At 60.8% G+C, this 112,723-nt stretch carries 103 protein-coding genes, 5 tRNA genes and 2 pseudogenes (2 of these 110 cut by a window edge); 73 read left to right on the top strand and 37 right to left on the bottom strand.

Annotated elements, in window-relative coordinates; genetic code table 11:
• The 3 genes in view from SPITH_RS11220 to SPITH_RS11210 are tightly spaced (at most 24 nt apart) and all read right to left on the bottom strand, a layout consistent with a single transcriptional unit that may run on beyond the window.
• On the bottom strand, positions 1-361 hold the beginning of the coding sequence (locus SPITH_RS11220; RefSeq protein WP_014625765.1) for a sodium ion-translocating decarboxylase subunit beta. Its footprint begins 866 nt before the window's first position; 361 of the gene's 1,227 nt are visible here — the first part of the coding sequence; the start codon lies at positions 359-361; its stop codon lies beyond the left edge, outside the window.
• A gap of 9 nt (positions 362-370) precedes the next feature.
• On the bottom strand, positions 371-2,170 hold the full coding sequence (locus tag SPITH_RS11215) for a biotin/lipoyl-containing protein (protein ID WP_014625764.1): 1,800 nt from the start codon (positions 2,168-2,170) through the stop codon (positions 371-373).
• A 24-nt stretch (positions 2,171-2,194) separates the two neighbouring features.
• Positions 2,195-2,410 carry an OadG family protein gene (locus SPITH_RS11210; RefSeq protein ID WP_013314923.1) on the bottom strand — a complete coding sequence of 72 codons (216 nt, stop codon included), beginning with the start codon at positions 2,408-2,410 and terminating at the stop codon, positions 2,195-2,197.
• Positions 2,411-2,541: 131 nt separating this feature from the next.
• Here SPITH_RS11210 and fabD point away from each other — a divergent pair, with 131 nt between their 5' ends.
• Genes fabD through fabF form a run of 3 tightly spaced genes read left to right on the top strand, consistent with a single transcriptional unit; the run spans position 2,542 to position 5,490 of the window.
• Entirely contained in the window at positions 2,542-3,474 is a 933-nt protein-coding gene (gene fabD, locus SPITH_RS11205) for an ACP S-malonyltransferase (RefSeq protein WP_014625763.1), read from the top strand.
• 11 nt (positions 3,475-3,485) lie between these two features.
• On the top strand, positions 3,486-4,229 hold the full coding sequence (gene fabG, locus SPITH_RS11200) for a 3-oxoacyl-[acyl-carrier-protein] reductase (protein WP_014625762.1): 744 nt from the start codon (positions 3,486-3,488) through the stop codon (positions 4,227-4,229).
• 19 nt (positions 4,230-4,248) lie between these two features.
• Entirely contained in the window at positions 4,249-5,490 is a 1,242-nt protein-coding gene (gene fabF, locus SPITH_RS11195; protein WP_014625761.1) for a beta-ketoacyl-ACP synthase II, read from the top strand.
• 52 nt (positions 5,491-5,542) lie between these two features.
• On the opposite strand, the gene SPITH_RS11190 is transcribed toward fabF, so the two are convergent.
• Positions 5,543-5,995 (bottom strand): hypothetical protein, encoded by a 453-nt coding sequence (locus SPITH_RS11190; RefSeq protein WP_014625760.1) that lies wholly within the window; start codon positions 5,993-5,995, stop codon positions 5,543-5,545.
• An 83-nt stretch (positions 5,996-6,078) separates the two neighbouring features.
• Between SPITH_RS11190 and SPITH_RS11185 the strand changes: the two genes are divergently transcribed.
• The 3 genes from SPITH_RS11185 (at position 6,079) to SPITH_RS11175 (ending at position 8,985) form a co-directional block, all read left to right on the top strand.
• Complete coding sequence (locus tag SPITH_RS11185; protein ID WP_014625759.1) at positions 6,079-6,768, top strand: response regulator transcription factor; 690 nt, start codon at positions 6,079-6,081, stop codon at positions 6,766-6,768.
• Entirely contained in the window at positions 6,765-8,120 is a 1,356-nt protein-coding gene (locus tag SPITH_RS11180) for a sensor histidine kinase (RefSeq protein ID WP_014625758.1), read from the top strand. The genes SPITH_RS11185 and SPITH_RS11180 overlap by 4 nt, the downstream gene beginning before the upstream one ends.
• A gap of 112 nt (positions 8,121-8,232) precedes the next feature.
• On the top strand, positions 8,233-8,985 hold the full coding sequence (locus tag SPITH_RS11175) for a DUF2202 domain-containing protein (RefSeq protein WP_014625757.1): 753 nt from the start codon (positions 8,233-8,235) through the stop codon (positions 8,983-8,985).
• Positions 8,986-9,027: 42 nt separating this feature from the next.
• Here the strand turns inward: SPITH_RS11175 and SPITH_RS11170 are convergent, their stop codons facing one another.
• Positions 9,028-9,618: an HDIG domain-containing metalloprotein gene (locus tag SPITH_RS11170; RefSeq protein ID WP_014625756.1), complete on the bottom strand. Its 591-nt coding sequence runs from the start codon at positions 9,616-9,618 to the stop codon at positions 9,028-9,030.
• Entirely contained in the window at positions 9,615-9,980 is a 366-nt protein-coding gene (locus SPITH_RS11165; RefSeq protein WP_014625755.1) for a hypothetical protein, read from the bottom strand. The genes SPITH_RS11170 and SPITH_RS11165 overlap by 4 nt, the downstream gene beginning before the upstream one ends.
• A 78-nt stretch (positions 9,981-10,058) precedes the next feature.
• Here SPITH_RS11165 and SPITH_RS11160 point away from each other — a divergent pair, with 78 nt between their 5' ends.
• The 5 genes from SPITH_RS11160 to SPITH_RS11140 are packed head-to-tail and all read left to right on the top strand — an operon-like array spanning position 10,059 to position 13,497.
• Positions 10,059-10,751 carry an SOS response-associated peptidase family protein gene (locus SPITH_RS11160; protein ID WP_245523396.1) on the top strand — a complete coding sequence of 231 codons (693 nt, stop codon included), beginning with the start codon at positions 10,059-10,061 and terminating at the stop codon, positions 10,749-10,751.
• Positions 10,752-10,793: 42 nt separating this feature from the next.
• Positions 10,794-11,900 (top strand): glycosyltransferase family 4 protein, encoded by a 1,107-nt coding sequence (locus tag SPITH_RS11155; protein ID WP_014625753.1) that lies wholly within the window; start codon positions 10,794-10,796, stop codon positions 11,898-11,900.
• A 25-nt stretch (positions 11,901-11,925) separates the two neighbouring features.
• Positions 11,926-12,690: a Nif3-like dinuclear metal center hexameric protein gene (locus SPITH_RS11150; RefSeq protein ID WP_014625752.1), complete on the top strand. Its 765-nt coding sequence runs from the start codon at positions 11,926-11,928 to the stop codon at positions 12,688-12,690.
• Positions 12,691-12,704: 14 nt separating this feature from the next.
• Positions 12,705-13,241, top strand: a complete 537-nt coding sequence (gene lspA / locus SPITH_RS11145; protein WP_014625751.1) for a signal peptidase II — start codon at positions 12,705-12,707, stop codon at positions 13,239-13,241.
• A complete protein-coding gene (locus SPITH_RS11140) occupies positions 13,225-13,497 on the top strand; it encodes a hypothetical protein (protein WP_014625750.1) in 273 nt (90 codons plus the stop codon). The genes lspA and SPITH_RS11140 overlap by 17 nt, the downstream gene beginning before the upstream one ends.
• Before the next feature lie 2 nt (positions 13,498-13,499).
• On the opposite strand, the gene SPITH_RS11135 is transcribed toward SPITH_RS11140, so the two are convergent.
• The 3 genes from SPITH_RS11135 to SPITH_RS11125 form a co-directional block, all read right to left on the bottom strand.
• Positions 13,500-15,062, bottom strand: a complete 1,563-nt coding sequence (locus SPITH_RS11135; RefSeq protein ID WP_014625749.1) for a hypothetical protein — start codon at positions 15,060-15,062, stop codon at positions 13,500-13,502.
• 32 nt (positions 15,063-15,094) lie between these two features.
• Positions 15,095-15,168, bottom strand: a tRNA-Ala gene (locus tag SPITH_RS11130).
• A gap of 65 nt (positions 15,169-15,233) precedes the next feature.
• Complete coding sequence (locus tag SPITH_RS11125) at positions 15,234-16,478, bottom strand: IS256 family transposase (RefSeq protein ID WP_014624686.1); 1,245 nt, start codon at positions 16,476-16,478, stop codon at positions 15,234-15,236.
• A 126-nt stretch (positions 16,479-16,604) separates the two neighbouring features.
• Between SPITH_RS11125 and SPITH_RS11120 the strand changes: the two genes are divergently transcribed.
• Positions 16,605-17,375 (top strand): RluA family pseudouridine synthase, encoded by a 771-nt coding sequence (locus tag SPITH_RS11120; protein ID WP_014625748.1) that lies wholly within the window; start codon positions 16,605-16,607, stop codon positions 17,373-17,375.
• Here the strand turns inward: SPITH_RS11120 and SPITH_RS11115 are convergent.
• The 5 genes from SPITH_RS11115 to SPITH_RS11095 form a co-directional block, all read right to left on the bottom strand.
• Entirely contained in the window at positions 17,372-18,964 is a 1,593-nt protein-coding gene (locus SPITH_RS11115; protein WP_014625747.1) for a putative bifunctional diguanylate cyclase/phosphodiesterase, read from the bottom strand. The genes SPITH_RS11120 and SPITH_RS11115 overlap by 4 nt on opposite strands.
• Entirely contained in the window at positions 18,965-19,492 is a 528-nt protein-coding gene (gene dcd, locus SPITH_RS11110) for a dCTP deaminase (protein WP_014625746.1), read from the bottom strand. It abuts the gene before it with no gap.
• Between the two features lie 42 nt (positions 19,493-19,534).
• Positions 19,535-20,215: a YjjG family noncanonical pyrimidine nucleotidase gene (locus tag SPITH_RS11105; protein ID WP_014625745.1), complete on the bottom strand. Its 681-nt coding sequence runs from the start codon at positions 20,213-20,215 to the stop codon at positions 19,535-19,537.
• 1 nt (position 20,216) lies between these two features.
• Positions 20,217-22,070, bottom strand: coding sequence for an amino acid permease (locus SPITH_RS11100; RefSeq protein WP_014625744.1), 1,854 nt, complete (start codon positions 22,068-22,070; stop codon positions 20,217-20,219).
• A 41-nt stretch (positions 22,071-22,111) separates the two neighbouring features.
• Positions 22,112-22,195 (bottom strand) — tRNA-Leu (locus tag SPITH_RS11095).
• A gap of 100 nt (positions 22,196-22,295) precedes the next feature.
• Here SPITH_RS11095 and SPITH_RS11090 point away from each other — a divergent pair.
• Positions 22,296-22,856 (top strand): tetratricopeptide repeat protein, encoded by a 561-nt coding sequence (locus tag SPITH_RS11090; protein ID WP_014625743.1) that lies wholly within the window; start codon positions 22,296-22,298, stop codon positions 22,854-22,856.
• A gap of 102 nt (positions 22,857-22,958) precedes the next feature.
• Here the strand turns inward: SPITH_RS11090 and SPITH_RS11085 are convergent, their stop codons facing one another.
• Entirely contained in the window at positions 22,959-23,720 is a 762-nt protein-coding gene (locus SPITH_RS11085) for a Mut7-C RNAse domain-containing protein (protein ID WP_014625741.1), read from the bottom strand.
• A 298-nt stretch (positions 23,721-24,018) separates the two neighbouring features.
• On the opposite strand from SPITH_RS11085, the gene SPITH_RS11080 reads away from it, so the two are divergent.
• Positions 24,019-24,978 (top strand): radical SAM protein, encoded by a 960-nt coding sequence (locus SPITH_RS11080; RefSeq protein WP_014625740.1) that lies wholly within the window; start codon positions 24,019-24,021, stop codon positions 24,976-24,978.
• Here SPITH_RS11080 and pyrH read toward each other — a convergent pair.
• Positions 24,953-25,645, bottom strand: a complete 693-nt coding sequence (gene pyrH / locus SPITH_RS11075) for a UMP kinase (RefSeq protein ID WP_014625739.1) — start codon at positions 25,643-25,645, stop codon at positions 24,953-24,955. The genes SPITH_RS11080 and pyrH overlap by 26 nt on opposite strands.
• 108 nt (positions 25,646-25,753) lie before the next feature.
• Between pyrH and SPITH_RS11070 the strand changes: the two genes are divergently transcribed.
• From SPITH_RS11070 to SPITH_RS11035, 8 genes are read left to right on the top strand one after another with little or no spacing between them, the layout of a single operon-like run.
• On the top strand, positions 25,754-26,500 hold the full coding sequence (locus tag SPITH_RS11070) for a UvrB/UvrC motif-containing protein (protein ID WP_245523395.1): 747 nt from the start codon (positions 25,754-25,756) through the stop codon (positions 26,498-26,500).
• Positions 26,501-26,551: 51 nt separating this feature from the next.
• Positions 26,552-27,244, top strand: coding sequence for a LolA family protein (locus SPITH_RS11065; protein ID WP_014625737.1), 693 nt, complete (start codon positions 26,552-26,554; stop codon positions 27,242-27,244).
• A 23-nt stretch (positions 27,245-27,267) separates the two neighbouring features.
• A complete protein-coding gene (locus tag SPITH_RS11060; RefSeq protein ID WP_014625736.1) occupies positions 27,268-28,395 on the top strand; it encodes a helix-turn-helix domain-containing protein in 1,128 nt (375 codons plus the stop codon).
• Positions 28,396-28,406: 11 nt separating this feature from the next.
• Positions 28,407-29,735 (top strand): 30S ribosomal protein S12 methylthiotransferase RimO, encoded by a 1,329-nt coding sequence (gene rimO, locus SPITH_RS11055; RefSeq protein WP_014625735.1) that lies wholly within the window; start codon positions 28,407-28,409, stop codon positions 29,733-29,735.
• A gap of 4 nt (positions 29,736-29,739) precedes the next feature.
• Positions 29,740-30,108, top strand: coding sequence for a nuclear transport factor 2 family protein (locus SPITH_RS11050; protein WP_014625734.1), 369 nt, complete (start codon positions 29,740-29,742; stop codon positions 30,106-30,108).
• A gap of 1 nt (position 30,109) precedes the next feature.
• Entirely contained in the window at positions 30,110-32,161 is a 2,052-nt protein-coding gene (locus tag SPITH_RS11045) for an ATP-dependent helicase (RefSeq protein WP_014625733.1), read from the top strand.
• Complete coding sequence (locus SPITH_RS11040) at positions 32,154-32,999, top strand: hypothetical protein (protein WP_014625732.1); 846 nt, start codon at positions 32,154-32,156, stop codon at positions 32,997-32,999. The genes SPITH_RS11045 and SPITH_RS11040 overlap by 8 nt, the downstream gene beginning before the upstream one ends.
• Positions 32,996-33,337: a hypothetical protein gene (locus tag SPITH_RS11035; protein WP_014625731.1), complete on the top strand. Its 342-nt coding sequence runs from the start codon at positions 32,996-32,998 to the stop codon at positions 33,335-33,337. The genes SPITH_RS11040 and SPITH_RS11035 overlap by 4 nt, the downstream gene beginning before the upstream one ends.
• Here the strand turns inward: SPITH_RS11035 and SPITH_RS11030 are convergent.
• The gene (locus tag SPITH_RS11030; RefSeq protein WP_014625730.1) at positions 33,300-33,539 is read right to left on the bottom strand and encodes a ferredoxin; all 240 of its coding nucleotides are present in this window, start codon (positions 33,537-33,539) and stop codon (positions 33,300-33,302) included. The two genes, SPITH_RS11035 and SPITH_RS11030, sit on opposite strands and share 38 nt — an antisense overlap.
• Before the next feature lie 75 nt (positions 33,540-33,614).
• On the opposite strand from SPITH_RS11030, the gene SPITH_RS11025 reads away from it, so the two are divergent.
• From SPITH_RS11025 to SPITH_RS11000, 6 genes are all read left to right on the top strand, one after another.
• Entirely contained in the window at positions 33,615-33,845 is a 231-nt protein-coding gene (locus SPITH_RS11025; RefSeq protein ID WP_013314887.1) for a hypothetical protein, read from the top strand.
• 80 nt (positions 33,846-33,925) lie between these two features.
• Positions 33,926-34,351, top strand: coding sequence for a 50S ribosomal protein L13 (rplM, locus tag SPITH_RS11020; RefSeq protein WP_013314886.1), 426 nt, complete (start codon positions 33,926-33,928; stop codon positions 34,349-34,351).
• 12 nt (positions 34,352-34,363) lie between these two features.
• Complete coding sequence (gene rpsI / locus SPITH_RS11015; protein WP_014625729.1) at positions 34,364-34,759, top strand: 30S ribosomal protein S9; 396 nt, start codon at positions 34,364-34,366, stop codon at positions 34,757-34,759.
• A 115-nt stretch (positions 34,760-34,874) separates the two neighbouring features.
• Positions 34,875-35,381: a regulatory protein RecX gene (locus tag SPITH_RS11010; protein ID WP_245523394.1), complete on the top strand. Its 507-nt coding sequence runs from the start codon at positions 34,875-34,877 to the stop codon at positions 35,379-35,381.
• A gap of 56 nt (positions 35,382-35,437) precedes the next feature.
• Complete coding sequence (locus SPITH_RS11005) at positions 35,438-36,073, top strand: ATP-binding protein (RefSeq protein ID WP_014625727.1); 636 nt, start codon at positions 35,438-35,440, stop codon at positions 36,071-36,073.
• The gene (locus tag SPITH_RS11000; RefSeq protein ID WP_014625726.1) at positions 36,073-37,452 is read left to right on the top strand and encodes a B12-binding domain-containing radical SAM protein; all 1,380 of its coding nucleotides are present in this window, start codon (positions 36,073-36,075) and stop codon (positions 37,450-37,452) included. Before SPITH_RS11005 ends, SPITH_RS11000 begins: the two co-directional genes overlap by 1 nt.
• On the opposite strand, the gene SPITH_RS10995 is transcribed toward SPITH_RS11000, so the two are convergent.
• Positions 37,427-38,569, bottom strand: coding sequence for an NAD(P)H-dependent glycerol-3-phosphate dehydrogenase (locus tag SPITH_RS10995; protein ID WP_014625725.1), 1,143 nt, complete (start codon positions 38,567-38,569; stop codon positions 37,427-37,429). The two genes, SPITH_RS11000 and SPITH_RS10995, sit on opposite strands and share 26 nt — an antisense overlap.
• Positions 38,570-38,701: 132 nt before the next feature.
• On the opposite strand from SPITH_RS10995, the gene SPITH_RS10990 reads away from it, so the two are divergent.
• From SPITH_RS10990 to nadA, 7 genes are all read left to right on the top strand, one after another.
• Complete coding sequence (locus SPITH_RS10990; RefSeq protein ID WP_014625724.1) at positions 38,702-40,048, top strand: S1 family peptidase; 1,347 nt, start codon at positions 38,702-38,704, stop codon at positions 40,046-40,048.
• Positions 40,049-40,121: 73 nt separating this feature from the next.
• Positions 40,122-40,358, top strand: a complete 237-nt coding sequence (locus SPITH_RS10985; RefSeq protein WP_013314879.1) for a type II toxin-antitoxin system Phd/YefM family antitoxin — start codon at positions 40,122-40,124, stop codon at positions 40,356-40,358.
• The gene (locus SPITH_RS10980; protein WP_014625723.1) at positions 40,355-40,741 is read left to right on the top strand and encodes a type II toxin-antitoxin system VapC family toxin; all 387 of its coding nucleotides are present in this window, start codon (positions 40,355-40,357) and stop codon (positions 40,739-40,741) included. The genes SPITH_RS10985 and SPITH_RS10980 overlap by 4 nt, the downstream gene beginning before the upstream one ends.
• A 64-nt stretch (positions 40,742-40,805) precedes the next feature.
• The gene (locus SPITH_RS10975; protein WP_014625722.1) at positions 40,806-41,693 is read left to right on the top strand and encodes an ABC transporter substrate-binding protein; all 888 of its coding nucleotides are present in this window, start codon (positions 40,806-40,808) and stop codon (positions 41,691-41,693) included.
• The gene (locus SPITH_RS10970) at positions 41,690-42,706 is read left to right on the top strand and encodes a FecCD family ABC transporter permease (protein ID WP_014625721.1); all 1,017 of its coding nucleotides are present in this window, start codon (positions 41,690-41,692) and stop codon (positions 42,704-42,706) included. Before SPITH_RS10975 ends, SPITH_RS10970 begins: the two co-directional genes overlap by 4 nt.
• A gap of 72 nt (positions 42,707-42,778) precedes the next feature.
• Complete coding sequence (locus SPITH_RS10965) at positions 42,779-43,579, top strand: ABC transporter ATP-binding protein (protein WP_014625720.1); 801 nt, start codon at positions 42,779-42,781, stop codon at positions 43,577-43,579.
• Positions 43,580-43,644: 65 nt separating this feature from the next.
• Positions 43,645-44,724 carry a quinolinate synthase NadA gene (nadA, locus tag SPITH_RS10960; RefSeq protein ID WP_014625719.1) on the top strand — a complete coding sequence of 360 codons (1,080 nt, stop codon included), beginning with the start codon at positions 43,645-43,647 and terminating at the stop codon, positions 44,722-44,724.
• On the opposite strand, the gene SPITH_RS10955 is transcribed toward nadA, so the two are convergent.
• Entirely contained in the window at positions 44,721-45,629 is a 909-nt protein-coding gene (locus SPITH_RS10955) for a helix-turn-helix domain-containing protein (protein ID WP_155816562.1), read from the bottom strand. The genes nadA and SPITH_RS10955 overlap by 4 nt on opposite strands.
• Before the next feature lie 113 nt (positions 45,630-45,742).
• Between SPITH_RS10955 and SPITH_RS12155 the strand changes: the two genes are divergently transcribed.
• From SPITH_RS12155 to SPITH_RS10940, 3 genes are read left to right on the top strand one after another with little or no spacing between them, the layout of a single operon-like run.
• Positions 45,743-47,083 carry a GH1 family beta-glucosidase gene (locus SPITH_RS12155; RefSeq protein ID WP_014625717.1) on the top strand — a complete coding sequence of 447 codons (1,341 nt, stop codon included), beginning with the start codon at positions 45,743-45,745 and terminating at the stop codon, positions 47,081-47,083.
• A gap of 21 nt (positions 47,084-47,104) precedes the next feature.
• A complete protein-coding gene (locus SPITH_RS12150; RefSeq protein ID WP_014625716.1) occupies positions 47,105-49,531 on the top strand; it encodes a glycoside hydrolase family 94 protein in 2,427 nt (808 codons plus the stop codon).
• Positions 49,528-49,854, top strand: coding sequence for a hypothetical protein (locus tag SPITH_RS10940; RefSeq protein WP_014625715.1), 327 nt, complete (start codon positions 49,528-49,530; stop codon positions 49,852-49,854). Before SPITH_RS12150 ends, SPITH_RS10940 begins: the two co-directional genes overlap by 4 nt.
• Here the strand turns inward: SPITH_RS10940 and SPITH_RS10935 are convergent.
• Positions 49,784-51,718 carry a methyl-accepting chemotaxis protein gene (locus SPITH_RS10935; RefSeq protein WP_014625714.1) on the bottom strand — a complete coding sequence of 645 codons (1,935 nt, stop codon included), beginning with the start codon at positions 51,716-51,718 and terminating at the stop codon, positions 49,784-49,786. The two genes, SPITH_RS10940 and SPITH_RS10935, sit on opposite strands and share 71 nt — an antisense overlap.
• Positions 51,719-51,905: 187 nt before the next feature.
• On the opposite strand from SPITH_RS10935, the gene SPITH_RS10930 reads away from it, so the two are divergent.
• From SPITH_RS10930 to SPITH_RS10915, 4 genes are all read left to right on the top strand, one after another.
• Positions 51,906-52,898, top strand: coding sequence for a C4-dicarboxylate TRAP transporter substrate-binding protein (locus SPITH_RS10930; RefSeq protein WP_014625713.1), 993 nt, complete (start codon positions 51,906-51,908; stop codon positions 52,896-52,898).
• A gap of 82 nt (positions 52,899-52,980) precedes the next feature.
• A complete protein-coding gene (locus SPITH_RS10925) occupies positions 52,981-53,448 on the top strand; it encodes a TRAP transporter small permease (protein ID WP_014625712.1) in 468 nt (155 codons plus the stop codon).
• Positions 53,445-54,728 (top strand): TRAP transporter large permease, encoded by a 1,284-nt coding sequence (locus SPITH_RS10920; RefSeq protein WP_014625711.1) that lies wholly within the window; start codon positions 53,445-53,447, stop codon positions 54,726-54,728. The genes SPITH_RS10925 and SPITH_RS10920 overlap by 4 nt, the downstream gene beginning before the upstream one ends.
• 70 nt (positions 54,729-54,798) lie before the next feature.
• Entirely contained in the window at positions 54,799-56,721 is a 1,923-nt protein-coding gene (locus SPITH_RS10915; protein WP_014625710.1) for a helix-turn-helix domain-containing protein, read from the top strand.
• Here the strand turns inward: SPITH_RS10915 and SPITH_RS10910 are convergent.
• On the bottom strand, positions 56,714-58,663 hold the full coding sequence (locus SPITH_RS10910; protein ID WP_014625709.1) for a methyl-accepting chemotaxis protein: 1,950 nt from the start codon (positions 58,661-58,663) through the stop codon (positions 56,714-56,716). The two genes, SPITH_RS10915 and SPITH_RS10910, sit on opposite strands and share 8 nt — an antisense overlap.
• A gap of 136 nt (positions 58,664-58,799) precedes the next feature.
• Between SPITH_RS10910 and SPITH_RS10905 the strand changes: the two genes are divergently transcribed.
• The 3 genes from SPITH_RS10905 to SPITH_RS10895 are packed head-to-tail and all read left to right on the top strand — an operon-like array spanning position 58,800 to position 60,276.
• A complete protein-coding gene (locus SPITH_RS10905; RefSeq protein WP_014625708.1) occupies positions 58,800-59,600 on the top strand; it encodes a hypothetical protein in 801 nt (266 codons plus the stop codon).
• A gap of 44 nt (positions 59,601-59,644) precedes the next feature.
• Positions 59,645-59,947, top strand: a complete 303-nt coding sequence (locus tag SPITH_RS12850) for a glutaredoxin family protein (protein ID WP_014625707.1) — start codon at positions 59,645-59,647, stop codon at positions 59,945-59,947.
• The gene (locus SPITH_RS10895) at positions 59,944-60,276 is read left to right on the top strand and encodes a ferredoxin-thioredoxin reductase catalytic domain-containing protein (protein ID WP_014625706.1); all 333 of its coding nucleotides are present in this window, start codon (positions 59,944-59,946) and stop codon (positions 60,274-60,276) included. Before SPITH_RS12850 ends, SPITH_RS10895 begins: the two co-directional genes overlap by 4 nt.
• Here SPITH_RS10895 and SPITH_RS10890 read toward each other — a convergent pair.
• Positions 60,273-61,289 carry a threonine aldolase family protein gene (locus SPITH_RS10890; RefSeq protein WP_014625705.1) on the bottom strand — a complete coding sequence of 339 codons (1,017 nt, stop codon included), beginning with the start codon at positions 61,287-61,289 and terminating at the stop codon, positions 60,273-60,275. The genes SPITH_RS10895 and SPITH_RS10890 overlap by 4 nt on opposite strands.
• A 117-nt stretch (positions 61,290-61,406) precedes the next feature.
• On the opposite strand from SPITH_RS10890, the gene SPITH_RS10885 reads away from it, so the two are divergent.
• Together SPITH_RS10885 and SPITH_RS10880 are read left to right on the top strand one after the other, a co-directional pair.
• On the top strand, positions 61,407-62,693 hold the full coding sequence (locus SPITH_RS10885; RefSeq protein WP_014625704.1) for a 3-isopropylmalate dehydratase large subunit: 1,287 nt from the start codon (positions 61,407-61,409) through the stop codon (positions 62,691-62,693).
• Between the two features lies 1 nt (position 62,694).
• A complete protein-coding gene (locus SPITH_RS10880) occupies positions 62,695-63,222 on the top strand; it encodes a 3-isopropylmalate dehydratase small subunit (RefSeq protein WP_014625703.1) in 528 nt (175 codons plus the stop codon).
• Between the two features lie 5 nt (positions 63,223-63,227).
• Here the strand turns inward: SPITH_RS10880 and ychF are convergent, their stop codons facing one another.
• Entirely contained in the window at positions 63,228-64,337 is a 1,110-nt protein-coding gene (gene ychF / locus SPITH_RS10875; RefSeq protein WP_014625702.1) for a redox-regulated ATPase YchF, read from the bottom strand.
• A 126-nt stretch (positions 64,338-64,463) separates the two neighbouring features.
• On the opposite strand from ychF, the gene SPITH_RS10870 reads away from it, so the two are divergent.
• Positions 64,464-65,636, top strand: coding sequence for an ISNCY family transposase (locus tag SPITH_RS10870; protein ID WP_014625701.1), 1,173 nt, complete (start codon positions 64,464-64,466; stop codon positions 65,634-65,636).
• A gap of 132 nt (positions 65,637-65,768) precedes the next feature.
• Positions 65,769-67,571 (top strand): hypothetical protein, encoded by a 1,803-nt coding sequence (locus tag SPITH_RS10865; protein ID WP_014625700.1) that lies wholly within the window; start codon positions 65,769-65,771, stop codon positions 67,569-67,571.
• Between the two features lie 40 nt (positions 67,572-67,611).
• On the opposite strand, the gene SPITH_RS10860 is transcribed toward SPITH_RS10865, so the two are convergent.
• Both SPITH_RS10860 and SPITH_RS10855 read right to left on the bottom strand, forming a co-directional pair.
• Entirely contained in the window at positions 67,612-68,565 is a 954-nt protein-coding gene (locus SPITH_RS10860; protein WP_014625699.1) for an aldo/keto reductase, read from the bottom strand.
• A 59-nt stretch (positions 68,566-68,624) separates the two neighbouring features.
• Positions 68,625-69,101, bottom strand: coding sequence for a hypothetical protein (locus SPITH_RS10855; protein WP_014625698.1), 477 nt, complete (start codon positions 69,099-69,101; stop codon positions 68,625-68,627).
• 113 nt (positions 69,102-69,214) lie between these two features.
• Here SPITH_RS10855 and SPITH_RS10850 point away from each other — a divergent pair, with 113 nt between their 5' ends.
• The 6 genes from SPITH_RS10850 to SPITH_RS10825 all read left to right on the top strand — a co-directional run bounded on the left by SPITH_RS10850 (position 69,215) and on the right by SPITH_RS10825 (position 74,628).
• Positions 69,215-70,189 (top strand): KamA family radical SAM protein, encoded by a 975-nt coding sequence (locus tag SPITH_RS10850; RefSeq protein WP_014625697.1) that lies wholly within the window; start codon positions 69,215-69,217, stop codon positions 70,187-70,189.
• Positions 70,186-70,764 carry an NUDIX hydrolase gene (locus tag SPITH_RS10845; RefSeq protein WP_013314852.1) on the top strand — a complete coding sequence of 193 codons (579 nt, stop codon included), beginning with the start codon at positions 70,186-70,188 and terminating at the stop codon, positions 70,762-70,764. The genes SPITH_RS10850 and SPITH_RS10845 overlap by 4 nt, the downstream gene beginning before the upstream one ends.
• Positions 70,757-71,332 carry an RNA 2',3'-cyclic phosphodiesterase gene (gene thpR, locus SPITH_RS10840; protein ID WP_014625696.1) on the top strand — a complete coding sequence of 192 codons (576 nt, stop codon included), beginning with the start codon at positions 70,757-70,759 and terminating at the stop codon, positions 71,330-71,332. Before SPITH_RS10845 ends, thpR begins: the two co-directional genes overlap by 8 nt.
• A 68-nt stretch (positions 71,333-71,400) precedes the next feature.
• Positions 71,401-73,176: a methyl-accepting chemotaxis protein gene (locus SPITH_RS10835; protein WP_014625695.1), complete on the top strand. Its 1,776-nt coding sequence runs from the start codon at positions 71,401-71,403 to the stop codon at positions 73,174-73,176.
• Between the two features lie 66 nt (positions 73,177-73,242).
• Positions 73,243-73,779 carry an Hsp20/alpha crystallin family protein gene (locus SPITH_RS10830; RefSeq protein WP_014625694.1) on the top strand — a complete coding sequence of 179 codons (537 nt, stop codon included), beginning with the start codon at positions 73,243-73,245 and terminating at the stop codon, positions 73,777-73,779.
• Between the two features lie 63 nt (positions 73,780-73,842).
• A complete protein-coding gene (locus SPITH_RS10825) occupies positions 73,843-74,628 on the top strand; it encodes a hypothetical protein (protein ID WP_014625693.1) in 786 nt (261 codons plus the stop codon).
• Positions 74,629-74,719: 91 nt separating this feature from the next.
• Here the strand turns inward: SPITH_RS10825 and leuA are convergent, their stop codons facing one another.
• The 4 genes and pseudogenes from leuA to SPITH_RS10805 form a co-directional block, all read right to left on the bottom strand.
• Positions 74,720-76,381 carry a 2-isopropylmalate synthase gene (leuA, locus tag SPITH_RS10820; protein WP_014625692.1) on the bottom strand — a complete coding sequence of 554 codons (1,662 nt, stop codon included), beginning with the start codon at positions 76,379-76,381 and terminating at the stop codon, positions 74,720-74,722.
• 254 nt (positions 76,382-76,635) lie between these two features.
• Complete coding sequence (locus SPITH_RS10815; protein WP_014625691.1) at positions 76,636-77,820, bottom strand: class I SAM-dependent rRNA methyltransferase; 1,185 nt, start codon at positions 77,818-77,820, stop codon at positions 76,636-76,638.
• Positions 77,821-77,854: 34 nt separating this feature from the next.
• Positions 77,855-79,276 carry a sigma-54-dependent transcriptional regulator gene (locus SPITH_RS10810; RefSeq protein ID WP_014625690.1) on the bottom strand — a complete coding sequence of 474 codons (1,422 nt, stop codon included), beginning with the start codon at positions 79,274-79,276 and terminating at the stop codon, positions 77,855-77,857.
• Between the two features lie 104 nt (positions 79,277-79,380).
• A pseudogene (locus SPITH_RS10805) lies at positions 79,381-80,609 on the bottom strand (IS256 family transposase).
• A gap of 323 nt (positions 80,610-80,932) precedes the next feature.
• Between SPITH_RS10805 and SPITH_RS10800 the strand changes: the two are divergent.
• From SPITH_RS10800 to acnA, 4 genes and pseudogenes are all read left to right on the top strand, one after another.
• Positions 80,933-82,087, top strand: a complete 1,155-nt coding sequence (locus tag SPITH_RS10800; RefSeq protein ID WP_014625689.1) for an IS3 family transposase — start codon at positions 80,933-80,935, stop codon at positions 82,085-82,087.
• A gap of 73 nt (positions 82,088-82,160) precedes the next feature.
• Positions 82,161-83,306 (top strand): annotated as a pseudogene (locus tag SPITH_RS10795) (ISNCY family transposase); the annotation flags it as partial.
• A gap of 129 nt (positions 83,307-83,435) precedes the next feature.
• Positions 83,436-83,509 (top strand) — tRNA-Val (locus SPITH_RS10790).
• Positions 83,510-83,637: 128 nt separating this feature from the next.
• Complete coding sequence (gene acnA / locus SPITH_RS10785) at positions 83,638-86,262, top strand: aconitate hydratase AcnA (RefSeq protein ID WP_014625687.1); 2,625 nt, start codon at positions 83,638-83,640, stop codon at positions 86,260-86,262.
• Between the two features lie 59 nt (positions 86,263-86,321).
• Here acnA and SPITH_RS10780 read toward each other — a convergent pair whose 3' ends face one another.
• Positions 86,322-87,020 (bottom strand): hypothetical protein, encoded by a 699-nt coding sequence (locus SPITH_RS10780; protein WP_014625686.1) that lies wholly within the window; start codon positions 87,018-87,020, stop codon positions 86,322-86,324.
• A gap of 296 nt (positions 87,021-87,316) precedes the next feature.
• Here SPITH_RS10780 and SPITH_RS11855 point away from each other — a divergent pair, with 296 nt between their 5' ends.
• On the top strand, positions 87,317-88,177 hold the full coding sequence (locus SPITH_RS11855) for an IS1595 family transposase (protein ID WP_014625685.1): 861 nt from the start codon (positions 87,317-87,319) through the stop codon (positions 88,175-88,177).
• Positions 88,178-88,224: 47 nt separating this feature from the next.
• On the opposite strand, the gene SPITH_RS10770 is transcribed toward SPITH_RS11855, so the two are convergent.
• Positions 88,225-90,378, bottom strand: coding sequence for a DUF5060 domain-containing protein (locus SPITH_RS10770; protein WP_245523393.1), 2,154 nt, complete (start codon positions 90,376-90,378; stop codon positions 88,225-88,227).
• 235 nt (positions 90,379-90,613) lie between these two features.
• Between SPITH_RS10770 and SPITH_RS10765 the strand changes: the two genes are divergently transcribed.
• Positions 90,614-91,408, top strand: a complete 795-nt coding sequence (locus SPITH_RS10765) for a dihydroorotate dehydrogenase electron transfer subunit (RefSeq protein ID WP_014625683.1) — start codon at positions 90,614-90,616, stop codon at positions 91,406-91,408.
• Complete coding sequence (locus SPITH_RS10760; RefSeq protein WP_014625682.1) at positions 91,393-92,304, top strand: dihydroorotate dehydrogenase; 912 nt, start codon at positions 91,393-91,395, stop codon at positions 92,302-92,304. Before SPITH_RS10765 ends, SPITH_RS10760 begins: the two co-directional genes overlap by 16 nt.
• Here SPITH_RS10760 and SPITH_RS10755 read toward each other — a convergent pair.
• From SPITH_RS10755 to SPITH_RS11850, 5 genes are all read right to left on the bottom strand, one after another.
• Complete coding sequence (locus SPITH_RS10755; protein ID WP_014625681.1) at positions 92,261-92,977, bottom strand: endonuclease III domain-containing protein; 717 nt, start codon at positions 92,975-92,977, stop codon at positions 92,261-92,263. The genes SPITH_RS10760 and SPITH_RS10755 overlap by 44 nt on opposite strands.
• Before the next feature lie 96 nt (positions 92,978-93,073).
• Positions 93,074-94,516: a cellulase family glycosylhydrolase gene (locus SPITH_RS10750; RefSeq protein WP_245523392.1), complete on the bottom strand. Its 1,443-nt coding sequence runs from the start codon at positions 94,514-94,516 to the stop codon at positions 93,074-93,076.
• A 203-nt stretch (positions 94,517-94,719) separates the two neighbouring features.
• Positions 94,720-97,080, bottom strand: coding sequence for a glycoside hydrolase family 9 protein (locus SPITH_RS10745; RefSeq protein ID WP_014625679.1), 2,361 nt, complete (start codon positions 97,078-97,080; stop codon positions 94,720-94,722).
• Positions 97,081-97,205: 125 nt separating this feature from the next.
• Complete coding sequence (locus tag SPITH_RS10740) at positions 97,206-99,491, bottom strand: glycoside hydrolase family 9 protein (RefSeq protein WP_014625678.1); 2,286 nt, start codon at positions 99,489-99,491, stop codon at positions 97,206-97,208.
• Between the two features lie 58 nt (positions 99,492-99,549).
• Positions 99,550-100,851, bottom strand: coding sequence for a GH12 family glycosyl hydrolase domain-containing protein (locus SPITH_RS11850; protein WP_014625677.1), 1,302 nt, complete (start codon positions 100,849-100,851; stop codon positions 99,550-99,552).
• A gap of 154 nt (positions 100,852-101,005) precedes the next feature.
• Between SPITH_RS11850 and SPITH_RS10725 the strand changes: the two genes are divergently transcribed.
• The 3 genes from SPITH_RS10725 (at position 101,006) to fumC (ending at position 102,605) form a co-directional block, all read left to right on the top strand.
• A tRNA-Pro gene (locus SPITH_RS10725) sits at positions 101,006-101,078 on the top strand.
• 6 nt (positions 101,079-101,084) lie between these two features.
• Positions 101,085-101,158: transfer RNA gene (locus tag SPITH_RS10720), tRNA-Arg, on the top strand.
• A gap of 67 nt (positions 101,159-101,225) precedes the next feature.
• The gene (fumC, locus tag SPITH_RS10715; RefSeq protein ID WP_014625676.1) at positions 101,226-102,605 is read left to right on the top strand and encodes a class II fumarate hydratase; all 1,380 of its coding nucleotides are present in this window, start codon (positions 101,226-101,228) and stop codon (positions 102,603-102,605) included.
• 66 nt (positions 102,606-102,671) lie between these two features.
• On the opposite strand, the gene SPITH_RS11845 is transcribed toward fumC, so the two are convergent.
• Positions 102,672-103,532 carry an IS1595 family transposase gene (locus SPITH_RS11845; RefSeq protein WP_014625239.1) on the bottom strand — a complete coding sequence of 287 codons (861 nt, stop codon included), beginning with the start codon at positions 103,530-103,532 and terminating at the stop codon, positions 102,672-102,674.
• Between the two features lie 164 nt (positions 103,533-103,696).
• Here SPITH_RS11845 and SPITH_RS10705 point away from each other — a divergent pair, with 164 nt between their 5' ends.
• From SPITH_RS10705 to SPITH_RS10670, 8 genes are all read left to right on the top strand, one after another.
• Positions 103,697-104,989 (top strand): extracellular solute-binding protein, encoded by a 1,293-nt coding sequence (locus SPITH_RS10705; protein WP_014625675.1) that lies wholly within the window; start codon positions 103,697-103,699, stop codon positions 104,987-104,989.
• Between the two features lie 74 nt (positions 104,990-105,063).
• Positions 105,064-105,945, top strand: coding sequence for a carbohydrate ABC transporter permease (locus tag SPITH_RS10700; RefSeq protein ID WP_174266715.1), 882 nt, complete (start codon positions 105,064-105,066; stop codon positions 105,943-105,945).
• A gap of 2 nt (positions 105,946-105,947) precedes the next feature.
• Positions 105,948-106,784: a carbohydrate ABC transporter permease gene (locus tag SPITH_RS10695; RefSeq protein WP_014625673.1), complete on the top strand. Its 837-nt coding sequence runs from the start codon at positions 105,948-105,950 to the stop codon at positions 106,782-106,784.
• Positions 106,785-106,879: 95 nt separating this feature from the next.
• Positions 106,880-108,004 (top strand): LacI family DNA-binding transcriptional regulator, encoded by a 1,125-nt coding sequence (locus SPITH_RS10690; protein WP_245523390.1) that lies wholly within the window; start codon positions 106,880-106,882, stop codon positions 108,002-108,004.
• Between the two features lie 63 nt (positions 108,005-108,067).
• Positions 108,068-109,024: a sugar-binding protein gene (locus tag SPITH_RS10685; RefSeq protein ID WP_014625671.1), complete on the top strand. Its 957-nt coding sequence runs from the start codon at positions 108,068-108,070 to the stop codon at positions 109,022-109,024.
• Between the two features lie 72 nt (positions 109,025-109,096).
• On the top strand, positions 109,097-110,068 hold the full coding sequence (locus tag SPITH_RS10680) for an ABC transporter permease (RefSeq protein WP_013314828.1): 972 nt from the start codon (positions 109,097-109,099) through the stop codon (positions 110,066-110,068).
• Positions 110,065-111,579 (top strand): sugar ABC transporter ATP-binding protein, encoded by a 1,515-nt coding sequence (locus SPITH_RS10675; protein ID WP_014625670.1) that lies wholly within the window; start codon positions 110,065-110,067, stop codon positions 111,577-111,579. Before SPITH_RS10680 ends, SPITH_RS10675 begins: the two co-directional genes overlap by 4 nt.
• Positions 111,569-112,723, top strand: the 5' portion of a protein-coding gene (locus SPITH_RS10670; protein ID WP_014625669.1) for a ribulokinase. It continues 540 nt past the right edge of the window; 1,155 of the gene's 1,695 nt are visible here — the first part of the coding sequence; the start codon lies at positions 111,569-111,571; its stop codon lies beyond the right edge, outside the window. Before SPITH_RS10675 ends, SPITH_RS10670 begins: the two co-directional genes overlap by 11 nt.

Genomic DNA, 112,723 nt, shown 5'->3' with positions numbered 1-112,723 from the left:
CGAAGTCGGTCATGGCCCCCACCCCCATGAAGATGATGAGGGGGAAGACCCCGCTCGTGACACCCGCGTCGTAGAAGAAGCCGATGAGCCCGGTCTTCACCTCTTCGAGGCGCATGAACCCTTCACCGATCACTCCGTGGAGCTCGGTGTGGGCCGCGATCTCGGCGAACGGGATGTTCGCCAGGATGGCGCCGAACCCGATGGGCACCAGGAGGAGGGGTTCGAACTCCTTCTTTATCGCGAGGTAGAGGAGGACGAGCCCCACGAGGATCATGAGGAAGTTCCCCCAGCCGCCCGGCTGGAGGAATCCGTAGAGACCGGTGGTCATCCACAGTTCTTTGAGTCCATCCCACAATGACATGGCGGCCTCCTACTCTATCTCTACGAGGACGTCGCCGGCCTTGACGTGATCGCCCTGTTTCACCAGGATGGCGGCCACGGTGCCCGTTTTGGGGGCGTAGATGGGGTTCTCCATCTTCATGGCCTCGAGGACGATGATCTCCTGACCGTCCTCGACATGATCCCCCTCCTGCACGGGGATCCGAAGCACCAGGCCCGGGAGGGGTGCGGTGACCTGAGCGCGTTCACCCGAGGGAGCGCCGGAGGAGGCCGGAGCGTCCTCCGCCTCCTTCACCTCTACGGTGTAGGTCCTGCCGTTGACCACGGCCGTGGAACCGTCGACCTTCACCTTGTAGCTCTTTCCCCCGAGTGTCACGGCATAGACCTTGGCTCCCGAGGCGGTCTTCTCCTCTTTTCCTTCCTTGCTCCGGTCGATCTTCCTCACGTTCACCTTGGCCTCGCCCTTGAGGAACATGACCCCCTTGTCCTTACACGTGGCGGCGATGAAGATGTTCTCCTCGGTGACGGGCAGCCCCGCCTCCTGGAGCATCTTCTTGGCGGCCTCGATCCCCTTGTTGGGGTCCCGGTCGTTGATGTCGACCACCTTGTCGGTGGTGGGTTCGAGGCCGAGCTGTTCCTGGGCGATCTTCACGATCTCGGGATCGGGCGGTACCGGGGTCTTACCGAAGTAGCCGAGGACCATCTTCCCGTAGCCCTCGGCGATCTTCGTCCAGGGCCCGAAGAGGGTGTTGTTGAAGGCCTGCTGGAAGTAGAACTGGGAGACTGGTGTCACCGAGGTGGCGAACCCTCCCCTCCGGACCACTTCCTCCATGTTCTTTATGATGTCGGGGTACTTGTCCATGAGGCCGTTGTCGCGGAGCATCTGGGTGTTGGCCGTGAGGGCCCCACCGGGCATGGGGGAGAAGGGAATCCGGGGTTCCACTGCGAGGGCCTCGGGCGGCTTGAAGTAGTCGGCCATGCACTCCTTGAAGACCTCTTCGACCTCCATGATCTTGTAGGGATCGATCCCCAGATCGAACTCGGTACCCCGGAGTGCGTGCCACATGGTGAGCACGTCGGGCTGACAGGTGCCACCGGAGACCGGGGCGAGCGAGAGGTCGATCTGGTCGGCTCCCGCCTCGAGGGCCGCCATGTACTGGGCGATGCTCACTCCTGCGGTCTCGTGGGAGTGGAACACGAGGTGTACGTCGTCGCCCAGGAGTTTGCGCGCGCCCTTGATGGTCTCATGGACCTTCTTCGGCACCGAGGTGCCCGATGCGTCCTTGAAACACACGGAATCGAAGGGGATGCCTGCGTCCAGGATCTGCCTGAGGGTGTCGATGTAGAACTCGGGTGTGTGGGCGCCCTCGCATCCCGGGGGAAGTTCCATCATGGTGACCACCACCTCGTGCCGCAGCCCCGCTTCGGCGATGGCTCTTCCGGAGTCGATGAGGTTGTTCACGTCGTTGAGGGCATCGAAGTTCCGTATGGTGCTCACGCCGTACTTCTTGAAGAGCTTGGCGTGGAGCTTGATGATATCGCGCGGCTGGGAATCGAGCCCCACCACGTTCACGCCCCTCGCGAGGGTCTGGAGGTCCACATCGGGGCCTGCGACCTCGCGGAGGGTCTTCATCATCTGGAAGGCGTCCTCGTTGCAGTAGAAGTAGAGGGACTGGAAGCGAGCGCCTCCCCCTATCTCGAAGTGGGTGAGGCCGGCCTGTACCGCGGCCTCGAAAGCGGGGAGGAAGTCTTTGGTGAGCACACGCGCGCCGTACACGGACTGGAACCCGTCACGGAACGCGGTGATCATGAAGTGGACTCGTTTCTTCATGGCATGTCCTTTCTTTGAAAAGTATTAGTGTCGCGTATGATAGGTGACGGCCGCGATGGCCGCGGCGATCTCGGCGGACGCGTCCGCCTGTTGCGGCACCGGTTCCTCCTTCTCGGGGAAGAACCTGAGGATGATCTTCGACGAGAGGTTCATGATGATCACCAGGAGTGAAAGGAAGGCGAAGACCACCCCCATACCCAGGACCATGAGGATGAGGCCCTGTTCGAGGATATGATTCATAGACACTCCTTGTTGCTGGGGTTTTGAACGAAGTATAAAGATACGGAAAAAAGAGTGCAAGGCGGGCGGACGATATTCGGCCGTTGACCGATAAAACGAAATACGGTATGGTGGATGCAAGGGAGGATGCCATGACGTATGCCTTTCTCTTCCCCGGTCAGGGGGCCCAGTACTCCGGTATGGGGAGGGATCTGTACGAGGCGAGTCAGAACGTGAGAGACCTCTTCGCCCTCGCGGAGGATGTGACGGGGCGTGACCTCACCCGGCTCATCTTCGAGGGCTCGGAGGAGGAATTGAAGCGCACTGACAACACCCAGATCGCCGTCACGCTGGTGAATCTGGCGGCGGCCGCCTATCTTAAGGAAAAGGGGATAGAGGCCTCGGTGTGTGCGGGGTTCAGCCTTGGGGAGTATGCCGCCCTGGTGGAGGCGGGTATCCTCACCCCGGAGCAGGTGTTTCCCATTGTGGTGAAGCGGGGGGAGTGCATGGAGCGGGCCTCCCGGGCCTGGGATGAGCGGGGAGGAAAGACCGGGATGAGCGCGATCCTGGGGCTCCCTCCGGGGAAGGTGGAGGAGGTGCTCGAGGGAGCGGGGGTCCCCGATGTGTACATCGCGAACTACAACAGTCCGGTACAGGTGGTGCTTTCGGGGACCGAAGAGGGGCTCGCAAAGGCCGAGGAGGTCTGCAAGGCCGCAGGGGCACGTCGGGCGGTGCGGCTCAGAGTGTCGGGGCCGTTTCACTCTCCGCTCCTCAAGGAGGCCCAGGAGGAGTTTGCCGACTTCCTCGCCGGGTACTCGTTTGCAGATCCCGTGAAAAAGGTGTATTCTAACGTCACGGCGCGGCCGCTCACCTCGGGCGAGGAGGCGAAGCGGATGGCGGTCGCACAGATCACGAGCCCCGTGCGGTGGACGGAGGAAGAGCAGGCCCTTCTCGAGGAAGGGGTGCAGCGGGCCCTCGAGGTAGGACCGGGCACGGTGCTCTGCGGCCTCTGGAAGGCCCTCTCGGCGGAGGTGCCCTGCCTTCCGGCGGGTACCCGTGAACAGATAGAGAAAATCACAGGATAAAGGAGTGTGGTATGCTTTTGAAGGACAAGAAGGCTCTCGTGACCGGAGGCTCCAGGGGTATCGGGGCCCGGATCGTGCGCCTCTTTCTCCAGGAGGGGGCATCGGTGTGGTTCGTGGACCTCAATCCCAGCGAGCACATGGAGGAGTTCCAGTCCCTCGCCGCTGAACGGGGGACCACGGTGGCCTACAAACAGTGCAACGTGGCCGACGAGGAACAGGTGGACAAGGTGGTGGGGGAGATCCTGGCCGAGAGCGGCGGGATCGATGTGTTGGTGAACAACGCCGGCATCACCAGGGACGGGCTCATCTTCCGCATGTCGTTCGATGACTGGGAGAGCGTGCTCAGGGTGAACCTCACGAGCGCGTTCCTCTTCTCTCGGAGGATCGCCCATGCCATGGCCCGACAGCGGGAGGGGTCCATCATCAACATCTCCTCCATCGTGGGTGTGCACGGGAATGCGGGACAGTGCAACTACTCCGCCTCCAAGGCGGGGCTCCTCGGCCTCACCAAGAGTCTGGCCCAGGAGGTGGCGAGCCGCAACGTGCGGGTGAACGCCATCGCACCCGGGTTCATCGATACCCCCATGACCCAGAAGCTCCCGGACAAGGTGAAGGATGCCCTTCTCTCCCGTATCCCCATGGGGCGGCTGGGGCAGCCCGAGGAAGTGGCGAAGATCTGTCTCTTCCTCGCCTCGGATCTCGCCTCGTATGTGACCGGCCAGGTGATCGGCGTGGACGGCGGGATGGGGATGTGAGACCATGAAGGAGGACCGGATGAAGAAACGCGTGGTCATCACCGGGATGGGGGCGGTGACGTCCCTCGGACACTCGGTGTCCCAGTTGTGGGAGGCGGTGAAGCGTGGCGAGTGCGGGATCGACAGGATCACCCACTTCGATACGACCGAGTACGCGTGCAGGATCGCCGCTGAGGTGAAGGACTTCGATGCCCGGGCGGTGATAGGGAAAGAGGCGCGGAAGATGGATCCCTTCTCCCAGTTCGCCGTGGCTTCGGCCATCGAGGCGATGAGGGACGCAGGGCTTGCCGACGGTGGGGTGGATCCTGAACGGCTCGGGGTGGTGATCGGGAACGGGATCGGGGGGTTCGAGACGCTCGAGGACTCGTTCCGTACGCTCTTCGAGAAGGGGCCTTCACGGGTGGCGCCTCTCACCATCCCCAAGATCATCGGGAACATCGCCCCCGGGAATATCGCGATGTACTTCAACGCCCAGGGGCCGTGCTACACGATCACCACGGCCTGCTCCTCCGGTACCGACGCCATAGGGGAGGGCCTCCGTCTCATCCGTGAGGACGAGGCGGACGTGGTGATCGTGGGGGGGACCGAGGCGGCCATCACGCCGCTCGGGATTGCAGGGTTCATCGTGATCCAGGCCCTCAGTACGAAGTACAATGATAGCCCGAAGAAGGCCTCGAGGCCCTTCGACAAGCATCGTGACGGGTTCGTGATGGGTGAGGGGGCCGGGGTGCTCATCCTCGAGAGCCTGGAGCACGCGAAGGCCCGCGGTGCGCGGATCCATGCCGAGCTCGCAGGGTACGGCATGACGTGCGATGCCTACCATCTCACTGCGCCGCATCCCGAGGGGAGGGGGGCGGTGAAGGCCATCCAGCGGGCACTCGGGGATGCGGGGCTCTCACCGGAGGATATCGACTACGTGAATGCCCACGGGACCTCGACCCCGCTCAACGATCCCATCGAGACCAGGGCGATCAAGCAGGCCTTTGGCGAGCATGCGTACAAGCTCAAAGTCTCGTCGACCAAGTCCATGACGGGCCACTGTATCGGCGCCGCTGGGGCGATCGAGGCCATCCTCTCCACCATGGCCATCGTGGATCAGTTCTTCCCTCCCACCATCAACCAGGAGGAGCCGGATCCGGAGTGCGACTTGGACTATGTGCCCAACGAGGGGAAGAAGGGGAGGATACGGGCCGCCATCTCGGAGACCTTCGGTTTCGGAGGGCACAACGGGGTGGTGGTGATCAAGGAGTACCGGGAGTAGTCCATGGGAGCGAAGGAGAGGTGAGGCGCTGTGGGACCCCCACGGCGCCTTTTCATGAGGGGAGGGTCCCCCTCTCCTTGAACTCGGGGAAGTGGTATTCGATACGGCCCGAGTCGGTGATCTCCATGCTCGCATAGCCCTTGGAGGCGAGCTGCTCCAGCATCTTCTCCGCCTCTTTGAGCGTGAGTTCTGTCTCCACCGCGAGGATGGTCGGGGTGAGCACCCCCCCGTGTCTCCTCGCGACGAGGAGGATCTCCTTCTCCCTGTCGCCGGATGGTCTGCGGCGCGTCCTCCGGGCGAGCTGGGTGAAGAGTTTCCTCAGTCCGTGGAGGAGGGGGATGATGCCGGCGAATACGAGCGGGAAGACGAAGAATACGATGTTGGTGGTGCTCCAGAGTACGCCGAATACCAGGATCATCGAGAGGCCCGAGATGATTCCTTCCTCGTGATACCGATCGTGTCTTTCGGGATGGTCGTCTTCGTCCCACCTGCGCCTGTGCGGCATGTGTCCTCCTCCGGGGTTCTCTACACACTATACGAAAAAAGCGCGGACTTGTCATCTCCGTGTTTTGTGCGCACAATGGTGGTATGTCCAGGGTGTATCTCGTAGAGGATAACGCGGCGATCAGGGAGGCGGTCTCGCTCTACCTTCGAGTGGAGGGGGTCGAGGTGGTGGAGTTCGATGGGGTGAGGGGGGTGGTGGAGAGCATGAGGCTTCAGCGTCCGGACGTGTGTATCATCGATGTGATGCTCCCGGACGGCGACGGGTTCTCGCTCGCGCGGAGGATACGGGAGCGGGACGGGAAGGTGGGTATCGTCTTCCTCACTGCACGGGAGGCTGAGAGCGACAGGATCCTCGGCTTCGAGGTGGGGGCCGACGACTACGTGGTGAAGCCGTTCTCTCCGCGGGAGCTGGTCTTGAGGGTGAAGGCTTTGATGCGGCGTATGGGTGAGGGAGGAGAGCGGGGGGAGGCGGGCGAGGTGGAGTGGGAGGGGCGGCGGCTCCGGGTGGATGGCGAGTTGCCCATGGCGGTGGTGGAGGGGCGCGAGGTGCGGCTCACCCCGGCCGAGTGGCGTATCCTGAGGCTCCTCGCCTCCTCGCCGGGGCGGGTCTTCACGAGGGAGCAGATCCTGGGGGAGGCCCTGGACTATCTCTACGAAGGGTCGGCCCGCACGGTGGACACGCACATCAAGAATCTCAGGGCCAAACTGGGGATTTCCGATTGGATCGAGACGGTGCGGGGGATCGGGTACAGGATGATGGGGGTGCGGGTATGAGGTCGCTCATGGGGAGGATCCTCCTCGCCTTTGGGGTGGGGTTCGGGGTCTTCGTGCTCCTCTTCTCCGTGGTGGTGGGGGTGTCGGCCAGGGCGTCCCTGGGTGCCTTGGAACGAACACGGGAGGCGCGGATCAGGGAGGAGGTGGTGGAGGCCCTCGAGGAGGTGGCGGCGGAGGGGCGGTTCGTACGGGTCGAGGTGATGCGGGTCTTGAGGCCCTACGCGCCGTTCCTCCAGGTGGTGGTGGTGCTCGACAAGGAACGGCGGCCCGTGGCGGCCTGGATGAGGGGGGAGCCGGGGATGGGGATGCGGGGGATGATGGGGCCGGGGGGCGCGGGGGATGTGCCGGGGGAGGTGTGGGAGGGGCTGCGGTGGGATTCGGTGAGGGTGGATGGCCGGGTGGAGGGGTACGTGGGGCTCCGGGTGGCGGGGTTCGGTGCGTCCGAGGAGGAGGGTGCGCTCACGAGGGGGTTCCTCGTGCCGTTCGTCACCGGGGGGGTGGTGGCGTTGATCGGTTCGGGGGGGGTGCTCCTCCTCCTCGTGCGCGACTTCGCCCGTACGGCTCGGCGTATGGCCGAGGGGTTGGTGCGGATCGCGAGGGGGGAGCGGGGGGTGGTGTTCCCTGAGGCGTCGATCGAGGAGCTTTCCGCCATAGGGAGGGCGGCGGTGTCCCTCCAGGAGCAGCTCCTCAGGGAAGAGCGGCTGAGGGCCCAGTGGTCCCAGGATGTGGCGCACGACCTCCGTACCCCGATCGCGGCCTTGCGGGCCCAGCTGGAGGCGATGAGGGATGGGGTGTTGGAGGTCTCCGGGGAGCGGTTTGCACTGGTGCTGGATGAGCTGGCGCGGATCGAGGCCCTCATCGAGGACCTCGCGCTCCTTACTCGGGTGGAGGATCCTGCGCGGAGGGGGCTGCGGGAAGAGGTGGCGCTGGGGCGTGTGACGGAGGAGGTGGTGGAACGGCTCCGGATGCTGGGCGAAGGGAGGGGGGTGGAGGTCTCGGTGGAGGATGGGGGGGTGGTGCTCGGTGAGGGGGATCTCCTGGTGCGGATGGTGGAGAACCTGGTGCGCAATGCCTTCCAGCACGCGTCGGGAGAGGGGCCGGTGAGGGTGCGGGTGGAAAGGGATGGGGCGGAGGTGGTGCTCCAGGTCGAGAATCCCGGCCGGATCGGAGAGGAGGAGCTCCCGTTAGTGTTCGAGCGCCTCTATAGGGGGGAGCGTGGGCGGCACAGCAGGGGGAGCGGGCTGGGGTTGGCGATCGTGCGGGCGGTGGTGGAGGGGCATGGGGGGCGGGTCGAGGCGACGAGTGCGGAGGGGTGGGTGCGGTTCACGGTGCGGCTTCCCGTCTCCTCGTGATTCTTCATGGATCCCCTGCGGTTTCTTCACAGAATCTCCATACAAATCGGGTAGATTCTCATACGTACCGTACGTGGTACGGGATGAGATCAACACTGTAAGGAGTGGTGTGATGAAGCGAAGAACAATGATCGTGGCGTGTGTCCTCCTGAGCACCTCGGCCCTCCTCGTGGCCGCCCCCGGAAGACCGGGTATGCCATACGGCGTTTCTCCGCAGAAGGCTGAAGCGGGGACTCAACCTCAGAGGGGATACGGGAAAGGTCCGGGCGCATTTTCTTTCTTCCAACAGATACCCCCCTCCTCGCTCTCGACGCAGGAGAGGGAGGATCTCCTCTCGCTCCTCGAATACGAGAAGGCGATGAGGGATCTCACGGACCTCTATGCGCAAAAGTTCCCTCAGAGCCTCTTCGCCTTCCAGGCCGAACGGCAAGGTGAAGGGTACCTCTTCGACTTCTTCCTCGATCGGTACGAAATCGAGAATACCCTCGAGGGGAAGCCTGCAGGCGCTTACAGTTCCTCCGAGGTGACCAGGCTCTACAGGGAAGCGGAGAAGGCCGACTCCGTGGCGGAGGCGGTACAGGCCATGAACGCGTTCACGGAGCGGATGCTCGTCCAGGTGAGGGAAGGGCGGGAGCACTCGGACAACGAGGACCTCGATCTCGCCTACCTCTGGCTCGAGCAGGCGCTCGCACGTCGACTCGCCGCAGGGGTGAGGCAGCTCTCCCTGGTGGGTATCACCTACAAGCCCAGGTATCTCTCCCAGGAGGACTACGAGGATCTCCTCCTGGGGAGAGGATGGATGGGGGGACATGGTCCCGGCATGATGGGGGGACCCGGCATGGGAGGGGCAGGACCCCGGTGGTGAAGAGACAGACTCACGAAGCGGCGCCTTTCGGGCGCCGCTTCTTCATGAAGAAGGTGTCGCCGGGTTTCCCTCGAGTCCGATCGAAGCCGCCACAGGCTTCATGCCTTCGATGGTCTCCGCGATGAGTTCGGAGAGTTCCATCCCCAGCATCCGGGCCCCTTCCTCGATGAGTCCCCTGTCCACCCCGGCCGAGAAGCTCTTCTCCTTCCACTTCTTCTTCACCGATTTCGGGGTTAGGTCGAGGATGGAGCGGGAGGGCCTCACGAGGGCGGTGGCGGCGATGAGTCCCGTGAGTTCGTCCACCGTGAAGAGGACCTTCTCCATGGGGTGCACGGGTTCCACGTCGGTCACCCTCTTCCAGCCGTGGCTGAGGATCGCGCGGATGTAGTCTTCCGGCCACCCCGCTTCACGGAGGATGATCGGGGTCACCTCACAGTGACGATCCGGATGCCTCTCGTAATCCAGGTCATGGACGAGACCGATGATGTACCACTTGTCCGGAGGTTCACCCATCTTCTTCGCGAAGTGCTCCATCACCGCGGCGACCGCGAGGCAGTGCCGCCTGAGGTTCTCCGATTCGATGTGGGCGGTGAGGAGGTCCCACGCCTCGTCCCTCGTGGGTATGTGGCTCATAACACCTCCTTGGCGGTGAGGATGTCCATGAACATGGGGCGGGAGACGTAGTTGCTCTCGTGGAAGAGTCTGCCCCTGTGATAGTAGCGGAGGTAGGGTATGAGGTGGTTCCCCCAGGTCGTTTCCTTGAACGTGAGGAAGGGGGCGAAGAGAGGGCTTCGGTTGTACTCCACCCAAAAAACCGAAAGGTCTCCCCTCTCTTCGGCGAGGGGGAGGAGCCATTCGGCCATGTGGGTCCATTGCGGACACCAGTCCTGGGTGAACAGGGTCACCACCAGAGGGGTTCGTTCCCGTACCTCCAGGGGGAGCTCACCCTCTCTCATGGTGAGATCCAGGATGGTATCGGTGATGCGCGCGTGCATGGACCAACGATACCAGGTTACAGGGCGAAAGGGAATACCTGACAGGGGAAACGGGTCATGCTAGTATGAGGTGTGTGCGTGAGGATTTCGTTGACGATGGAGCGGGATGCGGTGGAGGAAGCCCTGGGGACGCCCCTCCCGGAGGGGTTTCCCTCGGGCTTCTCTCACGTGTGTGCCTATACGCGCCCCAGGGTGGGAGTGTTGTTCCACCGGCGAAGGTCCGTGCTGCCGGGAGTCGCCCGGTGGGGGCTCGTGATCCTGCAGGGAGCCGGGCGCGAGACCGTGGTGCCGAACGCGCGGTGGGAGACCCTCTCCGAGAGGCCCCTCTTCAGGCGGCTCCTGGAGAGGGGGGAGCGCTGCGTCCTGGTGCTGGATGGGTTCTACGAGACCGTCCGACGGTACGGCGTGGTCTATCCGCTCTATTGCCGTAAGCGGGCGGGTGGTCTCTTCTTCCTCGCGGGCCTGCTGGATGTGGGGGAGGGACGCGGGAAAGAGTCGAGATGTGTGGTGCTCACCCGATCCCCGCGGAGGGGGGAGCGTGGCCTTTTCCCGTGGCCGAGGGTGCCTTGCATCCTGGAGCAGGGGGAACTCGGTTCCTGGATCATGGAGGGGCGCCTCACATCCGAGGGACCCTCCCTCGATGAGTATGAAGTGTATCCCGTACGCGATCACATATTGAAGGACCCCTCCTATCGGGGAGCCGATGCGACGACTCCTTTCCGGTACAGCGGGCTTGAGTCACCCGATCTTTTTGACGAAAAAAGGAGTTGAAGGCCGGAAGGTTTTGTTCAATGATATAAAAAGAGCGGGACAGTGAAAAAGGTGGTGGTGCTTTCCGTCCATTCTCCCCTTGGAAGGACCGGGGAGGAGATCTTCGAAGAACACATGCTCTATTCACTGAGGGACTGGGGATACGAGGTGAGGGTGCTGAGGTTGGGGCAGGTGCCGGGTGCGTGGAAGAGTCTCATGGCAGGTCTCGTGGAACCCCTCGCAGGGAGGATCGAGCGGATTCTCTCTCTCCTTCGTCCCGAAGTGGTGATCATCCAGGAGCCCCTCCTGCCCCTCTTCTGGTCCGGTGCGTCCAGGACCCTCTGGAGACGGTACCGGGCCTGCGGGATCCTCTCGAGGCTCGACTTCTCTCCCGAGGGAAGTTTGCTCCACCAGGAAGTGCTCGCCCGGCTCAAGGTTGCCGCCTCGACCGCTTTGAGTGGGCTCGTTTGTGCCCATCCCCGCATCGTGGAGCGAGTCGAGGAGCGCTGTGGGACGAAGTGCCGGGTGGAGCTCATCCCTCCTGGATTCGACCGTCTCCACGGGAGGATGACCGAACTCGATGTGAAGCGGAAGGCCTTCTCCGACACCTTCGAGATACTCTGGGTCGGTAACGTGGTTCCCCACAAGGGGCTCGATGTGCTCCTCGACGCCCTCTTCCACCTCTCGCAGCAGGGGGTGAGGGGGTGGCACTGTACCATCGTGGGGTCCCTCGCGGTGGATCCCTCCTATGTCCTTCGTATCCAAGAGGAGATCTCGGCCATGGGCCTTTCGAGGCGCGTGGACCTCGTGGGGAGGGTGGACGATCTCTCGCTCATGGACCACTTCGAGAGGGCACACACAGTCGTCCTCATGAGCAACCGGCCGGAGATGGGCCTGGTATGTGGAGAGGGCCTCGGATGGGGGGTGGTGCCTGTGGGGAGCTCCCTCCTGGGACTCAGGGAGTGGCTTCCCGATGATGTCGGAGTGTGGTTGAAGCCCTCCGATGCGAGGGGACTGTACGAGGTCCTTTCTTCCTGGATCGAGAGGAGGTCGGGATTCCTCGACTACTCGCTTCGGGCCTACGAAACAGCTTCCTCGCTCCCCTCGTGGCGGAAGAGTATGGATCGTCTCCGCTCCTTCCTGGGCGTCGTGGGACGCACTTCCCAATAGGGAGACCCTGCGGTATAGTATCCGCATGGCACACACGGTGGGTGAGGTCTCGAAGTATCTCGAAGAACTCCTGGAGATAGGGAAGTACTCCTCCTTCGATGTATCGCTCAACGGTCTCCAGGTGGGTGATGCCGCGAGGCCGGTTTCCCGTATCGCCTATGCCGTGGATGCCTGTCACGAGGCGGCGAGGCGGGCCCATGAGGCGGGAGCAGACCTCCTCGTGGTCCACCACGGCCTCTTCTGGGGGGCCCCCGTCCCGCTGGTGGGACCGAGATACAGGATGCTCTCGCTTCTGGTGGAATCCTCCCTTTCCCTCTTCGCGGCGCACCTCCCCCTGGATGCCCATCCCGAGGTGGGGAACAATGCGCGTCTCGCCGCACTCCTGGGTCTCTCGGAGACACGTCCTTTCGGGTGGTATCGCGGTGTCCCTCTCGGGGTGTGGGGCACCCTGGACCATCCGGTTTCTGTGCAGGAGCTCCTCGGTCGGTTCCCCGGGGTGAACGAGGCGGTGACCTTGCTCCCCTTCGGTCCCGAGGAGATCCGGACGGTGGGGGTGGTCTCGGGATCGGCCTCTTCCGTGGTGGAGGAAGCCGTGAGTCTCGGGTTGGATGTGTTCATCACAGGAGAGGTGCACCATTCGGCTTACTATCCGGCGCAGGAGGGGGGCGTCACTGTGGCGGGTATAGGGCACTATCGCTCGGAGACGGTGGGCCCCCTCGCCCTCAAGGAGCGGGTCGAGAGGGATCTGGGAATCGAGGGGTTCTTCATAGATCTTCCCACGGGACTTTGAGTGCAGGAGGAACCATGAAGCGGACGTTCGCGCGATATCTTCCCTTCACGCTCACGGTGCTGATCGCCGCACTCGACCAGTTCACGAAGTATCTGGTGGTCACACGGATACCCTATCACAGGGTGGGCTGGTCGTTCGGTGGTGATCTCGTCCGTATCATCCACACCACGAACAAGGCTGGGGCCTTCAGTCTGGGGCGGACCCTTCCCGAGCCCGTGCGGATCTTCCTCTTCCTTTTCGTCCCCGTGGTCTTGCTGGTGGGGATCCTGGTCTATTTCTTCCGGTCCGACGAGCTTTCCTCGCTCCAGCGATGGGCTCTTGCGGGTATCCTGGGAGGGGGGGTGGGGACCCTCATTGATCGCTTCTTCAGGGATGCGGGGGTCGTGGATTTCATAGACGTGAAGTTCTTCGGCATCTTCGGCCTGGAGCGGTGGCCCACGTTCAATATCGCCGACGCCTCGATCGTGGTGTGCTCCCTCCTCCTTCTGATCTCTTTTTTCATCGAGATGCGAAAAGATTCAAAGGAGCGCGATCATGAACAAGAAGCTTAATACGGTACTCTTCATCCTGGGAGCCACGGTGGTGAACCTGGCGATCATGCTCATCCTCGTGTTCGTCCTGCTCTTCCTCTACGGGAGGTTCCTCGCCCCTGTGGTGTCCCCCGAGGTCTCTGCCTACATGATCCTCTTCATCTTCCTTCTCGCCCTCGTGGGCACGTACGTGATCTACCACCGTCTCGTGGTGTGGGTGAGTAAGAAGATAGATTTCGAGGCCTATTTCTCCCCTCTCTTTCAGAGAAAGAGGTAGGTTCAGTAGCCGTCCGAGAGGGATCTGTTGATGTCCTTCTTGTAGAGCTCGGCGTACACGAAGCCGCGGGTCTTGAGTTTGTCCTTGATCTCCTGTGGGAAGGGCATATAGCGCCAGAAGATGTCCCTCACCTCCCGGGTGAGCTTCTGCGTCCCCTCGCTCTCCTTGGTGATCCAGAGGATGTAGTCCTCGATGAACTGTTCCTTCACGTCCCCCTTCATCTTGTGGTCTGTGAAGTACTGGTAGTACCACCCCGTGAGTCCTTCTTCCATCCAGTAGTGTTGTGCCTTCTCTTTCGCCACCTGCCACCTGAGATCGCCCACAGCGGCGATCACCGCGGTCCTGAGGTCCTTCGGGTACATGGGGATGGCGATCCGCCCCCTGCTCGTTCCCCTGTTGTACTTCTCGAAGGGTTCCCAGCAGATGCCCCGTTCGCCATAGGAGGGTATGAGTATCACGTGAGGGACGATCCTGTGGACCTGCTGCCGGTAGGTCCGTTCGAAGGCCCCCGGATCGAGGTATTCTATCTCGGCGAGGATCTGGAGGACTCGTTCCCTTATGCCGACGTCCTCGATTCTGGGTCGTATGTAGTGCCGCATGGCGAGCGGAAAGTGGTTTCCCTGTCTCCCTACGCAGAGCTTGGCCATCTGCCTGACGGCGCTCATCTCCTGCCGTATGACATCGGCGTCCACCTCTTCCTCTTCCATCCCCGCGTCACGGGCCTTTTCCATGTGGGCGGTGATGCGCTTGAGCTCGGCGTATTCCCGTGCGAGTTCCTTGTCGAGCTGTGAGATGCGGCGGAGCGTATTGAGGACCTCGGTGTAGGCGCCTTTCTGCGCCTCGGTGAAGGGAAAGAGCGCGTTCTGATTGGAGGGGTCCCGCCCGTGGGCGCACATCACCCTGAGCTGCTCCTGGAGGGCCTGTTCCTGGGCCTCGAGCTCGAAGGATTTGTTCATGATGACCATCTTCTGGGCCTCGAGCTTGCCCTGGAGCTCCCCCAGGATGTTCTTCTTCCGCTCTGTCTGACGCTTCTTCGCAGTGAGGGTCTCGTCTTGGGCCGAAGGAGCGATCTCGCCGATGCCGATCTTGTAGAGCCACTCGTCCACGTAGTGGACGGGTTCCCCGGTGGTGTTGTCGAGGATGACCCGGGAGAACATCTCGCGCTGTTCCTCGCTGAGGAGGGTGGGGAGGAGGATGCCGAACCTGAGGAAGAGGCGCTTGGGGAGCGGGAGATCCCGTCTGGTGATCTTGGGGGCGATGGACGATGCCACTTCCCAGGAAGCGGTGATGATGCGGTTCCGGTAGATCGATCGTTCCTGCGGATCCTCCGTATTCAGAAAGGCGGCGAGACTCTGGTGGAGTCGTTTCGCCCCCTCCCCTTCGCCGGAGAGGACCTTCTGATAGTACTGAGGATCCTTGAAGAAGGGTTTCGGAGCCTCCACGAGCTCCTTGGGGATGGTGAACCCGCGTTTGGTGGGAGCCGAACCTCCCCCTTGTCCGAAGAGTTCGTCGAAACCGGGAGGTTGTTGCGAATCAGGAAGGGGAACGTTCGTATCCGCCGTCATTGCATCATCCCGGAGAGGTGGGAACAAAAAAATGGAGGTGACGGGAGTTGAACCCGTGACCTCTTGAATGCCATTCAAGCGCTCTAGCCAACTGAGCTACACCCCCATTTGTTATCTACAGAGTACGTACAAACCGGGGTGTTTGTCAAGAGCAGGAAAAGATGGGGATTGTCAAGGGGGAGTGTTGAAATTGAGCTGGAGCTGATAAGGGGTGCGTCTCCCCACCTCTTGTATCACCTGCATGCCCACCACGTAGAGGCCTACCACCTCATCTGCATGGGCATGGCTCATATACCCAGGATACCTCCGTAGAAAGCTTCTCATGTGCCGAAACATGTTCTCCGCAAGGTTGCTCGTCCTCACCTTCTCCTTCCACTCATAGGGTAACTCCAGATAGGAGAAAAGCCGGTCCTTCCGCCACAGGAGGGAGGCCGTCATCCGGGGAGCCTTCGCCGCCCACTTCTTCACGAATGCCTCCAACGCACGTGCTGCGTCCTCCTTCCCTCCTGCCTCAAAGAGCTTCCAGTACTCCGCTCGAAAAGCTCGCCTCTCCTTCTGGAGGTCTGCGTTCTTCCCCTTCCGTTCCCCCATGTCCTGCAGGAGCTTCTGCTCAAGCGTACCCTGCAGGTGCCAGAGACACACCTGCTTCTTCGCCTCAGGATACACCGTCTCCACGGCCTGCCGGATCCCCTCAGCCTCATCGGCCACCACCAGCTCCACCTCATGAAGCCCTCGCTCATAGAGCCTGGTAAGGAGTCGCTCGTAGCTCGCCTGGTCCTCCTGCTCCGCAACGACCCAGTCGAGGAGCTCATGAGATCCGTCCTCCTTCACCCCCACGGCACTCAGGACAACCAGCTTCTTCTGACCCCTCCCACGCCTCTTTGCCCACACTCCATCCAGCACAAGGGCCTTCACTCCTCTAAGGGACCTCCTCCGCCACTGCTCCTTCTCCTCACGAAGACGCTTTATGAGCCGCAGGAGTGTCTGCGGGTGAGCCTCGCCTATCCCCAGCTCCCGTAACAGGATGGCCCACGTCCGCGCGCTCATCCCTCCCACATACCCGAGAAGGAGCTGCTCGGCGAGGGCCACGAGCCTCTGCTCGTAGGTCACCAGCTTTACCTCCTTCCCCCCGCCGGTGCGAATGCGGGGCACGCGTACCTCCTCGATCGGCCCCCAGGGGGTCTGCACGCTCTTCCACTTTCTGTAGCCGTACCGGTAGTACTGCCCTTTCTCAGGCTCCCCTCGTGCATATCGTGGTCGTCCTACTGCCTCCTCTCTCAGCGTCTCAAGGAGGTGTTCCAGGTACGTCTTGTAGGTGTGGCGCACCTCCTCCCGTAGCTGGTCTTCCACTTGTTTCATCAGATCAGAGAGGGTATACTGTGTCTCAATCAGTGTGCGTGTGTTACCACGCTTCATGGGGTATCTCCTCCTTGAAAAAAGGATTAGTGTGGTGGGAGATACCCCTTATCTTTTTTCCCCGCCTTTTTCAACACTCGATGTTACAGTCCCAAAAGATGTCACCTTTATACCAGGGAGGAAGACGTGGATATCATCTACGAGGATGCACACATCATCGCGGTGAACAAGAGCGGAGAGGAGCTCGTCCAGCAGAACGACGTGATGAAAGGGACGCTCCAGGAGTTCCTCCTCGAGCACCTGCGGAGGCGAGACGGAGCCGGGGCCCCTCCGAGGCTCCACCTCGTGAACCGCCTGGATCGTCCCACGAGCGGGATCGTGCTCTTCGCCAGGCACAGGAAGGCGGCGGGGAAGTTCTCCGACCTGTTCCGGAGACGAGGTGTGTACAAGCTCTATTGGGCGGTCCTCGATGCCCCTCCCCCTCTTCCGAGCGACACGGTGGAGCACTTCATCGTGGAGAGCCGGAGGGTCAACAAGTCCTTCGCCTTTCCGGAGAAGAGGGAGAGGAGCGAGTACGCACGCCTCTCCTACCAGGTGATCGGTTCAGGGGACTGCTACTTCTTCGTGGTGGTGCGTCTCCATACCGGACGGCATCACCAGATACGGGCCCAGTTCTCGGCCCTCGGGTGCCATATAAAGGGTGACATAAAGTACGGGGCGAAGCGGACCAACCGGGGAGGAGGCATCCATCTCCATGCGAGGCTCCTCGCCTTCGTCCACCCCTTCACGGGGGAGCGGGTGGTGATCACGGCGGATCCTCCCGCCGATTCCCTCTGGGAGGAGTTCGCCCGTCAGGATGCGCACTTCCGGCGCACGTACCGCTACGACTTCTGGGACGAGGGGGACTGGGTGCGCGATCTCCTTCACCCTCCCTCCGCGGTGTCTTTCTCACGTTAGGGGGTGGAGGGGAGTTCCACTTCCTTGTCGAGCCAGTTCTGCACGAAGTGGAGGAAACTCTCGCTGTCCCGGGGTCTGCTGAAGAGGAAGCCCTGGATCGTGGTACAGCCTTCTTCGAGGAGGAACTCACACTGTGCCTCCGTCTCCACCCCTTCCGCGATCACTCCCAGGGAGAGCTCTCTCGCGAGCGTGATGACGGAGCGGACGATGGCCCTGTCGTATGCGTTCTCCGGGGTGTCCTTGAAGAAGGTCTTGTCGAGTTTGAGATACGATATGGGGAATGACTTGAGGTAGTTGAGGGAGGAGTACCCCGTTCCGAAGTCGTCGAGGGCGAACTTGATCCCGTACTCCCGGATCCTCTGCATCTTCTTGATGGATTCCATGGGATCCTGCATCACCACGTTCTCGGTGAGCTCGAGCATGAGGTGGGAGGTGTCTATCTCCCTGCTCTCCAAGACCTTTGCGATGGACTCCTCGAGGTTGGTGTTGGCGAACTGGACCGGAGAGATGTTGATGGAGACGAGCGGCTTCCTGGATTCGAGGATCTCCCAGTCCCGCAAGGTGTCCGCCGCGGTGTAGAGGACCCAGGTGCCCAGAAGCATGATGACACCGGTTTCCTCGGCCACGGGGATGAACTTGTTCGGGAGGAGCAGTCCTTTGGTCGGATGATGCCAGCGGATGAGGGCCTCTGCGTCGATCCTGGTGATCCTCCACCGCTTCTCCCCTGCGGGCTCGAGGGTGAGAATGGGTTGGAAGAAGAGGTCGAACTGTTTCTTTATCTCGAGTATGGCCTGGGCCTCGAGTGATTTGATGAGGAACTGCTGGAGGTCCATGCGTTCCACCACCCGTTCGCGGAGCTCCTCCTTGAAGATCTCGAAGGGGGTGTTCTGCTCCATGGCGTATTCCATGGCGATGTCCGCGTTGTGGAGGAGGGTGTGTTTGTTGAAGCCGTGATCCGGGTAGAGGGCGATCCCGATGTAGCTCCCTATCGATATGTGGTATCCGGAGAAGATGTGAGGGCGCCTCACGGTCTGCGAGATCTCCCTCGCGAGGGCGAGGATCTCCTCCTCTGTGGTAAGGGTGGTGGTCACCACGATGAACTCGTCCTCGCGGGTATGGTAGAGGTGGTTCTCCTTCCCCACGAGGTGTGCGATCCTCATGCCCGTCTGGTAGAGTATCCACTCCGTCATGGTGGGTTTGAGGGTTTTCGAGAGCATGTTGTACGAGCGGTCGAGTTTCACGATGAAGAGGGCCACCTGATGCCCGTCCTGGGATTTCCGGAGGATGAAGGGGAGGTCCTGGCTCATCTTGTAGTGGTTGGGGAGGCCGGTGACGGGGTGGATGGAGAGTTTGTACTCCGCGATCTCCTTGGCCCGTTTGTGTTTTTCCAGGAGATCCTTGAGTTTCTTGTTCTGGGCGATGAGATAGGCGAGCTTGCTCTGGAGGATACGGTTCTGCTTGCGGAAGAGGATGAGTTCGGCCTTGATGTCCTCCGGTACGTCGTCGCGATCGAGCAGAGGGCGGTCGTCCCTGTCGTCATTCATGGTGCCTTCCAACAGGAGGATGGAGAGTGGGGTGAGAGGGTCCATCTACCGCATCTCCTCGAACTCGGTGTACAGGAGGCTCGGCTGGATACCGGCGTTCTTCTGGTATTTTCTGCTCCGGTACGGCTCATAGTCTCCCTCTATAGTATGGTAGTAGATCTGACAGATTTCAACACCCGGGTAGATTTTTATCGGTTGGATGCAGAACATCTCGAGGGTCCAGTACCCTTCGAACCCCACGTCTCCGAACCCTGCGGTGACGTGGATGAAGAGGCCCAACCTTCCCACGGAGGAGCGGCCTTCCAGCATGGGAACCAGATTGTAGGTTCTGGTGTACTCCACGGTCCGCCCGAGGTAGAGCCGTCCCGGTTCGAGGAGAAGGCCTTCCTGGGGGATGACGAGGCGCTCGGTGGGGTTCGGCCTCCTCATGTCCAGCAGGGGCGTGGTGTACACGAGCAGTTCGTTGTGGAGCCTCAGGTTGTAGCTGTTGGGGTTGAGTTGTCTCTTCGAGAACGGCTCTATGAAGATGTCCTTTCCGAGTCGTTTTTCTATCTCTTTCCCTGAAAGTATCATGGCGCAGAGATTGTACTCGTAAACCCGGGCCGGGGCAAGCGGTCAGCCGAGGATGGTACGGAGTTCCTCGAGGTTCCTGATCCGATAGGTGGGGCGGGGAATCGGGGGGCAATCGTCTCCGGGTGAGATCCAGCAGGAATCCATGCCTGCGCCGAGGGCGCCTGCGATGTCGGAGGTGGGGGAGTCACCCACCATGAGGGCCTCCCCCGGCCGGAGGCGGTTGTCCCTGAGAGCCCGGGCAAAGAAGGCGGGATCGGGTTTCGCGGTTCCGGCGTCCTCCGAGGTGAGCACGTAGGCGAGATACGTGTCGATGCCTGCGGCTCTGAGCCGGGATCTCTGGATGCGGGAGAAGCCGTTGGAGAGGGCGCCGAGGCGGTACCGGGATGAGAGGAAGAGGAGGGTCTCCTCCGCGTGGGGGAGGAGGAATCCCGCCTGCTCCAGGTGGGAGAGGTAGATGCTGTTGAGACGTTCCGCCTCGCGGTCGGAGAGGGAGGGGATGGTTTCCTGGAAACGTCGACGGGTGAGCGTGGCAGCGTCGGTTCGTCCTTGCTCGAGGGCCCTCCAGAGCTCGGCGTTGGTGCGACGGTAGCGTTCCAGCACCTCCGGGGTCCATCCGAGACCGGTGTGGCGCACGGCCTGCTCGAGGGCCCATGCCTCGGCCCGTGCGTAGTCGAGGAGGGTGCCGTCGAGATCGAAGAAGATCATGCGGTAGCGGTTCCCCATGTCAGGTGCGTTTCCTTTCGGCGAGGAGGAGGATGGTCTTGAGTTCCTGCGGATTGCGGGCCTTGAGCCATTCCTCGGTGAAGATTCTGGTCTGCACGATCTGGGCGATGGCCATGAGGGCCCTCAGGTGGAGGTCCCTCTTGTCCTTGCTTCCGGCGAGACAGAAGGCGGTGTATACGGTCTGGTCGTTCCAGGTGATACCGTGTACGTTGCGCACGATGAAGACCGCGAAAGTCCCTTCACCCTCCACCACGATGTGAGGTATGGCGTGCGGTACGGCGATACCCGGGAATATGATCGTGGAGGCCTCCTGCTCGCGGGTGAGGAGTTTCTCGCGGGCCGTCTCCACGGGGATATCGATCCGTTCCGCGATGGCCTGGGCGAGGATCTCGAAGACCTCGTCCTGAGTGGCCGGCCGGTCCATATCGAGGATCCACGCCTCGCGGATGAGTCTGTCGAATTCGTCTTCCACGATATCGTGGCGTTCCAGGAGTATGGAGAGGAGCTCTTCCTCGAGGTCGTCGCCCGCGATCTCCTTGTTGGTGAGGCGGGCGACCATGTGGAGGAAGGCCGAGCGTCGCCTCGACTGGGTGCGTGCGTAGACCAGGTACCAGAGGAGGGAGAGGAGGATGATCCCTCCTGCGATGGCGATGGTGAGGACTCCCATGTCGACGATGAGGATGGCGTATACTACGATGCTCGTGATGTGGAGTACGGGGAAGAAGGGACTTTTGAAGGTGGGGCGGTAGTTCACCAGGCCTGCATATCGCATCACGATGACCGAGAGGTTGGTGAGGATGTAGGTGAAGAGCATGAAGAGCGAGGCCACCTTCGCGAAGTTTTCGATGGAGAGGCCCGCCACCACGGCGAGGATGACGGCGGAGGTGGTGAGGATCGAGGGGATGGGGGTGCCGGTCTTCCCCGAGACGCGACCGAAGAAGGAGGGGAGAAGGCCGTCTCGAGCCATGGAGAGGGGGTTGCGGGATGCGGTCATGATCCCCGCGTTCGCCGTGGTGATGAAGGCGAGGAGGGTCGCGAGGCCGGTGAGCCATACGCCCACCGGGCCCACCAGCTTGCCTGCAGCGGTGGAAATGGGGGTGTAGGTGGAGGTGAGTTCCTCGTGCGAGAGGAGTCCCTGGGTCACGAGTACGGCGAGCGCGTAGAAGGCGATGGTCACCCAGAAGGAGAGCATGATCCCCCGTACCAGATTCTTTCCGGGGTCCTTCACCTCTTCGGCGATGCTTGCCACTTTGGTGATGCCGCCATAGGAGATCACCACCGTGCCTGCCGCCCCCAGGATCCTGTGGATGTCACCGGCCGGGGCCTTCACGAAGTTGGAGAAGTCCATGGCCCTGTACCCAAGGAGGATGTAGGCGGCGAGGATCGCGAGGAGTCCTCCCACCATGATCACCTGTGCCTTGCCCGAGGATTCCACGCTCACGATATTGAGGAGGGTGAAGAAGATACAGGCCCCCATGGCGATGAGCTTGATCTCCTGTTCGGTGAGGTGGGGGAAGAGGAGGGTCATGAAGGTGCCTATCCCGATGAGGGCGAACCCTGCCTTGAGGCTGATGGCGAGCCAATTGGTGATCCCTGCCACCACCCCGGCGGCCGTGCCCAGGATGCGCTCCACCGCGAGATAGTTGCCACCGGCCTTCGGCATGGCGGTGGAGAGTTCGAGCTGGGAAAACACCGCAGGGAGGAGGAGGAAGCCTGCGAGGAGGTACGAGAGGCTGAGTCCGACTCCCGCCTCGCGGTAGATGATGGAGGGGAGGACGAACAGCCCGGAGCTTATCATGGCTCCTGTGGCGATGCTGAAGACCTCGAGGGTGGAAAGACCTTTTTTCAGGGACATGCGTCACCTCTCAGGCAGGGAATAGGGGGAGGAGGGGGTCGTGCCGGCGGTGGGACTCGAACCCACACGGACATGCGTCCAGCAGATTTTGAGTCTGCCGCGTCTCCCGGTTCCGCCACGCCGGCGTATGTGCATGACATCAGGCTATCGTATGAGTGTGGATCCTGTCAATCTTGTTTGCAAAGACCCCATCTGCTGATTACAATTGTAGAGGGAGGAAGAGCCATGGCACTTGAGGGTACGATAGACGAGCGGACAGTGGCCGAGCTCAACCTTCGGGCCGTCGAGCTCACGGAACGGAAGGAATTCGTGGAGGCGGCTCGGATACTGGAGAACCTCATCCAGCAACGGCCCAACGCCGGTGATCTTCACTACAACCTCGCCATAGCGTATGAGGGTATGGGGGACTACGGAGCAGCGGAGCGGGCGCTGCGCAACGCCCTCACGGTCTCCAAGGAGGAGAAACCGGAGTACCTCTTGGAACTCGCCTACTGCCTCTTCGAGATGAAACGACTCGACGAGGCCGAGGTCCTGTGCAGGAGGGCCGTGGAGAAGGAGCCGGCCTCCGCACGGGCCTGGAACGTGCTGGGCGTCTTGTCCTTCGTGCAGGAGCGGTACGAGGAGGCGAGGGCCTGTTTCGAGAAGGCGGTGGAGCTCGATCCAGGGTACGAGGACGCCTGGTTCAATCTCGCGGACACCTATGAGGAACTGGGGGAGGAGGAGAAGGAGCGGGAGGCGAGGGATCGCTTCAGGACCCTGAGGGGGAGCAGGAGGGGGCCCTCATGAGGGAGGAAGAGTACGAGGTCCGGCAGCTCGAGGAGAAGATCGCCCATTGGGAGCGCGAGATAGAACACTGCAGGGCGCTCATTCGGCGATACGAGCAGTACATCAGGAATGCGAAGGCTCGTCTCCACTATCTGCTCCGGGACCTCCATCCGGGCGGGAAACGAGGTCCAGGCGCTGGAGGAGGATGAAGAGGTTCCTGTAGTGTGACCCTTTCCAATAGGTCTTCCCGCAGGAGGGACAGGTGACGGGGGCCTCGGCGGGGTGGGCGGGGGGAAGCGGGGTGTTGCAGAGGGGACAGCGGGAGAAAGGTCTGACGCTGCGTTCAAGGTGGAAGCGGCGTATCACCTCTTCCAGCTGGGTGCGTGGGATATCCGACCGAACACAATAGCCGTGCGTCACCTCCTTCCTCATGAGGAGGGCCCTGTCGCGAGTGAGGATGATCCTCCGCTCCTCCTGGGCCCGGCGTACGATGTCGAGGTCTTCGGCATCCCGTTCGTATATGCTGTCGAATCCGCAGATCCTGAGGAGGCGGGCGAGCTTCCCCAAGTGCACGTCGAGCACGAACCGCGGGATGCGGAGGGGACGTCCTGAGAGGGGGGAGATGTCCGAGATGTCGAACGTCTCGAACACGGGAAAGACCGCCAGCCGTTGGCCGGAGCGGGGGACGGCGGAGAAGTCCACCGGTTCTCCGCCGAGGAGGACGAGGTCCACCTCCACGTGCGGGATGCCGAGCACCTCCAGGATGTGCTTCACCGATTCCCCCTCGGAGGCCGTATAGGGGATGTCCTCATGCCGCAGGTGAGCCGGAAGGAAGTCGTTCAGTTCGGCATAGCATCGGATCGTGAGAGTGTGGGCGGGCCCCATGTGACGAAAAGTATACGATGTTTCCGGAAGAGATGCATCCCTTCCCTTGATGAAGTTTCGTTTGACAGCGGCTGAGAGGAGGAGTATACTTGAAGTAAGGGAGGGTGTGATGACACCACCCAAGAGAGAAGGCCGGCGGTGAGCCGGCGGCAGAGTGCGACGAGAGATTTCAAATGTGTTTCGATTAGGAAAAAGCGAGGGCGTGGTCACGAGCGTTGAGCTCCTCTGCCACCCTGAGAAAGCCAGCTCGACAGCTGGCTTTTTTTGTTCGACGAATCAGGACAGGGAGGGAGATCTCGTGTGTGTCTACGAAGGATGTGAGCTCTGTCCCCGGCGCTGCAGGGTGGACAGGCGGGTGAAGAGGGGGTTTTGTGGTGAAGGGGTGAAGATGCGCCTTGCGGCGTGCGTCTATCACAGGGGTGAGGAGCCTCCGCTCGTGGCAGGGACGGGGGCCGGTACCTTCTTTTTCACCGGTTGCACCCTCGGGTGCCCGTTTTGTCAGAACCATCAGATATCCTCAGGTGGTGTAGGGTGGGAGGTTTCCGAGGACGAGTTCGCCTCGCTCTGTCTGGAGTTCCAGGGGGGAGGGGCCTCCTGTATCAATCTGGTGACCGCCACCCACTTCATCCCTTCCGTGGTGGAGGGACTCTCGCGTGCGCGGGATCAGGGACTCCGACTCCCGGTAGTCTGGAACTCCTCCGGGTATGAGCGGGAGGAGTCCCTCGAACTCCTCTTCCCCCACGTGTCCGTGTTCCTGCCCGACCTCAAGACGCTCGATCGAGGGATTGCGTTGGATGTCTTCGGAAGGCCTGACTATCCCGAGGTGGCGGAGCGGGCGGTACGGGCGATGATTCGCCGGAAACCCCTCGTGTGGGATGGTGACCGACTCCTCCAGGGGGTGATCGTGCGGCATCTCGTGCTCCCCGGGGCCCTCGAGGCCACGGAGCGAGTGCTCGCATGGTGGAAGGAGCACGCGGAAGGCCGGGCCATCCTCTCCCTCATGGTGCAGTACGATCCTGCGGGCAAGGCGACGGATACCGGTGCATCCTTCCCCCTCCCCCTCACGAGACGTCTCACCGTGCGGGAATACGAGGAGGTGCTCAGGCTGCTCGAGGAGTATGAGGTGGACGAGGGGTTCCTGCAGGAGTATCCTGAAGGTCCTTCCCTCGTCCCGGATTTCACCAGGGAGTCCCCGTTCGACCCCGATCTCGCCGTGCCGCTCGAGGGGTGGCTCAAGATTCGATCACGGTTCCCCTGAAAGGACGTCCTTCGAGGATGGCCGAGAGGTTCTCGATGTCCTTCCCTGCGGCGATGATCACCGAAAGCCCCCCTTCGTGGGCCTTGCGTGCGGCCACCGGATCGAAGGGCACGTTCTTCCCCGGCGTCCACTCGTCACCCACCATGGCCCTGAACTCCTTCCATGAGAGACGGGGAAGGGGGGTGGCGTCGGGGTTGGTGCGGGGATCGTCCGAGTAGACCATGGCGATGTTGGAAAGATTGAGGAGCCTCCGGGCCCCGAAACGCTCCGCGAGGAGTACCGCGTCGAAATCGGTGGAGAAGCCCGGTTTCCATCCGGAAGCCACCAGGATTCGACCGGTGAACGGGATTTCGGCGGTGGGGTCCGTGACCACGGGATCGGCGCAGAGAGGATGGAACAGGGCTCGAAGGAGTTCTGCGTTGAGCCTGGTGGCGGCGATCCCTATCCAGTCGAGGAGGGCGTGGTCGTCCGAGCCGGTGATCGTCCGAAAGGCTTGTTGATAGCGTCGTGCAGGTCCTCCTCCTCCCACCACCAGGATGAGTCGGACCCCATCGTGTTTCTCGAGGAAGGAGGTGATGTGGTGCCGGAAAATCGAGAGAAACTCCGCATCCACTCCGTCAGGGGCCACGATGGAGCCCCCGAGCGACATGACGATGGTCTTGTCCATGTGTTCCCTCTGGTGTAGATGGTTCTTCCTGTTACGCTATACGAAAAGGGATCGAATGCCAAGGAACCGGAGGTGGAATCCGGTCTCCGCTGTGAGTATATTGTACATATGGACATCTCTGCCGTGCTCCTCGAGTGGCCGTATGATCCTGATCACAATGTGCGTCTCATAGAGGGTGTCGATGGGAGACCCCTGCTCCAGGTGCGGCTGCCCCTCGGGATCGAGCAGTACGAGGTAGAGGGCCGTCCCGACGGTCTCAGGCCCGGGGGGTATCCTACGGCCCTCGATATGGTGAAGGCCAGGAAGGAGGATTGGATCCGGGAACAGGGGAGCGATGCGGGCTTTGCCCTCGTGAAGGAGGAGTTCGATGCCCTCCATCAGGAGGCGGTGCTCTTCTACTATCGTTATCTCCACCTCTTCCAGATAGGAGAGTTCGAACGGGTGGTGGAGGATACTGCCCACAACATGGAGATCTTCTCCCTGGTGGAGTCCTTCTATCCCCATGAGGAGGCGAGGGAACTCCTCCAGTACTGGCCCTATCTTCTCAGGATGCATGCCGTGGCCCGGGCGATGGTGTTTCTCAAGGAGGAGGATCATGAGGCGGCCCGCACGGTGCTCGGCGAAGCCCTCTCCCAGCTCCAGGGGATGGAGGATCTGGATTCTCCGATCTTCTTCTTCGAGAAGTTGCGCTCGATTTCCTATCTCACCACGGTGTCGGCGGAGATAGAGGAGATGGAGGCGGGTCCGGCAGCCCGACTCAGGGCGCAGCTCCAGAGTGCACTCGAGAAGGAGAATTACGAGAAGGCCGCCGAGATCCGGGACATGCTCCGTCGCCTTTCCCAGGATTCCTCCTGATTGACAAAGGGCTCCCTATACGCAAAGATGGTTATCTCGAAGGAGTTCTCCATGGTGAAACGGCTGACGGCAGCCTGGGTGTGTGTGTTATGGGTGACGGGGGGTCTCGCGGGTCAGGAGGTCCTCACCGCACAGCAGTTTTTCGAGCAGGTGGCCCAACGGTATGCCCAGATCAAGGACTATGTGGCGGATATCACCATAACCACGCCCCAGTCGGTGATGAGAGGCACTCTGTTCTACAAGCGACCCGGCAAGCTCAGGATCGACTTCTCGGAACCCGAGGATCAGGTTCTCGTGAGCACGGGAGAGGAACTCCTCATCTATGTGCCGTCGGAACGTGTGGTGCTCCAGCAGAGTCTCTCCGGATCCGGTCTCCAGCTCGCAACGGGAGAGGGGCTCGCCCTCTTGAGGCGGAACTATTCCATCGCCTATCTCGAGGGCCCGGGGTATGTGAGTCTCGATCCGGAGGAACTGGTGGCCGCGGGGAAGGGGTCTCCCGAACCCGTGGTGAAGCTCAACCTCACCTGGCGTTCCACACGGGTGGGGTTCCGTCAGATCATCATGAGCGTGGGGCAGGATGGGTACATGAGGCGTCTCAAGGGAGTCACCGTGGACTACCAGGAGGTTACCTTCGATTTCGGGAACATCAGGGTGAATCAGAATCTCCCTGATGCGAGGTTCGAATACGATTCTCCGCCTTCGGCGAATGTCTATTACAATTTCCTTTTCAATCCTGAATCCTGAGGATGTGAGATCGGGGGAGGCTCATGGAATCGCTCGGTGCCGTGCTGAAGAACGCGAGAGAAGAGAAGGGGATCTCCCTCTACCAGGCGGAAAAGGATACATTCATCCTGAGGCGCTACCTTGAGGCACTGGAAGCGGAGGACTTCTCCGCCTTTCCCGGTGAGACGTATCTGATGGGTTTCCTGAAGTCCTATGCGGAGTACCTGGGCCTCGATCCGCAGCGCATGGTGAGTCTCTATCGGAACATTCGACTCCAGGAACAGGAACCCCCGATAGAGGATCTGGTGGGGCGTCCTCGTTCGTTCCCATGGTGGATCCTCCTCGTGGTCCTGCTGGTGATCGGTGTCGGCGTGGGAGGGTACTTCGTCTTTCCCCGGGGGGGGGGTGCCGAGGCGGCTCGTGTGCCTCGCCCGTCCGAGGCCCCGCAGGAGCGGGGCGTGCGCTTCCAGGAGGAGGTGATGGAGGGGGTTTTCCGTGAGGGTGATGCGGTGGTGATGCGTGTGGGGGAAGAGGACCATCAGTTCTCGTTCGAGCGTTTCGGAGCCGAGACCCTCCTCGTGAAGACGGAGCAAGGGGAGTTCCCCTTGCAGAGAGGGGCATCGGCACGACTGGACGTTTCCGGGGACGGGAAGCCCGATGTGGCGGTGCTCGTGAGGGAGATACGAAGAGGGGAGGAGGGGGCCGAGGCCGTGGTGCGGTTGGACCGCCATGTGGAGGGGCCGCAGGTCCTGGTGGAGGGCGGGCAGACCCGGGAGGTGGCGGTGGAGGAGGTGAAGGAAGGCGTTCCTCTCCTCGCTCCCATCGGTTCCACGCTCGAGGAGGGGCGCCGGCTTTCCTCCCAGGTGGTGCTCTCCACGGATGTACAGGATATCGTGATGGTCGAACTCTCCTTCAGGGGTCCCGTGCTCTTCAGGAGCAGGGTGGACGACGGGGAGGTGGTGGAGCGTTTCTTCCAGCGGGGGGATGTCTTCAGGGCGAGTATGCGCCAGCAGGCCTGGTTGTGGCTCTCCAACGCCGGGGTGGTGACCGCACGGGTGGGCGGTGTGGAGACGAAGCTGGGGGAGGTGGGTGAGGTGGCTGTATGGCTTCTCACCTGGGTGAGGAACACGGAGAACGGCTCATACCATCTGGAACTGGTGCCGGCGTACTGACGGAGAGATCCATGCCTTCTTTCTATCTCGAACCACTCGGCTGCGCGAAAAACCAGGTGGATGCCGAAGTCATCATCTCGCTCCTTCTCGATGCCGGGTGGGAGCTGGTGGAGGACCCTGCCGAGGCCGATCTCATTGTGGTGAACACCTGCGGGTTCATCAGGGATGCGAAGGAGGAGTCGCTGGAGACCGCCTTCCTCTTCAGGGAACGTTTTCCGGACAAGCGGATCCTCCTCACGGGGTGTCTCGCTCAACGGTACGGGAGAGAGCTGGGGGAGGGGATGGAGGAGGTGGATGGAGTGCTGGGGAACGCCGACCTCTCCGCAGTGGTGGATGCAGCCCGGCAAGTGATGGAGGGCAGGAGGGTGGTGTGGACGCCTCAGGCCCGGCGGCCCGCACATGTCCGGAGGAAGCGGCTGCTCTCCTTTCCAGGGAGCGCCTACGTGAAGGTGGCCGAGGGCTGCGACAACCGGTGTTCGTATTGTGCCATCCCGCTCATCCGAGGGCGGTTTTGGAGCCGGCCCGAAGAGGAGATCGTCCAGGAGGTGAAGGGCCTCCTCGGGGAAGGGATACGCGAGGTGAATCTGGTGGCCCAGGACCTGGGCTCGTACGGCAAGGAGAGGGGTGGAAGCCTCTCCGGCCTCCTCGAACGCATACTCGAGCTGCAGGGCGACTTCTGGGTGAGGCTCCTCTACATACATCCAGATCATTTCCCGTGGGAGATCCTTCGCCTCATGGGGCAGGACCGACGCCTCCTTCCCTACGTGGACCTTCCCTTCCAGCACGTCTCGGCGCGCCTCCTCCGGAGAATGGGGAGAAGGGGCGATGCCGAGCGGTACGCCGAACTCGTGCACGCATTGAGGGACTCGCTGCCCGACGTGGTGGTGCGATCGACCTTCCTCCTCGGGTTCCCGGGAGAGGAAGAGGAGGACCTGGATGCCCTCGCGCGGTTCCTCGAAGAGGTGCGGCTCGATTGGGCGGGATTCTTCGTGTATTCACCTGAGGAGGGTACCCCCGCGGAAGCGTGGCACCGGGAGGAAGGTCGTAAGGGCAGGGTGAGACTGGAGCGGGCGGAGCGGAGGAAGGAGGATCTCGAGCGCCTCCAGGAGGGGATCACCGGTGAACGCCTCGAGCGATGGGTGGGAAGGGAATGTGAGGTCCTGGTGGAGGAACGGATCGAGGGGGAGGATATGGCCCTCGCGCGTTCGGCCTTCCAGGCACCGGAAGTGGACGGGCTGGTGGTGGTGCACGGTGAAGGGCTCGAGCCCGGCCGCGTCGTACGGGTGAGGGTGCTGAAGCGGAACGGCATTGATCTGGAAGGGGTTTGTCTGTCACAATAGTCCCATGAAGAAGGGCCTGCGGCTCGTCTCCCTCGTGTTGTTCGTCACGGTTTCCCTCTCGTGTGCATCCGGCAGCCCCCGTGAGGTGGCGAGACGCTTCCTCACCGCCCTGGTCTCACTCGACATCGAAGAGGCGCGGCGGTATGCCGCCCGCGAGACCTTGCCTTCGCTGGATCTCCTCCAGGCCTTCGTGGCCCTCGTCCCCGAGGGGGAAAGGAGTGCGCTTTCGGTGCGCTCCTTCAGGCTCGAGGACGTCGTGGAAGAGGGGGAGCGTATCAGGGTGGACTATCTCATCGAAGGGGAAGGCAGGCAGAGTCTCTATCTCGTGAAAGAGGGCGGGGAGTGGAAGGTCCTCTGGCCCATGGAGTGGTAGCGTGGTCGATCTTTCGTATCTCGAGACTCTCAATGCCGAACAACGAGAAGCGGTCTTTCATTCCGGGAGTCCCCTCCTCATACTCGCGGGGGCTGGTTCCGGGAAGACCCGCGTCATCACCACCAAGATCGCCTACCTGGTGGACGCCCTGGGTATTCCCGCTCGGTCGATCCTTGCGGTGACCTTCACCAACAAGGCTGCCCGGGAGATGTACGAGCGTGCCCTCCAGCTCTCACCCCGAACCGAAGGGGTGATGATAAAGACCTTCCATTCGTTCGGTGTCTGGCTCCTGAGGCTCTACGGAGAACGCCTGGGCCTCGCTCGGGATTTCGCCATCTATGATGACGAGGATGCACGCGCGCTCCTCTCTTCGATTCTCGACGGCAGCCAACGCCGACATCTCTCCCGCTATGCGTGGGCGATCTCGAGGGCGAAGGACTACGCACTCGGTCCTGAAGATGACCTCTCCTCCATACTGGAGGACGATGACTTCCCGGAGCTCTACGCGCGGTACGAGGATCGGCTCAGGGATACGGGGAACGTGGACTTCGGTGACCTCATCCTCCTCCCCCTCAGACTGCTCAAGGAACACGAGGACGTGAGGCGCAAGGTCCATGCCGCGTTCCGGGTGGTGATGGTCGACGAGTACCAGGACTCGAACGTGGCGCAGTTCTTTCTCCTCAGGGAGCTCTACGGGCCTGAGACGTACCTCTGCGTGGTGGGCGACGAAGATCAGTCGATCTACCGGTTCCGGGGGGCCGAGGTGCGGAACATCCTCGACTTCCCGGATGCCTTCGAGGGTACTCACATCGTTCGACTCGAGACGAACTACCGATCCACCGAGACCATCCTGAGAGCCGCCTCAGGGGTGATCGCCCACAACGAGGGGCGTCTCGGCAAGACACTGAGGCCGATACGACAGGGGGGGGATGTGATCCGGATCCTCTCGTTCCCGTCGGCGGAGGAGGAGGCGGCGTACTGGGCACGATTCCTCCGTGAGGAGGGGTGGGAGGACGTCGCCGTCCTCTACCGGGCCCACTACCAGTCCAGGCTGCTCGAGCTCGCCCTCGCAAGGGAAGGGGTACCCTACCGGGTGGTGGGATCGCTCCGGTTCTATGAGCGGGAGGAGGTGAAGGATCTCCTGGCCTTCCTGCGCTTGGTGCTCAATCCCCGTGACGAGGTCTCCTTCCTCAGGGTGATCAACAAGCCGCCCCGGGGGATCGGCGCGAAGAGCCAGAAGGCCATCATCTCGCACGCGCGTGGCACTGGATCGACGCTGGTGGAGGTGCTCCGAGAGGGAGTGGTCCCGGGTAAGGCGGGGGCCTCGATGGTGGAGTTCGCCCGGTTCCTGGATCACATCGGGGAGCGGCTCTCCCGTATGGACCTCGCTTCCTGGATGGAGGACCTGCTCAAGGAGAGCGGGCTCTGGGACTACTATCAGGGATTCGACGACTACACCGCCCGTCAGAAGCTGGAGAACCTCCAGGAGCTCCTTGCCCTCGCCCGGTCGTATCCCGGAGGCAGGGACGGTCTCCTCGCCTTTCTCGAGTACGTGGCGCTCGAAGGGAGCCTGGACAGGGGATCGGGTGACGGGGTGGTGCTCATCACCATGCACAACACCAAGGGGCTCGAGTTCTCGAAGGTCATCATCACGGGCCTGGAGGAGGGCGTCTTTCCCTCATGGGCGGCTTCGAGTCCCGAGGATATCGAGGAAGAACGGAGACTCTTCTACGTGGCCCTCACGCGGGCGAAGGACGGGCTCTTCTTGAGCTGGGCCCAGACGAGAAACATCAGGGGCAGGAGGAGCTTCCAGCAGGCCTCACGGTTTCTCAGGGAGATCCCTCCCGAGTGTCTCTCCCCCTCGTACGAAGAGGAAGAAGAGGAGGACTTCCCCGTGGGGAGCAGGATCTACCACGACGATTATGGATACGGTATGGTGGTGGAGCGCCGGCACAACGGGAACCTCCTGGTGGTGAAGGTCCGCTTCGAGACAGGGTACACGTGCGAGTTCCTGCCTTCGTACACCCCGCTCGAGAGGATACGGCATGAGTGAACTCCGTGAGGAAACCTTGGAAGCGGAACGCCTCCTCGCCGAGGTTCCCTTCGTGAAACGGGCGAGGGGCTGGCGCCTCTACACGAAGAAGGGGGAACGCATCCTCGACCTCTACGGAGAGGGAGGAAAGGCGGTACTTGGACACCGGCCCGGACAGGTCGGCAGGGTGCTCAAGAACGAGATCTCGAAAGGACTCTATCTCCGCGTTCCCTCGGTCTACCTCTTTCGACTCCGCAAGGCCCTCCGCGCCTTCCTCCCCACCCACCCCCATCTCCGTCTCTTCCCCTCCCACGAAGCCCTCCTCGCCCACCTCGCCTCCCTCCACGACCGCCCCTGCCCCCTCCACGACCCCGCCCTCCCCGCCTCCCTCCAGCCCCACCGCAGCCCTCTCGTCGCCTGGGCGCGGCCTTTCCTTCCCCCTCCTCCCACACCCCTTGCCGTCCCCGTCTTCCCCATACCCGGCCTCGCCCTCCCCGGCGTCCTCTGTGCACGCGAGGAGTCCCTCCTGCCTGACGTGCCGGATGCCCTCGCGAGTCCCCTCCTCCTCGCGGCCATGACCCGCAGCATCCACGACCTCCTCGGGGCGGGCGACCCCTTCCAAGCGGTGGGCCCCTACCTGGACACCCTCCCCCCGCCCTGGCGGCACACCGGCCCCTACCTTTATCTCGAGGAACCCCCCCGGGACCACCCGACCCTCTTCCGGCGCTTCCTCTCCCGCGGCATCCTCGTCTCCCCCTCACCCGGGGTTCCCGGTGTCTTCCCCGCCGAGATCTCGCCCGGGGAATGGGCCCTCTTCCGGAGGACCGCCGAGGAAGTGTCCGCAGAACTCTTCCCATGAGCGAAACGGCCCTCCACTCGAGGGCCGATCGTGCCGACATTCATGACATGGAACGCCTGGTGATTCCCCACCTCGCGGAGCTCGCCGCCCTCACCCTCGCCTGCATCGGGGCCATCCTCGTGTGGAGGAAGACCGAACGCCCCTCCTGGATCCTCGTCTCCCTCGCCACGCTCTTCCTCTACGCCGCGGCGGTGTACCGCGCACTCGCCGACCTCTCGCTCCTCCCCCTGCGCGACCCCTGGGCCCTCTTCGCCGACATCGCAGCCGCCGTCCTCCCCCCGCTCCTCCTGGGCGCGGGTTTCATCGCCTTTCTGGTCGAGCGACATAGAAAGGAATGATCCTCGGTTCCTCTCCTTCCACGGTGAGCGCTTCCCCGGGGCAGTCTTCCAGCAGCCCCCACACCACCGCCTTCCGATCCTCTTCCTCGATGAGGGGGAGGAGGACCGAAGCCCCCTTCTCCTCCACTTTGAATACCTCGGGAAGCATCTCCTCGCACAGGCCGCAGGAGATACAGCGTTCGGTGTCCACCTTGACTCTCATGGGTATAACGTACTCACGGAAGGTGCGTATTGACAACGCACTCTCCCTGTGCTAGTACAGGACGAGGAGGTGAAGATGGTGGCCATACTCATAGGTCTGCTTCTCGTGGCAGGGGGACTCTACTGTGTGCTTCCTCTCGCATGGACCCTCGGGTGGTGGGAGGACTTCCTGGTACTCCTGCGGGGTGGTGTACCCTTCCTCCTCTTTCTCGTCGGGCTCATCGCCATCCTCGTAGGCCTCGCCGACATAAAGGACAGGGCGGAGACCAGGAAACTCGAGCGGGAACGGGCGTCCAGGGAATCCTAGGCAGCAGGGCGGCCCTTGACAAGGCAACGACTCTGTGAAACTATAGAGGCTCACATACCGGTTGACACGAGGATGGTAGTATGAAGACCATATTTCTGAAGCCGAAAGACATACAGCCCACGTGGTATCTCATCGATGCGAAGGGCAAGACCCTGGGGAGGCTTGCGACCCAGGTGGCGGCGATCCTCCGTGGAAAGCATAAGCCCTACTACGTCCCCCATCAGGCGGTGGGCGACTACGTGATCATCGTGAATGCCGACAAGATCGTCGTTTCGGGCAACAAGGAGACGAAGAAGCTCTACTACAGGCACACGGGGTATCCCGGTGGTCTCAAGGTGGCCACCTTCTCCCAGGTGATGGAGAAGCATCCCACCTATCCCCTGGAGAAGGCCATCAAGGGGATGCTTCCCAAGAACCGGCTCGGGAGGGCGCTCTTCCGCAGGGTCAAGATCTATGCCGGGGAGACGCATCCCCACGCAGCTCAGAAACCAGTAGTCCTTTCATAAGGGAGTGAGGTCGTGGCAACGATTAATCTTGCAGTGGCGACAGGCAGGAGGAAGACCTCTGTCGCGCGAGTCTTCCTTCGGGAAGGCGACGGTACCATCACCATCAACGGGAAGCCGCTCGAGGAGTACTTTCCCCGGGAAGACCACAGGATCATGGTCCGCCAGCCCCTTATCGTGACCGGAACCGAGGGAAAGTTTAGCCTCTACATCACCGTGAAGGGCGGGGGTATCAGCGGTCAGGCCGGGGCGATCCGGCACGGGATCGCGCGCGCCCTCTCGGCCTACGACGAAACGAACACACCGGTCCTCCGGGCGAACAAGTTCCTCACCCGTGACCCGAGGATGGTGGAACGGAAGAAGTATGGGCACAAGAAGGCGAGGAGAAGCTTCCAGTTCTCCAAGCGGTGACCTGATCGTTGGGATAGAGAAAGAGGGAGCCCCGCCCGGGTGCGCAGTGGTGCACCTCGCGGACGGCTCCTTTTTTTGTCTTCTGCGGCGGACCCTCCGGGAGGAGGGCCTGGAGGTGGGCGTCCGTGTCCGCGCCGACCGCCTTTCGAACCTGGCGGCGAGGGATGAACGAACCCGCATGGAGGAATACCTGGAGCCCCTCCTCAGGCGCCACCTCTACACCAGGAGGCACCTGAGGACGAAGCTCCTGAGAAAGGGATTCTCCTCCTCACAGGTGGATGCGCTCCTCGACACGCTGGAGGCGCGGGGAATGGTCGACGACCGGGTCTACTCCCGGACGTGGATCGAGTTGCGGACCAGGAAGAGCCCGCTTGGGAGAGGTGCCCTCAGGCAGGGGCTCCTCCGGAAGGGGGTGGATCCGCAGGCCGTCCGGGCCTCCCTGGATGAGTGGGACGAGGCCACCCTGCGGGAAGGTGCGAGACAGTACGTGATGCGCCTCGTGAGGCAAGGCGTCTCCCGGGAGAGGATATTCGCCCGAATGGCCAGGCGCGGGTTCGGGCCTGCGAAAGTGCGGCATCTGCTCGAGGAGGAGCCCGGAGAGGACGTGGAAGAACAGGGATAATTAGAATAGGGATAATCTTATCGAAGAACGTGTCGATAAAAAGGTGAGGGGTGCGTATGAACCGAAATGCGAACTCCGTGCGATCTCCACATCCGGACGAGAATGCATCCGAGCATGACGCCCTCCACTACAGGGAGCTCTCCCACCGGGTGCGGAACGACATCTCACTCCTGGTGAGCTACATGCGGCTCAAGGCCGCATCCCTCCCCGAGGAGTCGGGTATGATCCTGGAGGAAGTCGCCGCCCAGCTTCGCGGTCTCGCTCATCTCTACTCCTTCCTCGAACTCCGGCCGGAAGGCGGAATGGTCCATCTCTCCCGAGCCGTCTCCCATCTCGTGGAGGAGATGGCACCCCTCTACAAGGGGAGGGGCGTGTCCTTCTCATGGCACTGCGAAGACATCGTGGTTTCCCCCCGACAGGCGCTTCCCCTCCTCCTCCTGGTCCACGAACTGGTGGTGAACGCGCTCAAACACGCCTTCGATCACGAAGGCGGTACCATCACGGTCTCACTCGTGAGGAAGGGGGAAGAAGGCGTCCTCTCTCTCACCGACGACGGACTCCCGTTCGAGAAGGGGGATGCCTCGAGCGAGGGGATGGCCCTCGTGGATGCTCTCACACGGCAGATGGGAGGGTCCCTGAGGCTCTCACCCGCAGAGAAGACCTGGCTCGTCACCTTCCCCCTCGTGCGCTGATGCCTCCTTCTGCACTCCTCATCCAGCCGCCCGTCTACGATTTCGCCCTCTTCGACCTCTTCCTCAGACCGTACGGGCTCCTGCGTGTGGGGCGGTGGCTCGAAGAGGCGGGATACGAGGTGCGCTTCCTCGACTGCCTGGACTACAGGGATGTCTACACCGCGAAGGTGCTCGGGGCGGTGAGACGACGCCCCGATGGGACGGGCAAGTTCTTCAGGATCCCCCTCCCTCCTCCCTACACGGGGGCGCGCCGGAGGTTCGCACGCTATGGCATCCTCCCCGAACGGGTGGAGGAGATCCTCTCCTCCTGGTATCCGAAGGACCCGCCTTCGGTGGTGCTCATAGGTTCGGGTATGACGTACTGGTATCCCGGAGTGAAGGAGGCGGCGGATCTGATACGGAGACGCTTTCCCGGGTCCCTCCTCGTCGTGGGAGGGGTGTATGCCTCCCTCCTCCCCCGGCACTGCGAAGAGGTCGTGCGACCCGACGTGATCGTGCAGGGCGACGATCTCGAGGCCCTCCGGTCGGCCCTCGGGAAGGAGGGGCTTCCCGTTCCACAGGGAGTCGTCCCCGACCGCCCCCTCCTCCTCGAACGGGTGTGGCGCGAGGCCGGAGTGCTTCGGCTCCATCAGGGATGTCCCTATCGGTGCACCTACTGTGCCTCGTCCCGGCTCTCCCGATTCGTCCCGGGGAGAGGGGATGCGCTCTTCGATCTCTTGATGGACTACCGTTCGCGGTGCAGCACCTCCACCTTCGCCTTCTACGACGATGCCCTGCTGGTGGGAAAGGAGGAAGGTCTCCTGCCTTTCCTCGAACAGGTCCTCTCACGCCTCGGCTCGGCAACGAGATCGGGCCTCTCCTTCTACGTACCCAATGCCCTCCACGCACGGTTCCTCGACAGGCGGACCGCCTCCCTCATGGTGCGGGCAGGGTTCCGCGAGGTCCGTGTGGGGTTCGAGAGCGCGGAGGAGGGATTCCACACCCGCTACGATCGGAAGGTGACGAGCGGGGAGTTCTTGAGGGCCGTGGAGATCCTCAGGGAGGCGGGGTTTCCCCCCTCGTCGATCGTCGTATACGTCCTGGTGGGACTTCCGGGGCAGAGAAGTGACGAGGTGGAGCGGACCCTCTCGGCGTTGGAGGACCTGCCGGTGCTCGTCTCCCTCGCCGAGTACTCCCCGATCCCCGGGACCTCCCTCTGGGAGGAGAGTGTTCGGCGATCGAGGTATCCCATCGCGCACGAGCCCCTCTTCCACAACAATTCCATCTTCCCCCTCGAATGGGAGGGGTTTACCTTCTTCGATCTCGAGTGCCTCAAGCGAAAGGTCCGGGAACGGAACGCCCGGATCCGGGCTCTCAGTCCTTCAGGAAACGATCCCTGAACCGCTCGATGAGACCGGTGTTCCTCGTGCGTGTGAGGAGTTTCACCAGGAGGTCCTCGATGATGTCGACCGGCTGATCCTCCTTGTTGAGGATGCGGTAGACGCTCCTTATGATCGGGAGCCTGAGGTTGTAGGTCTTTGCGAGGGTGTGGGCGTGGGTCGCCGCGAAGACCCCTTCCGGGAGGTAGTCGAGCCTGGAGATGTTGCGGATGAGATCGTCTATGTCCTTGAAAGGTCTCAGGATGTTCTTGAGGAGGATCTCCCTCCCGAACCTTCGGTTCCTCCCGTACTTACTCCGGCATGTGACGTCGAGGTCTCCCACCCCGGCGATGGACGTGAAGGTCTCCGGGTGGGTGGAGCCCATGGCCGTGCCGAGGGCCTGGATCTCGTTGAGGCCCGCGGCGAGGAGGAGCGATTCTGTGTTGTCACCCACGAACTCGGAGCCGGTTTCGATGAGTGCGTCGAGCACCCCGAAGGCGATGGCGATCACGTTCTTGATGGCCGCACTCACCTGCACGCCGATGGTATCGAGGCTGGAGAAGACGAGGAGTCTATGGCTCGTGAGGAGATTGCGCACCTTGATGCTGTGCTTGGGGTTCTTGGAGGCGCTGATGAGCCCGGTGAGTTTCCCCCTTCCCACTTCTTCCGCGTGGGAAGGACCTGAGACGTAGACGAGGTTGTCCTTGTAGAAAGGAGGGAGGTGTTCCTCCATGGCCTCCAGGATGAGTCTGGGTCTGCCTCCCTCGTCCGGAATGAACCCCTTGGTGAACACCGCGATGATGGGTCTCCCTTTCGTGATGTCGGGTAGAGAGGAAATGCCGGAGGTGATCTTCAGGAGAAAGGGGGAAGGGGGGACGAGGAGGAGGTATTCCTTCTTCTGTACCGCTTCCGCGAGGTCCGTGGTGGCGCGGATCCGGGAGGAGAGCCTCACACCGGGCAGATACCTCATGTTCTCGTGGAGCCGGTTGATCTCTTCCGCCACCTCCTGTTCGTACACCCAAAGATCGACGTGGTGGCCTTTCTCTGCCACGACCTGGGCAATGGCGGTGCCCCATGCACCCGCACCTATCACTCCTATCTTGCTACGAAGGATGGGCACCTGAAAGTTGACGCGCATCGTGAAGCTCCTTTCCGATCGGGTTGTGCAGACAAAGGGATGCGGGGGCTCGGATGGGAGTCCGCTTGTGTTTGTACGCAATCATGCGTATGGTATAGTAGAGTATCCGCCGTGGAATTGCAAAGGGGGAGTATGAGGATTTTCGCAGGGATCATGTTGTGCGTCGCGTTCGTATCCGCGGATCCCTTTCAGGGGGGTGCGGACTTCCCCGCCATGCTCTTCCCCGGAAGGGAGGTGTCCGCCAGAGTGGAGCCTCAGCCGGGGGTGAGGGTGTTCACCTTCAGTGTGCCGCCCTCCACCGTGGCCGCGCGCCTCCGGGTCCGTGCCGGGGGGTCGGTGGAGGTGGCGGTGAGAAGGGAGGGGCGGGTGGTGGCGAGGAGCGTAGGGGAGGGGTGGGAGGTGTGGCTCACGCGATGGGAGAGGACGCTCAGGCCGGGGACGTACGTGGTGGAGGTGGGATATGAGGGTGATGTGGGTGACGGAGTGGATGTCTCGCTCCTCTTCTCGCTCGTTTCCGGTGAGGCCTCGTTCGACATCGAGACAGGACGACCGGTGAGGCTCGTGCTCTCGCCCGAGCAGGCCATGTGCACGGTGGGGAGGCTGAAGGTGCCTCAGGGAGTGCCGGCCCTGAGGGTGGATGTCCTCGATGCGGAGGGGGATGTGGATCTTTTCCTCGCTCCCGGGACTGCGGTTCCGGATCCTCGGGCGGCCTCCCATCGGGCCACCACCCCTCTGGGACGGGAGTCCCTGGTGGTGGGAGAGGGACTCGCTCCCGGCGACTACGCCCTCATGGTGGCGGACCTGCGGGTCCTGGAGGCGCCCGAGGAGGTGGTGCTCCTCGTGCGTTTCGAGGAGTCTCCCCCCCCTCTCGAAGCACGGGGACCTGTCTTGAGCCCGGTGGTACAGGTGGTGGCCGGACGTTCGATGGGATCGGGGGTCCTGGTGTCGGAGGATGGGAAGATCCTCACCGCCCTGCACGTGGTGGAGGGTGGTGAGGAGGTGGTGGTGGCGGTGACCCGTGAGGAGGGGATGCCGCCGGATGAGCTCTTCCGTGCAGAGGTGATCCTCGAGGACGAGGTGCGGGATCTCGCCCTCCTCCGGTTGACGGCCGATCTCTACGGCAGGCCCCTCCCCGAAGGGATCGATTTCCCCGTCGTGACCCCTGCCTTTTCCGAGATGCGTGTGGGGAGCCGGATCACTCTCGTCGGCTATCCACCGGGGGTGGGATTGCGCTCCCGGCCCGTGGAGCTCCGCCTGCCCTCTCTGGTCGCCGGACGGGAGAGGGTGTGGACGGAGGGAGGGCGTCGGGATCTCCTCAAGGTTTCCGGGTGGATCGGGGAGGGGATGTCGGGTGGTGCGGTCTTCGATGAGCAAGGGAGGCTCGTGGGGATTCTCACCGGACGGATATCCGATGGGTGGGGGGGGCTCGGTGTGGTGGTGGCTGCACATGAGGTGCCTTCGGACTGGTGGCACAGATGAACTCTCGCCCTCTTTTCCTGTTTCTCCTCGAAAGTAAATTGACGAAGATGTGGTATTTCATTACAATGTAGATATGTTCACGATAGAGCGGTCCGTTGCGGCAAAGATGTTCGAGGAGCTTCTCGAGCGCGCCCTCAAGGGGGAGGATGTGGTGATCACCGACGAGGAGAAGATCCCCCTCGTGAGGTTCGTCCCTGTTCAGGGTGTGCGTTCCGATCGCGTCCTGGATGGGGCGAAAGGGCTCATCGTGTACATGTCGGATGATTTCAACGAACCGCTCGACGACATCTTTGCAGAGTACGTGCCATGAACATACTGATCGATACACAGGCGTTTCTCTGGGCTGTTTCGGACAGCGATAAGCTCTCCGAGCGGGCGAAGGAGGTCTTCTACAATCCCCAGAATGTGCTCTACTTCAGTGCAGCCAGTTATTGGGAGATCTGTCTCAAGATGTCCCTGGGCAAGCTCCGGCTCGAGAAGGGGTGGAAGAAGGTGATCGACCGGGAGATGAGCGTGAACTCCATCAAGTGGCTCAAGCTCAAGAAGGAACACATGGTGCGCCTCCTCTACATCCCATGGCTCCACAACGATCCCTTCGACAGGATGCTCATCGCCCAGGCGCAGATGGAGAAGTGTGCGATCCTCACCTCCGATCCGCAGATCGCCCAGTACGACGTGCAGACCATCTGGTGAGGGATCTCCCATGTGCGGCGGTAGAGACGTCGACTCGATAGTTTCTTGCAGAAAGGGGTGGTCTATGCGGAGGATGTGGGCTTCGCTACTGGTCGTCTTCCTCCTCGGCTCGGGGCTCGCGGCGCAGGAGGAGCCCGCGGTCCGGGTCACCGACTCGTATGGGAGACGGCTCCTTCTCCCGGAGTATCCCGACAGAGTCGTCTCCCTGGCTCCGAATATCACCGAGACGCTCTTCGCTCTCGGGAAGGGTGATCTCTTGGTGGGGCGCACCGACTACTGTGACTGGCCTGCCGAGGTGGCGGGTGTCCCGTCGGTGGGCACGATCCTCCAGCCCAATATCGAGCGCATCGTGGCCCTGGAGCCGGATGTGGTGATCGCCTCCTCCCACCTCTCCAAGGAGGTGGACGAGAAGCTGCGGAAACTCGGGATCCCGGTGGCGGTCTTCAATTACCCTGAGAGTTTCGAGGGCACCTACGAGACGATCCTCCAGGTGGCCCGCGTGGTGGGGGCTGTTCAGAAGGCGGAGGATCTCATCGACGGCATAGAGCAGACGGTGCTCACGGTGATGAGCGCGGTGAGCGGGCTCCCCCGGCCAAGGGTGTACTACGTGATAAGCTATGGTCAGTTCGGCGACTATACTGCGGGAAAGGGGACGTTCATCGATACCCTCATCCAGATCGCCGGAGGGGTGAACGTGGCCTCCGACGTGGAGGGATGGCAGTACAGCGCGGAGAGGCTCCTGGAAAAGGATCCGGATATCATCGTCTGTTCGAAGTACTACAACACGAAGGAGGGATTCATGAAGACCTCCCCCTATACCCAGCTCACGGCGGTGAAGGAGGGCCGGGTGTTCGAGATCGACAACAATCTCGTCGACCGGCAGGGACCGCGGATAGGGGAGGGGCTCATGGCCCTGGCGCGTATCATCCATCCGGAGGCTTTCGAGGAATGAGGGGATGGGTTCGCGTGCTTCGGTGGGGGTTGTTCATGGCCCTCACCGTTTTTTTTGTGTGGGGTGCGGTGTTGGTGGGGGCTGCGGAGGTGTCGCCTCCGCGCGTGTGGGCGGCCTTGCTCCGTCTGCTCAGGGAGGGGTTGCCCGGTCCCTCCCGCCTCGGGGTGACAGACAGGATCCTGCTCTACGTGCGTCTGCCCAGGGTGCTCCTCGCCTTCCTTTCGGGGGCGGTCCTGGCGGGCGCCGGTGCGGTATATCAGGGGGTCTTCCGGAATCCCATGGCCGATCCCTATGTCCTGGGTGTCTCGGCGGGAGGTGCACTGGGTACCGCGACGGCGGTCTTCGTCCTTCCGGGGGAATGGCTGCCTTTGTCCATGATGGTGGGGGCGTTCACGGGAGGAGCGGCAGCCCTCCTCTTGGTCTACGGGATCGCGGGTTCGGTGCGGAGCACGGCGACCGAGACCCTCCTGCTCTCGGGTATCTCGGTGAGTCTCTTCCTCTCGGCCCTTCTCTCGCTCCTTCTCACGTTCGTGCGGGATAGGGTGGGGAGCCTGGTATTCTGGATGATGGGGAGTTTCTCCACGGCCGACTGGGACAAGGTGGGGGTCGCCCTGGGGCTGGTGTTGGGTGAAGTGCTCCTGGTGGTGCCCTGGGTGAGGGATCTCGACGTGCTCTCCATGGGAGACGAGACGGCGGTGGGTTTGGGTGTGCGGGTGGTACGGGTGAGACTCTACCTCCTCCTGGTGGTCTCGCTCGCGGCTTCGGGGGTGGTGGCGCTCTGCGGTCCGGTAGGGTTCGTGGGGCTCGTGGTGCCGCACATGGTGCGGCGTCTCCTTGGGGCGCGTCATGTGCGGGTCTTCACAGGGGGGCTCTGGCTGGGGGGGATGGTGATGGTGGCCGCGGATACCCTGGCGCGGGTGGCCCTTTCGCCCTCGGAGCTTCCTGTGGGGGTGGTGACCGCGCTCGTGGGGGTGCCGTTCTTCGTCTACCTCCTCAGGTGGCGGCGGGGGTGACGGGACTCTCCTGCGGGGGCGGGTGTGTTGCGTGTCCGCGGGGGCTTTGCTAGGGTATGGGTGGAGGTGTCGATGGCTCAGGACGAGGTGGTGTTGCGGTGCGAGGGGGTGGGGGCCAGTCTGGGGGACCGGCGGGTGCTGGATGCGGTGGGGGTGTGGGTGAAGAGGGGGGAGGTGGTGGGGGTGCTCGGTCCGAATGGGGCGGGGAAGAGCACGCTGCTCAGGCTGGTGGTCCGGGTGCTCGAGCCGGAGGTGGAGTGTGTGTGGGTGTGTGGGGAGGAGGTGCGGAGTCTCTCCCAGAAGGAGATCGCCCGGAGGGTGGGGTATGTCCCCCAGCAGGTGGTGGTGCCCTTCCCCTTCACGCTGGAAGAGGTGGTGCGGATGGGCAGGTGGCCGCACCTCGGGCGGCTGCAGCCGGAGGGGGAGAGGGATGTCCGGGCGGTACGGGAGGCGATGGAAGAGGTGGGGGTGTGGGGTATCAGGGGGCGGAGGGTGGGGGAGGTGAGTGGGGGAGAGCTGCAGCGGGTGGTGCTCGCCCGGGCGTTCGCCCAGGAGCCGGCGGTACTCCTCCTGGACGAACCGACGAGTCACCTGGATCCGGGGTTCGCGTGCCGGGTGATGGGACTGGTGAGGGGTGTGTGCCGGCGGAGGGGGGTGGGGGCCCTCGCGACGTTCCACGACATCAACCTGGCTCTCCTCTATGCGGACAGGCTCGTGTGCCTCAAGGAGGGGAAGGTCCTTGCCTCGGGAACGCCGGAGGAGGTCGCCGATCCCGCACTCTTCAGGGATCTCTACGGAATCGAGGTGGTGTGCATCTCGCATCCCGTGAGCGGTCGGCCCCAGGTGGTGTTCGTCCCGGAGGCGGGATTGTAGGGGTCTGGATTCCTTATGTGTTTTGTAATATTTTGTGAAAAAGAGATCTGCCATGGGAGGTCTGTATGACGCTCAGGGAACTCAAGGAGGACATGAAGCGCCGGATGGGGGAGATCGTCCCCGAGGTGGAGATCCCTCTGAAGGCCGAGCTCATCCTCGAGATACGTGCCCTCAAAGAGGAGAAGAATGCCCTCATCCTGGGGCACAACTATATGGAGCCTGCACTCTATACTTATGTACCCGACGAGCGCGGGGATTCCCTCGAGCTCAGCAGGAAGGCCGCGGGAACCGATAAGCCCATCATCGTGTTCTGCGGGGTGAAGTTCATGGCCGAGACCGCCAAGATACTCAATCCCTCTAAGAAGGTACTCATCCCCTCGCTCGAGGCGGGATGTTCCCTCGCGGAGAGCATCACCGCAGAGGATGTACGGGCGATCAGGGCTCTCCTTCCCGGGGTGCCCATTGTCACCTATGTGAACACCTATGCGGACGTGAAGGCGGAGAGCGACTACTGCTGTACCTCGGGGAACGCCGATCGGGTGGTGAAGGCCCTCGGCGGGGGGACGGTGGTCTTCCTCCCCGACCAGTACCTCGCCTCGAATGTCGCCGAGCAGCTCGGAAGGCGCATCCTCTTCCTCAAGAAGGAGGATGGAGGCCTTTCACCCACCCTCTACGATCGTGAGGGAAAGGAGGCGGCCGATGTGAGGGATCGATCCTCGTGGGAGGGGGCGGTGATAGGGTGGGGGGGGCGGTGTGAGGTGCACGAGAAGTATACCGTGGACGATGTGCGCAGGATCCGGGCCCAGTTTCCCGATGTGTGTGTGCTCGCCCACCCCGAATGCCCGCCCGAGGTCGTGCACGAGGCCGATTTCGCGGGAAGCACCAGGGCCATGATCGACTACGTGGAGAGCACGGAAGCCTCTCGCTATCTGCTCCTCACCGAGTGCTCCATGGGTGACAACATCATGGCGGCCCATCCGGAGAAGAAGATGCTCAGGCTCTGTTCGGTGCGTTGTCCTCACATGAACCAGATCACCCTCGAGCAGACACGAGATGCGCTCCGTTATGAGCAGTACGAGGTCTTCGTGGACGAGCAGATGCGGGAGCGGGCCCTCACGGCGGTGGAGCGGATGCTCGCCCTCTAAGGTGCGCGTGTGGAGACGCCACGCCGCGTGATCCGGCGAAACTCCCTGGGAGAGAGGCCTTTGTACCGTCTGAACTGGCGGGCAAAGTAGTTGCTGTCCTGGAAACCCACCTTCTCCGCTATCTCGAGCATGGTGAGGTCTGTCTGGGTGAGGAGCTCACATGCCTTCTCCACCCTGAGATAGGCGAGGTAACGGAGGGGAGGCATGCCCACGGCCCTTATGAAGTGGCGGCGCAGGGTGGAAGGGGAGAGGTTCGCTCTGACGCAGAGCTCCTTGATGGTCCACCGACGGGGGTACTGGCTCTCGAGTGCGGAGATGACCGAGCTTATCGTGAGGATCCGGTGGGCTTCCGGGGTGGAGAGGCGCTGGTATTCTCGGGCAAGGACGGTGAGCAGCTGGAAGAAGAGGCCTGCAGCCATGATGGAGTGTCCCGGTGCGCGTGAATTCTCCTCACGGATGAGATGGTGGATGAGCCGTTCCACTTCTTCGAGTCTCGACCCCGAGAGTTTGAGGTGGCCCTTGCGTCTCCCCTCGAGGCGCTCTCGCGGCTCCAGGGTGAAGAGGGCCGTAAACCCCGGAAGCTGTCGGAGCTCGTGCTCGTAGGGCTCAAGTACGTTTCCCCGAAACATCACGTTCACCAGTCGCAGGTGCGAGGCCTGGAAGTGGTGGGGCACGGACGGGGGGATGATGAACACATCGCCTCGGAATACCGAGTGCGCGGTCTCGCCGATGTGGTGGAATCCCTCTCCGTCGAGAATCACCACCAGTTCGAAGAAGTCGTGATGATGGGGGATGTAGGTGAGATCCACACCGTGATCAGGTGCGTGGCGGGAGGGGAGGAAATTGGTGGATATCCGGATACTCTCGCCGTTTCGGAAGAGCTCACCGTGGGAAACCGAAAACATGACCATATTGTGCTAAAAAGAGGTAATATCGTCAAGGAAAAAGGTCATATCATCTGATATACTTTCCTCGCAGGTTGATGGATTACATCACATATGTGTATGCTGGAGGACGTATGAATCAAGGTCTGTTTCCTGAGGATTTTGTCTGGGGAGTGGCGACCTCGAGCTATCAGGTCGAGGGATCGCTCGGCGCGGACGGGAGGGGGGAGAGCATCTGGGACACCTTCTCCCGGATGCCCGGAAAGGTGAAATACGGCCACAACGGTGAGCCCGGTGCCTATCAGTATCGGCGGTACGAAGAGGATGTGAAGCTCATGGCAGAGCTCGGGATCACCTCGTACCGGTTTTCCATCGCGTGGCCGAGGGTCTTCCCCGATTCGATGAAGAAACGAAACCCGAAGGGATTCGACTACTACGACAGGCTGATCGACGAGTTGCTCGCTCACGGGATAGAGCCCTTCGTGACCCTCTATCACTGGGATCTCCCCCAATACCTCGAGGATGAGGGAGGATGGCCTTCCAGGGAGACGGCGTTCTATTTCGCGGACTATGCCAGGGCGTGTTTCGAGGCCCTGGGTGACAGGGTGAAGATGTGGGCCACACTCAACGAGCCGCTCTGTTCCTCGGTCCTGGGATACGCCCTGGGATGGCACGCTCCCGGGAAGGAGGATTGGAACCTCGCCATGTCTGCACTCCACCACCTCTACCTCGGGCATGGTCTCGCGGTACAGGCCTTCCGGGACGGTGGATACGAGGGGAGGATAGGGATGGTCCAAGTGGTGTCGGTGGGGCGTCCGGCCACGAGGAGGGAGGAGGACCTTCTCGCCCTGGAGAAGTACAGGGAGGAGAGTGCGAAGCTCTTCCTCGACCCGCTCTACGGTCGGGGATACCCGGAGCGACTCATGAGAGAGGCCGGAGGTTCCTTCCCCCTCCAGGAGGGAGACCTGGATATCATTGCCACCCCGATGGATTTCCTCGGCCTCAATTACTATTCGGAGCGGGCGATAAAGGCGGATCCGGAGAATCCACGTGGTTTCTCGGAAGCCCCCGATCACTATCCCAGAACGGCTATGGGATGGGCCATCGTGCCGCAGGGATTGTATCGTCTCTTCAGGTGGGTGTACGATCATTACACGCCTTCCGAGATGTATATCTCCGAGAACGGGGCCGCTTTCCAAGATGTGCTCACGCCGGATGAGGATGCATGTCACGATCCGGAGAGGATCGCTTACCTCAGAGACCACCTCGCCTCTGCTGCGAGGATCGTGAAGGAGGGGATCCCCCTCAAGGGGTACTACCTCTGGTCGTTCATCGACAATTTCGAATGGGCCTACGGGTATACCAAACGCTTCGGGATCGTGTACTGCGACTACCTCGACGGACGGCGCATCCCGAAGGACAGCTACTACTACTATCGAGAGGTGATCGCAGGGAACGAGATCTTCGAAGTATAAGTTGAGTAAGGAGGTCGTATCATGTCGTACGGACATTTCGAAGGGAGAGAGTACGTGATCACCAATCCACGCACTCCCGTGAAGTGGATCAACTACGTGGGGACCATAGACTTCGGTGGGTTCGTGGATCACACGGGAGGGCTCCTGGTGTGCAAAGGCGATCCTGCACTCAACCGGATCACCAAGTACATCACTCAGCTCCCCTCCTCGGAGTTCAAAGGCTCCACCATCTATCTTCGCGGGAGGAGGGGGGATCGGTCTTTCCTCTACTCGCCCTACTATGTCCCCACCCTCCATGAGTACGATCGCTATGAGTGCAGGATCGGCCTGGGGTATTCCCGGTTCCTCATGGAGTACGTGGGGATCCGCACCGAGATCACGGTCTTCGTGCCCGAGGGGGAGAGCGTGGTCCTCCAGGACGTGCGCATCCGGAACACGGGGAGCGATACGGTTGAGGTCCTCGACCTGATCCCTGTGGTGGAGTACTCCCACTTCGACGCCCTCAAGCAGCTTACCAATGCGGATTGGGTGCCCCAGACCATGACGAGCAAGGCCATCGGAAGGCCGGGGGGGCTCCTCGTCCTGAGGCAGTGCGCCTTCATGCAGACGGGGAGGGCCGAGAACTTCCTCACCTCCAATTCCCCGGTCTCGTCGTTCGAGGCCGACAGGCGCAGATTCCTGGGCGAGAACGAGTACGGTACGTGGAAGATGCCGTTCTCACTGGTCGATGGGCGTGAGTTCTCCAACTACGAACCGCTGCGGGGGGACAATGTGGGCGCCCTCATGCACCACGTGGGTCCTCTCGCGCCGGGTGAGGAGCGGAGGGTGATCGTCCAGCTGGGCCAGGTGGAATCGGTGGAGAAGGCGATGCCTCTGATCGAACGGTTCAGGGAGCCGGAGGAGGTGGATGCCGCCTTTGCGAGGATGCAGGCCTTTTGGGAAGAATACCTCAACGTGTGTCAGGTGGAAACTCCGGATCCCGAGTTCGACCTGCTCGTGAATACCCACAACCCCAGGCAGTGTTACGTCACCCTCAACTGGTCGAGGTACCTCTCGTACTACCAGCTGGGCTACGGAGCCCGAGGGATCGGGGTGCGGGATTCGAGCCAGGACGTGATGGCCGTGGTGGCGGGTGCACCCGGTCGTGCGAAGAAGCTCCTCAGGAAGCTCCTCTCGGTGCAGAAGCGGAACGGCTCGTCCATGCACCAGTTCAACCCCAAGACCATGGAAGCCACCATGGGGGATGCGCGGGAGATGGAGGATCGACCGCAGTACTATGGGGACGACCACCTGTGGTTGGTCTTCGCCGTGTGTCACTACATCGCAGAGACCGGTGACTATGCCTTTCTCGAGGAAGAGATCCCCTTCTATGAGAAGGACAAAGAGGGGAGGCCTCTTGAGAGCGCGCGTGTGCTCGAGCATCTCGAACGGGCGCTGGCCTTTACATGGAACGATACCGGGGTCCACGGGATACCACACCTCGGGTTTGCGGACTGGAACGATACCGTGAACCTCAAGATCGGGGCGGAGTCCTTCTTCATCGCCCACCAGTTCAGCAAGGCGGCTCGTGATCTCGCCGACCTCATGGATCACCTCGGCAAGAAGGAGAAGGCGGAGACCTACCGTTCCTATGCCGAGGAGATGAAGCGCCGCGTCAACGAGGTGGGATGGGACGGCGAGTGGTACCTGCGGTACTTCGACTGGGATGGAAGTCCGATCGGCTCGCGCGGGAACGTCCATGGAAAAATCTACACCAATGCGCAGTCATGGGCAGTGATCTCGGGGAACGCCACACCGGAGCGTGCCCGCAAGGCGCTGGATGCGGTCTACACACACCTCAACACCAGGTACGGGATCAAGCTGAGCACCCCGGGCTACGACCACTATGATCCGAATCTGGGTGGGGTGACGACCTATCCTCCCGGTGCCAAGGAGAACGGAGGCATCTTCCTGCATGCGAACCCGTGGGTGATCATCGCAGAGTGCATGATGGGCAACGGGGAACGGGCCTACCAGTATCACAGACAGGTGAATCCCATAAAGAAGAACGAGATCATCGATATCTACGAGGTGGAGCCTTACGTATTCTGTCAGAACATCTTGGGCGACGAACATCCACAGTTCGGACTCGGGAGGAACAGCTGGCTCACGGGTACCGCGAGCTGGATGTACCAGGCCGCGACGCAGTACATCCTCGGTGTACGGGTCACCCACAGCGGGATCGTGATCGACCCGTGTCTGCCGTCCGAGTGGGAGGGGTTCAGGATGCGGAGGAAGGTGCGGGGGACGTGGTACGAGATCACGGTGAGGAACCCTGAGCACGTGTCTCGGGGGGTTCAGAGCTGTACATTGGATGGAGAGGCGGTCGAGGTATCCGGAGGAGCGGCCCGTATACCCTTCGATACCGAGGGGAAAGACCATGTCGTGGAGGTGATCCTCGGAGCATGAAGGCCCGGATACCGCATGAGCGCATTCTCAAGGAGGCCCGCAGGCTCGATCCGGTGAGCCTACACAACATCCTCATGCGGACCCCCGATGCGGAGATCGCCATTCCACTCCTTTTCATGGGGGAGGCCGAGCAGAGGTTCCTTCTCTCGGTGCTCTCGGAAGAAAAGGCCGCACGGATTCGTGCCCTGATGGGACGTCTCCAACGGGTGAAGATCCCCTACGAGATGTATAGCGAGGTAGTGAAGAACCTGCTCATTCGACTGCAGGGTGGGCGTCCTCCGGATGTGGGGACGTACTATCGGCCTGGGATTCCTCGAGGGTGAAGGTGTCGACGGTGTGGCGGAGGCCGGTCATGCGGGCTCGGGCCTCCTGGGCGAGGTCGCTTATGACGGTGACGGCCTGGAGGATCTCCTTGGTGCCGCGCTCGATCTCCTCGATACCGCGTCTGACCTCTGAGGAGATGGAGCGGGAGCCCTCTGCGGCGTCCTGGATGGTGCCTGACTGCTTGAGCATGGTGTCGGCGCCCTCTTCGATCTTCTGGGTGATGGAAGAGATGGTCTGGGTGGCGGAGAGGATGGAGGAGCTCGCGCGGGAGAGCTCGGTCATGCTGGCGGCGATTTCGTCGAGGGCGGTGGCGAACTGGGTGACCTCGCGGCGGATGTTTTCGAAGGCGTGGTGGCTCTCGTCGCTGGCGCGGAGGGCCTGCTGGATGCGGTCGGTGATGCGGGAGAGGGACTGGCTGATGCGGTCGGCGTGCTCGCCGGTGGACTCTGCGAGCTTGCGGATCTCCTCGGCGACGACGGCGAAGCCGCGGCCTGCCTCGCCTGCGTGGGCGCTCTCGATGGCGGCGTTCATGGAGAGGAGGTTGGTCTGCTCGGCGACGGTGTCGATGATCTCGATGATCTCCTGGATGTCGGAGATTTCGCGGTGGATGGAGGAGATGACCTCGTTGGTGGTGCTGACCTTTTCTCCGCCGTCGTGGATGACGGAGAGGAGGTCTGCGGTGCGGGATCTGCGCTCCTCTGCGAGGGAGGCGACGTGCTGGACGGAGGCGTTCATCTCTTCGATGGCGGCGGAGCTTTCGGCGATGTTGCGGGCCTGGGTCTGGATCTGAGAGACGACGGAGTGGATGCGGTCGACGATGGAGGAGATGGCGGAGGTGGCCGCGTCGAGGTTGGTATCGAGTCTGGCGACGAGGTCGCGGATGGACTCGATGGTGCGGGTGATCTGGTTGAGGGCGCTGGCGGACTGGGCGGCGCCGCCTGCGAGGACATCCTTGAGCTCCTCGACGTTGCGGGAGGCCTCGCGGACCGAGAGGAGGAAGTCGCGGATGGTCTGGAGGACGGTGGAGATGTGGGAGGCGAGGTGAGCGAGCTCGTCTTTGGAGGCGGTGAGGGATCTATCGGCGAGTTCGTGGAGTGAGGTGAGGTCGCGGTTGCGGATGCGGTTCATGGCGGTCTCGATGCGGAGGATGCGGGAGGCGAGGGAGCGGGTGGTGGTGGCGACGAGGAGGGCGGTGAGGCCGATGACGAGGAGGGTGAGGCCGATGAGGACCCACTGCGACACCGCGGTGATCACCCCCACCTGCCTCTCGATCCGCTCCACCAGACTTTCGACCCGCTCGTTCACGAACATCTCCACCGTGGATACGGTGATACGCAGTTGTGTGAGAGTCTGGGAGATCCTGAAGAGGGCGGTTCGGGGTGCATCCGGGTGAGTGGTGAGGTAGTTGTTGATCTGGAAGATGTCCCGTTTGAAGTTTTCGGGGATATCGGGACTCTCTATGATTTCGGTGAGATACTCCTCGGTGAGCGTGAAACGCTCGGCGTTCGTGCCCCAGAGCGCGTAGATCTTGGCGATGTCCGTCTTGAGGTCCTGGGAGAGGAACCTCCCCCCGGGGTGCTCGCTGAGATCAAGGAGCACCTCGTCCACTTCCTGTATGCTCTCCTTCCATCGATCGAGGAGGTCCGAGAGGGATGCGCTCTGGAGCGTCTCGCTCCCATAGGCGATGAGGTCTTTGCTCCGGGAGAGAAAGGCATGGGCCTGGATGAGGGCCTTGAGCCCCGTGGCCTGGAGGTCCTGGAGCGAGGTGATCACGGCGTTCCGCACGACGAGTGCTCCCACCACGAAGGAGAGGAGTATCCCCACCAGCAGAAGTATGAAGTAGAGTCGCGTTCGCAGTTTCATTTTAACTGTTCAACTCCTTGATGAAAGTGATTGTAAAATGTTTTCGCCCATGTTGCAACATCGGGATGACGTGAGAACCGGCAGAAAGCAGTAGAACGAACGAAATTCATAAGATTTTGAATGCGGGATAGCCGAAAGCAGGGTTCACTGGATCTCGGACAAATCTACTCAACCATGGAGGTGTCGTATGACGAGACGTATGGCCTGTTTCGTGCTCATGGTGTCGCTCGCCGGGATGTCCCTCTGGGGATCGGGGGCCCCGGAGGAGACGAAGACCTACAAACTGATGGTGGGTATGGTGGTGACCGAGAGCGATCCCATGTACAAGGGAGCGGTGGAATTCAAGAAGAACGTGGAGGCCCGAACCGAGGGAAGGGTGAAGGTGGAGGTGTATCCCAATTCCCAGCTGGGAGACACCAGGGATATGATGGAACAGGTGAAGGCCGGCGCGAATGTCGCGGTGATCACGGATCCGGCCCGACTTGCTGAATCGGTCCCCGAAATCGGGATCCTCGGGGCGCCCTACATCGTGGACGACTTCCAGGAGGCGAGGAAGCTCGTGACCTCTTCCCTCTTCTCGACGTGGGCCGAGGAACTCGCCGGACACGGTTACCGGATCCTCTCCTTCAACTGGTACCAGGGTGCGAGGCATTTCCTCACCAACAAGCCGGTGAAAGTCCCACAGGATCTCAAAGGGTTGAGGATCCGTACGCCCGGTGCCACGGTCTTCCAGGAGAGCATAAAGGCCATGGGGGCCAGTCCCGTGGCGCTCGCGTGGTCTGAGGTATACCCGGCCATACAGCAGAAGGTGATCGACGGGGCCGAGGCCCAGTTTCCCGCCGTGGTGGGGGCGAGGCTCCACGAGGTGATAAAGTACATCACCAAGACAGGCCACTTCCAGCTCATCACCGGGCTCGTGTGCAGCGAATCGTGGTTCAAGGGACTGCCCGAGGCGTATCGGCGGATCCTTCTCGAGGAGGCGCTCAAAGCGGGTGACTATGCCTCACAGCTCACCATGGAGGGGCTCAAGGAGAACGAATCCTTCCTGAAGTCCCAGGGGGTGGAGATACTGGAAGTGGACATCACACCCTTCAAGCAAGCCTGCGAGGCGGTCTACGACAAGATCGAAGGCTACCGGGCGCTCCGGGAAGAGGTGATGAAGGTGCTCGGCAAGCGCTGAACTTATTGATGGTGAACACCACCACGGGAGGAACCCTTCGGGGTTTCTCCCCGTTTTCGCATCTTTGTGTGTGGAGGAATGGATGAAGGGATCGATCGACAGGTATATCACGGGAGCGGAGGTGCTGCTCGTGCAGATCTTCCTCGTGGTGATCGTGGTCTGCGTCTTCTTCGCTGCGGTCTTGAGAAGTGTGGGGTATCCCATCGTATGGTCGGTGGATATCGCCCAGCTCCTCTTCGCCTGGGTGAGCTTCCTGGGGGCCGATCTGGCGCTGCAGTATGGCCGTCACATAGGGATGGATATCCTCATGAGGAGGTTCCCCCCCGCGGTGCAGAAGGGGATCGTCGCAGGTTCGCGGATACTCGCGCTCGCGTTTCTCGGTCTTGCAGGGGCGTACGGCCTCTATCTTTCCATAATAAACTTCGACCGCCAGTTCAGCGGTCTCGAGATCAGTTTCTCCTGGGCCACGCTCAGTGCCCCGGTGGGGTGCGCACTCATGATCCGGACACTGGTGAAGCAGTTGCTCACGGGAAGAGAGGTGGTGCAATGATAGTGGTAGGCATCGTCTTCCTGATTCTCCTCCTTCTGGGGGTGCCCCTCGCCTTCTCGATCGGGGTCGCCGGGATCCTCTTCTTCATCGGCAACCCGGATCTGCCCCTCACGGTCCCCATCACGAAGATGATGAGCAGTACCCAATCCTTCCCTTTGCTCGCCGTGCCCTTCTTCGTGCTCGCCGGGAACCTCATGAACGTGAGCGGGATCACCGACCGTCTCATGCGGTATGCCTCTGTACTCGCCGGGCACCTCAGGGGGGGGCTCGCCCATGTGAGCATCGTGTTGAGTACGCTCATGGGAGGGATCTCCGGCGCCGCGGCCTCGGATGCCGCGATGGAGGCCCGTATTCTCGGCCCCACCATGCTGGAGAAGGGCTATGCGAAGGGATACAGCGCAGCGGTGATCGGGCTCAGTTCGCTCATCGTGGCCACCATCCCGCCGGGGATCGGACTCATTCTTTTCGGCTACATAGGGGAGGTTTCCATCGGAAGGTTGTTCGCGGCAGGGATCGTCCCCGGTATCCTCATGGCGCTCTTCATGATGGTGACGGCCTCGATCGTGGCGAGGCGGCGGGGGTATCAGCCCGAGCGGCCCCATCCTCCCTCCTTCGGTGAGGTGGTCCGGAGCACCTGGGAGAACATCTATGCCCTCATCTTTCCCCTGCTCCTCATCGTGGGGATCCGTTTCGGGATCTTCACCCCCTCGGAGGCAGGGGCCTTTGCCGTGGTCTATGCCTTTCTCGTGGGGAGGTTCGTCTACAAGGAACTCTCCTGGCCGAAATTCCTCGAGGCGCTCAGACAGACCGCGATCGATACCGGGGTCATCATGCTCATCATCATGTGTGCGGGTATCCTGGGATATGTGATCACCGTGACACGCATACCACAGAGCATCGCCCTCTTCCTCACCGGGGTCACCTCGCAGCCCACCCTCCTGCTCCTCATCGTCCTCGGATTCCTCCTGGTGGCAGGGATGTTCATGGAGCCCACGGTGAATACCCTGCTCCTCACTCCCATCTTCCTTCCCATCATGAAGTCGGTGGGAGTGGATCCCGTGCACTTCGGGATTCTCATGATGACCATGGTTACCTTGGGGAGCATGACTCCCCCCGTGGGCGTGGTTCTCTACACGGTGTGCGCCATCCTCGACGTGCCCACCGAAGACTACATCAAGGATTCCATACCTTTCGTGGTTGCGGTGATACTGGAGCTCCTCCTTCTCACCTTCTTCCCTTCCATCGTATTGTTCCTGCCGAATCTCATCTTCGGACAGTAGGTGGGTGTCCCTCCGGCGGATCCGCCGGAGGGATTTTTTCTTGCCAGGGGGGAAGGTCTGGGATACTATGATGATGGTGAAGGATGCTGCGCTCTTCGTCTCCAATGTCGCCATCCCGGTGATGAGCTCCCTCGTGTTCACGGTGTGTCTCGTCTATTTCCTTCTTTCGAATGTCCATCACCCGGCGTCCTTGAAGTTCCTGAGGGTCTTCCTGTTCTCCTTCACCGCCTTTCTCCTGGGTAGACCGCTCCAGGTGCTCCTCGGTCCCTATCCTCTCCCCTTGATCATCGTGAACCTCCGTGTCTTCCTCCTGGGAGGGATCATCGCCCCCCTCGTGATCTTCATGTCGAACTTCTTGTGGCGGAGGAGAAGCGTCCTGATGGTGGAGCTCGCCCTCCTGTGTGTCTCCTTGAGTGTCCTCTACGTGGTGTTCAACACTCTGGGCACACGCGACAGCGTCGTGCTTTTCGAGGTCGTGGGAGTACGGGGGTATGAGAACGCGACCCCTTTTGGGGCAGCTCCCTATTACGGGAGGGAGTTCGCCCTCTATGCCCAGATCAGCATAGGGGCCCTTCTCCTCTATGTGTCGTTCCTGGGACTTCGTAATCTCTGGGGATCAGGTGAGGGTGGGGCCTACCTGAAGAAGAACCTGATGATCAACATGGGGCTCGCGGTCTTCGCCCTTTCGTTCATCATCGGTTCGTGTCTCGCCCAGTGGTGGCTCTACTACACGGCGTCCTTCCTGGTGGTGATCTTCTTCGTGGCAGCGGTGGGGTACGACGTACAGGAGACGAATTTCCTCAGAGAGAAGGTGGTTCCCCTCATCGAGAGGGAGATTACCTCCCGCATACTCGTGGGGGAATCCGAATCGAAGGATCTCCCCCAGTTCCTGAGACTGCTCTCCGCGAGCGCTGAGCTCAATACCGCGGTGGTGATGCGCGTTCATGTCTCGGATGTGTCCTCACTCCGAGGGGGAGGGGACTTGGAGAAGGGGGATCGGATCTCTTCCCGTCTCGAGCGGGAGTTGAGGAGGTATTTCCTCGAAGACGAGGTCCTCATGCTGCATGTAGGGAATCACCGGAGCGCGATCCTCGTGAAGACAGGAGAGGGGAAGACGGCCCTCTTGAGGGAGGCCCTGGAGGGGTTTTACAGGACCTCATCACGCGAGGGTGTCCATCTGGTGATCGGGGTGGGGCGGCCGAAGGAGTCGGTGTGCCGGATTGCGACATCGTTCCAGGAGGCGGTCTATGCACAGCAGTACGGCGAGGTCCACCACCTGGATGGGGTGATCGAGTACGAGAGTCTGGTCGATCCAGGGGATGGCGAGGCGTTCCCGGCGAGTGAGAAGGAGGCGCTCGTGAGCAGTATCAAGCTGGGGCACCTGGGAAGCCTCGAGAAGGCCTTTGGGAACTATTTCAATGCGGTACGGAGATGGTCGCTCGACAATCCGGAGTGGATCAGGGCCACCCTGTACGAGCTCGTGGGGACCGTGGCGGGGATACCCGTGCTTTCTTCCCGCATCAAGGCCCGGATCTATGCACACCTGCTCTCATGGGGTGTGGAGTTGCAACAGGCGGAGGATATCGAGTCGATGTACCGTACAGGGCTTGAAATAGTGAGGGCCATCGGATCCTGGGTGAGTGATCAATACCGTCAGAGATCCAGTTCCCTCGTGGATCGGGCGAGGAGCTACGTGGCGGAGAGGTTCGAGAGGGATATCGATTACAGGGAGGTGGCCCGGTCCCTCAATATCAGTCCCTCCTACTTCCTCCATCTCTTCAAGAGGGAAACGGGACGCAGGTTCGGCGAGTACGTCACCTCCGTACGCGTGGAAAGGGCGAAGGAGCTCCTCCGGGAGGGGAGGTTGAACGTGACCGAGGTTGCCTTCAGGGTAGGATTCAAAAGTTCCTCCTATTTCAGCTATGTCTTCAAGCGCTACGAGGGAGTACCTCCCACCGCCTACAGGAGGCGTGCCACTCCCTCCTCTACCTAGGAAGGGATGGTTGTTCCTCAGGGTGGGCATCCTCCGGATGTGGGGACGTACTATCGGCCTGGGATTCCTCGAGGGTGAAGGTGTCGACGGTGTGGCGGAGGCCGGTCATGCGGGATCGGGCCTCCTGGGCGAGGTCGCTTATGACGGTGACGGCCTGGAGGATCTCCTTGGTGCCGCGCTCGATCTCCTCGATACCGCGTCTGACCTCTGAGGAGATGGAGCGGGAGCCCTCTGCGGCGTCCTGGATGGTGCCTGACTGCTTGAGCATGGTGTCGGCGCCCTCTTCGATCTTCTGGGTGATGGAAGAGATGGTCTGGGTGGCGGAGAGGATGGAGGAGCTCGCGCGTGAGAGCTCGGTCATGCTGGCGGCGATTTCGTCGAGGGCGGTGGCGAACTGGGCGACCTCGCGGCGGATGTTTTCGAAGGCGTGGTGGCTCTCGTCGCTGGCGCGGAGGGCCTGCTGGATGCGGTCTGTGATGCGGGAGAGGGACTGGCTGATGCGGTCGGCGTGCTCGCCGGTGGACTCTGCGAGCTTGCGGATCTCCTCGGCGACGACGGCGAAGCCGCGGCCTGCCTCGCCTGCGTGGGCGCTCTCGATGGCGGCGTTCATGGAGAGGAGGTTGGTCTGCTCGGCGACGGTGTCGATGATCTCGATGATCTCCTGGATGTCGGAGATTTCGCGGTGGATGGAGGAGATGACCTCGTTGGTGGTGCTGACCTTTTCTCCGCCGTCGTGGATGACGGAGAGGAGGTCGGCGGTGCGGGATCTGCGCTCCTCTGCGAGGGAGGCGACGTGCTGGACGGAGGCGTTCATCTGTTCGATGGCGGCGGAGCTTTCGGCGATGTTGCGGGCCTGGGTCTGGATCTGAGAGACGACGGAGTGGATGCGGTCGACGATGGAGGAGATGGCGGAGGAGGTGGCGTCGAGGTTGGTATCGAGTCTGGCGACGAGGTCGCGGATGGACTCGATGGTGCGGGTGATCTGGTTGAGGGCGCTGGCGGACTGGGCGGCGCCGCCTGCGAGGACATCCTTGAGTTCCTCGACGTTGCGGGAGGCCTCGCGGACCGAGAGGAGGAAGTCGCGGATGGTCTGGAGGACGGTGGAGATGTGGGAGGCGAGGTGAGTGAGCTCGTCTTTGGAGGCGGTGAGGGATCTATCGGCGAGTTCGTGGAGTGAGGTGAGGTCGCGGTTGCGGATGCGGTTCATGGCGGTCTCGATGCGGAGGATGCGGGAGGCGAGGGAGCGGGTGGTGGTGGCGACGAGGAGGGCGGTGAGGCCGATGACGAGGAGGGTGAGGCCGATGAGGACCCACTGCGACACCGTGGTGATGACCCCCACCTGCCTCTCGATTTCGTCCACGAGACTTTCGATCCTTTGGGTGACGAATTCCTCCGCGGTGTTGATGGTGATCTTCACCTGATCCCAGGCCTGGGTGATGCGGAGGAGGGCGATACCTGGTGGATCAGGGATGGTATAGAGATACTTCTGTATCTGGAGTATCCCGCGTTTGTACGCCTCGGGGATATCGGGGAGGTCGATGAGGTCCTGGAGGTATTGCTCGGTGAGGGTGAAGCGTTCCTGATTGGTGCTCCAGAGGGTGTAGATCTTGGAGATCTCCTCTCGGAGATCGGGAGAGAGGAATCGTCTCGCGGGATGGGAACTGAGGGCGAGGAGCGCCTGCTCGGTCTGCTGGATGTTTTGTTTCCAAAGATCGAGGATGGCGGGGAGGTACTCGTCCTGATGGAGTTCGGTGTCGTAGGCCACGAGATCCTTGCTTCGGGAGATGAATGTCTGGGCCTGGCTGAGGGTTCTGAACCCGGCCTTCTGGAGGTCCTGGAGCGAGGTGATCACGGCGTTCCGCATGACGAGCGCTCCCACCACGAAGGAGAGCAACACGCCCACCAAAATGAGGATGAGGTAGAGTCGTGTGCGCAGTTTCATATCGGTTCCTCTCTCCGTCTGAAGTTGCGGGCCACGTGTGATTGTACGTCATTTTACCGGACAGCACAAGTTCACGGACGAGCTTCGGATGGTTTGGCTTGCGCTTCATCCTGGTTTCCCCTATACTCATGGGTCTATGAACCAGGACCAGGTGAAACAGCAGCTCCTCAGGCTGGAGCCCGGCGTGATCGATTTTACTGTGATCTTCTCCGGTAAACAGAGCAAGAAGGCCAACGGGGTCTACTATCCCGACAGGCGGGAGATCATCATCCACAATCGCAACTTCTCCAACGACAACGATCTCATGTACACTGCGATCCACGAGTTCGCCCACCACATCTACTACACCACCTCGCCCCTCCCGGTCACGAACAGGGTCCACACCCAGGAGTTCTGGACCCTCTTCCACAGTCTACTCGAACGGGCGGAAGAGATGGGGATCTATCAGAACATCTTCGATCACAACGAGGAGTTCCAGCAGCTCACCGAGACGATCAAGAGGGACTATATCGGCGCCAACGGGAAGCTCATGAAGGATCTCGGTCGTCTTCTGGTTCGTGCCGAGTCCCTCTGTGAGAAGTACGGGGCCCGGTTCGAGGACTATGTGGAACGGGTCCTGGGACTCGGGAGGACCGTGGCCCATACCCTCATCAAGGCCTATTCCTACGACGTCTCTCCTGAGATAGGGTACGAGAATATGAAGACCGTGGTCTCCTTTGCAAAGCCCGAGGAGCGGAAGAGAGCCGAGGATGCCCTGCTCAAGGGGGTGCCCTCGCACGTGGTGAAGACCGAACTCCGGAAGGAGAAGGCGCCTCCCGATCCGCTCGAACGGTTGCAGCAGGAAAAGATGAGGATCGAGCGGACCATAGAGAACCTCTCCAGGCGGCTCGAGGAGATCAATGCCCTGCTCGAGCAGGCGATGGGCGAGGGGGGCTGAGGTCTGCGCTTGCGGAGCGGACGTCGTTCTGTTATGGTGATCACATGGCCTACGAGTTCACTCACTTCGAAGGACGGGATGTCCCCTACAAGGTGACGGTGTACGGACTTTCCACCTGCGGGTTCTGCCGAAGGGCGGTGGAGTTCCTCAGGGGGCACGAGATCCCCTTCGACTACCTGGAGGTCGACGTGCTCCCCAGGGAGGAGCGCCTGTCCCTGAAGGCCTCGCTCGCCAACGAGTTCGAGGTCCGGGTGGGGTTTCCCTTCCTGGTGGTGGAGTGGCCCGAGGGGCGGAGGGAGTTCCGGGTGGGGTTCATCCGTGCCGATTGGGAGGAGCTTCTCCTATGAACGGGATCGAAGAGGCGCGGCGTTTCGTGGAACGGGTGGCCCGTAGGAGGGGGTGGGCGATCAATCCTGACGAGCGGTTCGTCTCCTTCCTCGTGGAGGGGCTCGCGAGGCAGAGGGACCGCCACGGCTACTACCTCTGCCCCTGCAGAGAGAGCTGGGAGGACAGGGAGAAGGACAGAGATGTGGTCTGTCCGTGCGTCTACGCCGAGGCGGACATCGCCGAGTACGGTCAGTGCTTCTGCGGCCTCTTTTTCTCCAGAGAGGCAGCCCGGGAGGGGAGGGAGGCGAGGAGCATCCCAGAACGCAGGCCGCCGGAGCGTTGTCCCTAGACGGCTTCGAGGAAGGATCGAAGCTTTCTCGCGAATATCTCGATGTCTTCCTCTCGGGTCGCGTACGAAGTCATGAGCCTGTAAATATCATCTTCCCACTGATAGAAGGTGTAGTGATCGAGGAGCCTCCGTGCCACCGGGGCGGGCAGCCGGGGAAAGACGGCGTTCGTCTCCACAGGGTAGGCGATGGTGATCCCGAGGGCTGCGAGTTCCCGTGCGAGGTGCTGGGCCCTGGTATTGGCGGTACGGGCCAGGCCGAGCCACAGGTCGTCCTCGTAGAGGGCGAGGAACTGGGCGGCGATGAAACGCATCTTCGGGGCGAGCTGCATGGTCTGTTTGAGATGGAAGGGCATCTCCTTCGTGTCCACCCACAGGAGCACCGCCTCTCCGTACATGAGACCGCACTTCGCTCCCCCGAGTGAAAGGATGTCGATGCCGCACTCGGCAGTGAGTGCTCCGAGAGAGAGCCCCAGGGCCGCGGCGGCCTGGGGAAGCCGGGCCCCGTCGACGTGGAGGAGGAGGCCGTGCCTGTGGGCGAGGTCTGCGAGGGCCCGTATCTCATGGGGAAAGTAGAGCGTGCCGCGTTCCGTGGGTTGGGTGATGGAGACGACGGCGGGTTGGGATTCGTGTGGGTTCCCTGAGGCGTGGAGGAAGGGTTCCACGTGCTCGGGGGTGAGCTTGCCGTCGGGGGTGACGACGGGGAAGATACGGGCTCCGGTGGCCCGCTGGAGGGCTCCGCACTCGTGGGTATTGAGGTGGGCGATGTGGGATGTGATGACGGCGTGGTAGGGACGGAGGAAGGGCGCCATGCCCACCACGTTGGCCGCGGTGCCGGTGTGAAGGAAGAAGACGTGCCGCGCCCCTGTCTGTTCCCTGAGAAGGGATCGGGCTCGTGCCGAGAGGGGATCCTCGCCGTAGGCGAGGGCGGGTCCCTCGTTTGCGGCGAGGATGGCCTCCATGACCCTGGGATGGACGGGTGCAGTGTTGTCGCTCGCGAACAGGTCGGATCTCATAAGGGGAGTATAGATAGGGAGGGGATGGCCTTCAAGGATGGAGAGGGGCTTTCTCAGATGAAGTCCTCGTGATATAGTCCATGAAAAATAGCGAGATCGAACCATCCGGAGAGGTCCATGGGAAAGACCGTTGCAGAGAAGATCTTCGACGCCCATCTGGTGGAGGAACCCTATGAGGGAGTCCATGTCCTCTCCCTCGACAGGGTCTTCTGCCACGAGATCACCACACCCATCGCGATCAACGACCTCGTGGCGCGGGGCAAGGACCGGGTCTTTGATGCCTCGAAGATCAAGGCCGTGATCGACCACGTCACCCCGGCGAAGGATTCGAAGACCGCGATCCAGGGAAAGATCCTGAGGGAATGGTCCCGGAGGCATGGGATCGAGTTCTTCGACATAGGGAGAAACGGGGTGTGTCACGCCCTCTTCCCGGAGCGGGGATTCGTCCGTCCCGGATTCACGGTGATCATGGGCGATTCCCACACCTGTACGCACGGTGCCTTCGGAGCCTTTGCCGCCGGTGTGGGAACCACCGACCTCGAGGTGGGGATCCTGAAGGGGGTATGCGCCTTCAAGAGGCCGCGTACCATAAAGGTCGAGATCATCGGGACGCTTAAACCCGGTGTCTTCGCGAAGGATGTGATCCTCTCCATCATCCACAGGCTCGGGGTGAACGGGGCCACCGACCGTGTGATCGAGTTCTCCGGTCCGGTGGTGGAGCACTTCTCCATGGAGAGCCGGATGACGCTCTGCAACATGGCCGTGGAGGCGGGGGCCACTTCCGGGATCTGCTACCCCGACATGGTGACGGTGGAATACCTCTGGCCGTTCATCGAGGACGAGTACCCGAACAAGGAGGCCGCCCTCGAGGACTTCGAGCGGTGGCGGCCGGACGAGGATGCCAAGTACGAGGAGGTGATCGTACACGATGTCTCCGACCTCGAACCCCTCGTCACGTACGGGTACAAGCCCGACCTCGTGAAGCCGGTACGTGAAATGGAAGGCACCAGGGTGGATCAGGTCTACATCGGGAGCTGCACCAACGGTCGGATAGAGGACCTTCGTATCGCAGCCCAGATCTTGGAAGGAAAGAAGATCGCCGACCATGTGCGTGGCATCGTCTCTCCTGCGAGCCCGGGGGCCTATGCCCAGGCGTTCAAGGAAGGCCTCCTCGAGATATTCATGGAGGCGGGCTTCTGTGTGACGAATCCCACGTGCGGGGCCTGTCTCGGGATGAGCAACGGGGTGCTCGCACCGGGCGAGGTGTGCGCTTCCACCACCAACCGGAACTTCAACGGGAGGATGGGGAAGGGGGGAATGGTCCACCTCATGAGTCCCGCCACCGCTGCGGCCACGGCGATCGCAGGGTACATCACCAATTCACCGCTCTTCAGGGAGGGATGAGATGGCCTACGGCTTTGGAGGAAAAGTCCTCTTTCTGGACAGGTCCGACATCAACACCGATGAGATCATCCCGGCACGGTATCTCACCGAGATCTCCAAGGAAGCCCTCGCGCCTTACCTCCTCGAGGATCTCAAACTCGAGGGGTTCGATCCGAAGCGGGATCTCGAGGAGGTGAAGGTGATCGTCACCAGGGAGAACTTCGGGTGCGGGTCCTCGAGGGAGCATGCGGTGTGGGCCCTGGAAGTGAACGGGATCACCACGGTGATCGCGGCCGGATTCGCCCGCATCTTCCGTCAGAACATGTTCAACTGCGGACTCCTCGCCATCACCCTCGCCCCTGAACTCATCGACGATCTCTTCAGGGAGTTCTCCGCCGGCGAGGCCCTCGCCACGATCGATCTCGCGAAGAGCGAGGTGACGATCAGAGGGGGGGAGAAGGAAAAGACCGTTCCGTTTGAGCTCGGGCCGTTCGAGCGGACCCTGGTCGAGGCGGGTGGTTGGGTCGAGTACGCCGATTCCCACTACTGAAGGGACTATACGTTGACCCTGAAGTAGACGACGTCTCCATCCTGTACGATATAGTCTCGGCCCTCGAGGCGCAGCCTGCCGGCTTCCCGGATCTTCTGCTCGGAACCCAGCTCGAAGAGGTCGTCACACCGGTAGACCTCTGCGCGCACGAAGCCTTTCATGAAGTCGGTGTGGATGAGTCCGGCCGCCTCCTGGGCGGTGATGCCCTCCGGAAAGGGCCAGGCCCTCGCTTCTTTCTCCCCTGCGGTGAAGAAGGTACGCAGCCCGAGGGTGTGGAAGGCCGCGCGGATGAGCACGTTGAGGGCCGGCTCCGACAGCCCTGCGTCTTCCAGGAAGGCCCGCCGCTCCTCCGGATCTTCCAGCATCGCGATCTCGGCCTCCAGCTTTCCGCAGAGGACCACCACGTCGGCCCCTTCGCTTTCCGCGATGTCCCTCACCGCCTTCACGTAGTCGTTCTCGGTATGGATCCCCTCTTCGTCCACATTACAGACGTAGATCTGCTTCTTGGCAGTCAGGAGGAAGAGGTCGGAGAGACGCTCCAGTTCCTCCTTCTCGATGCCCTGGGCTCTCACCGGGACGCCCTCGGAGAGCCGGGAGCCCACCCTCTGGAGGAGGGGGATCGTCTCTTCGGCCTGTTTCGCCTGGATCCTGTCGTGCGACTTCCGCTGTTTCTCGAGGCGGGCGAGACGTTTTTCCACGGTCTCGAGATCGGCGAGGCAGAGTTCCGTGGTGATCGTGGCAATGTCCTCGGCCGGATCCACCTTGCCGCTCACGTGGGCCACGTCGGGGTCCTCGAAACACCGCACCACGTGGGCGATGATCCCCACCTGTCGGATGTGGGCCAGGAACTGGTTGCCGAGACCCTCTCCCTTCGATGCCCCCCTCACGAGACCTGCGATGTCGACGAACTCCATGGCGGCGGGTACCACCTTGCGGGGGTGTATGATCTCCGCGATCCTGTGGAGCCGGGGATCGGGCACTTCCACGATCCCCACATTGGGATCGATGGTACAGAAGGGGTAGTTCGCGGCTTCGGCCGGCGCGGCGGTGAGGGCCGAAAAGATGGTCGACTTGCCCACATTGGGGAGTCCCACGATACCACAGTTGAGTGCCATACGGGGAAGTATAACGAGAAGGTCCCCTCACGCAAAGGGGGATGGAAACTGGTTGCCTGTTGAAACTCAGTAATAATGTCACCCCTAGGACTCGATAAAAATGTCACCCCCTGAGAGAATGGGGGGATGATCGAGATGAGTCTAAAGGAATTAAAACGAGCGGAAGTGTTGGGGAAGATGGAAAGCCAAGGTCTGACGAACGAGCAGGTAGCGCAGATCTTAGGGGTGAGCAAACGGCAGGTGCAGCGGTGGGAGAAGAGGCTCCGGGAAGGGGGGATCGCGGGATTGCGGCATGGGAACCGAGGCAAACCGTCGGGGAATCGGAAGGAGGAGGAGTTTCGGCAGAGGGTGGTGAGTAGGTATCGGGAGAGGTACGGGGATTTTGGGCCGACGTTTGCGAGCGAGCAGTTGGCGAAGGAAGGTCTTGAGGTGGATCACGAGACGCTACGCAGGTGGCTGCTGGAGGAAGGAATCTGGGCGAGGAAGAAGAGGAGGAAGCCGTACCGAAGCCGGAGGAAACGGCGGGCCTGTTTTGGGGAGCTGGTTCAGTTTGACGGGTCCCCGCATGATTGGTTTGAAGGACGGCGCAGTGCCTGTTGCTTGATGGTGATGGTGGATGATGCGACGGGGATCACGTATGCGCGGTTCAGTGAACAGGAGACGAGCGCTGCGGCGATGCAGCTGCTGTGGGGCTGGGTGGAGCAGTATGGGATCCCGATGAGTCTGTACTGTGACTTGAAAAACGGCTACAAGACGCTGCGGGAACCGACGCTGGAGGAACAGTTGGCGGGCAAAGAGCCGAAAACCGCATTCGAGCGGGCGTGCGACAAACTGGGGGTACAGATCGTGAGTGCGTATTCGCCGCAAGCGAAAGGGCGGGTGGAACGGCGGAACGGGATTCTGCAGGATCGGTTGGTGAAGGAACTGCGTCTTGCGGGGATTTGTACGATCGAGGAGGCGAACCGGTACTTGTGGGAGACGTTCCTGCCTCAGTTCAACGAACGCTTTGCGGTAGAAGCGGAAGACTCGCAGGACGTGCATGTGCGATGTACCAAAGAAACGAAGCTGAAAGAGATCTTTTGCTTTGAAGCGAATCGAGTCGTACAAAACGATTACACAATCTACTATGAGAGGCAGGTGCTGCAGATCAAGAACGACAAAGGCTTCCTTCCTCGGCCGAAACAGAAGGTCCTGGTTCGAAAATACCTGGATGAAACGATCTCCCTGTTCCATGAGAATAGGGAGTTGAAGTATGAGCGGGTAACTCCTGCACGGCGCACCAAACAGCGGGCAGGATGAAGAGAATACTACCCAGGGGGTGACATTTTAACTGAGTTAAAAAGGGTGACATTTTTATCGAGTCTTGACAGATGGAAACTGGTTGCCTGGAGCCGGGGGATGGGATAGAATACACGGTGAGGAAGGTGGTGAATGGGAAAGACGCCGACCGTCTCCACGGTGTACCCGCCCGCGTATGTGAGGCTCAAAGAACACGAGCGAGAGGCCTTCCTCTCCCAGCTCGGGACCTTCAGCCCGGTGGAACGTGAGCTCTTTCACTCCCTCTGCATGGGATGGCGACCCGAGATCCACTACGGACAGTTCGTGGAGCTCCAGAGCAGCCGGATGAAACACGTGCGCCCCGAACTGGAGTCTCTGGTGGGCAAGTTGTATGCCCATGGGTACGCCCTCTTCGTGTTCACGCTGGAAGAGAATAGCCTTGTCCAGAAGTACATCGTGCTCACCGAGCAGCACGATCACCGCTTCTGCTACTATGTCGTCAGGAACACCATCTACGAGGCGGCTGCCGAGAGGAAGAGCATCCTTCCCGCCGCCTCCTATTTCCAGGAGAAGGGGCTCGTTCTACCGGAGGAGGAGATCATCCCCCTCGAGCCCGACGCACTCCTCAAGGAGTATCTCGAGGAGAAGATCCCCCCTCTCCATGCCGTGAGCATCTCACTCGATGGCAAGGCCCTCATCTATCTGGTGCCCGATGGCTTCACCGTGCTCCTCAACCACTGCAGGTCCATGGTCCAGCTCACCATGGAGAACACCAACGTGCTCGCGGAGTTCGCTCGCTTCAAGGGCACCTCGCTCGCAGCCGTTCGGAGTAGCCTCTCCTCCCGTTCCCCGCTCCTGTGGTTCGACGTGGTACGTTCCCTCGTGGAGTACGACGAGGTGATGGGAGAAAACAAGCGGGTCTACATCTCCCCAGTGGTGTTCCTGGCGGCACGGATGCTCCGGATAGCCCTCGAGAATCAGATTGAAGAGACGAAACGGAAGAAACAGGAAGAAGAGGAAAAGAAGAATGACTTCACCGCTATCTGCGAGCAGGTGAAGGAACAGTACCCTGAGCCGATCTCCGGGGAGACGCTTTCGCGCCTTTTCTCCGTGCTTGAGAGGAAATACGGTGAACGGTTCGAGGAGGTGAAACGGGAGTTCCTGGAGGAGTATTCCACCATAAAAGACCCTGCGGACCTCCCCCCCCTCATCTTCATCGCCAAGAAGTACCTCCACCGGGACCGGTTCTACGGCTACGCCCTCGCACGATTCGATTTCGTGGCCCGGCGTCTGGCCGAGGACTACGTGGATCTCATGGAGGAGGTCTTGAGAACCGGCAACCGTGCGGGGCATACCGCCTTCCTCTCGCCCCAGCAGTTCGAAGACGACATACGCGAGCGGGTCTCCCACCTCGATCCGTTTCTCGCCGAGCTCCTTTCCCGCCCCCGACTCCTCGCCGAGGTGATCATCTACACCCTCAAGGATCAGGAGGGGGCCCGCGATGTCCAGCGCCTCAAGCGGGTGCTCGAGCGCTTCTTCTACCCCAATACCATGCGCTATCTCCCTCTGTCGAGGATATTCGATCTCGACATGGAGATTCTCTTCGAGAGGGCCTTCGGCCGTATGGGGATCTTCAGGCAATTGTGGTGGTACATCACCGGGCGGTATCGCACCTACAAGGAGCGCTTCGAAGGGTTCACCCCCCGCATCGTCTCCTTGGCTGCTCCCGCCCAGGAGAAGTCCCAGCTCACCATTCGTTCGGCTCGTTCGGCGACCGTTCCTCCCCCTCTTCCCGCGAGGAAAGGGAAGAGCGCCGTGCCTACCTCCAGGGTGATCCGCCAGCGGCCGATGGGATCCCAGATCAAGGAGAAGAGGGCCTATTCGCCCAGAGAACAGGAACGGGTCTGGAACGAGTTTGCGAAGGCCTTGAGGGAGAGCGCCCGACAGAACAAATGAAGAGGGCCGCTCTGCGGCCCTCCCTGTATGGAGCCCGGTCTCATGGGTTCTCGGTGAGGAATCTCTCGAGGCGGGAGATATCGTCTTCGTCGAGGCTCACCTCGGGGGCATGGATGACCCCGTCCACCTGATCGGGCCGGCGCATCCCTACGATGGCCCCCGTGACAGCCGGGTGCCTGAGTACCCAGGCGATGGCCACCTCGCCTGGAGTGCACCCGTGTCTCTCCGCGATTTCCTTGAGGATCTCCACGAGTGCGAGGTTGCGGGAGAGTCTGGGCTCATTGAACTCGTCGGACTTCCTCCTCCAGTCGTCATCCGGAAGTCGGGCTATCCGCTCCCTGGTCATCTTCCCGGTGAGGAGCCCGGAACCCATGGGCGAGTACACGATCACCCCGATGCCGTGTTCGGCGCAGTAGGGGAGGATCTCCTTTTCTATCTCTCTCCTGAGAAGTGAATAGGGGGGTTGGAGGCTCGTGATGGGTGCGATTCTCGCCGCCCGTTCCATCTGGGCGACCGAGAAGTTGGAGACCCCTATGTAGCGGACCTTCCCCTTCTCCTTGAGTTCCGCGAGGGTCTCCCACGCCTCTTCTATGCGGTCGTCGGGGGTGGGCCAGTGGATCTGGTACAGATCGATGACATCCACCTTGAGACGTTGCAGACTCTCGTCGATCTCCTTGAGGATGGTCTTGCGGGAGATGTACTGCCGTGCATTCCCCGCCTCGTCCCAGATGATGCCGCACTTGGTGAAGATGTACGGCTTGTCGGAGCGTTCCTTGAGGGCCTTCCCTATCACTTCCTCCGAGACCCCGAGGCCGTAGGCCGGTGCGGTGTCGATCCAGTTGATTCCCATGTCCAGGGCCTTGTGGATGGTGGCGATGGAATCCCGCTCGTCCTGGGGGCCCCATCCCCACCTCCAACTCCCTCCTATGGCCCAAGCACCGAGCCCTATACGGGTGATCTCCATGTCGGAGTTTCCCAAGCGTCTTTTCTCCATGTTCCCTCCTGTCGTGTCGTTTATTCAAAGATACTGATATTTCCTCTCGGTGGGACCTCCTAGGGGCTCCTCGGCGAGAGAGGGAAATAGTACCGGATCCCCAGTCCCGCGTTCGCGGCAAAGGTGGTGGCCGGAAGGATGTCGAGTACCGGCGCCATCTCGAGGAAGAGCTCGAGCGGGATCCGGGCGAAGTAGTAGGAGAGTCCGAAGGGGAAACGGATGCCCACTCTGGGATCGTCTTTCAGTTCCACCCGGGGGCCTATGCCGTAGTGGAAGGTGAAGGAACCGTACTCCTCATCCATGGGGATGAGATGGTGTACGTGAAGGAGGTAGTCACCATGGAGGTAGAAGGAGCCCTCTCCCACGAACGACCACGAGGCCGCGAGGTCGAAGGCCATGATCTCGGAGACCCAGAGCTTCCCGCTCAGCCCTGTGGGCTCTCCCAGTATCACCCCCAGACCAAGGCCCGATTCCTGTGCGGGAAGGAGCGAAGCGAAGAAGAGGATACCGCCTGCCAGGACGACCGATCTCTTCATGAGACCTCCCTGCTGTGCATATACCCCTATAGTGGAGAAAAAGGCCTCCCGTGACAAGGCCGTATCTTGTCCAGCCCGGTACGGTGATGGCAGAATCGTAAAGAGGAGGCCTCATGTCGCTGCCGTTTCTCGTCACCCCCTACTACCGCAGGCTCGCCGACACCCACCCCGCCCTCGCCCGCCAAATCACCCCCTCGCCCCTCGAGGCCCGCACCCTCCCCTACGAGACGGCCGACCCCCTCGCCGATGCCGCCCACTCCCCCCTCCCCCGGCTCGTCCACCGCTACCCCGACCGCGCCCTCATCCTCGTCACCGATCGCTGCGCCGCCTACTGTCGCTTCTGCTTCAGGCGGCACTTCACCGCCTCCGGGGAGTCGTCCCTCACCCCCGGCCAGGAGCAGGCCATCCTCGCCTACCTTCGGGAACATCCCGAGGTGGAGGAGGTCCTCCTCTCGGGCGGAGACCCCCTCATGCTCCCCGACACCCGACTCGCCGCCCTCCTCTCCGGGCTCCGCGCCCTGCGTCCCGGGCTCGTCATCCGTCTGGGCACACGCATCCCGGTCGTCCTCCCCACGCGGATCACCGCCCGGCTCGCCCGCATCCTCGCCGCCGCCCGGCCGCTCTGGGTCGTCACCCACTTCAACCACCCCGCCGAACTCACCCCAGAGGCCCACGCCGCCGTGGAGGCACTCCTCACCTGCGGCCTCCCGGTCGTGAACCAGACCGTACTCCTCCGAGGCGTCAACGACCACGAGGAGACGCTTGCTGCCCTCTTCCGGGGGCTCCTCCGTTGGGGGGTGAAACCCTACTACCTCCTCCAGGGCGACCTCGCCGCAGGTACCTCGCACTTCCGCACCCCCCTCTCCCACACCTTCGACCTCTACGACCGCCTCTCCTCCATGCTCTCCGGCCTCGCCCTCCCTGTCCTCGCCGTGGACCTCCCCGACGGCGGCGGCAAGGTACGCCTTCACCGCTCCTCGGTGGTACGGACCGACGAGACATGGTACTATCTCCAGGGGCCCGACGGCGGACTCTACCGCTACCCCCGCGAAGAACACCTGTACGAGCGAGAGGACGATCCTTCATGAGCGAACACACACGACCCCACCTCGTCTGGAAGGAACACAGCCGAACCCCCGTGTTCACCACCCCGGTCTTCACCGCCGTGAAATCGAGGAGGAGGGGGCCTCACGATCAGGAGGCGGACTTCTACCTCCTCGAGGTGCCCGACTGGGTGAACGTCGTGCCCCTCGTGCGCGACCCGCAGGGGAGGGAGTGCTTTCTCATGGTGTGGCAGTACCGTCACGGCATAGGAGATCTGTGCCTCGAGTTCCCCGGCGGGGTCATCGACCGCGGCGAGCAGCCGGAAGAGGCGGCTGCCCGCGAGCTCCGCGAGGAGACGGGCTATCGGGCGGGCACGCTCGTCCTCCTCGGACGAATCCGCCCCAACCCCGCATTCCTCGACAACTGGACCTACACCTTTCTCGCCACGGACCTCACCCTGGAGGGGGCCCAGCGGCTCGACGAGCACGAACACATCGATCCGGTCCTTATCCCCGTGGAAGAGGTAGAGCGGAGCATGGGAGACCCGCCGCTTCAGCATGCCCTCATGGTGGTGGCCCTCCACTGGTATCGCAGGTGGAAGGAGGAACGCCGTGGCTGACCTGCGCCTCTTTTTCTCTCTCGACCTCCCCGCCCGGCTCAAGGAGGCCCTCTCCCGGTATCAGCGCACCCTTCCCCGCTCCCTCTTCCGGCCCCTCAAGCCCGAGAACCTCCACATCACCCTCGCCTTCCTCGGGGATACCCCGGAGGAGGAGGTGCCTCACCTCTCCCGCCTCCTCACGGACCTCCCCCTCCCTTCCCGCCTTGTGCTCACCGCGGGCCGTCCCCTCGCCCTCCCCTCGCTCAGCCGTATCTCGGTCCTCACCCTCAAGGTGGGCAACCCCGGGGGTGGACTCGAGGACCTCGCCTCCTCCCTGCGCGAGGCCCTCCTGGACACGGGCCACTCCTTCGATCCCAAGCCCTTCAAGGCCCACCTCACCCTCGCCTACCTGCACAGATCCCTCTCCCCCGGGGAACGGGAGGAGGCGAGGGAGATCATCCTCTCCCTCCCTCCTTTCCGATTCGGCAGATTCTCCCCCGAGTCCATCACGCTCATGCAGAGCACCCTCACCCCGGCGGGTTCGATCTTCACCCCCCTCGCCACCCGGTCCTTCCGGGGGGAGCCCTGACACACTTCTTACCCCCGGCTCACACTCCTCTCATACGCTGCGGGCTACCCTCTGTCCAGGAGGTACGGATGAAGCTTCGCACCACCTTCGGCCTGCTTTCCTGGGGACTGGGAGGACTCTCCTTCCTGCTGTGTCTCTTCCTGGCCCTCCTCGATCAGCGGATCTGGGAGGCCGGCGCCATGGAGACCTCGGCCTACCGGGCCTTCTCGCGCGTGGTGAGGCTCGCCTCGCTCACCGAGGCCCTCCTCTCCCCCGACCTCGTGAGCCCGCAGATGACCTTCAGGCAGTGGGGCAAGGCCCTCACCGAGGCAACCCTGGACCTCGAGGGGGTGCTCCCCGATCTGGACACGACGCTGGAGCAGGAGCTCGTGGCGCAGGTCTCCCGTTCCTGGGAGACCTATCGAACCTCCCTCCTCGAGCTCGAGAGGGTGTTCCCTCTCGGTGGCGTGGAGCCGGCCTACGTCATGGCCACGAGAAGCACCCAGGCCGAGCTCCTCTACCGCTTCGACACCCTTCTCCATTCCCTCTCCTGGCGCGTGGAAGGTCTTCTCGCCGCAGGGACGAGGGTGAGACTCGCCCTCTTCGCGGTCCTCGTGGTCTTCCTGGCACTGAGCATCCTCCTCTCCCTCTCGGTGGGGGTACGGCTCGCACGACGCATCACCGCCCTCGAGCAGGTGCTCAGGGCGGTGCGCGGGCGCGACCTCACCCTGCGCCCCGCCGACCGTTCCCGCGACGAACTCGGGGAGATCTCCCGCCACCTCGCCGCCACGCTCGAAAGCCTCAGGGAGCTGGTCTACGACGCACAGGTGACCACCGGGAAGGTGGTCTCCCTCCACCACGTACTCTCAGAAGGGGAGGAGCGGACCCTCTCGATGCTCTCACAGATAGAACAGGAGCTTCCCACCCTCAGGGCCATGGCCGCGGCGCTCGAATCCCACTTCAGGGAGGTGGTGAACCGGGTGGAGGAGATAGAGGCCCGGACCAGCGGCCTCTCGATGAACACCTCATCCCAGTACGAACACATCCGGAGGATCGAAGAGGTGGTGAGGGCCTCGCACGAGATCCTCACCCGTATGGAGGAGCGGACCGGGGTGGAACGGCGACGGGTCGAGGAGGTGCGCAGGCTCCTGCAGGAGGGGGAGGAAACCTTCCTCTCGTCGAGATCCCTCGCTGAGGAAACCCACAGAGAACTCTCCGCGGTTCTGGAGGTGGTGGACGTCATAGACGACATCGCCCGGCAGACGGACATCCTCTCCATCAATGCGGCGATCGAGAGCGCCCATGCCGGGGCGGCGGGGAGGGGATTCGCGGTGGTTGCAGGGCAGATCAGGGCGCTCGCTGAAAAGGTGGGAGAGCACTCGTCGCAGATCAAGGACACCGTCTCCCGTCTCCTCGGTCGAATGGAAGAGACCACGTCGGCCGCACGTCGGGGGTACGACCTGTTCGAGCGCATTGGAGACCGGGTGCGCGGACTTCTCGGGGCCCTCGAGTCCTTCTCTGAAGAGACCCAACGGGTGGCGTCTGAGATCGGGACGATACGCGCCGCTTCCGCTCGAGTGGAACAGGATTCACTGCAGGTGTCGGAAGGGGCCGGGATCATCGCTGCTCAGGCGCGGAGGATCCTTGAAGAGGTGAAGGACCTGGAACAGGCCTCCGTGGATCTCTCCCGGATTTCCCGGGAGACCGAACAGGCCCTCAGGGAGAGCCTCGACTCGTTCTCGCGCACCAGGGATGTGGTCGAGGAGACGAGATCCGCGGTGGAGGACCTCTCGCCCCTCCTCATGAGCTTCAGGGTGGCGGTCGACATGGACGAGGAGACGATCCCGGCGACCGCACTCTCCTGAAAAGGTTTGCTCTTTCCCTCCTTCCTCGCTATCTTATTAGGAGAGGATCCACACAAGGGAGGGCCTATGGCCAAGATAGAGATCGACTTCGACAAGGTGGCCGAGGACATCAAGAAGGCCACGAAGGTCTTCATGGAGGTGCTCGAGGAGAACCTCAAGACAGGGGCCGAGGAGGTCCAGCGTACCTTTTCCCACCTCCATGGAGAGGAGGCAGCGGACCGTCCCGATCTCAGATTTCCCAGGGTGGAGGGGCTCCTGTCCAACATCTATCTCACCGAGGAGAACACGCTGGTCCTCGAGTTCCTCGTCCCCGGGTGCGGCCAGGAGGACATCGATCTCGAGTTCAAGGGCGAATACCTCGTACTCTCGGTGGGCAAGAGGGAGGACGATCCCCGGAAGGAGAGGGCCTACTTCTATCGCAAGGGGTTTTCCCTCGGACAGCCGGTGGAGGCCCGCTACTACATCCCCTCCGACGTCTTCGATCACGACAGGGTGAAGGCCTTCTACCACCAGGGCATCCTCAGGGTCGAGGTCCCCATGGTGGCGCAGAAGGTGAAGCAGAAGAAGATCAAGATCGCCACGCCTGCTGAGGATCGAGCGTAGCGGAATCCCTGAACCCGTGGTATACTGGAACCGGTAATCCCTTCCCGAAGAGAGGAGGTGATCATGAGATCGATCGTGATGATGGGCCTCCTTGTCTGGGTAGTCTTGCTTCTGGGCTCGTGTTCCACAGTGGGAAGCGCGCTGAGAGAGGGGATATCGGAGGGTATCGCACGCAGCATCGCAGGGTCCGAGGAGACCGGTGAGATGGAGGCCGAGGAAGAGCCGCCCGGGGTGATCGGCCCCCAGTGGTATGGTCTCGCTACGATGCAGGCACAGGTGGCCTTCGCCTACACCTTCAGCCTCGGAGGGTACTGGCTGGGGCAGCGGGGGTTCGCCCCCGGCGAATGGGTATCGTTCCGCATTACCACCTCTGAGGGGGATGAACTCACCGCCCAGAGGGCCCTCCTCGGGCGGAGGGACGACGGGAAGGAGTGGTGGCGGGTGAGGTACGAAAGCGAGGCTGAGGAGTGGATCTTCGAGGGACTCGTCGACCCTGAGGCGGAGGAGCTCCTGAGACTCCTCGCGCGGGATCCCGAGGGAACCGAAGGCGAGGTTCCGGTGGAGAAGGGGACATGGGTCCAGGTGGGGACGGTGGATCTCACCGAAGAGAGTATCGAGGGCGCGGTGGTAGGAACGGAGCGGATCACCGTTCCCGCGGGGAGCTTCACGGCGCGGCACCTCAGGTACACGATCCCGGGTGGGGACGTGAGCGACTGGTGGCTCGTGCAGAGCGTACCGGGTGGAGTGGTGAAGTGGACGGGCACCACTGCTGACGGTGAGCGGGTGACCTGTGAGCTTCTCGACTACGGGACGGATGCAAGACCGCTCCTCGTGAAGGCACTGGAGTAGGCGTACCTCGGCGGGAAAAACCCATCCGAACGCGACAGCCCCGGAGAGAGATCGGGCGCCGCGTGCTGCGGCGCCCGACCGATGGATCGGATCACTTCGTGTACACTCTGTTGTAGGCGCTCAGGAGGGCGTGAATGCTCGCGGCGATGGTGTCGGTGTGTCGGCCGGCCCCCCAGTAGTCCCGTCCATCCCTCGTGATCCGGATATAGGCCACCGCCTCGGTGTCCGAACCCTTGCCGAGTGCCTGTTCGTGATAGTCGGTGATCTCGAAATCGTTCCACCCCTGGCCCTTCATCGCATGGACGAAGGCGTCGATGGGGCCGTTTCCGGTGCCTGTGAGCACCTTCTCCTCGCCGTGTTCCTTCACCCGGGCGGTGACGTGCACGGTCTTCCCCTCGGTCTCGATCTTGTAGGATACCAGGTCGTATGGATCGGAGAGATTGAGGAAGTGCTTCTCGAAGACCTCGTAGACCTCCTGAGGCGAGAGCTCCCGCACGAGGGCGTCCGAGACCTCGTTCACCTTTTTCCCCACCTCGGGGTGCATACCCTTGGGGATCTCGAGGCCGAACTCCTCCTGGAGGATGTAGGAGACCCCACCCTTTCCGCTCTGGCTGTTGATGCGGATGATGGCCTTGTAACTGCGGCCTATGTCCATGGGGTCGATGGGGAGGTAGGGGACTTCCCAGTAGTCCTTCTTCTCGGTCTTGAGGAGGTCCATGGCCTTCTTGATGGCGTCCTGGTGCGAACCGGAGAAGGCGGTGAAGACGAGGTCACCGGCGTATGGGTGCCTTGGATGGATGGTCATGCCGGTACAGCGCTCGTACACACTCCTGATCCGCGGCAGGTCCGAGAGGTCGAGGCCCGGATCCACTCCCTCCGCATACATGTTGAGGGCGACCGCCACGATGTCGAGGTTTCCGGTTCGCTCGCCGTTACCGAAGAGCGTTCCTTCCACCCGTTCGGCACCGGCCAGCAGGGCGAGCTCGGTGGCAGCGACACCGGTGTCACGGTCGTTGTGGGTGTGTACGCTGATGATCACCTCGTCCCGCCTCGAGAAATTCCGGCAGAACCACTCGATCTGGTCGGCGTACACATTGGGCGTGGAGCCTTCCACCGTGGCGGGGAGGTTGAGGATAACCTTGCCTCCCACCTCTTTCGGGTTCCATGCCTCCACCACGGCCTCACACACCTCCAGGGCGAACTCTGGCTCGGTCATGTTGAAGGCTTCCGGAGAGAACTCGTACACCACCTCGGTTCCCGAGAGGCGGGGGAGGAGGGACTTCATGTAGAGGGTGCCGTCCACCGCGATCTTCTTCACCTCTTCCTTGGAGCGTTTGAAGACGATGGTCCTGTGCATCACCGACGTGGCCACATACATGTGGAGGATGACCTTCTTCGCCCCCTGCACGGCCTCCACGGTGCGGTCGATGAGGTGTGGGCGTGCCTGGGTGAGGACCTGGATGTACACATCGTCGGGGATGAGATGCTCCTCTATGAGCTGACGGGTGAAGTCGTACTCTATCTGTGAGGCGGAGGGGAAGCCGACCTCGATCTCCTTGAACCCCGTGTCACAGAGGAGCTTGAAGAACTCGAGTTTCTGGTCCACGTTCATGGGGACAGGGAGGGCCTGGTTGCCGTCGCGGAGATCCACGCTGCACCATGCAGGTGGAGCGGTGATCTGCTTGTCGGGCCACGTCCTGTCGGGGAGAGAGACCCGGAAGGGGAATGGTCGGTACTTGTGTGCGTTCTTCATATCCATCTCCTTTGAGTGTGGTATAATGAAAAAGCCCGCCGCACCTTCCGGTGCAGCGGGCCTTCCCGAACCCCGTATCCTCACGCGGGTTCCAGGCCCCCTGCACCGCGGGTGCCGAGAAGGAGGAGAAGGCTAAGGAGGAGGCCGAGGATCCGCGAGAGTCCAGAGTTCATCATACGACTAATGTACCCCATTCCGAGGAAATGTCAACCCCTGGCCGAATGTGCTGATTCCTATCTCGGTCGCATTCCAACCTATTCCACGTAGAGGACCAGTCCCTTGAGGTACTCGCTCTCGGGTTGGTAGATGTTGACCGGGTGGTCGGGCGGCTGGTGGAGGGTACCGATGATGGTAACTCTGCGGCCCACGTCGATGGCTGCGGCGCGCACTGCGCCCACGAAGTGGGGGAGTTCGACCACCTGGCTGCAGGAAAAGGTGATCACGATCCCCCCGGGTCTGACGGTCCTGAGGGCGTGTTTGTTGAGGTGTTTGTAGGCGATGATGGCCTTGTGCCGGTGCTGTACGTGTTTCGCGAAGGCGGGGGGATCGAGGATGATGAGGTCGTACTCGTGGCCGTGTTCCTTGAGGTAGGGGAGCACCTCCTCGCAGATCGAGGTATGGCGTTCGGAGGGGAGGTCGTTGAGCGCGAGGTTGCGTTCGAGGAGTGTGAGGGCCTTGTCCGATCGGTCCACCGAGGTGACGTGGGCCGCTCCCCCAGCGAGGGCGTTGAGGGTGAAGCCTCCTGTGTAGGAGAAACCGTTGAGCACGCGTCTTCCTTCGGCGAGCCGTGCCACGAGGGCGCGGTTGTCCCTCTGGTCGAGGTAGAAGCCGGTCTTCTGCCCCTCTTCCCAGTCCACCAGGAAGCGGAGCCCGTGCTCACGGATCCCCCAGGGGAGGGAGAGCTCCCCGTTCCGGTAGAGGTAGCCGTTCTCCATCTCGTAGGAGGGGGGGAGGGTGGCCCTGCTCTTGTCGTAGACGGCCTTGAGGTGGTGCCCGTAGAGGGTCTGCAGGGCCTCCACGATGGATTCCCGGTGCCGGTGCACCCCTATGGAGTGGGTCTGGAATACCACCACACCGTCGTAGTAGTCGAGGATGAGGCCGGGGATGTCGTCGCCTCCGCCGTGTACGAGTCGGTAGGCGGTAGTCTCCGGGGAGTCGGTGAGCCCGAGGGCGCGGCGTCTGGCGAAGGCGGCCTCGAGGCGGCGGTGCCAGAACGATGCGTCGATCTCCTCCTCGTCGAAGGAGAGGATGCGTACCGCGATGTTCCCGCCTTCGTAGGTGCCGATGCCGAGGTAATGCCCTTCCTCACTGCGGAGGGTGACGATGTCGCCGGGTGTAGGGGCTCCTTCGGTTCGTGCGATCGCGCCGGAGAAGACCCAGGGGTGGCGCCTGCGGATCGAGTCGAGTCTGGAGCTTCGTATGATCACGGAAGGATTCATCATGCGGTCCAGTATAGCAGGAGGGAAGGGGTTCTTACAGAGGTTCCTTCTTGAGCCGCCTGCTCAGGGTGGACTGGGAGATTCCCAGTATCTGGGCTGCAGCCGACTGGTTGCCGTCGGTGCGTTTGAGGGCTTCCCGGATGAGGAGTTTTTCCATCTCATCGATGGTGGGGAACCTGCCAAAGCAGGAGACGATGGTTTCGTAGGTGATCTCATGGATCGGGGTGGTGGGTGTGTAGGGTTCCTTCTGCCGGCTCTGTATGTACCTGAGGATGGGTTGCATGGCCAAGAGGGGCTCGGTGGATCGGGAGACCGCGTCGAAGATGAGGGACTGGAGCTCTCGTACATTGCCGGGGAATGGGTAGGATGAGAGGGTGTCGTAGAGTTGTGGAGGGACGGCGGGGGGAGTACGACCGAGTTCCCGGGCGGCCTGAGTGATGAAGGCTTCTACTAAAAGGGGAATGTCACCCCGGCGCTCCCTCAGGGGGGGGAGGTGGATGTGGTGGGTCATGAGGCGGTAGTAGAGGTCCTTCCGGAACGTGCCCTCTTCCTGTTTGGCCTCGAGGTCGGCACAGGTGGCGGCGATGACGCGGGCATTCGTCTTTCGGGGGTTGTCCTCACCTAAGGGATAGTACTCGCCTTCCTGCAGGAGTCGCAGGAGTTTGATCTGGGAGGGGATGCTCAGCTCTCCTATCTCGTCCAGGAAGAGGGTCCCGTTCCTGGCCCGTTCTATGAGGCCCGGGCGGTCGCTCTCGGCGCCGGTGTAGGCGCCCTTTTTGTGGCCGAAGAGGGTGTCGGAGAACAGGGTGTCGTCCAGACCCGCCACGTTCACCGTGACGAGGGGGCCTTCTCTCGTGCTCGCGGCGTGGATCGCGCGGGCGAGGAGTTCCTTCCCTGTGCCGCTCTCACCGGTGATGAGGACGGGTTTGGGGCTGGGGGCGATGGCCTTGGCATAGGAGAAGATGGAGAGCATCACGGGGTCACGGGTGATGATGTTCGTGAATTCGGGTGGAATCTCGGGGCGTTGCTGGACGCGGGTGGAGAGGGTGGCGACCTCATGGTGGAGCTCGCGCATCTCGAGGGCGTTCTTGAGCGAGGTGAAGAAGCGGGAGGAGGAGATGGGCTTGGTGATGTAGTCGAGGGCGCCCAGCTTCATGGCCTTCACCACCTTGTCGGGCGAGTCCTCTCCTGTGACGATGATGACCGGGATGTGGGGATAGTGTTCCTTGATGAGGGAGAGGATCTGGAATCCGTCCTTGTGGGGCATGACCAGGTCGAGGAGTACGACCTGTATGGCCTTGGTGGCGAGGATCTCTTCCACCTCGAGGGGATTGCTGCAGAGGATGTAGTCGGTGTAGCCTTCGTGTTCGAGCATGAGCTGGTAGCGGGTGAGGATGGTCTCATCGTCGTCTACGAGGAGGATGTATTCTTTGTCTTCGGTCGTGGTGGTTCCCATTGGGCCGCCCTTCTATGCTATGCACGATGATGGATGTTATGCAAAATGCATAATTTATCATAATAATACGGGTACAAAAAAGCAAGCTGTGGGGGTAGGCACTGTCAAGGGGGAGTGTTGAAATTACGCTGGAGCTGATAAGGGGTGCGTCTCCCCACCTCTTGTATCACCTGCATGCCCACCACGTAGAGGCCTACCACCTCATCCGCATGGGCAAGACTCATATACCCGGGATACCGTCGCAGAAAGCTCCTCATGTGCCGAACCAGGTTCTCCGCAAGGTTGCTCGTCCTCACCTTCTTCTTCCACGCATAGGGTAACTCCAGATAGGAGAAGAGCCGCTCCTTCCGCCACAGGAGGGCGGCCGTCATCCGGGGAGCCTTCGGCGCCCACTTCTTCACGAATGCCTCACACGCACCCTCTGCCTCCTCCTTCCCTCCTGCCTCAAAGAGCTTCCAGTACTCCGCTCGAAAAGCTCGCCTCTCCTTCTGGAGGTCTGCGTTCTTCCCCTTCCGTTCCCCCATATCCTGCAGGAGCTTCTGTTCAAGCGTCCGCTGCAGGTGCCACAGACATATCTGCTTTTTCGCCTCGGGATACACGGTCTCCACCGCCTGCCAGATGCCTTCTGCCTCATCGGCCACCACCAGCTCCACCTCCTCAAGCCCCCGCTCGTAGAGCCCGGTAAGGAGTCGCTCGTAGCTCGCTCGGTCCTCACGCGCTGCAACGATCCAGTCAAGCAGCTCGTGTGTCCCGTCCTCCTTCACCCCCACGGCACTTAAGACCACCAGCTTCTTCTGATCGCTCCCCCGCCTCTTGGCCCATACCCCATCCAGCACAAGGGCCTTCACCCCGCTGAGGGGCCGCTTCCGCCACCGCTCTTTCTCTTCGCGAAGACGTCTGATGAGCCTCAGCAGGGTCTGCGGGTGAGCCTCTCCTATCCCCAGCTCCCGTAAGAGAATGGTCCACGTCCGCGCACTCATCCCTCCACATACCCAAGCAGAAGTTCCTCGGTGAGGGCCTTGAGCCTGTGCTCATAGGTCACCAGCCTCACCTCTTTCCCGCAGCTGGTACGGATACGCGGCACGCGTACCTCAGTAAGGGTTCCCCATGGGACCTGCACGGTCTTCCACTTCCTGTAGCCGTACCGGTAGTAGGAGACGTCCTCAGGACCTCCTCTGGCATATCGGTCTCTTCCCACTACCGCATCTCTGAGTGCCTCAAGGAGGCGCTCCAGGTAGCTCTTGTACGTCTGGAGGACGTGCTCCCGTACCTGGTCTTCCACTTGCCTCATCAGGCGAGAAAGGGTAGAGTGTGTCGCAGGTACATGTGTCATGGGGTATCTCCTCCTTAGCTGTAAGTGTGTGTTGGTGGGAGATACCCCTTATCTTTTTTCCCCGCCTTTTTCAACACTCGATGTTACAGTCCCGTGGGGGTATGAGTGTGGGTGGTGCGGGCGTTTCGTTCTCGAGAGGGTTTCGCCAAGGAGGACGAAGGGCTGTTGAAACTCAGTAATAATGTCACCCCTAGGACTCGATAAAAATGTCACCCCCTGAGAGAATGGGGGGATGATCGAGATGAGTCTAATATACTGCGTCCCGTAGGAGTGGACACGGAGAAATGGTAGAGGTAAGACTGGAATAAGGGAGGAGGACGCAGATGAAGAAGCGGACATGGACCACTGAAGAGAAACTTGCGATCGTCCTGGAAGGACTCCGAGGCGAACGGCAGATCGCCGAGATCTGCCGGGAACACCAGATCAGCCAGACGATGTACTACCGATGGCGGGACAGGTTTCTGGAAGGGGGCACGAGAGCCCTTGCAGACGGCAGGAAGGAGAAGGACACCTATCGAGCGAAGATAGAGCAGCTTGAGAAGATCATAGCGAAGCAGGCGATCCAGATCGAGATACTAAAAAACGAAGGAGCTGTTGGGGAGGTAGAGGCAGTGGAGCGGCTGGTGGGGGAAGGGTACCGGGTGAAGGATGCGTGTGAGGCACTTGGCGTGAGTCGGAGCCGGTACTATGCGAGGAGGAAAAGGGGGCAGAAGGTGGGGAAGAAGCGGGAGGAGAAGGAGAGGGACGATGGGCGGCTTATGGAGAAGATCAGGGATCTTGTGGGGGAGCATCCGTACTGGGGGTACAGGCGGGTGGCGTGGTGGTTGAGGAGGCGGGAGGGGGAGGAGGTGAGCGAGAAGCGGGTGAGAGGACTTATGAAGGGTGCGGGGCTTATGTGTAGACGGGAGAAGAAGAAAGCGAGACGTGGGAGTGGGCGAGGGAAGCCGGTGGCGAGGAGACCGAGGGAGTGGTGGGGGATCGACATGACGAAGGTGCTGGTGAAAGGGATAGGATGGGTCTATCTCGTGATCGTACTTGACTGGTACACGAAGAAGCTGGTGGGGTGGAAGGTGTCGGTGAGGGGGAGGAGTGAGGAGTGGCGTGCGGCGATGGAGATGGCGGTGGAGCGGGAGTTTCCCGAGGGGGTGAGGGGGAGAGGGCTTCGGCTGGTGAGTGACAACGGGAGCCAACCGTTGAGCCGGTCGTTCATGAAGGCGATGGAGGTATTGGGGATCGAACAGGTGTTCACGAGCTACAACAATCCGAAGGGGAATGCGGACACGGAGCGGATGATACGGACGATGAAGGAGGAGCTGTTGTGGCTGCGGGAGTGGGAGCACGTGGGGGAGCTGGAGGAGGCGGTGAGGGGATGGGCGGAGGAGTACAACCGGCACTATGTCCACAGTGCGCTAGGGTACAGGAGCCCCGAGGAATATGAGGCCCTTTGGGCGCAGATGCAAGGAGAGGAGGTCGCATGACCCCTTTCGGTACTACCATTTCTCCCTACCCTTTTTGTCTTGACTTAATGGGCGCAGTACACTAAAGGAATTAAAACGAGCGGAAGTGTTGGGGAAGATGGAAAGCCAAGGTCTGACGAACGAGCAGGTAGCGCAGATCTTAGGGGTGAGCAAACGGCAGGTGCAGCGGTGGGAGAAGAGGCTCCGGGAAGGGGGGATCGCGGGATTGCGGCATGGGAACCGAGGCAAACCGTCGGGGAATCGGAAGGAGGAGGAGTTTCGGCAGAGGGTGGTGAGTAGGTATCGGGAGAGGTACGGGGATTTTGGGTCGACGTTTGCGAGCGAGCAGTTGGCGAAGGAAGGTCTTGAGGTGGATCACGAGACGCTACGCAGGTGGCTGCTGGAGGAAGGAATCTGGGCGAGGAAGAAGAGGAGGAAGCCGTACCGAAGCCGGAGGAAACGGCGGGCCTGTTTTGGGGAGCTGGTTCAGTTTGACGGGTCCCCGCATGATTGGTTTGAAGGACGGCGCAGTGCCTGTTGCTTGATGGTGATGGTGGATGATGCGACGGGGATCACGTATGCGCGGTTCAGTGAACAGGAGACGAGCGCTGCGGCGATGCAGCTGCTGTGGGGCTGGGTGGAGCAGTATGGGATCCCGATGAGTCTGTACTGTGACTTGAAAAACGGCTACAAGACGCTGCGGGAACCGACGCTGGAGGAACAGTTGGCGGGCAAAGAGCCGAAAACCGCATTCGAGCGGGCGTGCGACAAACTGGGGGTACAGATCGTGAGTGCGTATTCGCCGCAAGCGAAAGGGCGGGTGGAACGGCGGAACGGGATTCTGCAGGATCGGTTGGTGAAGGAACTGCGTCTTGCGGGGATTTGTACGATCGAGGAGGCGAACCGGTACTTGTGGGAGACGTTCCTGCCTCAGTTCAACGAACGCTTTGCGGTAGAAGCGGAAGACTCGCAGGACGTGCATGTGCGATGTACCAAAGAAACGAAGCTGAAAGAGATCTTTTGCTTTGAAGCGAATCGAGTCGTACAAAAGGATTACACAATCTACTATGAGAGGCAGGTGCTGCAGATCAAGAACGACAAAGGCTTCCTTCCTCGGCCGAAACAGAAGGTCCTGGTTCGAAAATACCTGGATGAAACGATCTCCCTGTTCCATGAGAATAGGGAGTTGAAGTATGAGCGGGTAACTCCTGCACGGCGCACCAAACAGCGGGCAGGATGAAGAGAATACTACCCAGGGGGTGACATTTTAACTGAGTTAAAAAGGGTGACATTTTTATCGAGTCTTGACACAAGGAGGACGAAGGGCTTGCCATAGCGTGGAGATTGTGCTATCATCTCGACTCAAGAGGGGCGATTAGCTCAGTTGGTTAGAGCGCTGGTCTCACATACCAGAGGTCACTGGTTCGAATCCAGTATCGCCCAGGCTGCCCGGCAGGGCAGCTTTTTTTGTGCGTGGCGGGCGGCGTGGACAGGAAGGCCGGGTTTCGGGTAAGGTTGAGCCACGCGCTCGCCGTGGGTGGCGAGGTCTCATCACGTACAAAGGAGTGTCTATGGACCTGGTCGAGAGGATGTTCGGAGGGCGGCGTGTCCGCGTGGTGGATATGAGGGGCTTGCCGGTCGAGGGGGGGCTCGAACGGATGCCCTACAGCATGCGTGTGCTCCTGGAGAATGTGGCGAGGAGTGTGGCTCTGGGACGGATGGAGGGGGAGGTGGTGGCGCGGGTGGGGGCCTGGCGTCGCCATGTGGGTTCGGAGGTGCCCTATTTCCCGGCACGGGTGCTCATGCAGGACTTCACCGGTGTGCCGGCGGTGGTGGATCTGGCCGCGATGAGGGATGCGGTGGCCGGGAAGGGGGGGGATCCGTCCCGGGTGACGCCGCAGATCCCGGTGGACCTGGTGGTGGATCACTCGGTCCAGCTCGATTTCTGGGCACGACGTGATGCGCTCGATCGGAATGTGGAGAAGGAGTACGAACGGAACGGAGAGCGGTACCGGCTCCTCAAGTGGGCGGGGAGGAGTATGGCGAACTTCAAGGTGGTGCCGCCCAATTCCGGGATCTGTCACCAGATCAACGTGGAGTACCTCGCGCAGGTGGTGCGTGAGGAGGTGCGCGATGGGATGGTGCTCTGGTATCCCGACTCGCTCGTGGGGACCGACTCACACACCACCATGGTGAACGGGCTTGGTGTGATAGGGTGGGGTGTGGGGGGGATAGAGGCCGAGGCGGTGATGCTGGGTGAGGCCTACGTGATGCCGCTCCCGGAGGTGGTAGGGGTGCGACTGGTGGGGAGGATGCCCGAGGGTGTGACGGCCACGGACGTGGTGCTCACCCTCACGCACCTCCTGCGGAAGAAGGGGGTGGTGGGGAAGTTCGTGGAGTACTTCGGTCCTGCGCTTTCCCAGCTGTCGGTCCCGGACAGGGTGACGATCGCCAACATGGCACCGGAGTACGGGGCCACGATGGGGTTCTTCCCGGCCGACGAGCGCACGGTGGACTTCCTCCGGATGACGGGGCGTGAGGAGGCGGCGGCGAGGGCGGAGGCGTACCTGAAGGAGGCGGGCCTCTGGTACGGTTCCTCGGTGGAGCCCGAGTACTCAGAGGTGGTGGAGCTCGACCTGTCCACGGTGGAGCCCACGCTCGCGGGGCCGTACCGACCGCAGGACCGGCTTTCCAGACAGGATGTGCCGGTGCGGATAGGGGAGGAGTGCAGGCGTCTGGGAGCAGAGGGCGAGGGGAGGGTGGTGGAGTTGGGAGGGGAGCGGATGCTGGTGCCGCACGGCGCGGTGGCCATCGCGTCGATCACCTCGTGCACCAATACGTCCAACCCGGCGGTGATGGTGGGGGCGGGGCTCGTGGCGAAGCGGGCGGTGGAGCGGGGGATGCGGGTGCCCCGGTGGGTGAAGACGAGCCTCGCGCCGGGGTCCAGGGTGGTGGTGGACTACCTGGAGCGAGCGGGGTTGCTGGGGGCGTTGGAGGAGCTGGGGTTCTCGGTGGCGGCCTTCGGGTGTGCCACGTGCATAGGGAACAGCGGGCCGCTCCCCGAGGCCCTTGAGAGGGCGGCCGATGAGGGATTGCTACTCACATCGGTGGGTTCGGGAAACCGCAACTTCGAGGCACGGATCCATCAGAAGGTGCGGTTCAACATCCTCGCTTCACCCATCTATGTGATCGTCTACGCCCTCGCAGGCACGGTGATGAAAGACCTCACCAGGGAACCGGTGGGTAAAGACAGGGACGGCCGGGACGTGTTCCTGGATGAGCTCCTTCCCTCAGGCAAGGAGATCGCACGCCTGGTGGAAGAGGTGGTGGTGGGAGACGATTTCAGGACGCGGTACGCCCATATCTTCGAAGGGGATGAGCGATGGCAGAGGCTCGAAGGAGGGGAGGGCCTTCTCTTCTCATGGGATGAGGCTTCAACCTACATCAAGAAGCCGCCTTTCTTTGAGCTCGAGGGCCTCCCTGACCGGATCGAGCGGGCTCGCGTGCTCGGGTTTTTTGGAGACTCGGTCACCACGGACCACATCTCCCCTGCAGGGGCGATTCCGAAAGACTATCCTGCAGGCCGGTACCTCCAACAGCTCGGGGTGCGGCCCGAGGAGTTCAATTCATACGGATCCCGCAGGGGCAACCACGAGGTGATGATGCGCGGCACCTTTGCCAACATCCGCTTGAAGAACAGGCTCACCCCCGATGCCCCGGGTGGCTACACCCTTCTCTTCCCCGAGCGGACGCAGTCCTTCATCTACGATGCCGCAATGGAGTACGGACGGAGGGGCGTGCCACTCGTCGTGCTCGCAGGGAGGGAGTACGGTACCGGCTCCTCCCGCGACTGGGCGGCCAAGGGGACACGCCTTCTTGGTGTGCGTGCGGTGCTCGCCCAGTCGTTCGAGCGCATCCACCGAAGCAACCTGGTAGGTATGGGGGTGCTCCCGCTCTGCTTCCCCGAGGGGAAGTCGGCCAATGAGCTGGGACTTACCGGTGAGGAGGAGATTACCATAGAGGTGGGAACGCTCACCCCACGGAAGCGGTGCCTGGTGAGGGCAGAGAGGGACGGCCGTGAGGTGGTGAGGTTCGAGGCCGAGGCCCAGGTCTTCTCCCAGGTGGAGGTGGCCTTCCTCACCTCAGGCGGCCTCCTCTCCTACGTCCTGGGGAAAATGAGAAACTCTAAACCCTAAGAACAAAAAGAGGCCCGGCACCTGGTGCCGGGCCTCTTATGTGCAAGAAGAGAACCTGCTTACGGAAGCGGGATGATGGCCTGGATGAAGAGTGCGTCGAACTCGAAGAGGTTTGTAGTGACCAGCACGTCCAGCCGGATGTTGTCGGGCAGGTAGAAGTTGAGGATGAAGCCATTTTGGATGCCGAACGACCAGTCAGCTGTGGTTCGGGAGGTGCCGTAGTCGCCTTCTACCTTCGTGGTGATGGTTTCACTCGTGGTCACACCAGTACCATCTTTTTGGACCACGTGTACTTCTTGAGTGTCCACTTTGCTTGATTCGAAGGAGATGATGGGTGTCATGGACATCCAGCTTGCCAGGGTAACGCCGAAGACCCACTCCTTCTGTTTCCACTTGAAGGCCGTGCCGAGGCTCACAGGGAAGGAGAGCTCCACCGGATCCCCGTCGTTGTTGTTGTAGTACGTGGTAGTAGTGGTAGTGACGGTGTCTGCAGTATCGTTGAAGTCCCCGTCGTTGTTCCCGTCGTCCTTTACAACCTGTTCGGATGATTTCGAGTAGTAATCACTTGAAGGCCAGTAGCTGAGTCCCACGCCGATCCCTGGATTGAGGGCCAGATCCGCCCAGTCACCGAATGGGAAGTAGAGCGGATGATTCGCTCCTATATTAAGGTCGTATTTGAATATCCCCGCCCGCTCTGTAGTGAGGTCGGTTTGGGTGAAGCTGTTGATGGTGGCGAGACTCCCGACCGCGGGATTCACATTACTTATGCATCTCCTGTGATGTATACTTCCCGGGCAGGGGAAGCCTGGTGTCGAGGGAGAGGGTCACATCCAGCCTGTTCTTTGGATCGCTTCCGATGAGGGGTTGGAGGGAGAGGGTGGAGGCGATGCCGAGTTCAAGAGCGTTGAGTACGTCCTCAGCGACGTCGTCGTAGAATAGGAAGGAACCCCCGGGATCCGTGTACTGAGGGGTGGTTATTTCTCTTGGTGATTACCATTTTTGAGCCACCTGTGGTATAATGTGGTATAATACCGAAGAGAAAGGTGGCACGGATATGGACGTCGTAAGTCTTTCAACACTTGCAAGCGATAGAGAGAAAACGGTCTCCTATCTGAGAGAGAAAGGACTCCTCGTCACGCACACCCGGTGTCCCTTTTGTGGAAGTGAGCATATAGGCGAGGTGAGACGAGAGAAGTACAAGTGCTACCAGTGCAGGAAAGAGTGGAGCATACGACGAGGGAGCATCTTCGAGGGGACGAAGCTCTCCTGGGAGAAGATCCTGTGGGCAATGAAGCTCTTTGAGATGGAACTTACCGCCCACAAGGCGGCTTTGCAGTTACGGCTCTCCTATGAGGTGACGCTGAGGCTCTACACGTTGTTTCGGAAGGCGATATGGGTGCACACCCGGAAGGAGGGGAAGAGCCTGCTCGAAGGTGAAGTAGAGATGGACGAAAGTTATTTTGGAGGAAAGAGAAAGGGGAAGAGGGGGAGAGGGGCGGCAGGGAAGATTCCTGTGTTTGGGATTCTCGAGCGAGGGGGAAAAGTGCAGGTGGAAGTGGTGGAGCAGGTAAGTGCGGAGGAGCTTGTACGACTGGCAGTGGCCAAAGTGAAGCGGGGATCGCTTGTGTATACCGACCGGTTCAAGAGCTATGATGGGCTTGTGAGCTATGGATTCAGGCACAAGCGGATTGATCACGGGAAGCGATTTGCGAATGGGAAAGTGTACATCAATGGGATAGAGGGGTTTTGGAGTTATGCGAAAGGGCGGCTGCTCCAGCATCACGGGGTGAGTGTAGAACGTTTTCCGCTGTACTTGAAAGAATTGGAGTGGCGGTATAATCATAGGGAGGAGGATCTATTCGAGCTTCTGCTGGATGTGCTTAGAGAATACTCTCAGGTGGCAGATAATAGATAATCACCAAAAAGTTTCTATACGTTCTTCTTAAAGTGCCCGGTTCCCGTTCACTCCACCCGTCTCACCTTTCCTGCAAGGTGTTGTGAGAACTCCGGCACGACCACCTCCAGGAGGTCATCCGGGGTCGACCCGTCATCTTCCCCGATCAGCTCTCCGGTCTGAGGCTCGTACCACTCCACCCGATAGCGTCCCGGTCCCAAAGGAAGGTGGAGTACCGTGGATGGGAGCGGCTCCCATGTCACGTTCTCAAGTCCCACTCCCATGGCCCTGGACATGAGGCCCTCGAAGGAGAACGTGCGGTCCTTGATCCAGATCCATGCCTCCCCTTCCCTCGTGAGCATGTGGATCTGATAAGGCCCCACGTATTCCACGTCGCGGGGTTCCATCCCCTCGAGGGTCTCGCCCTCGAGAAATCGTGAGACCCCCCGGTAGAGAGGAAAGAGATCGTAGCTCTCAAGGTAGAGGTCCCACCACCAGAGCATCCCGGTCCCGGCCGCACCTGAGAAGATGCCTCCCCACAGGCCGTCCAGCCAGTGGATCCCCTCCGGATCGGGCACGTCCTCCGAGATGCCGAACTCTCCGAAGAGATAGGGTTTGTCGGTCCTTTCCCTCGCCCTCAGCACCCTTCCCACCATGTAGGGAGCCCAGTCCTGGAGCCCATAGCGGTGCTCCTGCACGATGTCCATGGAGTCCCACAGGGGGTCCCCTGCATCCACGGGCACGCTGTAACTGGTGGTCACGAGGTGCCGTCCCAGATCCTCTCTTCTGATGTACTCCGCCACCTTCTCCAGCCAGCGAGGGAAGGCCTCCTTCTGCATGATGCCGGTGGCGAGATCCGTCTCGTTCCATATCTCCCATGCAAATATGTGCGAGCTGTATCCCCATCGGGCGATGATGTACCGGAGCCGCTGCGAGAAATACTTCCATGCTTCGGGATCGCTCACGAACGCACCGGGACTCTCAAGGCCCCCCCCGAGCTTACTATTGTAGGGATTCTGGGACCACTCGGGATTCGTGCTCGTACTGAAGGCACCGTGGTTGAGGAGACAGAGCATCACGTAGATGCCCTTCTCTTCTGCGAGCCGGAGTACCCGATCGAGCTCCCAGGCCTGACGCTGCCTCCGATGATAGTTGCCCAACCCCGTATCACTCCACTCGATCCCGAATCCCCAGCTCGGCATCCAGATCCGGGCAAAATTCGCGCCATGGCGTGCCATCTCTGAGAACCACTTCTCGTAGGCCGCGATCCCCCGGTGGTCGTACCACGCAACGTTGGAACCGATGGGGATGCAGGACGTGCCATCCTGAAAGGCGAAGTATCGCGGATCCCTTTTGGACCGACCCACGTACCCCTTTCCGGGAGAGGGGGCTTGAAAGGGGGGAATGGGCGTACGGGATTCCTGGCCCCGATAGTTCACACGAACGTACTCGCCCCATGTTCCCTCCTCCGGGGCTATGAAGCGCACCCTGAACTCGCCCGGCCCGGCCATGCGGAGCAGGGAACCGAAGGACCTTGTGGTTCTCCGGTAGGGCACATAGTAGAACCCCGCCACCCGGTACGAATCTCCTCCAGGAGAGACGAATACCGCCTCCACGTCCACCTCATCGGGATCATAGGGGTTCTCCGGTACCACCCCTAGGGGAATCGTGAGCTCCACGAGCGGGTCCTCAGGAGAAGGGGTGTGGACGACCCTGACATCAGAGAGGAGTTCCCTCCCATCGGAGTCCCCTCCGACGAGAAACGTCCAGGGGGGCGGCTCCTCGCTCCTCGCACGCGCAATCCCCTCGAGCAATACGGTGCCGGCGGGGTTCTCAAGGCCGCTGATCCTCACTCCCAGCGCTTCCACATTCGAAAGAGGGGTGCTTCCCTCAGGAAGATCCATTCCCGGAAAGAAGAGTTCACCCCACAGATCAAACACCACCAGATGGGTTCCGGACTCGAGGCTCTTCCACGAGGTCTCCCACACCCTTCCGGCCTCATACAAGACCAGGGAGACCATGAGCCGCGCTTCGATACGACTCTCCATCCTGAGGGCAAGCGCCTCGCAGCAGGAGAAATCCGCCCCTCCGAGGAGAAGCCTCGGCTCCACGAATCCCTCTCCATCCTGGACGAACGACACTGCAAGACCCCCTCCTTCGGCACGGAGGGATGCCTCCTCCCCCCCCCCTGATCGTACGAGCTTCCACCGCGCAACGTCCATCCAGGACTCCTCAGCCACTAGTTCCCCAGGCCACTCCTCGCTCCCTGTCGGGCTGACACAGGAGGAGAATATCAATGTCCCTATACACATGAACGCGACACCCCATCCCACCGAACGATACATCGAAACCTCCAGAAAAGAAATCGGTTTCTAAGCTATAGTACCTCTTCTTCCACCCTTCTTCAATCCTCTCCCCTTGGAGGAAGCTTCGTTCTCCTCTATACTCAGGAAACGTATGAATCACGATCTTCACGTAGCATACACGTCGGTTGAGATACTGGAGCAGAGAGAGATCGCTCGTTGCTACTACCTTCTCGAGTTCTCGTATCCCCCTACCGCCCCAGAACCGAGACCCGGCCAGTTCTTCACCATGCGCATAGGGAACGGCCCGGTGCCCCTCCTGAGGAGACCGTTCGCCTTCTCCTCGTACCGCAACGGGAGGGCGGCCTGCATCTACCAACGAAGGGGGCGGGCCACCACCATGCTCACCACCCACCGTGCGGGCGATGTGGTGGACATCATCGGTCCCCTGGGAAGGCCCTTTCCATTAAAGCCCTCCTATTCCCGACCACCCGTGCTCGTCTCAGGTGGCATCGGCATAGGCCCCATACTCTTTCTCTCTCGTACCCTCGAGAAGCAAGGGATCGATCACCTGCTCGTCCTCGGGGCCCGGAACGCCGACCTTCTCCCCTCACACCAGCCGTCTCGCCCGACAGAGCTTGTCCTCTGTACCGACGATGGGAGCACGGGCTTTTCCGGCACCACGGTGGACTACCTTTCATCGCGTGGAGGACTGGGACCTGAAGTCGTCCTCTATGCCTGCGGCCCCACCCCCATGCTCAAGGGGCTCGCCCGGCTCGTGGAGGCCACAGGTGCGGAGCTGTGGGTCTCGCTCGAGCAAACCATGGCGTGCGGGGTGGGGGCCTGTCTCTCGTGTGTGGTGCCTACCACGGGGAGCACCCGCTACGCCCGGGTGTGCACCGAAGGCCCTGTCTTCAACGCAAAGGAGATCGCATGGACCTCTCTGTGAAGATAGGCGGGAAGCTCCTTCCCAATCCGGTGGGAGCTGCCTCCGGCACCATAGGGTATGGGAGTGAGTACGAGGCACTCGTGGACTATCGCACCCTCGGCGCCCTCTACACCAAGGCCATCACCCGCGAGCCGAGAGAAGGGAACCCCATCCCCAGGATCGTGGAGACCACGGCCGGCCTGCTCAACTCCATAGGCCTTGCGAATGTGGGCATGGAACGCTTTGTCACCGAGAAGTGGACCTACCTCAGAGAGCTCCCCTGCCCGGTCATAGGCAACATCGCAGGGAGCGATCCAGAGGAGTACGCAGAGGTCATCTCATTCCTCGAGGCCCACACCGATCTCTGGGGGTACGAGATCAACATCTCCTGTCCCAATGTGAAGAAAGGGGGCATCACCATAGGGACCGAGCCCACAACAGTGGAACGCCTCACCAGGACATTGAGGGACCTCACCCCCAAGCCCCTCATCGTGAAGCTCACACCCAACGTCACCGACATCACCGAGATCGCCCGGGCAGCAGAGGCCGGGGGAGCCGACGCCCTTTCGTGCATCAACACCGTGGTGGGGATGGCGATCGATATTCACAAGAAGCGTCCTGTCATTCCTCAGAAGACTGCAGGACTCTCCGGCCCTGCCATAAAGCCCATCGGTCTGGCGGCGGTCTATCGGGTACGCACCTCGGTGCGCATCCCCATCATCGGTATCGGGGGCATCATGGAGCCCGAGGACGCCATAGAATACCTCCTGGCCGGCGCCTCTGCGATACAGGTGGGAACCGCCCTCTTTGTAGACCCCCACACCCCTGATCGCATCCTCAAGGGAATCAAGTCCTACATGGAGCAGGAGGGATTCACCTCGCTCCAGGACTTTCACCGCTTCTGGCCCGAGTGGTAGAGTCGTCTCCCAGACCGCCCCGCTCTTCTTCACCTCGCGAGACCACCCCACGCCTGAGGCAGAACGGTGCGAGCCTGCAGGACTCGCACGCAGGCCTCCTCGCAGTACATACTGCCCGTCCGTGTCGATTGATGCGCATGGAGAAGGGATACTGCTTCCCGGGAGGAATCCACGAGGCCAGGTCTCGCTCGATCCGCTCCGGCGTTCGCTCCTCGGTGAGCCCCAGCCTTCTCACCACGCGGCCGAAGTGGGTGTCCACGATGATCGCAGGCCTTCCGTAGATGGTACCCCTGATCACGTTCGCGCTCTTCCTCCCTACGCCGGGAAGGAGAAGCAGATCCTCCATCCGCTCAGGCACGCGACCTCTCCAACGCTCGTGCACGAGCCGCGCGGTCTCCTTTATGTTCCGGGCCTTCATCCGGAAGAACCCCACACTCCTCACGAGGGTCTCGATCTCCTCCGCCGGTGCCTCGGCGAGATCCTTGGGAGTGGGAAACCGTACGAAAAGCTCCGGAAGGATGAGATTCACCTGCCTGTCCGTGGACTGAGCCGAGAGGATCACCCCCACCAGGAGCTGGAAAGGCTCGGCGAACGAGATGAAGGAAGACGTATCGGCATACTCCTCTTCGAGTATCCTATAGATGTGCTCGAACCGCTCTCGTCTCTCGTGCATACTTAACTGTTATAGTAAAGATCTTGAATCCGTACAAGCGCAAGAAAAGGAGGGGGCGCACACCCCCTCCGCCTCCTTTCTCTAAGAGTTCCCGCCTCACTTTATCTCCACATGTCCCCACGAGACGCCGCTCTTGTAGTGGATGTACCAGTAGCCGTCCGAGGCTGCTGGTATCTGGTGCTGCGCCACCCATACGTTGGTATAGTCGGTCCCGTTGATCTCCAGCAGGTCCAGGTTCCACGAGTTCACGTATCGGCTCCAGTCGTTCGGATCCGTGGAGAACTGGTGGGTCTTCCAGTAGTACTCACCCCCCCCATCGTAGGTGAAGGGAAGCGTGATCTCGGTGTACTCCCCGGAAGGTGTGGGAGTAGGCGTAGGTGTGGCAGTAGGCGTCGGAGTGGGAGTCGGAGTAGGAGTGGGCGTGGGAGTAGGCGTCGGCGTAGGAGTGGGTGTCGGCGTGCTGGTAGGAGTGGGTGTGGCCGTGGGCTGCGGCGGATTGGCCAGATAGGGCCTGATGAGGTTGTACTTCGCCTCGTTCACCGTCACCCAGTCGTCCTTGAGGATGCCTCCCGTATCCCCCGAGTTGGGATTCATGCACCAGAACGTCCACGAGGCCTTGTTTCCCACATAGGCCATGAAAGTGGTGAACCACTGGTAGGCAACCGAGGAGGGATCAGCAGCAGACTCCTCCTTGATGCCGAACTCCCCTATGAGTACGGGGGCGATGTTCTCCTTGTAGATGAACCAGAAGTGCTCATCCCAGATCGCAGGCATGTTGTCCGGAAAGGTAGGATCGCTGAACCAGGCCTGATTGTAGACCTCGGGCCCATACTCATGGGGAGAATAGATGAGGTTCTCCGCAGGGATGGAGGTGATGGGATAGTCCCTCACGCCTTTGAGATTGCCGCCCCACCAGTAGGTATCGCCCTGATACTCCTCTACCCCTTCCACGATGATGTAGAGATTCGGGTTCTCCGCAAGGATGGCCGCAGCACACCGCTCGGCAGCTGCCTTCCAATCGGTATCGCCGTACTCGGGGAGGGTGTATCCCCACGTAGCCGGCGGCTTCATCCCGGTCCCGGTATTCCCGTGCGGCTCGTTGTTGAGATCGGCTCCTATCACATTGGGGTAGTTCTTATACCGACGCACCATCATCACCCAGTCCGAGATCCACCTCTCCTCAGGATACTCGTCGGTATACCAGAGGGTTTCGTTCATATAGCCATCAGCGGCCCGGGAGTGGTTGTCGAGGATCACGTAGAGACCGAGACGGTTGGCCTCCTCAATGATCTTGTCGAGCACCTCGAGGGACGAAAGCCCTTCGAGATCCAGATTGAGTCCCTGCTCCCCGGTGTAGGGATCCACACCCGAGGGATTGATCTGAATGCTGTTCGGTGCCTTACCTATCATCTCGTTGGCCCACGGGATTCTGATACAGTTGAACCCGAGATCCGCTATCTGCTTGAGCATGGACTTGTAGTCCCTGGCCCAGAGCCCGTGCACCACGTAGTTGCCGGTCTCGAACCCGAACCAGTTCACACCTGTAAGACGACCGACTGAAAGGCTAGTGGCTCGGGAAGAGGTGTTCTCCTCCTTTTCAACATTCCCGAGGAAGGGGAACGCACATCCTACTATCAATCCAAGACTCAAAAGCACGATCACTATCCATCGGCCTACACGCATCTCACACCTCCAAACAAAAGAGGGCGGCGAGGGCATACACCCTCACCACCCTGTAGGCTTTACTTGATCTCCACATGGCTCCACGAATAGGAAGCCTTGTAGTGGATGTACCAGTAGCCATCAGACGCAGCCGGGATCTGGTGCTGCGCCACCCACACGTTGGCATAGTCCGTCCCGTTGATCTCGAGCAGGTCCAGGTTCCACGAGTTCACGTACCTGCTCCAGTCGTTCGGATCCGAGGAGAACTGATCGGTCTTCCAGTAGTACTCACCTGCCCCGTCATACGTGAAGGGGAGAGAGATGAGCGTGTACTCTCCAGTCGGAGTCGGGGTCGGGGTCGGGGTCGGAGTCGGGGTCGGAGTCGGGGTCGGAGTCGGGGTCGGAGTCGGGGTCGGAGTCGGGGTCGGAGTCGGGGTCGGAGTCGGAGTCGGAGTAGAGGTAGGAGTAGGCGTGGGAGTTGGCTGTGTGCCATCAGGTTCCACACCGAAGATAAGAGTAGTGCCATCATACACTGGGATGTTCGGAGTCTTGGTAATCTCGGTTGAACTCAACGGGAGGCCTTGATACGAGGGATCATTTGTGGGATCCCAGAAGGAGGTGCCACTGGGTGCAGCGATCCTCATCTGGATCTCTCCGGCATACTCGCTCTGACCACCGGGATAGATCTGAGTGCCATCATTGAACTTCACTTCCACATAGTAGATATTTCCCGCGTAGTGAACAGGTCCAGTGATGGTAACCGGGAACTCCACGTAGTTGGTACTGATAGTGATGTCATTCACCGTATATCCTGCAGCAAAAACTTCAGAGAGGTCGATAAAGTACCGGAACCGGAGGTCGTTGATCACACGCGCAGGCCAGGCAGACCGGTTGTTCACCAGTACCTTCACCTCGGTGAAGTTGCTCCCTGAGGCATTGAGGCAGGCCTCGGTGAAGAACTCATCATCTTCGTAGTGGGTACGCGGCTCAGGCGGCGGGAAATCAGCAAGAGGCTGCCCACCATAGAAATCATACATCTTCGCGAGGGCTCCGACGAACCCCGCGTTGTAGTCGCACGCCACCTCGTTCGTCTGGTAATTGCTTATGTCGTCGGTGTAGTTGCCGCTCTGATCAGGTCCACCCACGAGCGCACCGTAGAGGATGTGTCTGTGATAGGGAGGCACACTCTGGCTGTCGGCCCACGAACCGTGGGAGGTTCTGTGGTGAGGATGTTGAGGCGCATTCTCGCCGAACCCTACCACGTAGCTCCCGTTCCGTTCGTTCATGCCGAGGGCGTAGTTGATCTGTTTCTCGGCAAACTCACGATACACCTGTGCCTTCTGAGGATCTGCACCCGACCAGTCGGAATACACGAAGGCGAGGAATGCCGCAGTGGTGGCATACCGGAGGCTTCCCCACTGATCGAGCCAGGCAAGCCCGCCGGGAGTGTAGCCCTTGGCACCGTCCACCCACCAGTCGAGGTGCATGTGCACAAAATCTATGTACTCCTGCTTGCCGGTGAGCTTCGCGAGAAGAAGGAGACCACCATAGTGCACGTCATCCCAGCAGTGTCCCCACTGATACTCGATGTCCTCTGTCTGTCCCTGTCGATTGAGGAGCGGCACGTAGCTCTCAGCCTTCGTGAGGTACGAAGCGTCGCCTGTGGCAATGTAGAGCCAGATGGCAGCCCACATGAGCTCGTCGATGGGACCGCTCCAGGAATTATAAAACCCTGATGCGGCGGTGTAGTTCTCATCACTCCTGTCCGCGTCTGCCCGCGCAAAGAGCTGCTCCGCCTTCTGAAGGTACACAGTATCACCGAAGATGTGGTGCCCCAGAGCCAAGGCAGCCGCAGTCTGCGCCATCACAGCCGAGAGTCCATGGCTCGCAGAGTAGGCCGGACGATTGCCCGCCTGCTGTTCGAGGTGGATCACCTCGACCGGACCCCACCAGCTGTGATCGTTCCCGCCATCTCCTATCTGGTAGATGTAGGTGTTCCCATCCCAGCAGTTGGCCAGGTAGTCGAGGGTGAACTTCACGTTCCGCTTGAGGATCTCCAGCTGGCCTGCATCGGCAAGGGCAGCACCATACTCATAGATGGCCCACTGGAGCATGCTCGCGGTGTAGGCCATGGGAAGGTTGAACTTCACGTGGTCTCCGGCATCGTACCAGCCGCCGAGTACCGCATCCTGCATGGTGGCATCGCCGCGCCACTCTACGCGGTTCCACTCGGGAAGGGGACCGGCCTGCTGGGCCTCATAGAAGTAGATGGCCTTCTGGAGCGCCTCCCCGTAGTTGAAGTGACCTCCCGCCTGAGCAACTCCTCGGGAGACCATCCTGGAGCCTTTCACCTCTCCATCCGGAGAGAAGAAGGCACACGAAGAGATGAAGATCACTCCCATTAGGAGTAGCAGAAGAATCTTTAAAAATCTCTGCTTCATCTAATACCTCCAAAATCTCTAATTTGCCCTAGGGCATCCGCTATTATAACATGCTACTTGGTGTCGTAAATAAACCAAACGGGTTATATAAAAGGGGGAGACTGCACGTCTCCCCCAACCAGAGGCTACTTGATCTCTACATGCCCCCAGGAGACGCTGCTCTTGTAGTGGATGTACCAGTAACCGTCGGATGCGGCAGGAATCTGGTGCTCCGCCACCCACACGTTGGCATAGTCCGTCCCGTCGATCTCCAGCAGATCCAGGTTCCACGAGTTCACGTACCGGCTCCAGTCCACGGTAGTGGAGAACTGATCGGTCTTCCAGTAGTATTCACCTTCACCGTCATACGTGAAGGGAAGAGAGATGAGCGTGTACTCACCACCAGGGGTAGAGGTGGGAGTCGGCGTGGGAGTGGGGGTAGGTGTGGAAGTAGGTGTGGCTGAGGGTGTAGAGGTCGGGGTTGGTGTAGGTGTGGGGCTCGGCGAACCTCCCTTCGGAGGTTCGGTTCCGAAAATCAACTCCCCATCCCTATAGACAGGGATGTACTCTGTCATCACATCCGGTTCGGCTGTGGGGAGCCCCTGGAATGAATAGTCGTTCGCAGGATCCCACACCGAGGCGTTGTAGCAGGCGAGGGCGAACTGGAACTCCACCTTTCCATAGAGCTTCGAACCGGGCCAGCTTGCCTCCACATAGTAGATATGGTTCGCCTCGTCCCATGGTTTGATCTCCGAAAGGGTACCATTCGAAGGCCCATAGTACACCGATGCAGTCACATCATCCACGGTATACCCGGCATCATAGAGCTCGGAGAGGTCGAAGAAGTACCTGAAGGAGAGTCCTGTCTCCCAGTGAGGAGGAAGGAGCGAGTCATTGTGGATGTAGGCCTTGATGACCGTGGCCTGATTTGTTGTCTCGTACACATACGCACTTACGGAATAGGGGACATGATCCTCAGGTTCGATCCCGGGCGTGGGCTCCGGGGTCTGTGCTGCGCCGTAGTACTTCACTATGCCCGCAAGGGCACCCACGAAGCCTGCATTGTAGTCAATCGCCACCTCGGAGTGGTCGTACTGCTCTATGTCGTCGACATACTCGTCGTTCATGTCAGGTCCACCCACAAGGGCCCCAAAGAGGAGGTGCTTCTCGGGATCCTTCTTCGACTCGTTCGCAGGAGGAGCTTCCAGCCTCCCGCTCGCAGCCCTGTGGTGCGGGAACTTGGGATAGTTTTCGCCAAACCCTACCTCATATGAGAGTCCTGCAGGATTGTCACCCAGGATGTAGTCGATCTGGGACTTGGCAAAATCGAGGTAGGCCTGGTCATGGGAGACCTTGTCATAGTAGACGAGGGCGAGCATCGCCTCGGCCGCGGCATAGCGGAGCACTCCCCAGGAGTTGAGGTAGCAGAGTCCGCCCGGAGTACGCGGTATATCGTTCATCCAGTAGTTGAGGTTCCACTCGGCAATCTCTCTATAGAGGAGTCTGTCACTGATCTCCGAAAGCTTGACGAACACCCCACCCCACACATCATCCCAGCAGTGGGTCCAGCTGTTGTTGTAACCGTTCTGTTCGTCTATGCCTTTCTCCTCCAGAAACCCCTCCACATCCTGCATGTAGGAGGCATCCCCGGTGGCGATGTAGAGCCAGATCGCACCCCACGTGAGCTCATCCAGATAGCCGGACGATCCGTAGAACCCGCCGCTCTCGCTCAACCCCCGATAGGTCTTTCCGAACTCGTAGAGGCTTTGCGCAGCCTCGAGGCACTGCTGGGCATAGGAGGGATCGACATCCTGGTAGTTGAGGTACATGAGGGCCAGGGCCGCAGCGGTTCCCCCTGCGATATCCGAGGCAGGGGTCTCAGGAGTGGCCACGTAGAGCGCAGGCCGGTCGGTATCCTGAAGCTCAGGTGGCCCCCAGTAGCTGTGATCGACCGTACCGTCACCCACCTGATAGTAAAACGTCGTGGGATTGGGGTAACACTTGAGGAAATAGTCGGTGAAGTGCTTGAGGATCTTGAGGATGTACTGATCCTGGCCTGTCTCAACAAAGACATCCTTGAACTCGTAGTAGGCCCAGCCAAGGGTGGAGGCGGCATAGGCCTGGGGAAGTCCGAACTTCACGTGGTCCCCGGCGTCGTGGAACCCCCCCGTGAGGTCGAGACCCACATCGGCCCCATCCTCCCAGTGACAGGGGCCTCGCCACGCGAGGCGATTCTCCCCTGCATCAGGACCACACCAGTTCGCCTCGTAGAAGAGGATGGACTTTGCAAAGGCATCCACATAGTTGAACGAGGCTGCAGCACGCGAACGAACACCGGAGGAGCCCGTCTCCCCCTCGAAGAAGACCCCACAGAAGGCAAAGAGGAGGAGGAAGGCCCCCAGCATGCCGATGACGATGACACACCGTTTCATACAACCCTCCTTAAGAAGGAATCAGGGGAAGGGAAGACTCCCTTCCCCCTTGCCTGCGTTACTTCATCTCCACGTGGCTCCACGGATAGGAGCCCTTGTAGTGGATGTACCAGTAGCCGTCCGAGGCTGCTGGAATCTGGTGCTCCGCCACCCACACGTTGGCATAGTCCGTCCCGTTGATCTCCAGCAGATCCAGGTTCCACGAGTTCACGTACCTGCTCCAGTCGTTCGGATCCGTGGAGAACTGGTGGGTCTTCCAGTAGTACTCACCCGCCCCATCGTAGCTGAAGGGAAGCGTGATCTCGGTGTACTCCCCGGAAGGTGTGGGAGTAGGCGTAGGTGTGGCAGTAGGCGTTGGAGTGGGGGTGGGCGTGGCGGTGGGGGTCGGAGTCGGCGTAGGAGTGGGGGTCGTCCCTCCACCACCTCCGAGGATGGGAGTGGTGGTGTACTCGAGCTGGAGGTCGTACACGTGCCATGCGAGCTGCGCGTTGAGATAGTCGGGGGTCCCGAACTCGGTGCCAAGCTCCACACTGGTGAAATAGAGATTCTCCCAGTCGGCCCTGTTGGAGAGGGATCGTGCCCTCTGGATGAAGGGGGCCCAGTTGAACCGCACCGTTCCCTCACTTACGGGAGTGGTGGGCCTGAAGGCGAAGTACTCCCATCCGCCGTTCCCTACCGCATCCGAGCGCCACACCTCGAACGTCATGTCCCGCGTCTGACCGTTCACCTCGATGGGCACCGTGAGCGTGTCCACCTGGGAACCCGCCCCCTGGAGGCCGTAGTAGTTGAACCACACCATAATCTCAACCTCATCCGAGCGTACATCTCGACCTCGACTGGTATCTCTTGTGAGCCATGTCTCGAACGGGAAATTAAAAGGAAGCTCGGGATCAAGACGCTGGATAGAAAAGTCTACTGTGGTATAGAAGTCATTGAGCTCGGAAAGCTTCCGAGGCAAGGGCACCGGTCCATCCTGAGCAGGTCCCACGGTATTCCAGATTTTAATTCCGTACCATATCTCTGGATATGCATGTACCCAACCCGACGGGTCTTCCTGCTGGATATTGGAAAGATCGATCTGCACATCCAGATCAAACCCCTCTGCATCATCGAAAGTCATGGTGACACTTCCAGAACCTCCCACGACATTCCAGAGATTGGGCTCAATCACCCAGTTGACCTGCCCATCACCATCGGAATCGATGGTGGCTGAAGGATACCGGTTGCTACTGGTAGCAGTGACAGTGGTCACCGCTCTCGAGACCAGGGATTGATCCCCTGTGACATCCACTGGCCCCAGAGAACAGGCCACCAGGGCCAACACCAGGAGAATGCCTCCCCCATAATAGAGCAGTTTCATAGAACACCTCCCCACGATGGTTTGTTGTGTCATATTACCATCCGGACGGAAAAAGAGAATAAACTTCGAGGGTGAGGGGCTAAACTTCCTGGGTGATCGCCTATGAGCCATTGTCTTGACCTGAGAAAGAAGGTTTTTGTATACTTTCCCGCACCGGGATGTAGCCTAGTGGCTAAGGCGCCTGCTTTGGGAGCAGGAGATCGGAGGTTCGAATCCTCTCATCCCGAGACCGTGCGCCCATAGCTCAGCTGGATAGAGCAGCTGCCTTCTAAGCAGCGGGTCAGAGGTTCGAATCCTCTTGGGCGTATCCCCGCCGGCTGGCGGGGCTTTTTCATACCCTCCTCTTTTTCCGCGGTTTCTGCTACACTTTATCTATGGACCACCGGATCGAGACCGACACCATGGGAGAGGTGAGGGTCCCCGCCTCCGCCTACTGGGGGGCGCAGACCCAACGTTCGCTCGAGAACTTTCCCATAGGAGAGGATGTCTTTCCCCCTCTCTTCATTCAGGCCTATGCACACATCAAAAAGGCGGCCGCCCGGGCAAATGAATCCCTCGGCGTGCTCGAGAGCCGACTTGCTGAGGCCATCTGTGTCGCGTGCGATGAAATCATCGAAGGCAGGCTCCTCGATCAGTTCCCCCTCAAGGTGTGGCAGACAGGGAGCGGCACGCAGACGAACATGAACCTCAACGAGGTCATTGCCAATCGGGCAAACGAGCTGCTGGGGAACCCAAAGGGGTCAAAGAGTCCGGTGCACCCCAACGACCATGTGAACAGATCCCAGTCCTCCAATGACACTTTCCCCGCAGCCATGCACCTTTCCACCCTCATGGCCCTCAACGAGCAGATCTACCCCGCGCTCGATGCCCTTATCACCACACTCTCCCAGAAGGTAGAGGCCTTCAAGGAGGTGGTGAAGGTAGGGAGAACCCACCTGCAGGATGCGGTGCCCCTCACCCTGGGGCAGGAGTTTTCAGGCTATCTCCACCAGGTGAGAAGCGCGCGGGAGGCCCTCTCGGCCGTGACAGAGGAACTGTGCGAGCTCCCCCTGGGGGGTACGGCTGTGGGGACAGGCATCAACGCGCCGGAAGGGTTTACAGAGAAGGCCTGTGCCTACCTGAGGGAACAGACCCACCTCCTGGTGAGGCCTGCCCGTAACCGCTACGCCCTCATCGCGGCCCACGATGTCTTCGCCTCCCTCGCAGGCTCACTCTCCCGCCTGGCCGCTGCCCTCTACAAGATTGCCTCCGACATCAGGCTCATGGGCTCAGGTCCACGGTGCGGGCTCGGTGAACTCATACTCCCCGCCAACGAACCGGGCAGTTCCATCATGCCCGGCAAGGTCAACCCCACCCAGGCAGAGGCCCTCACCATGGTGTGCATCCAGGTGATGGGGCTCTCCCAGGCCGTGACCTTCGCCTGTTCTCAAGGCCACCTGGAACTCAACACCTACAAGCCTCTCATCATCCACGATACCCTTCTTTCCATCCGCCTTCTCTCCGATGCAGTGGAGAGTTTCCGAACCCGGTGTCTGGAAGGCCTGCGACCAGATACCCGACGGATCGAGGAGTATCTCGAGAAGACCCTCATGCTGGTCACCGCACTCACCCCGAAGATAGGCTACGAGCGGGCCGCACAGGTGGCGAAAAAGGCCTACGAAGAGAGGAAAACCCTCAAGCAAGCCGCCCACGAGCTGGGGTACCTCACCGAGGAGGAGTTCGACCAGTTCGTGGACCCCAAGGGGATGGTGTAACTTCCAAAAACTCTAAAACATTCAAATTCTCTAACTACAAACTACAGATTTACCAAAAAAAGGTGATTATCTATTATCTGCCACCTGAGAGTATTCTCTAAGCACATCCAGCAGAAGCTCGAATAGATCCTCCTCCCTATGATTATACCGCCACTCCAATTCTTTCAAGTACAGCGGAAAACGTTCTACACTCACCCCGTGATGCTGGAGCAGCCGCCCTTTCGCATAACTCCAAAACCCCTCTATCCCATTGATGTACACTTTCCCATTCGCAAATCGCTTCCCGTGATCAATCCGCTTGTGCCTGAATCCATAGCTCACAAGCCCATCATAGCTCTTGAACCGGTCGGTATACACAAGCGATCCCCGCTTCACTTTGGCCACTGCCAGTCGTACAAGCTCCTCCGCACTTACCTGCTCCACCACTTCCACCTGCACTTTTCCCCCTCGCTCGAGAATCCCAAACACAGGAATCTTCCCTGCCGCCCCTCTCCCCCTCTTCCCCTTTCTCTTTCCTCCAAAATAACTTTCGTCCATCTCTACTTCACCTTCGAGCAGGCTCTTCCCCTCCTTCTGGGTGTGGACCCATATCGCCTTCCGAAACAATGTGTAGAGCCTCAGCGTCACCTCATAGGAGAGCCGTAACTGCAAAGCCGCCTTGTGGGCGGTAACTTCCATCTCAAAGAGCTTCATTGCCCACAGGATCTTCTCCCAGGAGAGCTTCATCCCCTCGAAGATGCTCCCTCGTCGTATGCTCCACTCTTTCCTGCACTGGTAGCACTTGTACTTCTCTCGTCTCACCTCGCCTATATGCTCACTTCCACAGAAGGGACACCGGGTGTACGTGACGAGGAGTCCTTTCTCTCTCAGATAGGAGACCGTTTTCTCTCTATCGCTTGCAAGTGTTGAAAGACTTACGACGTCCATATCCGTGCCACCTCTCTCTTCGGTATTATACCACATTATACCACAAGTGGCTCAAAAATGGTAATCACCAACTTTTTTCTTGACTGCTGAAGATTCCGATGATACACTATATTGTACCATTGACTGATCAATGGTATTAAAACTTCTAACAGGAGGTGCTGTCTATGAAACGCATCTTCTCAGTGCTGTTAGTCTTTTCCATTGCCCTCACCGGGGTATGGGCTCAAGGGCAGGGAGGTGGAGCCGCTTCACAGGGTGGGGTAAAGACTATTACTTTCTGGCATCTGGATACGCAAGGGGATTTCAAAGAGCTGTGGGATAATGTGGCAGCGAAGTTCATGGAAGAGAATCCGGGCGTGAAGATCGAAATCACGGTACTCGAGAACGAGGCCTTCAAGCAGAAACTTGCTACTACCATGCAGTCGGGCAATCCTCCAGATGTTTTCAGGAGCTGGGGAGGGGGTGTGCTCTTCTCTTATGCCAAGGCAGGGCTCGTAAAGGACATTACTGAAGAGATTATGAACAGCGACGTGGGGAAGAAAATCTCCAAAGGAGCCCTTGGCGTATACAGCATGAATGGGAGGGTCTATGGAGTGCCTTATACCATGGGAGGGGTGGTCCTCTGGTACAACAAGAAGCTCTTTGAAAAGGCAGGGGTGAACGTTCCCTTCAGGACATGGGATGATTTCCTTGCTGGGGTCAAAAAGTTAAAGGCTGCAGGTATTACCCCCATCACTGTAGGAGCAGGTGATAAGTGGCCTGCTCACTATTGGTGGTGCTATCTTGCGATCCGTCTTGGAGGGAAGGAAGACTTCGAGCGAGCGTACACTCGCAAGGGAAAGTTCACTGATCCTTCCTTTATTAAGGCAGGAGAAAAGCTCATGGAGCTAGTGAACCTCGATCCATTCCAGCAGGGATATCTTGGGGCCACGTACAACGATGCTGCGCTCCTCATGGCAACAGGCGAGGCTGCAATGGAACTTATGGGACAGTGGGCTACATTCGTATACGAAGCGAACGCTACCGAGGATGGCATCGGCACTGAACTTGAAAACCTCGGTATGATGCCGTTCCCCCTGGTGGAAGGAGGTAAGGGCTCGCCTGATGACCTGCTCGGAGGAGGAGATGGTCTTGCTATTGGTAAGAACGCGCCTCCCGAGGCTGTGGAGTTCCTCAAGTTCATCTTCAGAGATGATATCTACAGCGTGTTGACTCCTGAACTTTCCTTTGTGCCTGTCATTGAAGGTGCAGAACAGTATGTGGAGAGTCCTTTCCTGAAGGAGCTCGCAAAGATGGTGGTGAAGGCTCCCTATTACCAGCTGTACTATGATCAGTTCTTACCTCCTGCGGTGGGTGAAGCGGTGAAGGATGCCTCACAGGGGCTTTTTGCCAAGGCGATTACTCCCGAGAAAGCCGCTCAGATGATCGAAGAGGCAATGGCTGCAGAAGCTCAATAAAGTAAAGTTTTTAGGGGATCAGGGCTCCCTGATCCCCTTTCTCTTTATGTAATTGGAGGAGGTACCACATGAGTATGAGGCGTGTGCAACAGGACGTGCTCGCTGCAATAGGATTTCTTGTGATACCCTTTGGGTTGTTCGTGCTCTTCGTTTTCGTTCCGGTTTTTCAGGCAGCACGGTACAGCGTGTATTCCTGGAATGGATTGGGGCCGCTCACCAATTACGTGGGATTCAAAAATTTCGTAAACATATTCAAAGACGAGGTATTCAGGATCGCCCTTTTAAACAATATCAGAGTGATCATCCTTTCCCTCGTTATCCAGCTTCCTCTCGCGCTTGTGCTTGCATTCCTCGTAGAAGGTCTGGAGAGGGGGAAGATCCTTTTCCGGACGATATTCTTTTTGCCCTATATCATTTCCGAAGTGATTGCAGGGGTGATCTGGTCATTCATCTACAATCCTCAATATGGGTTGCCACATACGTTTTTGGGAGAGATCTTCCCGGCCATAAAGGGAATCGCATTTCTTGGGGATCCTCGATATGTGTTCTATGCGATCTTTTTCGTAATAGTATGGAAATACTTTGGCCTCCACATGGTGATCTACATTGCCGGGCTTCAGAACATCCCCCAGGAACTCAAAGAGGCCGCACTTATTGATGGAGCAAACTCCTGGCAATTAAACTGGCATGTGATTCTTCCCCTTCTCCTTCCCACCATACTGATAAGTGTCTTCTTCAGTATCATAGGATCCCTTCAACTCTTTGATATCATATGGGCAATGGGAAAGGGGGATCCTGTTCATGCAGCAGAGACCATGGTGACCTATCTGTACAAATTTGGATTCCAGAGGTTCAAGCTTGGATATGGGAGTGCTGTGGCCCTTGTGATCTTTTTCATCTGCCTCAGCTTCAGCATCGCCTATCAGCGTGTGATCCTGAAAGCCCAAAGGGGGTGAGTATGAGGGGTGTGAAAAGATATGGCTTCAGTAAGCTGATCATTTATTCCTTTCTCATCTTCTGGAGTCTCGTCACCATTTTCCCCCTTATGGTAACAGTCTTCGGGGGTCTTAAAACCCTCGTCCAGCTTCGAACAGATCCTTTTGGTCTTCCTATTCCTCCCAGATGGGAGAACTACCTTGAGGTCTTTACCGATGCTCGATTCCTCAGAAATTTGATGAATTCGTTGATTATCATGGTGATCACAGTGGGAATAGACATCCTGTTGGTAGGATTTGCCTCCTATGCACTCTCCCGTCTCGTGTTTCCAGGAAGAGAAGTGGTCTTCAATATCTTTCTCTTCGGCCTGCTTTTCCCTTTTGCAGTAGCAATGCTCCCGCTCTACATCCAGATTAGATCTATGGGGGTTTTAAACACCTATTGGGCTGTCATCATCCCCCAGGTGGCGTTTGCACTACCCTGGCATATTATGCTTACGAGAAATTTCTTTCTTCAAATTCCTCTGGAGTTAGAAGAGGCAGCTCGCATGGATGGATGTGGGCACCTTCGCTTCCTCTTTACCATTATGTACCCCCTTTCCACCCCGGTACTGACCACCATTGCGGTCCTAGGCATGGTAGGAAGTTGGAACAATTTCTTCCTTCCGCTTCTCGTACTGGATGACGAGAAGCTCTTTACGCTCCCGATGGGGGTAATGGCATTTCAGGGGCGCTATCAGACTGACTGGAATCTCGTGTTGGCCTTTGTGACGCTCGCGTTGATTCCTGCGGTCCTGCTCTACTTCTTTGCGCAGCGTTACATCATCTCCGGGCTCACAGGGGGTGCACTAAAGGAGTGAGCAGGAGGAGACAGGCGAGGATTGTCGAGTGCAAATGAGGTGAAAAGGTAAAGAAAAATTTGACAACCCGGGGAAGTGCGTGTATACTGGTATGCGTGTACGATAACGCAGAGGACCAACAGAGAGTACCTGAGGAACAGGCTCGGGTGACGATCCGAGAGATCGCGCGTCGGGCGGGGGTCTCAATAGGCACCGTCGATCGGGTGATCCACAAGCGCGGGAGGGTCGCACCCGAGACCCGAAAGCGTGTAGAGGCCCTCATCGAGGAGCTCGGGTACACACCCAATCCCATCGCTCGTCACCTCAAGCGGAGGAAGGGGTATCTCTTCTACGTATTCCTCCCCCGGAAGGACGAGGACTCAGGCTATTGGAGGCTCATCTGTAAAGGGGTGCATCGGGCGGCCGAGGAGCTGGGACCGTTCGGAATCCAGGTGCGGTTCGTCGAATACGATCGTTACAGCGGATCCTCCTTCTCCAAGGCCGCCGAGACCATCCCCTTCGAAGGGTGCGACGGGCTCCTCCTCGCGCCCGTTCGTCCTGCCGATTCCCTCGCCCTTCTCCAACGCCTCCCCTCTCACCTTCCGTTCGTCTTCTTCGATGCCACCATTCCCCATGTGCGTCCTCTCACCTCGATCATGCAGGACCCGTTTGCGGGAGGTTTCCTCGCGGGAAAGCTCCTCTATCTGTTCGGGATGGGTCGGCCGGGGACCTATTCTGTGATAGGTCCTCATGGAGAGGATTTCCACATCAGGAGGAGGATCGAGGGCTTCCAGACGTTCTGGCAAGCGAAGGGGAGGGATTTCAGAATCCTGGTTCGTACCTGTGAAGACCTCGACCACAAGAGGACGCGAGAGGCCTTTCTCACGACGTTGTTCGAGGAGATCCCCGACCCGCGGGGGATCTTCGTGGCCAATGCCTCGGTACATCGCGTGGCGGAAGTGGTGAACAGGACCGGGGGCCGTCACGTTCCCATCGTGGGATACGATCTCGTTCCAGAGAACGAACGGCTTCTTCGGGAGGGGAAGATAGACGCGCTCATCTCTCAGCGGCCGGCCTATCAGGGATACCAGGCCGTGTACCAGCTCTACCGGAAGGTGGTCCTTCAGCAGCACGTGCCCCCATCGATCCCCGTGCCCCTCCATATCTACATGAAAGAGAACCTGCCGGCAGGAGCGGTTCCCGACCTCGTGTATGAGGGGCTGGCTCTTGCATCGGAATAGCTCTCGATGTGAGCGATACGCCCGTTGGGCGTCACAATATTTTATCCCTTGTGAGGAGGGAATATGAAAAGGATTCTTGGTGTCTTGATGCTCCTCGTGCTCGTCACCGGGATGGTCTTCGCCCGTGGTGGACAGGAGGAGTCGGGGAAACCCGTCCTCGTGATGGTGACGAAAGGAGTCCACCCCTACTATGAGCCGTGCTTCGAGGGCTTTAAGGACGCTGCCGAGAAGTATGGCGTCATAGCCGAGAAGGTGGACCCCCAGAAGTTCGAGCTTCCTCTTCAGGTGAAGGTTATCGAAGATCTCATCGCCCGTAAAGTGGATGGGATCGCGATTTCCGCGCTCGACGACAAGGGGCTCGTACCGGTGATCGACGAGGCCACCAAGGCCGGTATCAAAGTCATCACCTTCGATGCCCCTGCTCCCTCAAGTGCGGCCCTCACCTATATCGGCACCGACAACGAGAGCGCCGGCTACGAAGCAGGGAAGAAGATGGCCGAACTCATGGGCGGCGAGGGTGAGATCATCATCCTCCAGGGCGGATTGGGCGCCACCAACCTCAACCTCAGGACCAAGGGCTTCAAGCGTGCCATTGCCGAGGTGGCCCCCAACATCAAGGTGCTCGACGTGGTGGACGTGCAGGGCGACTTTGCAGTGGCCGTGAACAAGACCGAGGCGGTGCTCCAGGCCTACCCGAACCTGAAGGCCATCTTCGCGGTATCGGCCGAGGGTGCCCCTGCAGCTGCGAGCGTGCTCAAGCAGCAGGGTAAGGCGGGTAAGATCATCCTCGGAGGGTTCGACGACCTCAAGGATACCCTGGAAGGGATCCGAGACGGTTCGGTGGCCTTCTGTGTGGTGCAGAAGACCTACAAGATGGGGTGGCTCTCGGTGGAGATGCTTCTCAAGGCTCTCAACGGTGAGGAAATCCCCAAAGTGATCGACACCGGTGTCCTGTTCGTCACCAAGGAGAACGTGGATACCTACATGGAAGAGATGAGAAAGGAATTCGCCGCGCAGTGAGGCAGCGGCGCCTCGAGGGTTCCGCCCTGTCGTGGGGTGGAACCCCCTTTATCTTCAGTTGAGGAGGAATGAATGAAAGAGACGCTCGTGGAGAGTCGTACAGGGATCGTGCGGAGGGTGTTCGCCTTGAGGGAGTCAGCCATCTTCCTCGCCCTCATCCTTCTCATGGCGGGTATCTGGTTCTTCGCCCCCACGTTTCTCACCGGGAGCAACCTCTATCTGGTGTTCCGTCAGATATCTTTCGTGGCCATCGTGGCCATGGGTGAACTCTTCGTGATACTGAGTGCAGGCATCGACCTTTCCGTGGGCTCGATCATGGGACTCTCCGGCATCATCGCCGCGGGGGCCATGGCCATGGGGCTGCCCATCTGGTTGAGCGTGCTCGTGGGCCTCGCAAGCGGTGTGCTCCTCGGCCTCATAAACGGTGTGCTCATCTCGTATGTGGGGATCGCTCCCTTCATCGTGACCCTGGGTATGCTTTCGTTCGCCAGAGGGACCATTCTCATCCTCACCAAGGGATGGCCTATCACCGAGATACCGAAGCCCTTTCTCGTCGTGGGTCAGGGTGATTTCCTCGGTATTCCCATCCCCGTGTGGGTCATGATCGTCCTCGCGGTGGTGGCTCACTTCGTGCTCCAGTACACCTCTTTCGGAAGACGACTCTACGCAATCGGAGGAAACGAGGAAGCGGCCTTTCTCTCGGGGGTGAGGGTGAAAAAGATAAAGCTTGCCATTTACATGATCTCGGGGCTCGCCGCTGCCGTGGTGGGCGTGATCCTGGTGGCCCGTTTCAATTCGGCTCAGCCCGACACCGGTACGGGATGGGAGCTCGACGCCATCGCCGCGGCGGTGATAGGTGGTACCTCCCTCTCGGGCGGGAGCGGCACCGTGCTCGGGGTGCTCATCGGTGCGGCGATCATGGGAGTGATCCGCAACGGACTCGTGCTCATGAAGGTGTCTCCCTACTGGCAGACCGCGATCATCGGTATCATCATCGTGCTCGCCGCGGTGCTCGACAGGATCAAGAACAGGAGGGCTGCATGAGCCGTCCGGTCGTCTCCCTTCGTGGGATAAAGAAATCGTTTCCAGGGGTTCAGGCCCTCAAGGGTGTGGATCTCGAGATCCATCCGGGAGAGGTGGTGGGTCTCCTGGGTGAGAACGGTGCGGGCAAGTCCACGCTCATGAAGATTTTGAGCGGTGTGTACGCACCCGACGAGGGGGAGATACTGTGGGAGGGAACGCCCGTCCAGTTCCAGAGCGTGCTCGATGCGCAGCGACAGGGTATCTCCATCATCTTCCAGGAGTTCAACCTCTGCCCCAACACGAGTGTGCTCGACAACCTCTTTCTCGGGAGGGAGGTCTCCAGAGGTCTGTTTCTCGACTACCGGAAGATGAGGGAGGAGGCCCGGGGGATATTCTCCTACCTCGACGTGGACATTCCTCTCGACAGGCCGGTGGGAGAACTCTCGGTGGCCCTCCAGCAGATGGTGGAGATCGCGAAGGCCCTTCTCATGAAGGTGAGGGTGCTCGTCATGGACGAGCCCACCTCGGCCCTCACCGAGAAGGAGATCGCCAAGCTGTTCCAGGTGATAAGGGATCTCAAGGAACAGGGGATCTCGGTGATCTTCATCTCCCACAAGCTGGAGGAGGTGCTCGCCATCACGGATCGGGTCGTGGTGCTCAGGGATGGTGAACGGGTGGGGGAGACGCCCACCCGTGAGGCCACCGAGGAGTCCCTGGTCCGTCTCATGGTCGGGAGGGAACTCTCCGACTTCTTCTCGCACCGGCGGAAGAAGCCGCAGGAAGAGGTGGTGCTCGAGGTGGAGGGACTCTCCGGACCGCCGTACATCGAGGATGTGAGCTTCACCCTGAGGAGAGGGGAGATCCTCGGCGTGGCCGGCCTCATCGGTGCGGGCCGTACCGAGACGGCACTCCTCCTGATCGGGGCCGTTCGTCCTACTGCGGGCACGATCCGGCTCAACGGCGAACGGGTGGAGATCTCTTCGCCTGCCGACGCCGTCTCCCGCGGTATCGTCTATCTTTCGGAGGACAGGAAGAACAAGTCCCTCATCCTCGAGATGTCCGTCCGTGAGAACATGAGTATCAGTGTGCTCGACAGGCTCTCGGAGTTCCTCCACGTGATCAACCGGAAGAAGGAAGACGAGCTGTGCAGGCAGTACATCGATCTTCTCCAGGTCAAGACTTCTGGACCTTCCCAGAGAGTGAAGAACCTCTCGGGCGGGAACCAGCAAAAGGTGGTGATCGCCCGCTGTCTCGCCGCCGAACCCCTCATCCTCATCCTCGACGAGCCCACTCGGGGGATCGACGTGAATGCAAAGGCGGAGGTGCACCGAATCATCACCGAGCTCGCTGACAACGGGGTGTCCATCATGCTCATCTCGTCCGAGCTCCCCGAGATACTCGCCCTCTCCGACAGGGTGCTCGTGATGCATGAAGGGAGGGTGAGAGGCGTCCTGGAGAACGACGGGAGCCTCTCTCAGGAGGACATCATGAACACGATACTCCGAGGAAGGGAGGAAGTACATGACAGGTAGCAACGGCGATCTCGTCCTGGGGATGGATTTCGGGACCGACTCCTGCCGGGCGGTGCTCATCGACCTCTCGAACGGCAGCGAGGTGGCTTCCCATGTCGCCTACTACCGGCGTTGGAAGGAGGGGGCCTTCTGCAATCCCCGGGAGAACCGGTTCCGTCAACACCCGCTCGACTACCTCGAGGCGATGGAGGAGGCCGTGAGGGGTGCGGTGGAGAAGGCCGGAGCCGGGGCGGGAGACCGGGTGGTGGGAATCGGCATCGACACCACGGGGTCCACCCCCTGCGCGTGCGATGAAAAGGGGAGACCTCTCGCTCTCGATCCGGCCTTTGCAGAGGATCCTGATGCGATGTTCATACTCTGGAAGGATCACACCGCGGCTTTCGAGGCGGTGGAGATCACGAAGAAGGCGGGGACGTGGGGAGGGACGGACTATACGAAGTTCATAGGCGGCGTCTACTCCGCGGAGTGGTTCTGGGCGAAGATCCTCCACGTTTTCCGCACGAACGAGCGGATCATGAAGGAGGCCTACACCTTCATCGAGCACTGCGACTGGATGCCCGCTCTCCTGACCGGTGTGGAGGACGCCGCCGCGGTGAAGCGGAGCCGGTGTGCCATGGGTCACAAGGCCATGTGGCACAGGGAGTGGGGGGGATATCCCTCCGATGAGTTTCTTTCGCTGCTCCACCCTGAGCTTCCCCGGATCAGAGCGTCCCTGGGGACGGAGACATGGACGAGCGATGTGAAGGCGGGCGAGCTCACTCCCGAATGGGCGAAGCGGCTCGGCCTCAGGCCCGGGATCGCGGTGGCTGTGGGTGCCTACGATGCGCATATGGGTGCAGTTGGGGCCGGGGTGAAACCAGGGGTGCTGGTGAAGGTGGTGGGGACGAGTACCTGCGACATCACAGTCGGGCCCCGTCCCGATGGGCCGGAGCACGCCGTGGGGGGGATTTGTGGACAGGTGGACGGGTCGGTGATTCCCGGGCTCATCGGGTACGAGGCGGGACAGAGCGCCTTTGGTGATGTCTACGCCTGGTTCAAGAGGGTGCTCCTCTGGCCTCTCCGGGTATACGCGGATAAAGGCATGATCTCCCGGGATGTCCTCACCAGGATCGATGATTCCCTTCTCGTCGATCTCGAGGCGGCT

This window comes from Spirochaeta thermophila DSM 6578 (assembly GCF_000184345.1).
GTDB classification, from domain to species: domain Bacteria; phylum Spirochaetota; class Spirochaetia; order Winmispirales; family Winmispiraceae; genus Winmispira; species Winmispira thermophila.
This window is presented reverse-complemented; position numbering and strand designations above follow the sequence as displayed.

Excerpts from the sequence above, each read along its gene's own strand:
- SPITH_RS11215 (WP_014625764.1), bottom strand. The coding sequence starts at position 2,170 with ATGAAGAAACGAGTCCACTTCATGATCACCGCGTTCCGTGACGGGTTC.
- SPITH_RS11210 (WP_013314923.1), bottom strand. The coding sequence starts at position 2,410 with ATGAATCATATCCTCGAACAGGGCCTCATCCTCATGGTCCTGGGTATG.
- fabD (WP_014625763.1), top strand. The coding sequence starts at position 2,542 with ATGACGTATGCCTTTCTCTTCCCCGGTCAGGGGGCCCAGTACTCCGGT.
- fabG (WP_014625762.1), top strand. The coding sequence starts at position 3,486 with ATGCTTTTGAAGGACAAGAAGGCTCTCGTGACCGGAGGCTCCAGGGGT.
- fabF (WP_014625761.1), top strand. The coding sequence starts at position 4,249 with ATGAAGAAACGCGTGGTCATCACCGGGATGGGGGCGGTGACGTCCCTC.
- SPITH_RS11190 (WP_014625760.1), bottom strand. The coding sequence starts at position 5,995 with ATGCCGCACAGGCGCAGGTGGGACGAAGACGACCATCCCGAAAGACAC.
- SPITH_RS11185 (WP_014625759.1), top strand. The coding sequence starts at position 6,079 with ATGTCCAGGGTGTATCTCGTAGAGGATAACGCGGCGATCAGGGAGGCG.
- SPITH_RS11180 (WP_014625758.1), top strand. The coding sequence starts at position 6,765 with ATGAGGTCGCTCATGGGGAGGATCCTCCTCGCCTTTGGGGTGGGGTTC.
- SPITH_RS11175 (WP_014625757.1), top strand. The coding sequence starts at position 8,233 with ATGAAGCGAAGAACAATGATCGTGGCGTGTGTCCTCCTGAGCACCTCG.
- SPITH_RS11170 (WP_014625756.1), bottom strand. The coding sequence starts at position 9,618 with ATGAGCCACATACCCACGAGGGACGAGGCGTGGGACCTCCTCACCGCC.
- SPITH_RS11165 (WP_014625755.1), bottom strand. The coding sequence starts at position 9,980 with ATGCACGCGCGCATCACCGATACCATCCTGGATCTCACCATGAGAGAG.
- SPITH_RS11150 (WP_014625752.1), top strand. The coding sequence starts at position 11,926 with ATGGCACACACGGTGGGTGAGGTCTCGAAGTATCTCGAAGAACTCCTG.
- lspA (WP_014625751.1), top strand. The coding sequence starts at position 12,705 with ATGAAGCGGACGTTCGCGCGATATCTTCCCTTCACGCTCACGGTGCTG.
- SPITH_RS11140 (WP_014625750.1), top strand. The coding sequence starts at position 13,225 with ATGAACAAGAAGCTTAATACGGTACTCTTCATCCTGGGAGCCACGGTG.
- SPITH_RS11135 (WP_014625749.1), bottom strand. The coding sequence starts at position 15,062 with ATGACGGCGGATACGAACGTTCCCCTTCCTGATTCGCAACAACCTCCC.
- SPITH_RS11125 (WP_014624686.1), bottom strand. The coding sequence starts at position 16,478 with ATGAAGCGTGGTAACACACGCACACTGATTGAGACACAGTATACCCTC.
- SPITH_RS11115 (WP_014625747.1), bottom strand. The coding sequence starts at position 18,964 with ATGGACCCTCTCACCCCACTCTCCATCCTCCTGTTGGAAGGCACCATG.
- dcd (WP_014625746.1), bottom strand. The coding sequence starts at position 19,492 with ATGATACTTTCAGGGAAAGAGATAGAAAAACGACTCGGAAAGGACATC.
- SPITH_RS11105 (WP_014625745.1), bottom strand. The coding sequence starts at position 20,215 with ATGGGGAACCGCTACCGCATGATCTTCTTCGATCTCGACGGCACCCTC.
- SPITH_RS11100 (WP_014625744.1), bottom strand. The coding sequence starts at position 22,070 with ATGTCCCTGAAAAAAGGTCTTTCCACCCTCGAGGTCTTCAGCATCGCC.
- SPITH_RS11090 (WP_014625743.1), top strand. The coding sequence starts at position 22,296 with ATGGCACTTGAGGGTACGATAGACGAGCGGACAGTGGCCGAGCTCAAC.
- SPITH_RS11085 (WP_014625741.1), bottom strand. The coding sequence starts at position 23,720 with ATGGGGCCCGCCCACACTCTCACGATCCGATGCTATGCCGAACTGAAC.
- pyrH (WP_014625739.1), bottom strand. The coding sequence starts at position 25,645 with ATGGACAAGACCATCGTCATGTCGCTCGGGGGCTCCATCGTGGCCCCT.
- SPITH_RS11070 (WP_245523395.1), top strand. The coding sequence starts at position 25,754 with ATGGACATCTCTGCCGTGCTCCTCGAGTGGCCGTATGATCCTGATCAC.
- SPITH_RS11065 (WP_014625737.1), top strand. The coding sequence starts at position 26,552 with ATGGTGAAACGGCTGACGGCAGCCTGGGTGTGTGTGTTATGGGTGACG.
- SPITH_RS11060 (WP_014625736.1), top strand. The coding sequence starts at position 27,268 with ATGGAATCGCTCGGTGCCGTGCTGAAGAACGCGAGAGAAGAGAAGGGG.
- rimO (WP_014625735.1), top strand. The coding sequence starts at position 28,407 with ATGCCTTCTTTCTATCTCGAACCACTCGGCTGCGCGAAAAACCAGGTG.
- SPITH_RS11050 (WP_014625734.1), top strand. The coding sequence starts at position 29,740 with ATGAAGAAGGGCCTGCGGCTCGTCTCCCTCGTGTTGTTCGTCACGGTT.
- SPITH_RS11040 (WP_014625732.1), top strand. The coding sequence starts at position 32,154 with ATGAGTGAACTCCGTGAGGAAACCTTGGAAGCGGAACGCCTCCTCGCC.
- SPITH_RS11035 (WP_014625731.1), top strand. The coding sequence starts at position 32,996 with ATGAGCGAAACGGCCCTCCACTCGAGGGCCGATCGTGCCGACATTCAT.
- SPITH_RS11030 (WP_014625730.1), bottom strand. The coding sequence starts at position 33,539 with ATGAGAGTCAAGGTGGACACCGAACGCTGTATCTCCTGCGGCCTGTGC.
- SPITH_RS11025 (WP_013314887.1), top strand. The coding sequence starts at position 33,615 with ATGGTGGCCATACTCATAGGTCTGCTTCTCGTGGCAGGGGGACTCTAC.
- rplM (WP_013314886.1), top strand. The coding sequence starts at position 33,926 with ATGAAGACCATATTTCTGAAGCCGAAAGACATACAGCCCACGTGGTAT.
- SPITH_RS11005 (WP_014625727.1), top strand. The coding sequence starts at position 35,438 with ATGAACCGAAATGCGAACTCCGTGCGATCTCCACATCCGGACGAGAAT.
- SPITH_RS11000 (WP_014625726.1), top strand. The coding sequence starts at position 36,073 with ATGCCTCCTTCTGCACTCCTCATCCAGCCGCCCGTCTACGATTTCGCC.
- SPITH_RS10995 (WP_014625725.1), bottom strand. The coding sequence starts at position 38,569 with ATGCGCGTCAACTTTCAGGTGCCCATCCTTCGTAGCAAGATAGGAGTG.
- SPITH_RS10990 (WP_014625724.1), top strand. The coding sequence starts at position 38,702 with ATGAGGATTTTCGCAGGGATCATGTTGTGCGTCGCGTTCGTATCCGCG.
- SPITH_RS10985 (WP_013314879.1), top strand. The coding sequence starts at position 40,122 with ATGTTCACGATAGAGCGGTCCGTTGCGGCAAAGATGTTCGAGGAGCTT.
- SPITH_RS10980 (WP_014625723.1), top strand. The coding sequence starts at position 40,355 with ATGAACATACTGATCGATACACAGGCGTTTCTCTGGGCTGTTTCGGAC.
- SPITH_RS10975 (WP_014625722.1), top strand. The coding sequence starts at position 40,806 with ATGCGGAGGATGTGGGCTTCGCTACTGGTCGTCTTCCTCCTCGGCTCG.
- SPITH_RS10970 (WP_014625721.1), top strand. The coding sequence starts at position 41,690 with ATGAGGGGATGGGTTCGCGTGCTTCGGTGGGGGTTGTTCATGGCCCTC.
- SPITH_RS10965 (WP_014625720.1), top strand. The coding sequence starts at position 42,779 with ATGGCTCAGGACGAGGTGGTGTTGCGGTGCGAGGGGGTGGGGGCCAGT.
- nadA (WP_014625719.1), top strand. The coding sequence starts at position 43,645 with ATGACGCTCAGGGAACTCAAGGAGGACATGAAGCGCCGGATGGGGGAG.
- SPITH_RS10955 (WP_155816562.1), bottom strand. The coding sequence starts at position 45,629 with ATGTTTTCGGTTTCCCACGGTGAGCTCTTCCGAAACGGCGAGAGTATC.
- SPITH_RS12155 (WP_014625717.1), top strand. The coding sequence starts at position 45,743 with ATGAATCAAGGTCTGTTTCCTGAGGATTTTGTCTGGGGAGTGGCGACC.
- SPITH_RS12150 (WP_014625716.1), top strand. The coding sequence starts at position 47,105 with ATGTCGTACGGACATTTCGAAGGGAGAGAGTACGTGATCACCAATCCA.
- SPITH_RS10940 (WP_014625715.1), top strand. The coding sequence starts at position 49,528 with ATGAAGGCCCGGATACCGCATGAGCGCATTCTCAAGGAGGCCCGCAGG.
- SPITH_RS10935 (WP_014625714.1), bottom strand. The coding sequence starts at position 51,718 with ATGAAACTGCGAACGCGACTCTACTTCATACTTCTGCTGGTGGGGATA.
- SPITH_RS10930 (WP_014625713.1), top strand. The coding sequence starts at position 51,906 with ATGACGAGACGTATGGCCTGTTTCGTGCTCATGGTGTCGCTCGCCGGG.
- SPITH_RS10925 (WP_014625712.1), top strand. The coding sequence starts at position 52,981 with ATGAAGGGATCGATCGACAGGTATATCACGGGAGCGGAGGTGCTGCTC.
- SPITH_RS10920 (WP_014625711.1), top strand. The coding sequence starts at position 53,445 with ATGATAGTGGTAGGCATCGTCTTCCTGATTCTCCTCCTTCTGGGGGTG.
- SPITH_RS10915 (WP_014625710.1), top strand. The coding sequence starts at position 54,799 with ATGATGGTGAAGGATGCTGCGCTCTTCGTCTCCAATGTCGCCATCCCG.
- SPITH_RS10910 (WP_014625709.1), bottom strand. The coding sequence starts at position 58,663 with ATGAAACTGCGCACACGACTCTACCTCATCCTCATTTTGGTGGGCGTG.
- SPITH_RS10905 (WP_014625708.1), top strand. The coding sequence starts at position 58,800 with ATGAACCAGGACCAGGTGAAACAGCAGCTCCTCAGGCTGGAGCCCGGC.
- SPITH_RS12850 (WP_014625707.1), top strand. The coding sequence starts at position 59,645 with ATGGCCTACGAGTTCACTCACTTCGAAGGACGGGATGTCCCCTACAAG.
- SPITH_RS10895 (WP_014625706.1), top strand. The coding sequence starts at position 59,944 with ATGAACGGGATCGAAGAGGCGCGGCGTTTCGTGGAACGGGTGGCCCGT.
- SPITH_RS10890 (WP_014625705.1), bottom strand. The coding sequence starts at position 61,289 with ATGAGATCCGACCTGTTCGCGAGCGACAACACTGCACCCGTCCATCCC.
- SPITH_RS10885 (WP_014625704.1), top strand. The coding sequence starts at position 61,407 with ATGGGAAAGACCGTTGCAGAGAAGATCTTCGACGCCCATCTGGTGGAG.
- SPITH_RS10880 (WP_014625703.1), top strand. The coding sequence starts at position 62,695 with ATGGCCTACGGCTTTGGAGGAAAAGTCCTCTTTCTGGACAGGTCCGAC.
- ychF (WP_014625702.1), bottom strand. The coding sequence starts at position 64,337 with ATGGCACTCAACTGTGGTATCGTGGGACTCCCCAATGTGGGCAAGTCG.
- SPITH_RS10870 (WP_014625701.1), top strand. The coding sequence starts at position 64,464 with ATGATCGAGATGAGTCTAAAGGAATTAAAACGAGCGGAAGTGTTGGGG.
- SPITH_RS10865 (WP_014625700.1), top strand. The coding sequence starts at position 65,769 with ATGGGAAAGACGCCGACCGTCTCCACGGTGTACCCGCCCGCGTATGTG.
- SPITH_RS10860 (WP_014625699.1), bottom strand. The coding sequence starts at position 68,565 with ATGGAGAAAAGACGCTTGGGAAACTCCGACATGGAGATCACCCGTATA.
- SPITH_RS10855 (WP_014625698.1), bottom strand. The coding sequence starts at position 69,101 with ATGAAGAGATCGGTCGTCCTGGCAGGCGGTATCCTCTTCTTCGCTTCG.
- SPITH_RS10850 (WP_014625697.1), top strand. The coding sequence starts at position 69,215 with ATGTCGCTGCCGTTTCTCGTCACCCCCTACTACCGCAGGCTCGCCGAC.
- SPITH_RS10845 (WP_013314852.1), top strand. The coding sequence starts at position 70,186 with ATGAGCGAACACACACGACCCCACCTCGTCTGGAAGGAACACAGCCGA.
- SPITH_RS10835 (WP_014625695.1), top strand. The coding sequence starts at position 71,401 with ATGAAGCTTCGCACCACCTTCGGCCTGCTTTCCTGGGGACTGGGAGGA.
- SPITH_RS10830 (WP_014625694.1), top strand. The coding sequence starts at position 73,243 with ATGGCCAAGATAGAGATCGACTTCGACAAGGTGGCCGAGGACATCAAG.
- SPITH_RS10825 (WP_014625693.1), top strand. The coding sequence starts at position 73,843 with ATGAGATCGATCGTGATGATGGGCCTCCTTGTCTGGGTAGTCTTGCTT.
- leuA (WP_014625692.1), bottom strand. The coding sequence starts at position 76,381 with ATGAAGAACGCACACAAGTACCGACCATTCCCCTTCCGGGTCTCTCTC.
- SPITH_RS10815 (WP_014625691.1), bottom strand. The coding sequence starts at position 77,820 with ATGAATCCTTCCGTGATCATACGAAGCTCCAGACTCGACTCGATCCGC.
- SPITH_RS10810 (WP_014625690.1), bottom strand. The coding sequence starts at position 79,276 with ATGGGAACCACCACGACCGAAGACAAAGAATACATCCTCCTCGTAGAC.
- SPITH_RS10800 (WP_014625689.1), top strand. The coding sequence starts at position 80,933 with ATGAAGAAGCGGACATGGACCACTGAAGAGAAACTTGCGATCGTCCTG.
- acnA (WP_014625687.1), top strand. The coding sequence starts at position 83,638 with ATGGACCTGGTCGAGAGGATGTTCGGAGGGCGGCGTGTCCGCGTGGTG.
- SPITH_RS11855 (WP_014625685.1), top strand. The coding sequence starts at position 87,317 with ATGGACGTCGTAAGTCTTTCAACACTTGCAAGCGATAGAGAGAAAACG.
- SPITH_RS10770 (WP_245523393.1), bottom strand. The coding sequence starts at position 90,378 with ATGGACGTTGCGCGGTGGAAGCTCGTACGATCAGGGGGGGGGGAGGAG.
- SPITH_RS10765 (WP_014625683.1), top strand. The coding sequence starts at position 90,614 with ATGAATCACGATCTTCACGTAGCATACACGTCGGTTGAGATACTGGAG.
- SPITH_RS10760 (WP_014625682.1), top strand. The coding sequence starts at position 91,393 with ATGGACCTCTCTGTGAAGATAGGCGGGAAGCTCCTTCCCAATCCGGTG.
- SPITH_RS10755 (WP_014625681.1), bottom strand. The coding sequence starts at position 92,977 with ATGCACGAGAGACGAGAGCGGTTCGAGCACATCTATAGGATACTCGAA.
- SPITH_RS10745 (WP_014625679.1), bottom strand. The coding sequence starts at position 97,080 with ATGAAGCAGAGATTTTTAAAGATTCTTCTGCTACTCCTAATGGGAGTG.
- SPITH_RS10740 (WP_014625678.1), bottom strand. The coding sequence starts at position 99,491 with ATGAAACGGTGTGTCATCGTCATCGGCATGCTGGGGGCCTTCCTCCTC.
- SPITH_RS11850 (WP_014625677.1), bottom strand. The coding sequence starts at position 100,851 with ATGAAACTGCTCTATTATGGGGGAGGCATTCTCCTGGTGTTGGCCCTG.
- fumC (WP_014625676.1), top strand. The coding sequence starts at position 101,226 with ATGGACCACCGGATCGAGACCGACACCATGGGAGAGGTGAGGGTCCCC.
- SPITH_RS11845 (WP_014625239.1), bottom strand. The coding sequence starts at position 103,532 with ATGGACGTCGTAAGTCTTTCAACACTTGCAAGCGATAGAGAGAAAACG.
- SPITH_RS10705 (WP_014625675.1), top strand. The coding sequence starts at position 103,697 with ATGAAACGCATCTTCTCAGTGCTGTTAGTCTTTTCCATTGCCCTCACC.
- SPITH_RS10700 (WP_174266715.1), top strand. The coding sequence starts at position 105,064 with ATGAGGCGTGTGCAACAGGACGTGCTCGCTGCAATAGGATTTCTTGTG.
- SPITH_RS10695 (WP_014625673.1), top strand. The coding sequence starts at position 105,948 with ATGAGGGGTGTGAAAAGATATGGCTTCAGTAAGCTGATCATTTATTCC.
- SPITH_RS10685 (WP_014625671.1), top strand. The coding sequence starts at position 108,068 with ATGAAAAGGATTCTTGGTGTCTTGATGCTCCTCGTGCTCGTCACCGGG.
- SPITH_RS10680 (WP_013314828.1), top strand. The coding sequence starts at position 109,097 with ATGAAAGAGACGCTCGTGGAGAGTCGTACAGGGATCGTGCGGAGGGTG.
- SPITH_RS10675 (WP_014625670.1), top strand. The coding sequence starts at position 110,065 with ATGAGCCGTCCGGTCGTCTCCCTTCGTGGGATAAAGAAATCGTTTCCA.